The 115,343-nt window shown below is 68.9% G+C and carries 91 protein-coding genes and 8 tRNA genes (1 of these 99 running past the window's edge); 47 read left to right on the top strand and 52 right to left on the bottom strand.

What is annotated here, in order from left to right; all coding sequences use genetic code 11:
* Positions 1-279 carry the 3' portion of a hypothetical protein gene (locus AC6CH2_RS17140; protein ID WP_498270253.1) on the top strand. The gene continues 198 nt to the left of window position 1, outside the view, so 279 of the gene's 477 nt are visible here — the last part of the coding sequence; its start codon lies beyond the left edge, outside the window; the stop codon is at positions 277-279.
* A 156-nt stretch (positions 280-435) separates the two neighbouring features.
* On the opposite strand, the gene asnB is transcribed toward AC6CH2_RS17140, so the two are convergent.
* Together asnB and AC6CH2_RS17130 are read right to left on the bottom strand one after the other, a co-directional pair.
* Complete coding sequence (gene asnB, locus AC6CH2_RS17135) at positions 436-2,139, bottom strand: asparagine synthase B (RefSeq protein WP_498270252.1); 1,704 nt, start codon at positions 2,137-2,139, stop codon at positions 436-438.
* A 140-nt stretch (positions 2,140-2,279) separates the two neighbouring features.
* The gene (locus AC6CH2_RS17130; RefSeq protein WP_255610633.1) at positions 2,280-2,411 is read right to left on the bottom strand and encodes a hypothetical protein; all 132 of its coding nucleotides are present in this window, start codon (positions 2,409-2,411) and stop codon (positions 2,280-2,282) included.
* 199 nt (positions 2,412-2,610) lie between these two features.
* Here AC6CH2_RS17130 and AC6CH2_RS17125 point away from each other — a divergent pair, with 199 nt between their 5' ends.
* Positions 2,611-5,028, top strand: coding sequence for a penicillin acylase family protein (locus AC6CH2_RS17125; protein ID WP_498270251.1), 2,418 nt, complete (start codon positions 2,611-2,613; stop codon positions 5,026-5,028).
* A gap of 155 nt (positions 5,029-5,183) precedes the next feature.
* Here AC6CH2_RS17125 and dapE read toward each other — a convergent pair whose 3' ends face one another.
* The 7 genes from dapE to map form a co-directional block, all read right to left on the bottom strand.
* The gene (gene dapE, locus AC6CH2_RS17120) at positions 5,184-6,353 is read right to left on the bottom strand and encodes a succinyl-diaminopimelate desuccinylase (protein ID WP_498270250.1); all 1,170 of its coding nucleotides are present in this window, start codon (positions 6,351-6,353) and stop codon (positions 5,184-5,186) included.
* On the bottom strand, positions 6,350-6,709 hold the full coding sequence (locus tag AC6CH2_RS17115) for a Spx/MgsR family RNA polymerase-binding regulatory protein (RefSeq protein ID WP_031370445.1): 360 nt from the start codon (positions 6,707-6,709) through the stop codon (positions 6,350-6,352). Before AC6CH2_RS17115 ends, dapE begins: the two co-directional genes overlap by 4 nt.
* 26 nt (positions 6,710-6,735) lie before the next feature.
* Positions 6,736-7,191: a hypothetical protein gene (locus tag AC6CH2_RS17110; protein ID WP_498270249.1), complete on the bottom strand. Its 456-nt coding sequence runs from the start codon at positions 7,189-7,191 to the stop codon at positions 6,736-6,738.
* A gap of 9 nt (positions 7,192-7,200) precedes the next feature.
* The gene (locus AC6CH2_RS17105; protein ID WP_498270248.1) at positions 7,201-7,653 is read right to left on the bottom strand and encodes a hypothetical protein; all 453 of its coding nucleotides are present in this window, start codon (positions 7,651-7,653) and stop codon (positions 7,201-7,203) included.
* A 131-nt stretch (positions 7,654-7,784) separates the two neighbouring features.
* A complete protein-coding gene (gene dapD, locus AC6CH2_RS17100; RefSeq protein WP_498270381.1) occupies positions 7,785-8,711 on the bottom strand; it encodes a 2,3,4,5-tetrahydropyridine-2,6-dicarboxylate N-succinyltransferase in 927 nt (308 codons plus the stop codon).
* Entirely contained in the window at positions 8,687-11,371 is a 2,685-nt protein-coding gene (gene glnD, locus AC6CH2_RS17095; RefSeq protein WP_498270247.1) for a [protein-PII] uridylyltransferase, read from the bottom strand. Before glnD ends, dapD begins: the two co-directional genes overlap by 25 nt.
* Positions 11,368-12,144: a type I methionyl aminopeptidase gene (gene map / locus AC6CH2_RS17090; RefSeq protein WP_498270246.1), complete on the bottom strand. Its 777-nt coding sequence runs from the start codon at positions 12,142-12,144 to the stop codon at positions 11,368-11,370. The genes glnD and map overlap by 4 nt, the downstream gene beginning before the upstream one ends.
* 707 nt (positions 12,145-12,851) lie before the next feature.
* Here map and rpsB point away from each other — a divergent pair.
* Both rpsB and tsf read left to right on the top strand, forming a co-directional pair.
* On the top strand, positions 12,852-13,694 hold the full coding sequence (gene rpsB / locus AC6CH2_RS17085; protein WP_498270245.1) for a 30S ribosomal protein S2: 843 nt from the start codon (positions 12,852-12,854) through the stop codon (positions 13,692-13,694).
* A 157-nt stretch (positions 13,695-13,851) separates the two neighbouring features.
* Entirely contained in the window at positions 13,852-14,733 is an 882-nt protein-coding gene (gene tsf / locus AC6CH2_RS17080) for a translation elongation factor Ts (RefSeq protein ID WP_498270244.1), read from the top strand.
* 505 nt (positions 14,734-15,238) lie between these two features.
* Here tsf and AC6CH2_RS17075 read toward each other — a convergent pair.
* A complete protein-coding gene (locus tag AC6CH2_RS17075; RefSeq protein ID WP_498270243.1) occupies positions 15,239-15,466 on the bottom strand; it encodes a hypothetical protein in 228 nt (75 codons plus the stop codon).
* Between the two features lie 196 nt (positions 15,467-15,662).
* Positions 15,663-16,361, bottom strand: coding sequence for an AIM24 family protein (locus tag AC6CH2_RS17070; protein WP_498270380.1), 699 nt, complete (start codon positions 16,359-16,361; stop codon positions 15,663-15,665).
* 324 nt (positions 16,362-16,685) lie between these two features.
* On the opposite strand from AC6CH2_RS17070, the gene pyrH reads away from it, so the two are divergent.
* Positions 16,686-17,408: a UMP kinase gene (pyrH, locus tag AC6CH2_RS17065; protein ID WP_498270242.1), complete on the top strand. Its 723-nt coding sequence runs from the start codon at positions 16,686-16,688 to the stop codon at positions 17,406-17,408.
* A 212-nt stretch (positions 17,409-17,620) separates the two neighbouring features.
* Here pyrH and AC6CH2_RS17060 read toward each other — a convergent pair whose 3' ends face one another.
* Together AC6CH2_RS17060 and AC6CH2_RS17055 are read right to left on the bottom strand one after the other, a co-directional pair.
* Entirely contained in the window at positions 17,621-19,285 is a 1,665-nt protein-coding gene (locus tag AC6CH2_RS17060; protein WP_498270241.1) for a M56 family metallopeptidase, read from the bottom strand.
* Position 19,286: 1 nt separating this feature from the next.
* Positions 19,287-19,673: a BlaI/MecI/CopY family transcriptional regulator gene (locus tag AC6CH2_RS17055; protein ID WP_498270240.1), complete on the bottom strand. Its 387-nt coding sequence runs from the start codon at positions 19,671-19,673 to the stop codon at positions 19,287-19,289.
* Between the two features lie 268 nt (positions 19,674-19,941).
* Here AC6CH2_RS17055 and AC6CH2_RS17050 point away from each other — a divergent pair, with 268 nt between their 5' ends.
* From AC6CH2_RS17050 to AC6CH2_RS16970, 17 genes are all read left to right on the top strand, one after another.
* Positions 19,942-20,997, top strand: a complete 1,056-nt coding sequence (locus tag AC6CH2_RS17050; protein ID WP_498270239.1) for a cation diffusion facilitator family transporter — start codon at positions 19,942-19,944, stop codon at positions 20,995-20,997.
* Between the two features lie 261 nt (positions 20,998-21,258).
* A complete protein-coding gene (gene frr / locus AC6CH2_RS17045) occupies positions 21,259-21,816 on the top strand; it encodes a ribosome recycling factor (RefSeq protein ID WP_498270238.1) in 558 nt (185 codons plus the stop codon).
* A gap of 177 nt (positions 21,817-21,993) precedes the next feature.
* Positions 21,994-22,764 carry a polyprenyl diphosphate synthase gene (gene uppS / locus AC6CH2_RS17040; protein ID WP_498270237.1) on the top strand — a complete coding sequence of 257 codons (771 nt, stop codon included), beginning with the start codon at positions 21,994-21,996 and terminating at the stop codon, positions 22,762-22,764.
* Positions 22,761-23,612 carry a phosphatidate cytidylyltransferase gene (locus AC6CH2_RS17035; RefSeq protein ID WP_498270236.1) on the top strand — a complete coding sequence of 284 codons (852 nt, stop codon included), beginning with the start codon at positions 22,761-22,763 and terminating at the stop codon, positions 23,610-23,612. Before uppS ends, AC6CH2_RS17035 begins: the two co-directional genes overlap by 4 nt.
* Positions 23,613-23,892: 280 nt before the next feature.
* On the top strand, positions 23,893-25,101 hold the full coding sequence (locus AC6CH2_RS17030; RefSeq protein WP_498270235.1) for a 1-deoxy-D-xylulose-5-phosphate reductoisomerase: 1,209 nt from the start codon (positions 23,893-23,895) through the stop codon (positions 25,099-25,101).
* Positions 25,102-25,141: 40 nt separating this feature from the next.
* On the top strand, positions 25,142-26,503 hold the full coding sequence (rseP, locus tag AC6CH2_RS17025) for an RIP metalloprotease RseP (RefSeq protein WP_498270234.1): 1,362 nt from the start codon (positions 25,142-25,144) through the stop codon (positions 26,501-26,503).
* 100 nt (positions 26,504-26,603) lie between these two features.
* A complete protein-coding gene (gene bamA / locus AC6CH2_RS17020) occupies positions 26,604-29,078 on the top strand; it encodes an outer membrane protein assembly factor BamA (protein ID WP_498270233.1) in 2,475 nt (824 codons plus the stop codon).
* Positions 29,079-29,113: 35 nt separating this feature from the next.
* Positions 29,114-30,136: a UDP-3-O-(3-hydroxymyristoyl)glucosamine N-acyltransferase gene (gene lpxD / locus AC6CH2_RS17015; RefSeq protein WP_498270232.1), complete on the top strand. Its 1,023-nt coding sequence runs from the start codon at positions 29,114-29,116 to the stop codon at positions 30,134-30,136.
* Positions 30,137-30,303: 167 nt separating this feature from the next.
* A complete protein-coding gene (fabZ, locus tag AC6CH2_RS17010; protein WP_498270231.1) occupies positions 30,304-30,759 on the top strand; it encodes a 3-hydroxyacyl-ACP dehydratase FabZ in 456 nt (151 codons plus the stop codon).
* Positions 30,760-30,763: 4 nt separating this feature from the next.
* The gene (lpxA, locus tag AC6CH2_RS17005) at positions 30,764-31,555 is read left to right on the top strand and encodes an acyl-ACP--UDP-N-acetylglucosamine O-acyltransferase (RefSeq protein ID WP_498270230.1); all 792 of its coding nucleotides are present in this window, start codon (positions 30,764-30,766) and stop codon (positions 31,553-31,555) included.
* Positions 31,556-31,564: 9 nt separating this feature from the next.
* Entirely contained in the window at positions 31,565-32,107 is a 543-nt protein-coding gene (locus AC6CH2_RS17000) for a hypothetical protein (RefSeq protein ID WP_498270229.1), read from the top strand.
* Positions 32,104-33,333, top strand: coding sequence for a lipid-A-disaccharide synthase (lpxB, locus tag AC6CH2_RS16995; RefSeq protein WP_498270228.1), 1,230 nt, complete (start codon positions 32,104-32,106; stop codon positions 33,331-33,333). Before AC6CH2_RS17000 ends, lpxB begins: the two co-directional genes overlap by 4 nt.
* A 44-nt stretch (positions 33,334-33,377) precedes the next feature.
* Positions 33,378-33,995 carry a ribonuclease HII gene (gene rnhB, locus AC6CH2_RS16990; RefSeq protein WP_498270379.1) on the top strand — a complete coding sequence of 206 codons (618 nt, stop codon included), beginning with the start codon at positions 33,378-33,380 and terminating at the stop codon, positions 33,993-33,995.
* Positions 33,992-34,567 (top strand): DUF4166 domain-containing protein, encoded by a 576-nt coding sequence (locus AC6CH2_RS16985; RefSeq protein WP_498270227.1) that lies wholly within the window; start codon positions 33,992-33,994, stop codon positions 34,565-34,567. Before rnhB ends, AC6CH2_RS16985 begins: the two co-directional genes overlap by 4 nt.
* 939 nt (positions 34,568-35,506) lie before the next feature.
* On the top strand, positions 35,507-36,136 hold the full coding sequence (locus AC6CH2_RS16980; protein WP_498270226.1) for a hypothetical protein: 630 nt from the start codon (positions 35,507-35,509) through the stop codon (positions 36,134-36,136).
* Positions 36,137-36,421: 285 nt separating this feature from the next.
* Positions 36,422-39,946, top strand: a complete 3,525-nt coding sequence (gene dnaE, locus AC6CH2_RS16975; protein WP_498270225.1) for a DNA polymerase III subunit alpha — start codon at positions 36,422-36,424, stop codon at positions 39,944-39,946.
* 178 nt (positions 39,947-40,124) lie between these two features.
* Entirely contained in the window at positions 40,125-41,084 is a 960-nt protein-coding gene (locus AC6CH2_RS16970; protein WP_435396070.1) for an acetyl-CoA carboxylase carboxyltransferase subunit alpha, read from the top strand.
* Positions 41,085-41,402: 318 nt separating this feature from the next.
* Here AC6CH2_RS16970 and AC6CH2_RS16965 read toward each other — a convergent pair whose 3' ends face one another.
* Complete coding sequence (locus AC6CH2_RS16965) at positions 41,403-42,464, bottom strand: NADH:flavin oxidoreductase/NADH oxidase (RefSeq protein ID WP_498270224.1); 1,062 nt, start codon at positions 42,462-42,464, stop codon at positions 41,403-41,405.
* 108 nt (positions 42,465-42,572) lie between these two features.
* Here AC6CH2_RS16965 and tilS point away from each other — a divergent pair, with 108 nt between their 5' ends.
* From tilS to ispA, 3 genes are all read left to right on the top strand, one after another.
* Positions 42,573-43,868 (top strand): tRNA lysidine(34) synthetase TilS, encoded by a 1,296-nt coding sequence (gene tilS / locus AC6CH2_RS16960; RefSeq protein WP_498270223.1) that lies wholly within the window; start codon positions 42,573-42,575, stop codon positions 43,866-43,868.
* Between the two features lie 105 nt (positions 43,869-43,973).
* Positions 43,974-44,258, top strand: coding sequence for an exodeoxyribonuclease VII small subunit (locus tag AC6CH2_RS16955; RefSeq protein ID WP_498270222.1), 285 nt, complete (start codon positions 43,974-43,976; stop codon positions 44,256-44,258).
* Positions 44,251-45,132 (top strand): (2E,6E)-farnesyl diphosphate synthase, encoded by an 882-nt coding sequence (gene ispA / locus AC6CH2_RS16950; RefSeq protein WP_498270221.1) that lies wholly within the window; start codon positions 44,251-44,253, stop codon positions 45,130-45,132. Before AC6CH2_RS16955 ends, ispA begins: the two co-directional genes overlap by 8 nt.
* Positions 45,133-45,242: 110 nt before the next feature.
* Here ispA and AC6CH2_RS16945 read toward each other — a convergent pair whose 3' ends face one another.
* The 4 genes from AC6CH2_RS16945 to pmbA all read right to left on the bottom strand — a co-directional run bounded on the left by AC6CH2_RS16945 (position 45,243) and on the right by pmbA (position 50,038).
* Entirely contained in the window at positions 45,243-45,590 is a 348-nt protein-coding gene (locus AC6CH2_RS16945) for a DUF4870 domain-containing protein (protein WP_435396076.1), read from the bottom strand.
* A gap of 241 nt (positions 45,591-45,831) precedes the next feature.
* Complete coding sequence (locus AC6CH2_RS16940; RefSeq protein ID WP_498270220.1) at positions 45,832-46,971, bottom strand: DUF1501 domain-containing protein; 1,140 nt, start codon at positions 46,969-46,971, stop codon at positions 45,832-45,834.
* Between the two features lies 1 nt (position 46,972).
* Positions 46,973-48,508: a DUF1800 domain-containing protein gene (locus AC6CH2_RS16935; protein WP_498270219.1), complete on the bottom strand. Its 1,536-nt coding sequence runs from the start codon at positions 48,506-48,508 to the stop codon at positions 46,973-46,975.
* A 159-nt stretch (positions 48,509-48,667) separates the two neighbouring features.
* Positions 48,668-50,038 (bottom strand): metalloprotease PmbA, encoded by a 1,371-nt coding sequence (pmbA, locus tag AC6CH2_RS16930; protein ID WP_498270378.1) that lies wholly within the window; start codon positions 50,036-50,038, stop codon positions 48,668-48,670.
* A gap of 96 nt (positions 50,039-50,134) precedes the next feature.
* Here pmbA and yjgA point away from each other — a divergent pair, with 96 nt between their 5' ends.
* The gene (yjgA, locus tag AC6CH2_RS16925) at positions 50,135-50,710 is read left to right on the top strand and encodes a ribosome biogenesis factor YjgA (RefSeq protein ID WP_498270218.1); all 576 of its coding nucleotides are present in this window, start codon (positions 50,135-50,137) and stop codon (positions 50,708-50,710) included.
* A gap of 130 nt (positions 50,711-50,840) precedes the next feature.
* Here the strand turns inward: yjgA and tldD are convergent, their stop codons facing one another.
* The 4 genes from tldD to AC6CH2_RS16905 form a co-directional block, all read right to left on the bottom strand.
* Entirely contained in the window at positions 50,841-52,283 is a 1,443-nt protein-coding gene (gene tldD / locus AC6CH2_RS16920) for a metalloprotease TldD (protein ID WP_498270217.1), read from the bottom strand.
* Between the two features lie 232 nt (positions 52,284-52,515).
* Positions 52,516-56,451, bottom strand: a complete 3,936-nt coding sequence (locus AC6CH2_RS16915; protein ID WP_498270216.1) for a YhdP family protein — start codon at positions 56,449-56,451, stop codon at positions 52,516-52,518.
* A gap of 117 nt (positions 56,452-56,568) precedes the next feature.
* On the bottom strand, positions 56,569-58,056 hold the full coding sequence (rng, locus tag AC6CH2_RS16910; RefSeq protein ID WP_435396728.1) for a ribonuclease G: 1,488 nt from the start codon (positions 58,054-58,056) through the stop codon (positions 56,569-56,571).
* Between the two features lie 87 nt (positions 58,057-58,143).
* The gene (locus tag AC6CH2_RS16905) at positions 58,144-58,713 is read right to left on the bottom strand and encodes a Maf family protein (RefSeq protein ID WP_498270215.1); all 570 of its coding nucleotides are present in this window, start codon (positions 58,711-58,713) and stop codon (positions 58,144-58,146) included.
* A gap of 124 nt (positions 58,714-58,837) precedes the next feature.
* On the opposite strand from AC6CH2_RS16905, the gene AC6CH2_RS16900 reads away from it, so the two are divergent.
* From AC6CH2_RS16900 to AC6CH2_RS16890, 3 genes are all read left to right on the top strand, one after another.
* Positions 58,838-59,608, top strand: coding sequence for an SIMPL domain-containing protein (locus tag AC6CH2_RS16900; RefSeq protein WP_498270214.1), 771 nt, complete (start codon positions 58,838-58,840; stop codon positions 59,606-59,608).
* 2 nt (positions 59,609-59,610) lie between these two features.
* Entirely contained in the window at positions 59,611-59,799 is a 189-nt protein-coding gene (locus tag AC6CH2_RS16895; protein ID WP_435396731.1) for a hypothetical protein, read from the top strand.
* 434 nt (positions 59,800-60,233) lie between these two features.
* Positions 60,234-60,902: an energy transducer TonB gene (locus AC6CH2_RS16890; RefSeq protein ID WP_498270213.1), complete on the top strand. Its 669-nt coding sequence runs from the start codon at positions 60,234-60,236 to the stop codon at positions 60,900-60,902.
* Positions 60,903-61,060: 158 nt separating this feature from the next.
* On the opposite strand, the gene rlmH is transcribed toward AC6CH2_RS16890, so the two are convergent.
* Complete coding sequence (rlmH, locus tag AC6CH2_RS16885) at positions 61,061-61,531, bottom strand: 23S rRNA (pseudouridine(1915)-N(3))-methyltransferase RlmH (RefSeq protein ID WP_498270212.1); 471 nt, start codon at positions 61,529-61,531, stop codon at positions 61,061-61,063.
* Between the two features lie 126 nt (positions 61,532-61,657).
* Here rlmH and AC6CH2_RS16880 point away from each other — a divergent pair, with 126 nt between their 5' ends.
* Complete coding sequence (locus AC6CH2_RS16880) at positions 61,658-63,220, top strand: alkaline phosphatase PhoX (RefSeq protein WP_498270211.1); 1,563 nt, start codon at positions 61,658-61,660, stop codon at positions 63,218-63,220.
* A 138-nt stretch (positions 63,221-63,358) separates the two neighbouring features.
* On the opposite strand, the gene AC6CH2_RS16875 is transcribed toward AC6CH2_RS16880, so the two are convergent.
* The 15 genes from AC6CH2_RS16875 to AC6CH2_RS16805 all read right to left on the bottom strand — a co-directional run bounded on the left by AC6CH2_RS16875 (position 63,359) and on the right by AC6CH2_RS16805 (position 75,232).
* A complete protein-coding gene (locus AC6CH2_RS16875) occupies positions 63,359-65,350 on the bottom strand; it encodes a peptidyl-prolyl cis-trans isomerase (protein ID WP_498270210.1) in 1,992 nt (663 codons plus the stop codon).
* 337 nt (positions 65,351-65,687) lie between these two features.
* Positions 65,688-65,764: transfer RNA gene (locus tag AC6CH2_RS16870), tRNA-Asp, on the bottom strand.
* 103 nt (positions 65,765-65,867) lie between these two features.
* Positions 65,868-65,944, bottom strand: a tRNA-Asp gene (locus tag AC6CH2_RS16865).
* 89 nt (positions 65,945-66,033) lie between these two features.
* Positions 66,034-66,108 (bottom strand) — tRNA-Val (locus tag AC6CH2_RS16860).
* 50 nt (positions 66,109-66,158) lie between these two features.
* Positions 66,159-66,431 (bottom strand): non-specific DNA-binding protein Hbs, encoded by a 273-nt coding sequence (gene hbs, locus AC6CH2_RS16855; protein ID WP_435396736.1) that lies wholly within the window; start codon positions 66,429-66,431, stop codon positions 66,159-66,161.
* A gap of 231 nt (positions 66,432-66,662) precedes the next feature.
* A complete protein-coding gene (gene lon / locus AC6CH2_RS16850) occupies positions 66,663-69,095 on the bottom strand; it encodes an endopeptidase La (RefSeq protein ID WP_435396737.1) in 2,433 nt (810 codons plus the stop codon).
* Positions 69,096-69,738: 643 nt separating this feature from the next.
* The gene (gene clpX / locus AC6CH2_RS16845; RefSeq protein WP_031372507.1) at positions 69,739-71,028 is read right to left on the bottom strand and encodes an ATP-dependent Clp protease ATP-binding subunit ClpX; all 1,290 of its coding nucleotides are present in this window, start codon (positions 71,026-71,028) and stop codon (positions 69,739-69,741) included.
* A 179-nt stretch (positions 71,029-71,207) separates the two neighbouring features.
* On the bottom strand, positions 71,208-71,834 hold the full coding sequence (gene clpP / locus AC6CH2_RS16840; RefSeq protein WP_435396371.1) for an ATP-dependent Clp endopeptidase proteolytic subunit ClpP: 627 nt from the start codon (positions 71,832-71,834) through the stop codon (positions 71,208-71,210).
* A gap of 155 nt (positions 71,835-71,989) precedes the next feature.
* Entirely contained in the window at positions 71,990-73,291 is a 1,302-nt protein-coding gene (gene tig / locus AC6CH2_RS16835) for a trigger factor (RefSeq protein ID WP_498270209.1), read from the bottom strand.
* A gap of 424 nt (positions 73,292-73,715) precedes the next feature.
* A tRNA-Leu gene (locus tag AC6CH2_RS16830) sits at positions 73,716-73,801 on the bottom strand.
* 89 nt (positions 73,802-73,890) lie between these two features.
* Positions 73,891-74,511 (bottom strand): cation efflux transmembrane domain-containing protein, encoded by a 621-nt coding sequence (locus tag AC6CH2_RS16825; protein ID WP_498270377.1) that lies wholly within the window; start codon positions 74,509-74,511, stop codon positions 73,891-73,893.
* 260 nt (positions 74,512-74,771) lie between these two features.
* Positions 74,772-74,847: transfer RNA gene (locus AC6CH2_RS16820), tRNA-Lys, on the bottom strand.
* Positions 74,848-74,899: 52 nt separating this feature from the next.
* Positions 74,900-74,976 (bottom strand) — tRNA-His (locus AC6CH2_RS16815).
* Positions 74,977-75,038: 62 nt separating this feature from the next.
* A tRNA-Arg gene (locus AC6CH2_RS16810) sits at positions 75,039-75,115 on the bottom strand.
* 40 nt (positions 75,116-75,155) lie between these two features.
* A tRNA-Pro gene (locus AC6CH2_RS16805) sits at positions 75,156-75,232 on the bottom strand.
* A 186-nt stretch (positions 75,233-75,418) separates the two neighbouring features.
* Here AC6CH2_RS16805 and AC6CH2_RS16800 point away from each other — a divergent pair.
* Complete coding sequence (locus AC6CH2_RS16800; RefSeq protein ID WP_435396374.1) at positions 75,419-76,177, top strand: Bax inhibitor-1/YccA family protein; 759 nt, start codon at positions 75,419-75,421, stop codon at positions 76,175-76,177.
* A 214-nt stretch (positions 76,178-76,391) separates the two neighbouring features.
* Here the strand turns inward: AC6CH2_RS16800 and rsfS are convergent, their stop codons facing one another.
* The 7 genes from rsfS to AC6CH2_RS16765 all read right to left on the bottom strand — a co-directional run bounded on the left by rsfS (position 76,392) and on the right by AC6CH2_RS16765 (position 83,442).
* Positions 76,392-76,826 (bottom strand): ribosome silencing factor, encoded by a 435-nt coding sequence (rsfS, locus tag AC6CH2_RS16795; protein ID WP_435396375.1) that lies wholly within the window; start codon positions 76,824-76,826, stop codon positions 76,392-76,394.
* A gap of 38 nt (positions 76,827-76,864) precedes the next feature.
* Positions 76,865-77,518 (bottom strand): nicotinate-nucleotide adenylyltransferase, encoded by a 654-nt coding sequence (gene nadD, locus AC6CH2_RS16790; protein ID WP_498270208.1) that lies wholly within the window; start codon positions 77,516-77,518, stop codon positions 76,865-76,867.
* Between the two features lie 10 nt (positions 77,519-77,528).
* On the bottom strand, positions 77,529-78,575 hold the full coding sequence (holA, locus tag AC6CH2_RS16785; protein ID WP_498270207.1) for a DNA polymerase III subunit delta: 1,047 nt from the start codon (positions 78,573-78,575) through the stop codon (positions 77,529-77,531).
* Positions 78,576-78,603: 28 nt separating this feature from the next.
* On the bottom strand, positions 78,604-79,125 hold the full coding sequence (locus tag AC6CH2_RS16780; RefSeq protein ID WP_057917448.1) for an LPS-assembly lipoprotein LptE: 522 nt from the start codon (positions 79,123-79,125) through the stop codon (positions 78,604-78,606).
* Positions 79,126-79,287: 162 nt separating this feature from the next.
* Complete coding sequence (locus tag AC6CH2_RS16775) at positions 79,288-79,941, bottom strand: glutathione S-transferase family protein (RefSeq protein ID WP_498270206.1); 654 nt, start codon at positions 79,939-79,941, stop codon at positions 79,288-79,290.
* A gap of 275 nt (positions 79,942-80,216) precedes the next feature.
* Positions 80,217-82,991: a leucine--tRNA ligase gene (gene leuS / locus AC6CH2_RS16770; protein WP_498270205.1), complete on the bottom strand. Its 2,775-nt coding sequence runs from the start codon at positions 82,989-82,991 to the stop codon at positions 80,217-80,219.
* 253 nt (positions 82,992-83,244) lie between these two features.
* Positions 83,245-83,442, bottom strand: a complete 198-nt coding sequence (locus AC6CH2_RS16765; protein WP_435396380.1) for a hypothetical protein — start codon at positions 83,440-83,442, stop codon at positions 83,245-83,247.
* A gap of 180 nt (positions 83,443-83,622) precedes the next feature.
* On the opposite strand from AC6CH2_RS16765, the gene AC6CH2_RS16760 reads away from it, so the two are divergent.
* Together AC6CH2_RS16760 and AC6CH2_RS16755 are read left to right on the top strand one after the other, a co-directional pair.
* Positions 83,623-84,924, top strand: coding sequence for a metal-dependent hydrolase family protein (locus tag AC6CH2_RS16760; protein ID WP_498270204.1), 1,302 nt, complete (start codon positions 83,623-83,625; stop codon positions 84,922-84,924).
* 240 nt (positions 84,925-85,164) lie between these two features.
* Positions 85,165-85,464 carry a hypothetical protein gene (locus tag AC6CH2_RS16755; protein WP_498270203.1) on the top strand — a complete coding sequence of 100 codons (300 nt, stop codon included), beginning with the start codon at positions 85,165-85,167 and terminating at the stop codon, positions 85,462-85,464.
* A 201-nt stretch (positions 85,465-85,665) separates the two neighbouring features.
* On the opposite strand, the gene AC6CH2_RS16750 is transcribed toward AC6CH2_RS16755, so the two are convergent.
* Positions 85,666-86,397 (bottom strand): DUF998 domain-containing protein, encoded by a 732-nt coding sequence (locus AC6CH2_RS16750; RefSeq protein WP_498270202.1) that lies wholly within the window; start codon positions 86,395-86,397, stop codon positions 85,666-85,668.
* Between the two features lie 100 nt (positions 86,398-86,497).
* Between AC6CH2_RS16750 and AC6CH2_RS16745 the strand changes: the two genes are divergently transcribed.
* The 6 genes from AC6CH2_RS16745 to AC6CH2_RS16720 all read left to right on the top strand — a co-directional run bounded on the left by AC6CH2_RS16745 (position 86,498) and on the right by AC6CH2_RS16720 (position 93,254).
* On the top strand, positions 86,498-87,370 hold the full coding sequence (locus AC6CH2_RS16745; protein WP_498270201.1) for a tetratricopeptide repeat protein: 873 nt from the start codon (positions 86,498-86,500) through the stop codon (positions 87,368-87,370).
* Between the two features lie 147 nt (positions 87,371-87,517).
* On the top strand, positions 87,518-87,994 hold the full coding sequence (locus AC6CH2_RS16740) for a DUF4442 domain-containing protein (protein ID WP_498270200.1): 477 nt from the start codon (positions 87,518-87,520) through the stop codon (positions 87,992-87,994).
* Positions 87,995-88,283: 289 nt separating this feature from the next.
* Positions 88,284-90,266 (top strand): bifunctional serine/threonine-protein kinase/formylglycine-generating enzyme family protein, encoded by a 1,983-nt coding sequence (locus tag AC6CH2_RS16735; protein ID WP_498270199.1) that lies wholly within the window; start codon positions 88,284-88,286, stop codon positions 90,264-90,266.
* Positions 90,267-90,538: 272 nt separating this feature from the next.
* On the top strand, positions 90,539-91,246 hold the full coding sequence (locus AC6CH2_RS16730; protein ID WP_498270198.1) for a DUF502 domain-containing protein: 708 nt from the start codon (positions 90,539-90,541) through the stop codon (positions 91,244-91,246).
* Positions 91,243-92,433 (top strand): PQQ-dependent sugar dehydrogenase, encoded by a 1,191-nt coding sequence (locus tag AC6CH2_RS16725; RefSeq protein WP_498270197.1) that lies wholly within the window; start codon positions 91,243-91,245, stop codon positions 92,431-92,433. The genes AC6CH2_RS16730 and AC6CH2_RS16725 overlap by 4 nt, the downstream gene beginning before the upstream one ends.
* Positions 92,430-93,254, top strand: coding sequence for a queuosine precursor transporter (locus AC6CH2_RS16720; RefSeq protein WP_498270196.1), 825 nt, complete (start codon positions 92,430-92,432; stop codon positions 93,252-93,254). The genes AC6CH2_RS16725 and AC6CH2_RS16720 overlap by 4 nt, the downstream gene beginning before the upstream one ends.
* Positions 93,255-93,276: 22 nt before the next feature.
* On the opposite strand, the gene AC6CH2_RS16715 is transcribed toward AC6CH2_RS16720, so the two are convergent.
* Both AC6CH2_RS16715 and AC6CH2_RS16710 read right to left on the bottom strand, forming a co-directional pair.
* Positions 93,277-94,059 (bottom strand): LytR/AlgR family response regulator transcription factor, encoded by a 783-nt coding sequence (locus AC6CH2_RS16715; RefSeq protein ID WP_498270195.1) that lies wholly within the window; start codon positions 94,057-94,059, stop codon positions 93,277-93,279.
* On the bottom strand, positions 94,056-95,132 hold the full coding sequence (locus AC6CH2_RS16710; RefSeq protein ID WP_498270194.1) for a sensor histidine kinase: 1,077 nt from the start codon (positions 95,130-95,132) through the stop codon (positions 94,056-94,058). Before AC6CH2_RS16710 ends, AC6CH2_RS16715 begins: the two co-directional genes overlap by 4 nt.
* A gap of 145 nt (positions 95,133-95,277) precedes the next feature.
* On the opposite strand from AC6CH2_RS16710, the gene AC6CH2_RS16705 reads away from it, so the two are divergent.
* The 4 genes from AC6CH2_RS16705 to AC6CH2_RS16690 all read left to right on the top strand — a co-directional run bounded on the left by AC6CH2_RS16705 (position 95,278) and on the right by AC6CH2_RS16690 (position 102,070).
* Positions 95,278-96,204: a TolB family protein gene (locus tag AC6CH2_RS16705; protein WP_498270193.1), complete on the top strand. Its 927-nt coding sequence runs from the start codon at positions 95,278-95,280 to the stop codon at positions 96,202-96,204.
* 129 nt (positions 96,205-96,333) lie between these two features.
* Entirely contained in the window at positions 96,334-98,199 is a 1,866-nt protein-coding gene (locus tag AC6CH2_RS16700; protein WP_498270192.1) for a DUF885 domain-containing protein, read from the top strand.
* A 512-nt stretch (positions 98,200-98,711) separates the two neighbouring features.
* Positions 98,712-100,415: a FecR family protein gene (locus tag AC6CH2_RS16695; RefSeq protein WP_498270191.1), complete on the top strand. Its 1,704-nt coding sequence runs from the start codon at positions 98,712-98,714 to the stop codon at positions 100,413-100,415.
* Entirely contained in the window at positions 100,412-102,070 is a 1,659-nt protein-coding gene (locus tag AC6CH2_RS16690; protein ID WP_498270190.1) for a CHASE2 domain-containing protein, read from the top strand. Before AC6CH2_RS16695 ends, AC6CH2_RS16690 begins: the two co-directional genes overlap by 4 nt.
* A 265-nt stretch (positions 102,071-102,335) precedes the next feature.
* Here AC6CH2_RS16690 and AC6CH2_RS16685 read toward each other — a convergent pair whose 3' ends face one another.
* The 4 genes from AC6CH2_RS16685 to AC6CH2_RS16670 form a co-directional block, all read right to left on the bottom strand.
* Entirely contained in the window at positions 102,336-103,661 is a 1,326-nt protein-coding gene (locus AC6CH2_RS16685; RefSeq protein ID WP_435395896.1) for a DEAD/DEAH box helicase, read from the bottom strand.
* Positions 103,662-104,912: 1,251 nt separating this feature from the next.
* Positions 104,913-108,482, bottom strand: coding sequence for an ABC transporter permease/M1 family aminopeptidase (locus tag AC6CH2_RS16680; protein WP_498270189.1), 3,570 nt, complete (start codon positions 108,480-108,482; stop codon positions 104,913-104,915).
* Between the two features lie 16 nt (positions 108,483-108,498).
* Positions 108,499-109,395, bottom strand: a complete 897-nt coding sequence (locus tag AC6CH2_RS16675; protein ID WP_498270188.1) for an ABC transporter ATP-binding protein — start codon at positions 109,393-109,395, stop codon at positions 108,499-108,501.
* Positions 109,396-109,570: 175 nt separating this feature from the next.
* Positions 109,571-110,548 carry a helix-turn-helix domain-containing protein gene (locus tag AC6CH2_RS16670; protein WP_498270187.1) on the bottom strand — a complete coding sequence of 326 codons (978 nt, stop codon included), beginning with the start codon at positions 110,546-110,548 and terminating at the stop codon, positions 109,571-109,573.
* 110 nt (positions 110,549-110,658) lie between these two features.
* On the opposite strand from AC6CH2_RS16670, the gene AC6CH2_RS16665 reads away from it, so the two are divergent.
* The 4 genes from AC6CH2_RS16665 to AC6CH2_RS16650 form a co-directional block, all read left to right on the top strand.
* The gene (locus AC6CH2_RS16665) at positions 110,659-111,432 is read left to right on the top strand and encodes an SDR family oxidoreductase (RefSeq protein WP_498270186.1); all 774 of its coding nucleotides are present in this window, start codon (positions 110,659-110,661) and stop codon (positions 111,430-111,432) included.
* A 113-nt stretch (positions 111,433-111,545) separates the two neighbouring features.
* Positions 111,546-111,818, top strand: a complete 273-nt coding sequence (locus AC6CH2_RS16660) for a hypothetical protein (protein WP_498270185.1) — start codon at positions 111,546-111,548, stop codon at positions 111,816-111,818.
* A 28-nt stretch (positions 111,819-111,846) separates the two neighbouring features.
* The gene (locus tag AC6CH2_RS16655) at positions 111,847-113,055 is read left to right on the top strand and encodes a low temperature requirement protein A (RefSeq protein ID WP_498270184.1); all 1,209 of its coding nucleotides are present in this window, start codon (positions 111,847-111,849) and stop codon (positions 113,053-113,055) included.
* 1,507 nt (positions 113,056-114,562) lie between these two features.
* Positions 114,563-115,343: hypothetical protein (locus AC6CH2_RS16650; protein ID WP_498270183.1), on the top strand; the 781-nt coding region annotated here is incomplete at its 3' end.

Below are 115,343 nucleotides of genomic sequence, written 5' to 3'. Positions count from 1 at the left end.
CGCAATCCTTTCGCCCAGGGCTCGGTGCCCTACCCCAACTATTTCGTCGCCCAGAGCGTGGTGATGAGCCGCAACGCCGCCAACCCGAACTGGGTCAGCGACGTGCAGGACACCGAGATCGCCGGCGCCTATTCGACCGCGCCGGTGACCAGCGGCACCACCGTGTTCAAGGCACCGGGCTGCGAACTGGTCGCGGCCGCGACGGTCAACGTGCAATGCCCGAACGGGACCTGGGAGTACAAGAACCTCGAGCGCCGCTGGCCGGGCTGCGGGCAGTAACGCACTCGCCGGACACGATCGCCAGGGACGGCGATCGTCCTGATCGCCACCGACGACTGCAAGCGATGAACGCTTGCCGGGCCTCGTGCCCCGAGGTCCGGCCAGATCGGCGGCCCAAGCGGTGCCGCCCAGGTAGCGCCGCTCAAGCCTCGCCGATCACACCAGCGCCGCCTGGTGCACGCCGGCCACCGCGCGTCCCGACGGATCGGCGGCGTTCGCGAACGAGGCGTCCCAGGCGATCGCCGCGGGCGACGAGCAGGCGATCGACTTGCCGCCAGGCACGGTCTCGGCGCAGGCCGCGCCCGGGAAGTGGCGCTCGAACAGGCTGCGATAGAAATACGCTTCCTTGGTCTGCGGCGTGTTGATCGGAAAACGTCCCACCGCCGTGGCCATGTCGCGGTCGCTGACCTGCGCTTCGGCATGCGCCTTGAGGCCGTCGATCCAGCCGTAGCCGACGCCGTCGCTGAATTGCTCCTTCTGCCGCCACAGGATCGAATCGGGCAGATAGCCCTCGAAGGCTTCGCGCAGCACCGCCTTCTCGATGCCGCGCTTGCCGCCGGCGGCGTGGTCGACCATCTTCGCTTGCGCGTCCATGCGCATCGCCAAGTCGAGGAATTCGACGTCCAGGAACGGCACCCGCGGCTCCACGCCCCAGGCCATCATCGACTTGTTGGCGCGCAGGCAGTCGAAGCTGTGCAGCGCGTCGAGCTTGCGCACCAGTTCCTCGTGGAATTCGCGCGCGTTCGGCGCCTTGTGGAAGTACAGATAGCCGCCGAAGATCTCGTCCGAGCCTTCGCCCGACAGCACCATCTTCACCCCCATCGCCTTGATCCGCCGCGCCAGCAGGAACATCGGCGTCGACGCGCGGATCGTGGTCACGTCGTAGGTCTCGATGTGCTGGATCACGTCCGGCAGCACGTCCAGGCCTTCTTCGAAGGTGTAGGTGAAGCCGTGGTGCACCGTGCCGAGCGCCTGCGCGGCGATCTCGGCCGCGGCCAGGTCGGGCGAGCCTTCCAGGCCGATCGCGAACGAATGCAGACGCGGCCACCAGGCTTCGGCCTGGTCGTCTTCCTCGACCCGGCGGCGGGCGAAACGCGCCGCGCAGGCGGCCACCAGCGACGAGTCCAGGCCGCCCGACAGCAACACGCCATAGGGCACGTCGCTCATCATCTGCCGGTGCACGGCGCGCTCGAAGGCTTCGCGCAGTTCCTGCCTGGACACCTCGACGCCGCGGGTGGCGTCGTAGTCGCGCCACGGCCGCTGGTAGTACTTCACCGGCGCGCCGACCTCGCTGTCGTAGTAGTGGCCGGCCGGGAACGGGCTGACGTCGTCGCACAAACGCGCCAGCGCCTTCATTTCCGACGCCACCCACAGGCGGCCGTCGGCATCGTGGCCCCAGTACAGCGGGCATACGCCGATCGGGTCGCGTGCGATCAGGTAGCGGCCGCGCGCCGCGTCCCACAACGCGAACGCGAAAATGCCGTTGAGACGGTTGAGCAACTCGCCGAAGTCGCCGTGTTCGCCGCCTTCGCGGTACAGGGCGTTGATGACTTCGCAGTCGGACTTGGTCTGGAATTCGTAGGGCCGGGCGAGCCGCTGCTCGAGTTCGCGATGGTTGTAGATTTCGCCGTTGACCGCGAGCGCGAGTTCGCCGTCGCTCGAGCGCAGCGGTTGCGAGCCGCCGGTCGGGTCGACGATGGCGAGCCGCTCGTGCACCAGGATCGCGCGCGGCTCGACGCTGACGCCGGACCAGTCGGGACCGCGATGGCGCTGGCGCGCGGACAGGGACAGGGCCAGCGGCCGCAGCGGGCGCAGGTCGGCGCCGGGGCGCAGGTCGAACAGACCGAGGATCGAGCACATCTGAGCATCTCCTGGAGGGTTTGCAGCGTTCGGATGGGAAAGGCGGAAGAGACGGCGGGAGAAAAGCAGGCGCCCTAAACGCAGAAAGCCCGCACTTCGCAGTGCGGGCTTCCTGAGCGATTGAGCGTATGTTGCGCGCGCTAATCGCCGGCCCGCGGGAGGCTGGCGTTATTGCGATTATTGTTGTTGACCCGCACGTCGGCCGCGGCCGGGCGCGCACGGCCGCGGAGGGCGGCGTGGCTGCGGCTGGCGGTGGCGAAGACGGCGGTCATGGCTCGATCCTGCTTGAGGATCGCGCCGGATGCAAGCGCCTCATGCCAGCGTCGGACCCGCCATATCGCCGCCGGCGCGACCGCGGTCGCGGTTCGGGCGGCCCGGCCGGCGGCGGGACGGCCGGCGACGGCGGCAGCCGATGCGGCGCGGCCACGGCGCCGACACCGACTTCGGCTAAGCTCGGCGGCGGAGGAAACCATGGCCAAATGGATCAAGCGCGGCCTGATCGCGCTGCTTTGCCTGTCGTTGCTCGGCGCCGTCGCGGCCTGGTGGATGTTGCGCGGCAGCCTGCCCCGCCTGGACGGCGAACTCGCCCTGCCCGGCCTGTCGGCCCCGGCGACGATCCAGCGCGATGCGCTCGGCGTGGTCACCGTCGATGCCGCCAACCAGACCGATGCGATGCGCGTCCTCGGCTATGTCCACGGCCAGGAGCGCTATTTCGAGATGGACCTGCTGCGACGCACCGCGGCCGGCGAACTGTCTGCGCTGTTCGGCGCTCGCGCGCTCGACTACGACCGTCGTCATCGGGTGCATCGCCTGCGCAGCCGGGTCGAAACGCAACTGGCGTCGTTCGCCGGCGACAAAGCCGCCTTGCTGCAGGCCTATGCCGACGGCATCAACGCCGGCGTCGCCGGCCTGTCGCGCAAGCCCTGGCCGTATTTGTTGCTCGGCGCCGAGCCCGCACCCTGGAAGCGATCGGATTCGGCCCTGGTCGGGTACGCGATGTACTTCGACCTGCAGGACGCGAGCAACGCCCGCGACCTCGCGTACTGGCGCATGCGCCCGCACCTGCCGCCGGCCTTGTACGCCCTGATCACCCACAACGGCAGCCGCTGGGACGCGCCGCTGTTCGGCGCGCCGTTCGGCGATGCCGAGCTGCCGGGCGCCGACCAGGTCGATCTGCGCAAACTGCCGGCGCCGGCCTCCGGCGGCGTGCTGCAACTGCCGTTCCCCGACGAGATCGGCAGCAATAATTTCGCCGTCGCCGGCAGCCTGACCGCCGACCGCCGCGCCATCGTCGCCGACGACATGCATCTGGGCCTGCGCGCGCCCAACCTGTGGTTTCGCGCGCGCCTGCGCTACGCCGATCCGCGCGTGCCCGGCGGCCGGGTCGATGTCAGCGGCTTCACCCTGCCGGGTTTGCCGGCGCTGGTGGTCGGCAGCAACGGTCATGTCGCCTGGGCCTTCACCAACAGCTACGGCGACTGGGCCGACTGGTCGCTCGAACCCGGCTGCGCCGGCGCGGCTACCGCTGCGACCTGCGCCGGCCTGCGCGTGCATGAGGAACTCATCGCGGTCAAAGGCGCGCGGCCGAGCAAACTGACGGTGCGCGAGACCGCCTGGGGACCGTTGCTGCACGACAACCCCGACGGCAGCGCGCTGGCCCTGCGCTGGGCCGCGCATTTGCCGGGCTCGCTCAACATGGGCCTGGCCGATCTGAGCCGCGCGCGATCGGTCGACGACGCGATGCGGCTCGCGCGCGACGTCGCCATGCCGGTGCAGAATCTGGTGCTCGGCGACCGACAGGGCAAGATCGCCTGGCGCCTGCTGGGGCCGATTCCGGAACGCGACGACGCCTGTTCGACCGCGACCCTGGTCGAGAACGACCTCGTCGCCGGCAAGCGACGCAGCGCCGCATGCCCGCCCTGGAGCCTGCAGACCGAAGACGCGCCGCAACTGGTCGCGCCGCCGTCGGGCCGGCTGTGGACGGCGAACACGCGCACGCTCGACGGCCACGAGTACGAGCGCATCGGCGACGGCAACTACGTGCTCGGCGCGCGCGCCGGCCAGATCCGCGACGGTCTGTTCGCCAAACAGCGCTTCAACGAACGCGACCTGCTCGCGATCCAGCTCGACGACCGCGCGCTGTTCCTGCAGCGCTGGTGGAAGTTGCTGCAGGACCAGGCCGCGCGCGTGGACAAGGCCGGCAACGCCAGCCCCGCGCTGGCGACGCTGGCCGAAGCGGCGCGTCGCTGGGAGGCCCGCGCCGTGCCCGGCTCGGCGAGCTACCGGATCGTCCGCAACTGGCGCCGCGCAGTGCACACCCGCATCGCCAACGGCCTGACCGCGCCGGTGCGTGCCGAACTCGGCGATGGTTTCGTGATGCCGGAGTTGAAACAGCTCGAAGGCGTGGTCTGGCCGCTGCTGACGCAACGGCCGGATCATCTGTTGCCGCGCAGCGAACGCTCCTGGGACGAATTGCTGGAGCACTCGGCCGACGACGTGCTCAAGGAATTCGCGGTGTCGCCCGGCCCGGATGCCGCGGCGCGCTTGGCCAGGCAGCGTTGGGGCGAGCACAACACCGCTTCGATCTGCCACCCGCTCGCATCGGCCCTGCCCGGCTTCGCCAAGCGCGCGCTGTGCATGCCGTTCGACGAACTGCCCGGCGACTCGGCCATGCCGCGGGTGCAGCGACCGGATTTCGGCGCTTCCGAACGCATGGTGGTGTCGCCCGGCCACGAGGCCGACGGCATCATCCACATGCCCGGCGGCCAGAGCGGCCACCCGCTGTCGCCGTTCTGGGGCGCGGGCCACGACGATTGGGTGCGCGGCCGGCCGACGCCGTTCCTGCCGGGCCCCGCGCGGCATACCTTGACGGTCAAGCCGTTGCAGTAAATGTTGCGTCCGCGGCGACCGAAAACCGCGGCCGCGGCTCGCGCCGCTCCTACTCCTGCGACGCGGCTCCCGGGTAGGAGCGGCGCGAGCCGCGACCGCCATGCCAACGTTCGCCGTACCATCGCAATACAGCGGTGGCGCCTTGCGATGCCGGTTTAGCGGCTTTCGACCAACAAGCGCTCGATCAACGCCCGATACAGATCCGGCAACGCCTCCAGGTCCGCGACCGAGACGTTTTCGTCTACCTTGTGGATGCTGGCGTTGACCGGGCCGATCTCGATGCATTGCGCACCCAGCGGCGCGATGAAGCGCGCATCCGAGGTGCCGCCGCCGGTGCTTTCCTCGGGCTGGCCGCCGGAGAACCGCGCCAGCACTTCGCGCGCCGCAGCGCGCAGCGGACCTTCGGGGGTGTAGAACGGCTCGCCGCCGCGGAACCAGCACAGTTCGTACTGCAGGCCGTGCGCACGCAACACATCCTCGCATTCCCGTTCCAGGCGCTCGGCGTTCCAGCTCGGGTTGTAACGCAGGTTGAACAGCACCTGCAGCTCGCCTGGAATCACGTTGTTGGCACCGGTGCCGGCCTGGATGTTGCTGATCTGCAGCGAGGTCGGCGGGAAGGTTTCGTACCCTTCGTCCCAACGGCGCGCGGCCAGTTCGGACAAGGCCGGCATGGCCTGATGAATCGGGTTGCGCGCCTTTTCCGGGTAGGCGACATGGCCCTGCACACCGATCACCTTCAAGGTCGCCGACAAGGTGCCGCGGCGGCCCACGCGCAGCAGATCGCCGAGCCTGGCGGTCGACGAAGGTTCACCAGTCACGCACCAGTCGATGCGCTCGCCGCGTTCGCGGAAGGTCTCGGCGACGCGGCGCACGCCATCGATCGCGTCGCCCTCCTCGTCGGAAGTCAGCAGCAGGGCGATGCGCCCGCGATGTTGCGGGTGGGCGGCAACGAACTCCTCCAGCGCGACCACGAACGCGGCCACGCTGCCCTTCATGTCGGCGGCGCCGCGGCCGTACAACACGCCGTCGCGGATCTCGGGCAGGAAGGGATCGCTGGCCCAGGTGTCGACCGGGCCGGAGGGCACGACGTCGGTATGGCCGAGCAGGACCAGGGTCGGGCCTTCGCCGTCGCCGTGCACCGCCCACAGATTGTCGACCTCGCCGTAGCGCAGGTGCTCGCAGACGAAACCGGCGCGACGCAGACGCTCGGCGATGAGCGCCTGGCAACCGAGGTCGTCGGGGGTGACCGAGGGCCGCGCGATCAGCGCCAGGGTCAGATCGAGTACCGCACTCGACGAGGCCCCGCTCGACGAGGCCGCGCTCACGAACCGACCCCGAAGCGCTGCTTGAAGCCGTTGTCGCTGAAACCCTGGCTGACCTTGCCGTCGTCGGTCACCACCAGCGGACGACGGATCAGTTGCGGGTACTCCTTCAGCAGCAACTTCCACTCCGCGTCCGAGGCCGGTTCCTTGCGGTTCGGCGCCAGGGTGCGCCAAGTGGTCGAGGACTTGTTGATCAGCGACTCCCAGCCGCCGACCTGATTCTTCCACTCGACCAGCGTTTCCGGCGCCTGCCGGTTATCGCGATAGTCGACGAAGGTATGGGCGACGCCGAAGCGGTCCAGCCACTTGCGGGCCTTCTTGCAGGTGTCGCAGTTGTTGAGTCCGTAAAGAGTGGTCATGCGGTGAACCTCGATTCGATGTCGGATCAATTCGCGCGAAGACGCTTGATGCGCTCGGCCAGTTCGGCGCCCAGCGAGTACTTGAAGAAAGGCAGCAGCACCAGGCCTTTTGGAATGAAGACGATCTCGTTGCCCAGCTTTCCCGGCGCTCGCAGTTTCAGGGTGAGACGCGGAGGATGGTTGCTGCGGGTGATATGGACATCCTCGATGTCTTCCAGGGCGATGCGTTGTTTCACCAGCCCCCTCCTGACCAGCAAGAAGCTTCCGCCGTCGAGCACTTGTCGAACAGGGCTGAAGATATGGCGAGACATCGCTAGATAGCCGATCAACATCATCAGCACGGGCGCCAGCACTGCCTGAGGCTGGGTTTTCCAAGTCCCGGTGGCGAACGCCGCAGCGACCATGGCGACTAGCGCTCCGTACCAGATAACCGGAAAAGCCTTCTTGAAGAAGAGGGGTTGTCCTGACGAAATCTCTTTCATGACCATACTTCAGGTCGTTTCCCTGGATTGATCGACACGACGTTTAAGGTCGAGTGCCACTTTATTGCGGCCGAACACGGTAGCCCGAGGTATGAATGCGACTCGCCATCCGAAAGGCCCCGGCATTTTCAAATGCAAGGTCACGCGATGGGGCTTAAAACCATGACCGTCCTCGACGCAGGCGATTTCGGCGAACTCGAGTCGCTGCTCCAACTCTCCGCGCCGCACCAACAAGTAATCGCCATGGTCGGCGACATAATCAGCGAAGGACTTCATCACGCCACAATAAATCGCAAGCGCCGTGGCCAACGCGAACCAGATCGCGACGTGCTCAGCGGAAACACCGGCTCGGCCATCGAGCAAATACGTCGCAGCCGCAAGCAAAACGACGGCTAACAACACGCACGGAAGAAGCTTGCGCATCGTGGTCGTCGGCGACGCGAGCTGATCCACTTCCATCATTCGGCAAGCCCTCTCCATCCTCGCCCATGCAACAGGCCTTCGGTGCCGATCTTCTGCCTAACGAAGCTGCATCGCCGTCGTTTCGACGACTGTTAAGCGCAGCGCGCGAGGAGATCCGGTGCATGCGCAACTCAGTCGGCCAGACCACGCAACAAATCGTTGATGCTGGTCTTCGAACGGGTCTTGGCGTCGACTTGCTTGACGATCACCGCGCAGTACAGCGAATGCGATCCGTCCTTGGCCGGCAACTGGCCCGATACGACCACGCTGTACGGCGGCACGCGACCGTAGCTGATCTCGCCGGTGGCGCGGTTGTAGACGCGGGTGCTCTGGCCGAGGAACACGCCCATGCCGATCACGCTGTGGTGGCCGACGACGAAACCTTCGACCACTTCCGAACGCGCGCCGATGAAGCAGTGATCTTCGATGATGGTCGGCGAGGCCTGCAGCGGCTCGAGCACGCCGCCGATGCCGGCGCCGCCGGACAGGTGGCAATGCTTGCCGATCTGGGCGCAGGAACCGACCGTGGCCCAGGTGTCGACCATGGTGCCTTCGCCGACGTGGGCGCCGATGTTGACGAAGCTCGGCATCAGCACCACGTCCTTGCCGATGTAGGCGCCGCGGCGGGCGATCGCGCCGGGCACGACGCGCGCGCCGAGCTTGCGGAAATCGGCTTCGCCGTAGCCCTCGAAGCGCGCCGGCACCTTGTCCCAGAACGGCGCCGGGTCGGCGTCGACGACCTGCATGTCGTTGACCCGGAAGTACAGCAACACCGCTTTCTTCAGCCACTCGTTGACGCTCCAGCCGCCCTTGCCGTCGGGCTCGGCGACGCGGAACTCGCCTTGCTCCAGGCCGGCGATGACGCGCTCGACGGTGGGCCGGGTCGAGCCTTCGATCTCGTCGGGCGTGAGCATGCTGCGGCGCTCGAAAGCGCTGTCGATCATGAACTTCAGCTCGTCGATGCCCGGCGCTTCGTTGCTCTTCTTGCGTGCGGTCTTCTTGGCGGTCTTCTGGGCGGTCTTCTTGGCGGGGCTCATCGACTGTCTCCTTCGAGGCAGGCCAGCAGCGCATCGCGCAGGGCCTGCTGTTGCGTTTCGTCGAGCGCGCGATCGCGCCCGTCGGTGATCTGGAATACGTCCTCGGCGCGTTCGCCGAAAGTGGCGATGCGCGCGTCGTACACGCGCAGGCGCTGTTTGCGCAGGGTCTGGGCGACATCGGCCAGCAGGCCGGGGCGGTCGGTGCAGACCAGACTCAAGGTGGTGCGCGCGCTCGCGGCTTCATCCTTGTTGAACGAGGCGAACACGATCTGCGGGGCGATGCGGAAATGGCGCAGGTGCCGCGGTTGCGCGCGGCGGGCCGGCTTGATCCGTTCGAGCGGGCCGGCCAGGGTCGCCTCCAGGCGCCGTTCAACGTCCTCGGCGCTCGGCGGCTGGCGCGGATCGGTCGGCACCACTTCGAAGGTGTCGAAGATCGCGCCGTGCGGGCCGTCGAGCACGCGCGCCTGCTGGATCGCCAGGCCGAGGCGGTCGAGGGTGGCGACGATCGCGGCGAACAAGCCGTCGCGATCGGGCGAATGCACGAATACTTCGAGCGCGCCGGCATGAGCGCCGCCGTGGGCGCTGACCGGCCGCGCACGCACCCGGGTGTCGCCGAGCGCGATGCCGCGCAGCGAGGCCGCCTGCCAGGCGATCTGATCGGGACGGCCGCGCTGGAAGGCGATCTCGGGCATGCGCGCGAACAAGGCGGCGATTTCGTCCTCGCGCGCGCCGAACGCGGCCAGCATGGCCTGGGCCGCTTCGCGGGTCTCGGCGGCGCGCTCGGCGCCGGCGACCGGGTGTTCGAGCCCGCGTCGCAAGGCCAGGCGGGTGGCGGTGTACAGGTCGGCGAGCAGCCGGTCCTTCCAGGCGTTCCACAGCTTCGGCGAGGTGCCGGCGATGTCGGCGCAGGTCAACAGATACAGATGATCCAGGTGCTCGCGATCGGCGACCTTGGTGGCGAAGCGATGGATCACCTCGGGGTCGGCGATGTCCTGCTTCTGCGCGGTCACCGACATCAGCAGGTGTTGGCGCACCAGCCATTCGACCAGGGCGGTGTCGGACTCGCTCAGGCCCATGGTCGAGCAGAACACCCGCGCGTCGTCGCCGCCGAGTTCGGAATGATCGCCGCCGCGGCCCTTGGCGATATCGTGGAACAAGCCGGCGAGCAGCAACAGCTCCGGCTTGCGCAGGCGCGGCCAGACTTCGTGGGCGATGCTGAAGCGTTCGTCGGCCACGCCCGAGGCGAAGCGCGCCAGATTGCGCAGCACCGCCAGGGTGTGCTGGTCGACCGTGTAGACATGGAACAGGTCGAACTGCATGCGCCCGGAGACTTTCGAGAACGCCGGAATCCAGCGCCCGAGCACGCCCAGGCGCGCCATGCGTTCGAGCGCGTGCACCGGATGCGGGCCGCGCAGGATCTTGATGAAACGCTCGCGCAGCGCCGGCTCGGCCTCGACGAAGCTCGGCACCCGCGACAGCGCTTCGGCGAGCGCGCGCGCGGTCTGCGAATGCAGGCCGCGGATCTCGTCGTGCGCGGCCCAGGCCGCGAACAGGGCGAACACCTCGGAGGCGTCGCGCGGCCATTCGGCGTCGCGCGCGGCGATGTAGTCGCGACGCAATTCGAAGGCCTCGAACACGCCGTCCAGCGGCACCGGCACGGCCTCGCCTTCGATCTGTTCCTCGAAGCGCTGCAACAGGCGCTCGCCGATGCGCAGCACCAGCGCGGCGCTGCGATAGAAGCCCTGCATCATTTGCTCGACGGCGAGGTTGTCGGCGTTGTCGACATGCCCCAGTCGTTCGGCGAGCAGCTTCTGGTAATCGAAGCGCAGCCGTTCTTCGCGTTTGCGCGCGACCAAGTGCAGCCCGAACCGCAAACGCGACAGCGTCCGCCGCTCGCGTTCCAATGTGGTCAGTTCGTCCGGCCCGAGTTGGCCGATCGACACCAGCGATTCCAGGTCGGAGGTGCCGATGATCCGCAGCGCCATCCAGTGCAGGGTCTGCACGTCGCGCATGCCGCCCGGGCCTTCCTTGAGATTGGGCTCGAGGTTGTCGGCGGTGTCGCCGTAGCGGGCGTGGCGCAGGCGCAGCTCTTCGCGCTTGGCGATGAAGAATTCGCGCGCCGGCCACACCTGCGACGGCGAGATCGCCGCCTGCAGCGCCATCTGCGCGAGCGCGCCGGCGGCGAGCGGGCGCGCTTCCAGCATCGCGGTCAGCACGCTGAGGTCGGCGGCGGCTTCGGTGCACTGCTCGGCCGAACGCACCGCGTGGCCGACCGGCAGGCCGGCGTCCCACAGCGAGGCGAAAAAGCAGCCGAGCTGTTCGGCCTGGGCGGTCTGCGCCTGCGGATCGGCGAGCACCAGCAGGTCGATGTCCGACTGCGGGAACAGTTCGCCGCGGCCGTAGCCGCCGACCGCGAACAAGGCCAGCGGCGCGCCCTCGTCGACGCAGGCCCGCCAGGCCGCGCGCACCTGCGCGTCGACCGCGTCGGTGCGCGCGCGCAGCAGGCGGTCGATGTCGGCGTCGGGGTCGCTGTCGAAACGCTGCGCGAGCGCGGCGTCGACCGCGCTCAGCGCGGCGCGGATCGCCGCCGGGCTGCCGGCGGCGGGGGTCGCCGCCTCGGGCGCCGCCGACCGATCGGCCAATCGCTCGTCAGGCCGATCGCCGGCGACGGGGCCGGTCATAGGTCGTTGTCGTCGCCCGGCACGCGGGTCAGGATTTCGACGCCGTCCTCGGTCACCGCGACGGTGTGCTCCCACTGTGCCGACAACTTGCGGTCCTTGGTCACCACGGTCCAGCCGTCCGGCAGGGTCTTATGGCGATAGGTGCCTTCGTTGATCATCGGCTCGATGGTGAAGGTCATGCCGGGCACGAGCTTGACGCCCTCGCCGGGACGGCCGTGGTGCAGCACCTGCGGGTCTTCGTGGTAGACCCGGCCGATGCCGTGGCCGCAGTAGTCGCGCACTACGCTGAAGCGCTCGGCCTCGGCGTAGGTCTGGATGGCGTGGCCGATGTCGCCGAGGGTCACGCCGGGCCGGACCAGGCGGATGCCGCGGAACATCGCTTCGCGGGTCACCTCGACCAGGCGCTTGGCCATGACCGAGGGCGTGCCGACGCAGTACATGCGGCTGGTGTCGCCGTGCCATCCGTCCTTGATCACGGTGACGTCGATGTTGACGATGTCGCCGTCCTTGAGGATCTTGCTGTCGCTCGGGATGCCGTGGCAGATCACGTTGTTGACCGAGGTGCACACGGTCTTCGGAAAGCCCTTGTAGCCGACGTTGGCCGGAATCGCCTTCTGCACGTTGACGATGTGCTCGTTGCAGATGCGGTCCAGCTCGCCGGTGCTGACGCCCGGCTTCACGTACGGAGCGACGATCTGCAGCACCTCGGCGGCCAGGCGGCCGGCGACGCGCATCTTCTCGATGTCTTCGGGTGTCTTGATGGAAATAGCCATGCCGGCATTATCGCTTAATCGGGGCCGGCCATCACGCTCCGCGGCCGCCGCCGGCGCGATGCAGCGTGCCATCGCCGGCGCTTTCGCGGCACGGTCCATAGAGGGGACCGCACGGTCCAGGCGACTTCGGAACTCGTGGCCGGAATAATCCCGAGACCATGCGAGCGTCATGACGCAACCTCGATCGGCCGGTTCCCGCGTCGCCGCCTCGCGGCCGATCCCCGACCCAGCCCGGATTCGACACGGCTCGACCCGGTCCGGCTTAAGCTCGGCCTTTGATCGATGCCTGACCGCTCGGCAGACGATCTCAGGCATTGCCGAGATTGGGACCGCCGACTGAGGGGCCGACCATCGGATCGGCAGCCGACGCATCCTAAGCTTCCCTGGCTCGGCCCCCCGAAACCGTCCGCGGCGCCCCTCAACTTGCCCCAGGGCCCCGTCCCCGTTACACTTCCGCGGCTTTGCGACCGGACCGAATCTTCACCGGACCGAATCGCGCCGTCCACGTCGGACGTCACCGACGAATACACACCTGCCGCCACAGCCCGTGCCGGGGTGCCTGGAAACCGATCGCAAGCTCGGCTCTCAGGTTCGGACACGGAAGCGACAGGGAGGCCCAACCCCGGAACCTTCGCTGCGGACCTGCGTCCGCGGCGAGCCGCCATCACTCAACCGGCGGTCGGTTCCCTGCCTTCGGAGTTATCGCAATGCCTCAGATCACCATGCGTCAGATGCTGGAAGCCGGCGTCCATTTCGGCCACCAGACGCGCTACTGGAATCCCAAGATGGGCCCGTACATCTTCGGCGCCCGCGGCAAGATCCACATCATCAACCTCGAGAAGACCGTTCCGCTGTTCAACGACGCGATGAACTTCATCTCGAGCATCGCCCAGAAGCGCGGCACCATCCTGTTCATCGGCACCAAGCGTTCGGCGCGCGATTCGATCAAGGAAGAAGCCCAGCGCTGCAACATGCCGTACATGACCCAGCGCTGGCTGGGCGGCACCCTGACCAACTTCCGCACCGTCAAGCAGTCGGTCTCGCGCCTGAAGGAACTGGAAGCCGGCGAAACCGACGGCACCTTCCAGAAGATGGTCAAGCACGAAGTGCTGGGCCTGCGCCGCGAGCGCGACAAGCTGGAAGCCTCGCTGGGCGGCATCAAGGACATGAACCGCCTGCCCGACGCGCTGTTCGTGATCGACATCGGTCATGAAGACATCGCGATCAAGGAAGCCAAGAAGCTCGGCATCCCGGTCATCGCCGTGGTCGACACCAACTACGATCCGGCCCTGGTCGACTACGCCATCCCGGGCAACGACGACGCCATCCGCGCCGTGCAGCTGTACGCCCGCGCCGCCGCCGACGCCGTGCTCGAAGGCAAGGCCGCCGCGCCGCAGGTCGGCGTGCGCGAGGAAGAGTTCGCCGAAGCCGGCGAAGAAGGCACCGGCAAGGACGACCGCAAGTCCGCTCCGCGCGGCCGCGCGCCGGCCAAGAAGGGCCCGGCCCCGGCCGCCAAGAAGGCCGACGGCGAAGCGCCGGCTGCCGAGTAAGCGTCATGTAATGCAGCCGCGCCACACTGCGCGGCTGCACTTGCCCGTATCCGCTCCGGGTTGCAGCGGCGTAAGCCGCGACGAATCGCCGTACCGAGCGACGAGATGCGGCTTACGCCGCTGCTGCCCGGACTTTATCGAACACCGAGGTAACCCCATGGCTGAAATTTCCGCTTCCCTGGTCAAGGAACTCCGCGAGCGCACCGGCGCCGGCATGATGGAGTGCAAGAAGGCGCTCGTCGAAAACAACGGCGACATCGACGCCGCGGCCGAATGGCTGCGCAAGTCGGGCCTGGCCAAGGCCGACAAGAAGGCCGGCCGCGTCGCTGCCGAAGGCCGCATCGCGGTCGCCCAGGACGGCGGCAAGGCCGTGCTGGTCGAGATCAACTCCGAAACCGACTTCGTCGCCAAGGACGCCAACTTCCTGTCCTTCACCGAGACCGTGGCCCAGGCCGCGCTGAGCTCGGGCGCCGCCGACGCCGAAGCGCTGAAGGCGGTCAAGCTGGCTTCCGGCGAAACCGTCGAGGAAACCCGCGCCGCGGTCATCGCCAAGGTCGGCGAGAACCTGCAGGTGCGTCGCCTGATCCAGATCGAGAGCGCCAACAACGTCGCGGCCTACGTCCACGGCGGCCGCATCGGCGTGCTGATCGAGCTCAAGGGCGGCGACGCCGAACTGGCCCGCGGCCTGGCGATGCACGTCGCCGCGATGAACCCGCCGCACATCAAGGCCAGCGACGTCCCGGCCGAGTTCGTGGCGAAGGAAAAGGAAATCGAACTGGCCAAGATGTCCGACAAGGACAAGTCCAAGCCGGCCGACATCCTGGAGAAGATCATCGGCGGCAAGATCGCCAAGATCGTCAACGAGGTCACCTTGTACGGCCAGCCCTACGTGCTGAACACCGACCAGACCGTCGAGCAAGTGGTCAAGGCCGCCGGCGCCGACGTGGTCAGCATGCAGCGCATCGCCGTCGGCGAAGGCATCGAGAAGCAGGTCGACGACTTCGCCGCCGAAGTCATGAAGCAGGCCGGCCTGGCGTAAGCCGACGTCGCTGCGAGGCAGTACGAGAAAGGCCGCGGATTCCGCGGCCTTTTTCTTTGGGTTGAGCTCGGGACTCGGGACTCGGGACTCGGGACTCGGGACTCGGGATTCGGGATTCGGGATTCGGGATTCGGGATTCGGGATTCGGGGTTCAGGGTTCAGGGTTCAGGGTTCAGGGTTCAGGGTTCAGGGTTCGGGGTTCGGGATTCGGGATTCGGGACTCGGGACTCGGGACTCGGGACTCGGGATTCGGGATTCGAGAGCAACGTAATCGTCGCCCGTCATTCCCGCGAAGGCGGGCTTCGCTTTACTTTCGGCCGAGCCGAATATCCAGAGACTTCAAGCGCTCTCGCCCGAAGGCCCTGGGTTCCCGCCTGCGCGGGAACGACGAGCACACAGGGCGGGTCGCCGATCGCTTCCGTGCAACAAAAAAAGGCCGCGGGATCCGCGGCCTCTCTTCAACGACCGTAACCGCGATCAGCGCGGACGCGGCAATCCCCTCGCCTCACTCGATCGGCGGGCAGGACGTCGCGTACTGCGAGCTCTGCGAGATCACCACCCACTGACCGCCGGTATAGCGGTACTTGGTCAGCACGATCTCGTAGGCCCAGCCCTGGTCTTCGCAGGTGGTCTCGATACGGAACGAACCCTCGACCGGGTCGGCCTGGGCCACCGGCAGGAACAGCAACAGGCCCGACAGGCCCAACGCGCACACCGCATTGCGAAACGTCATGGCAACCCCTCCTGGGTCAGGCGAACCGATTCGCCGCATCGATCATAGTCCGGCCGCGTCCGCGACCCTGCGACAGCTGTCGGATTCTCCCGAACCAAACCCGACGTGGCGCGCCCCGACGCGACACGGCCGCGATCTCTCGCGGCCGTGCGCCGGCATGACCTCGGCGTTCGCGGCGCAGGGTCGCCGCGGCGGCTCAACCGGCCTGCTGGAAGTACACCTCTTCGTACGGCTGCACCACCACCCAGCCGGTGCCGGCGAACTTGAGCTGCACGCTCTCGCCCGAGCCGCGGCCGAACAGCGTGCCCAGGGAGATGTCGGTGACGATGTCCGGGCTGAGGCCGCCGGACCAGGCGACGGTCGCGTTCGGGTCGGTGAACACCGGCTGGTCCGGGGTCACCGCCAGGGTCAGCGGCTCGTAGTGCGAGGTGATCGCGACCACGCCGCTGCCGCTGAGTTTGATGTTGAACAGGCCGCCGGACATCATGCCCGAGACCTTGCGCATCATCTTGATGTCGGCGGCGATGCCGTCCTCGTAGGCGAGCACGTCGTTGCCGTTGACGTAGATCGATTCGCCGCCCAGGCGCAGCAGGGTGATCTTCTTGCCGGCGTCGGCGATGTAGACCCGGCCCTTGCCTTCCATCTTCATCAGCTGGGTGCCTTCGCCGCTGATCGCCTTCTTCAGCAGATTGCCCAGGCCCTGCTCCAGCACGCCCTGGCGCACGAACTTGACGCCGCCGCGGTACGCCACCATCGAGCCGGCCTTGGCCCAGACCCGCCCGTCGAGCTTGACCTCGAGCAGGTGCGAGCTTTCCAGCTCGAACACTTCCTGGCTGAGGTCCTTCTGCTTCGAGGCTTCGACGAATTCGTTGAGGTTCTTGATCGACACTTCCATCTCCTTGGGTGGTGCGCGGCGCATGCCGGGGCGGCGCCTGCGCGATGCGGCGGCCCCGCCACGGGGCCGGCGGCGCGATCATACGGGATCGCCGCGGCAGGTCGATGGCGAAGCCGGTCGCGATCGGCGCGCGACGGCGGTCGCAAGCGATCCCGGCCGTCGGCACGGTCGACGGCGGCGGGCCCGGCCCGCCCGGCCGCCGGATTCGGACCCGGCCCGGGCTCCTTTCGGCTTCCCCGCGGCGTTCCCGCTCGATTCCGCACGCCGCAGCATGGAGGGCTTGGGCTACAATTCCGCCGCCCGTCGCTCCCCCGAGAATGTCCCATGTCCCAGCTCGCCTATCGCCGTGTCTTGTTGAAACTTTCCGGCGAAGCGTTGATGGGGGACGAGGACTACGGCATCGACCCCAAGGTCATCGGCCGCCTCGCCCGTGAGGTGATCGAAGTCCAGCAGGCCGGCGCGGAAATCGCCCTGGTGATCGGCGGCGGCAACATCTTCCGCGGCGCCGGCCTCGCCGCCGGCGGCATGGACCGGGTGACCGGCGACCAGATGGGCATGCTCGCCACCGTCATCAACGCCCTGGCGATGCAGGATTCGCTCGAGAAGCTCGGCGCCAAGGTGCGGGTGATGAGCGCGATCAAGATCAACGACGTGTGCGAGGACTACATTCGCCGCCGCGCCATCCGCCACCTGGAGAAAGGCCGCCTGGCGATCTTCGCCGCCGGCGTCGGCAGCCCGTTCTTCACCACCGACTCCGGCGCCGCCCTGCGCGCGATCGAGATCGGCGCCGACCTGTTGCTGAAGGCGACCAAGGTCGACGGCGTGTACGACAAGGACCCGAAGAAGCACAGCGACGCCGTGCGCTTCGACAAGCTGACCTACGACGACGTCATCACCCGCGACCTGCAGGTCATGGACACCGCGGCGTTCGCGCTGTGCCGCGACAGCGAGCTGCCGCTGCGCATCTTCGACATGGACCAGCCCGGCGTGCTGCTGAAGATCCTGCGCGGCGAGAACATCGGCACTCTGGTCAAGGGCCGCAACTAACCCGCACGGATTCGCCGCGTCGACCGCAACGGCTGCGACGGCTGCAACGGCTACCCTTGGGCGGCCGTTCTCATATCTCCCGCGGCCGTTCTCATAATTTAATCGCGGCCGTTCCCGCATTTAACCGCGGCCATTGCGTTCCAGGCGGCCATTTGTGCGTGCTGGCGGCCGTGGCGTTCGCCGGTCAACGACGGCTCGAACGCGACTGCGGATCAGCCTTCCTCGCTGAGCTCCCGAGTGGCGTCGGCGGCCTCGCGCGCGGCCTCGGCGGCGGCGCGGGTCGCCTCGGCGGCATCGCGCAGCGCCAGCTCGGCGGCCTGCCGGGCCTGCGCGCCGATCTGCTCGGCAACGCCCTGTTCGCGCACCGCCTCACGCGCCTGCACCCGCGCCTGGGCGGCATCGCGTTGCGCCTGGGCACGCGCCCGCTCGGCCTCGCGCCGGGCTTTCTCGGCCTCGCGACGACTTTCTTCGGCCGCGCGCTGGCCCTGTTCGGCCGCGCGGCGGCCTTGCTCGGCCGCACGACGCCCCTCCTCCGCTGCGCGCGCGCCCTCGGCGACCGCAACGGCGGCCTCGCGCGTGGCCTGCTCGGCGGCGACCGCGGCCTCGCGCGAGTCGCGGATGCGTCGGCGCAGCCGTTCGCGCGTCGCCGCGTCGGTCACTTCGTGGTAGCCGCCGTCAGCGTCGACGCGGTAGTAACGATCGCCGCGCACCGCCCAGCGCTGCGGCGCGGCACCGCCGCCGAGTTCGGTGATGCGGGTTTCGCCGTCGGCGCCGCGGTCGATGGTCGAGACGGTGCGTGCCGGGGTGTCGGCGGCGGCGATCCGGTACGGGGCCAGGCCGAACAGCGCGATCGCCGCGGTCAGGCCGAAGGCGAGCAGGCGGGAGGCAGGAGCGGCGTCTTGCAGCATGGTCAATCTCCTCTTGAGCATCAGATAGGTAGGCGAAGCGCTCGCGAGCCCGGCCTGCGGACGCGGCGCCACGCCCAGGCGCAACAGCAGCCGGCCGTAGGCCTGCGGGGCGTAACGCCGGCTGTCGAGCACGGCCGCATCGCAGGCGGCCTCGCGTGCGAGCGAATACTCGCGCGCGACCAGGTGGGCGAGCGGATGAAAGAAGAACAGCTGCTGCGCCAGCGCCGGCACCCAGCCCCACCACAGGTCGCGACGACGCAGATGGGTCAGTTCGTGATGCAGGGCCATGTCGAGGTCGCCCGCGCTCATCGAAGCGATGCGGTGCAGCGGCAACAGCACCACCGCAGGCCACGGGCCGAGCAGTTGCGGCGATTCGATCTCCGCCGACAGGCGCAGCTCGGGCAAGCGCCGCAGGCCGAGGCTCTCGCCGAGCCGGCGATAGGCCTGCGCCACCGGCGGCGGCACCTCGGCCGAGGAACGCGCGATGCGACCGCGCGTGTCGAGGAACGCGCGCAGGTTCAGGCTGAGCACGAGGCTCAAGCCCAGCAGCCAGCCCCCGGCCAGCAACGACGACCACGAGGGCCAGAACGCGGGCAGCGCAGCCTGGGCTGGCGAGACCGCCGCGGCATCGACGCCGGCGATCGCGAACGGCAGCCGCGCCGACATCGGCAGCGCCGACGCCGAGGCCAGGACCGGCGGCGCCTCGGCGAACAGCCCGCCGAAGGCATCCGGCAGCAGCGGCAGCACCAGCGGCGTCGGCCACAGCACGCCGATCAGCAACTGCAGCGCCGCCAGCCACCACAGCCGGCAGCGCGTCGCGGCGCTCAGGCGCGGCAGGTAACGGCACAGCGCCGATACCGCGGCGACCAGCAGCAGGGATTGCAGGCTGGCCGCGGCCAGGCGCGGCAGCAGGGTGTCGACGACGAACGACAGATTCACGACCGGCGCGCCCATCAAGGACTGGCTCATCTCAACCCTCCTTGCGGCGCGACTGGAGGTCGGCGACCAGGCTTTCGAGTTCGGCGAGTTCCGCGTCGCTGACCTCGCTGCGCTCCGACATCCAGGCCACGAACGGCGACAGCGAGCCCTGCAGGGTGTTGGCGACGAACTTGCCGACCGCCGAACGCATCACGTCGTCGGGCGCGGTCGCGCTGGCATAGCGGTATACGCCGCCGAGCTTGCGCCGGCGCAGATACGACTTCGCGCGCAGGCGTTCCATCATCGTCAGCACGGTCGAACGCGCCAGCCCGCGCGGTTCGCCGTAAGCGGCGGCGACCTCCCCGACCGTGACGTTGGCGTTTTCGTCGATGTACTGCAGCAGCGCCAGTTCCTGGTCGCCGATGGACTTGCGGTTCATCGCGTTCCTCGCGGTTGTCGATGGCCGGCTCGCCTGTCGGGGCTCGCCTGTCATGGCTGGCCTGTCGCGGCGGCGCCGTGACTACATGTGTAGGCATGGTGGTTCTGACTACAGGCGTAGTCAAGGGTGTCGGAAGTCACGGCAGGCCGCCCCCCAGGCAAGCGCGCCGCAAACCCGAGCGGGCTTCTGCGACGGCCATCGAGCTTCGGTTTGCGTCCGGAGCGGCCTGTAATAGTGTTCACGGCGCCGGCCGTGACAGCATCCGCGCATGCACTCGCACAGCCATCACCACGGTCCCAGCGGCACCCGCGCCTTCGCCGCGGTCACCCTGATCAACCTGGGCTACACCATCCTCGAAGCCGGCTATGGCTTCATGACCAATTCGCTGGCTCTGCTGTCGGACGCCCTGCACAACCTGGGCGACGTGCTCGGCCTGGGCCTGGCCTGGGGCGCGGCGGTGCTGGCCCGGCGCGCGCCGACCGCGCGCCACACCTATGGCTGGCGCCGCGCGACCCTGCTCTCGCCGCTGGCCAACGCCCTGCTCCTGGTCGGCTTTTCCGGCGCCCTGGGCTGGGAAGCGATCCGCCGCTTCAACGCGCCGCCGGAGATTCCCGCGCTGCCGGTGATGCTGGTCGCGGCGCTCGGCATCGCGGTCAATCTCGGCGCGGCCTGGCTGGTGCGCGACGGCCACGAGCACGACCTCAACCGCCGCGGCGCCTTCCTGCACCTGATGGCCGACGCGGCGGTGTCGCTGGCCGCGGTCCTGGCCGGCGCCGGCATGTGGTTCACCGGCTGGGCCTGGCTCGACCCGGCGATCGCCCTGCTGATCGGCGCGGTGGTCGCGGTCGGCGCCTTCGGCCTGCTGCGCGAGAGTTTCGACGCCGCGATGGACGCGGTGCCGCGCGGCGTCGACCGCGGCGAGGTCGAGAGCCTGCTGCGCGCGCAACCGGGCGTGGAGGCGATCCACCACCTGCACATCTGGTCGCTCGGCGCCGGAGAGATCGCCATGACCGCGCACATCGTGCGGCCCGACGACCACGACCACGACGTCTTCATCGACCGCCTCAACCGCGAGCTCGACCGGCGCTTCGGCATCAATCACCCGACCCTGCAGGTCGAACACGGCCGCGCCTGCGAGCACGACCGCCACGATCGCGCGCCGCACGGCGGCGGCGGCCACGACGAACACCACGATCACGACCACGGCCACGACGGGCATCACGGCCACGAGCACGGACCCCAGCCCGGACACAGGCACGAACCCGAGCGCTGCCACGGGCATCATCGGCACGCGCACGGGCACGGCCACTCGCACGGGCATTGAGGCCCATGCTGCATTGCAGCGAAGGGCGCGGTCGGTGTGCGTAGCGGCGCGGGATAACGAAAACTTCGCGTTTGCCGCGGCCTGAACCGTGACGCAGTGCGATCCCGCGCCGCACGCGATCGGCCGCCGATATCCGGAGAAAACCGCCGAAACCGGCCCCACGGCGGTCGGTCCTGGCGGCCGCCGCCGCCGCGCTCGGTCCGCAAAACCCGCCCGAGCCCATATAATCCCGCGATTACCGCCACAGGACCGGAGCCGGCGATGCTCAACGAGATCAAGAAAGACGCACAGAACCGCATGGCCAAGAGCGTCGAAGCCTTTCGCCACGACCTGACCAAGGTCCGCACCGGGCGCGCCTCCGCCGCGCTGGTCGATCACCTGAAAGTGAACTACCACGGTTCCGAAATGCCGCTGAACCAGGTCGCCAGCGTCTCCGTTTCCGATGCGCGCACCCTGACCATCAGCCCGTGGGAGAAGCAGATGGTCGGCGCGGTCGAGAAGGCGATCCTCGCCTCCGATCTCGGCCTGACCCCGAACACCGCCGGCACCGTGATCCGCATCAACCTGCCGGCGCTGACCGAAGAACGCCGCAAGGAACTGACCAAGGTCGTGCACGGCGAGAGCGAGAACGCGAAGGTCGCGATCCGCAACATCCGCCGCGACGCCAACAACCAGGCCAAGGAACTGCTGAAGGACAAGAAGATCACCGAGGACGAGCTGCGCCGCTACGAGGAGGACATCCAGAAAGTCACCGACAGCGCGATCAAGGACGTCGACGGCGTGGTCAAGGCCAAGGAACAGGAATTGATGGCGGTCTGACCGGACTCCGCCGTTCCCGGGCGGCGGTCCGACCGATCGCCGCCATTCCTGGACGATCGCGCACTGAACTTCCCGCCGATCGCACGGGTCAGCACTGGGTCCCCGGACGGGATCCATCGTCGCCGGAACCCGCTTCCGGATGTCCTTCCCGCTTCCAAGGTCTATCCCATCGGCGCCATGCCCAACGAGCCCGCACCCACCGCGCCCGCACGCATCCCGCGCCACCTGGCCGTCATCATGGACGGCAACGGGCGCTGGGCCGAGCGTCGCCGCCGGCCGCGCATCATCGGCCACCGCGCCGGCGCGCGCACGGTCAACATCTGCATCGATTTCTGCATCGCCCGCGGCATCGAGGCGCTGACCCTGTTCGCGTTCTCCAGCGAAAACTGGGGCCGCCCCGAGGACGAAGTCGGCGCGCTGATGAAGCTGTTCCTCAACGCGCTGGAGCGCGAGGTCGAGGAACTGCACCGGCGCGGCGTGCGCGTGCGCTTCATCGGCGAGCGCGAGCGCTTCTCGGACAAGATCCGCGAACGCATGGCCGCGGCCGAGCACCAGACCCGCGACAACCACACCCTGCACCTGACCGTCGCAGCGAGCTACGGCGGGCGCTGGGACATCGCCCAGGCCGCGCGTTCGTTGGCCGCCGACGTCGCCGCCGGCCGGCTGGCGCCGGACGAGATCGACGAGGTGCTGATCGCCTCGCGCCTGTCGCTGGCCGACCTGCCGGCGCCGGACCTGTTCATCCGCACCGGCGGCGACACCCGGATCAGCAACTTCCTGCTCTGGCAACTGGCGTACACCGAATTGTGGTTCACCGATCTGCTGTGGCCGGAACTGGACGCGACGACTCTGCAACGCGCCCTCGACGACTACGGCAACCGCGAGCGCCGCTTCGGCCTGACCGGCTCGCAGCTCGCCGCCGCCCTGTCCAACGAGACCGCTGCATGACCCGAACCCGCTTGCTCGCCGCGTTGGTAATGGCGCCTGTCGCGATCGCGGCGATCCTGCTGCTGTCGACGCCGTGGATGATCGCGCTGGCCGCGGTCCTGTTCCTCGCCGGGCTGTGGGAATGGTTCGATCTGGCCGAGATCGAAGACACCTTGTCGCGCACCGTGCTGCTGGTCGCGCACCTGGCCTTGATGGTCACCATCGTCTGGGCCTCGCGCACCGGCGGCTTCGGCGGCGTGCAGGCGCCGTCGATGGTGTTGTTCAAGCTGGCCTCGCTGATCGGCGTGATCTGGTGGCTGCTGGCCCTGCTGTGGCTGCAGCGCTACGAGTTCGCCAGCAACCACGCGACCTATGCGCGGATGTTCAAGCTCGCCGCCGCGGCGCTGAGCGTGATCCCGGCCTGGTGCGCGCTGGCCTGGATCCATGCCGAAGGCGTCAACGGCCACTGGTGGCTGCTGACCGCGCTGGCCGTGGTCTGGGCCGCCGACACCGGCGCCTATTTCGCCGGGCGCAAGTTCGGCATGCTCAAGCTGGCCCCACGGGTCAGCCCCAACAAGACCGTGGAAGGCCTGGTCGGCGGCGCCTTCGCCGGCGTCGCGGCCGGCGTCGGTTTCTCGCTGCTGGCCGGCGCGACCAAGGCGCAGTTGCCGTGGGTCGCGGTGGTCTCGCTGGCGGCGGTGCTGTTCTCGGTGGTCGGCGACCTGTTCGAGAGCCTGCTCAAGCGCCACGCCGGGGTAAAGGATTCGGGCCATCTGATCCCGGGCCACGGCGGCATCCTCGACCGCATCGACGGCGTGCTCGCCGCGCTGCCGGTGTTCGCGCTCGGCAAGGCGATCTTCGGGTTCTGATGATGAGCGCGCGGGTCCGCCGGGTCACAGCACATCCTCCCTGCCCTGCTTTTGCGAAGGAGGCAAAGGCCGAAGCCGCGGGTGAAGCCGTGCGGCCGGCCGGTCTTCTTCGTTCGCAGAGTCCCGCTGGTCTTGCTCTGATCGAGCGGCCCGCCTGCCGTCCCCTGGCAAGACAAGCCGCCTGCCTTCGCCCTTTGCAAAACGGCGACCGAAGGGGATCCGCTTCCGCCTCCCCGCACGCGACCGCACCCGGCAATCCCTTCCACGCGAGCGCCCGCGCATGACCCCCTCCCGCAAGGTCGCCGTGCTCGGCGCCACCGGCTCGATCGGCACCTCGGCGCTCGACGTGATCGCGCGCCATCCCGAGGCGCTGCGCGCCAGCGTGCTCGCCGCCGGCGGCAAGGTCGAGGCCCTGCTGGCCCTGTGCGAACGGCACCGCCCCGAGCACGCGGTGATCGCCGACCCGTCCGGCTACGCCGCGCTGCGCGACGGCCTGCGCGAGCGCAATCTCGAAACCCAGGCCCATTGCGGCGACGAGGCCCTGGTCGAGCTGGTGGCTTCCGACGTCTGCGACACCGTGGTCGCGGCCATCGTCGGCGCCGCCGGCCTGTCCTCGACCCTGGCCGCGGCCCGCGCCGGCAAGCGCCTGCTGCTGGCCAACAAGGAATCGCTGGTGCTCGCCGGCGAGCTGCTGATGCACGCCGCGCACGAAGCCGGCGCCTGCATCGTGCCGATCGACAGCGAGCACAACGCCATCTTCCAGTGCCTGCCGCCGGCCGCGCCGGCGCAGTCGGGCGGCCTGTCCTATGCCCGCGCCCACGGCGGCCTCAAGCGCATCCTGCTGACCGCCTCGGGCGGGCCGTTCCGTGGCCGTACACGTTCGCAGCTGACCGAGGTCACCCCGGAACAGGCGGTCGCCCACCCGAAATGGTCGATGGGGCCGAAGATCTCGGTCGACTCGGCCACGCTGATGAACAAAGGCCTGGAAGTCATCGAGGCCCACCACCTGTTCGGGGTCGAGGGCGCACGCATCGAAGTGCTGGTGCATCCGCAGAGCCTGGTCCATTCGCTGGTCGAATTCGTCGACGGCTCGACCCTGGCCCAGCTCGGCCTGCCGGACATGCGCACCGCGCTCGCGGTCGGTTTCGGCTGGCCGGAACGGATCGACTCGGGGGTCGGCGGACTCGACCTGCTGGCCCACGGCCGCCTGGATTTCGAGCCCCCGGACCTGGAGGCCTTCCCCTGCCTGCGCCTGGCCTTCGAGGCCCTGGCCGCCGGCGGCACCGCCCCGGCGGTGCTCAACGCCGCCAACGAAGTGGCCGTTTCAGCCTTTCTTCAGCGGCGAATCGGTTTCCTAGCGATACCCGCGCTGGTCGAGGACACACTCGCCGCGCTCCCGACCATCCCGGCCAGCTCCTTGGCGGTGCTGCGCGAGGCCGATGTCCTGGCCCGCCGCCACGCCGAACAAGCGATCGGCCACAGGGCCTGAATCATGGCGACCACGGCAGGACAGCGATGCGGAGGCGGCCATGAGTGAAGTCCTGGGTTCGTTGTGGTGGCTGATCATCAGCCTCGGCGTGCTGGTCACGATCCACGAATTCGGCCATTTCTGGGTCGCGCGGCGCTGCGGCGTCAAGGTGCTGCGCTTCTCGATCGGCTTCGGCAAACCGCTGTGGCTGCGCAAGGGCCGCGACGGCACCGAATACGTCATCGCGCGCATCCCGCTCGGCGGCTACGTCAAGATGCTCGACGAGCGCGAGTACGAAATCAGCGAAGCGCTGGCGCCGCAGGCCTTCAACCGCAAGCCGGTGTGGCAGCGCATCGCCATCGTCGCGGCCGGGCCGGCCGCCAACCTGATCCTGTGCGTGATGCTGCTGTGGGGCATGTTCGTGATCGGCCGCCCCGACTTCGCTCCGGTCGTGGGCAACGCCACCGGCATCGCCGCCGACGCCGGCCTGCGCCGCGGCGACACCGTGCTGCAGATCGGCGATCGCCCGACGCCGACCTGGAGCGAAGTGCACATGGCGCTGATTCCTTACGCGCTCGACCACCAAGACGTGGCGGTGCGGGTACGCGCCGAAAACGGCGCCCCGGCGACGCGCGAACTGCGCTTGTCGCGGCTGCCGGCCAGGTTCGACGAGCGTCGTTCGGTCGAAGTCATCGGCCTGAGCGGGCGCCACGAACTGCGCCCGCCGGTGGTCGGCCGCGTCGACCCGGGCAAGCCGGCCTGGGGCGTGCTCGCCGAAGGCGACCGCGTCACCGCGCTCGACGGCGACCCGGTCGACGATTGGGAGGACCTGGCCAAGGCGGTGACCCGCCTGGGCAAGCGCGGCGGCAGCGCGATGATCGAGGTCGCCCGCAACGGCGACCGCCTGGCACTGGAGATCGCCCCGGCCCGGCTCAAGAAGCCCGACGGCGAAGAGTATTGGGGCCTGGGCCTGACCTCGGCCGCGGCGGCCCCGCCCAAGCGCGACGCGGTGCTGCGCTACGGCCCGATCGACGCGGTGCCCGCGGCGGTGCGCGAGGGCGTGCACCAGACCGAGCAGTTGTTCGCCATGATTGGGCGCGCGTTCACCGGCCGGGTCTCGATCCAGAACACCGTCGCCGGCCCGGTCACCATCGGTCGCGCCGCCAACGCCTACGCCAGCAACGGTCCGGCCTGGTACCTGCAGCTGCTGGCGATGCTGTCGCTGAGCCTGGGAATCCTGAACCTGCTGCCGATCCCGATCTTGGACGGCGGACACCTGCTGTATTACCTTATCGAGCTGGTCAAAGGCAGTCCGGTCAGCGAACGCGTCATGGCGGCCGGGCATTTCGTGGGCCTGGCGTTGATCGCGAGCCTGATGGGTCTGGCGTTCTACAACGACATCTTGAACAACCTGGTGCGCTGATGCCGGCCTGACGCTCGAACGAACGCTTTGCCCTCACCCTGCCGCACTTTCGACCGATGCCCGCGATCGCCGGCATCCAATGCCCCAAACGGACGTAATGATGACGCGAACTCCTAATCGCCGCCTGCTCGCCCTCGCCCTTGCCACGGCAATGACCTCGGCCCCGGTGATTCCCGCGTTGGCGCAGTCGGCCGATCCGTTCGCCCTCGGCGCCAGCACGCCGAACACGCCGGCCCCGGGTTCGTTCACCGTCAGCGACATCCGCATCGACGGCCTGCAGCGCATCTCCGCCGGTACCGTCTTCACCTACCTGCCGGTCGAGCGCGGCGACACGATGGATTCGGCCAGGGCCGGCGACGCCATCCGCGCCCTGTACAAGACCGGCTTCTTCGAGGACGTGCGCCTGGACCGCCAGGGCAACATCCTGGTGGTCACCGTGACCGAGCGTCCGGCGATCAACAAGCTGACCCTGACCGGCAACAAGGACATCAAGAGCGAAGACCTGCTCAAGGGTCTCAAGGAAATCGGCCTGGCCGAAGGCGAGACCTTCGACCGCCTCGCCCTCGACAAGGTCACCCAGGATCTCAGCCGCCAGTACAACAACCGCGGCAAGTACAACGTCGAGATCACCCCGACCGTGACGCGCCTGGACCGCAACCGCGTCGACCTGACGATCGCCGTCAAGGAAGGCAAGGCCGCGAAGATCCGCCACATCAACCTGATCGGCAACGACAAGTTCGAGCAGAAGGACATCCTCGACGGCTGGGAATCGCGCGAACACAACTGGCTCAGCTGGTACCGCCGCGACGACCAGTACTCGCGCGAAAAGCTCTCGGGCGACCTGGAAAAGCTCAACTCCTATTACCTCGACCGCGGCTACGTCGATTTCAGCATCGACTCGACCCAGGTCGCGATCAGCCCGGACCGCCAGGACATGTTCCTGACCGCCGGCCTCACCGAGGGCGAGCAGTACAAGGTCTCCAGCGTGCAGGTCACCGGCGACACGATCCTGCCGAAGGAGCAGGTCGAGAAGCTGGTCATCGTCAAGCCCGAACAGATCTTCTCGCGCCGCCTGCTCGAGGTGAGCTCCGAAGCGATCACCGCCGCGCTCGGCAACGTCGGCTACGCCTTCGCCCAGGTCAACCCGATCCCGGACGTCGACCGCGAAAACAAGACCGTCGGCATCAACATGCAGGTGGTGCCGGGCCCGCGCGTGAACGTGCGCCGGGTGATCTTCCAGGGCAACACCCGCACCGGCGACGAAGTGCTGCGCCGCGAAATGCGCCAGTTCGAAGGCGCGTGGTATTCGCAGGCCGCGATCGACCGCTCCAAGATCCGCCTGCAGGGCCTGGGCTACTTCGAGAACGTCGACGTCGAAAGCAAGCCGGTGCCGGGCACCAACGACCAGGTCGACGTGGTCTACAACCTCAAGGAAACCACCTCGGGCAGCTTCGTGTTCGGCCTGGGCTATTCCCAGCTCGGCAAGCTGACCACCCAGGTGCAACTGTCGCAGAACAACTTCCTCGGCAGCGGCAACCGCGTGTCGGTGCAGGCGCAGCGCAGCTACTACCAGGAGCGCTACGACTTCTCCTACACCAACCCGTATTTCACCGACGACGGCGTCTCGCTGGGCTACAACGTGTCCTGGCGCGAGTTGGACTACTCCGACTTCAACACCGCCCAGTACTCGACCACCAGCGGCATCGGCCAGGTCGTGCTCGGCATTCCGCTGACCGAGACCGACTCGATCACCGGCATGCTCGGCATCGACAGCAACGAGATCCTGATCGGCCGCACGGTCACCCCGCCGAGCATCGTCGACTACCTCGACGCGCTCGGCCGCCGCACTTTCCACGCCTGGCGCGCCCAGGTCGGCTGGGGCCGCAACAGCCTCAACCATGCGCTGACGCCGACCGCCGGCACCCAGCAGCGCGTGTGGATCGAAGCGACCCTGCCGGGCTCGACGGTCGAGTACTACAAGATCAACTACAACTTCTCCAAGTTCTGGCCGCTCTCGCGCCATCTGGTGCTCAACACCCGCACCGAACTCGGCTACGGCGACAGCTACGGCAAGGACATCAGCCGGGTCATCGACCGCGACGGCCCGAACGGCCCGTTGCCGCCGGAAACCATCACCGCGACCGGCCTGCCGTTCTTCGAGAACTTCTACGCCGGCGGCGTGCGCTCGGTGCGCGGCTTCACCGACAACACCCTCGGTCCGCGCCAGGCCTCGCTCTCGGGCGGCAGCTACACCCAGCCGCTCGGCGGCGCGTTCAAGACCACCGGTTCGCTGGAAATGTATTTCCCGACCCTGCTCGACACCCCGGCGGCGCGCATCTCGGCCTTCGTCGACTTCGGCAGCGTCTACAAGAGCTACGACGACTTCGATGCCGGCGAGCTGCGCGCCTCGGCCGGCGTGGCGATGATGTGGCGCTCGCCGATGGGCCCGATCTCGATCAGCTACGCGTTCCCGTTCAAGAAGCAGGGCCCGACCTACAGCGCCGACGGCAAGACCCAGCTCGACCGCGGCGACGAACTCGAACGCCTGCAGTTCACCTTCGGCGGCACGTTCTGATCGCAGCCGCGACGAGCGCCTCCCGCATCGTGGACATGCCCCCTACCGGCCGCTACACCGCCCAGGCGCTGGCCGAGCGTTATGCGCTCGGCCTGCACGGCGACGGCGCCGCCGAGGTCGGCGGCGTCGGCACCCTGGCCAAGGCCGGCCCGGACCAGCTCGCCTTTCTCGCCAACCCGAAATACCGCGCGCAACTGGCGGCCAGCCAGGCCGGCATCGTGGTGATGCGCGAGGACGACGCGACCGGTTACACCGGCACCGCGCTGATCGCGCGCGATCCCTACTCCGCCTTCGCCAGGATCTCGGCCCTGTTCGAGCCGCGTCCGGTGCGCGAGCCCGGCATCCACGCCTCCGCGGCGATCGATGCCAGCGCCGAGGTCTCCGCTCAGGCCCACATCGGCCCCTTCGTCAGCATCGGCGCGCGCAGCCGCGTCGAGGCCGGCGCGATGGTCGGCCCGGGCTGCGTGATCGGCGAGGACTGCGTGGTCGGCGCCGGCTGCGAACTGGTCGCGCGGGTGACCCTGGTGACCCGAGTGCGTCTCGGCCAGCGCGTGCTGATCCACCCCGGCGCGGTGCTCGGCGCCGATGGCTTCGGCCTGGCGATGGAAGCCGGCCGCTGGCTCAAGGTGCCGCAACTCGGCGGCGTGTCGATCGGCGACGACTGCGAGATCGGCGCCAACACCACCATCGACCGCGGCGCGATCGAAGACACCGTGCTCGAGGAAGACGTCCGCCTCGACAACCAGATCCAGATCGGCCACAACGTCCACATCGGCGCCCACAGCGCCATGGCCGGCTGCTCGGCCGCGGCCGGCAGCGCCAGGATCGGCCGCTACTGCCTGATCGGCGGCGGCGCCGGCGTGCTCGGCCACCTGGAGGTCTGCGACAAGGTAGTGATCACCGCGATGAGCCTGGTCACCAGCTCGATCCGCGAACCCGGCGAGTACTCCTCGGGGACCCCGCTGATGGACAACCGCAGCTGGCGCAAGAACGCCGCGCGCTTCAAACAGCTCGACGCTATCGCCCGGCGCACCCCGCGCGGCCGCGAGGACGGCTGAGCCCGGCCGCTCTCGTCCGCGGCGCCACCATACGGCGCCGCTCCACCCCCGGGGAAAACTGCGGGACAATGTGACGGGCTGCACCCGCAGCCAGCCAATCAACGATGGGGCCGCACCGGAACCGCGGATTCAACGCGCAGGAAGCGCATAACGGACGAACCAAGAAGATGAGCCAGACCCTGCAACTCCCGCTCGACGTGACGGCGATCCAGAAGCTGCTGCCGCACCGATACCCGTTCCTGCTGGTCGACCGCGTGGTCGAGTTCGAGCCGCACAAGCGCGTGCTCGCCTACAAGAACGTGAGTTGCAACGAGCCCTTCTTCAACGGCCATTTCCCCAACAACCCGGTCATGCCGGGCGTGCTCGTGATCGAAGCCCTGGCCCAGGTCGGCGGCATCCTGACCCAGCTGTCGCACGGCGGCGAAGCCGAAGGCCGGCTGTTCTACCTGGTCAAGATCGACGGCGCACGGTTCTCGCGCATGGTCTCGCCGGGCGACAAGCTCGAGCTCGAGGTGACTCTCAAGCGCACTATCCGCAACATGGCGATGTACACCGGCATCGCCCGCGTCGACGGCCAGCAGGCCGCGTGCGCGGAGATCCTTTGCGCCGAGGTCAAGGAGTGACGCGATGAGCGCCACCAGCCACACGATCCACCCCACCGCCTTCGTCGAGGCCGGCGCCCGGCTCGGCGACGGCGTCGTGATCGGCCCGTTCTGCTACATCGGTGCGGACGTCGAAGTCGGCGACGGCACCGTGTTCGGCCCGCACTGCGTGGTCCACGGCCCGACCCGGATCGGCCGCGGCAACCGCTTCTACGCCCAGTGCGCGATCGGCGGCGATCCGCAGGACAAGAAGTTCGCCGGCGAGCGCACCGAATTGGTCATCGGCGACGACAACGTGTTCCGCGAGTTCGTCACCGTCAACCGCGGCACCGGCAACGGCGGCGGCGTCACCCGCATCGGCGACGGCAACTGGCTGCTGGCCTATACCCACGTGGCCCACGACTGCCGCATCGGCAACCAGTGCGTGTTCTCGAACAACTCGACCCTGGCCGGCCACGTCACCGTCGAAGACCAGGTGATCATGAGCGGCTTCGCCGGCGTGCATCAGTTCTGCCGGATCGGCGCGCACGCCTTCATCGGCATGGGCGCGCTGGTCAACGGCGACGTACCGCCGTTCGTGATGGTCGCCCAGGACGGCTACGGCCGCCCGCGCGGCATCAACAGCGAAGGGCTCAAGCGCCGCGGCTTCGACGCCGAGCGCATCGGCGCGATCAAGCGCGCCTACCGCGCCCTGTACGTGTCCGGCGCCTCGCTCGAGGAAGCGCGCGGCAAGCTCGACGAGATCGCCGAGACCAGCGCCGACGTGCGCGCGCTGCTGGACTTCATCGGCAACGGCGACCGCCCGCTACTGCGCTGAGACGCCGCAATGGCCGCGACGGTCCAGCGCCTGCGCATCGGTCGCACTGTCGTCGCCTGCGACATCGACGGTGCGCCGCGCCAGGCCGAAGTCGCCGAGATCTTCATCGACGAGCGTCCGCTCGCGCACTGGCTCGGCCTGCCGCGCGATCTGAGCAACAGCGAGACCGACCTGGATCCCGCCCTGCCGCCGGCACTGGCCGAACGCGGCCGCGCCGTGTTCCTCGGCCTGCGACCGGCGCACAACCAGCTCGGCTCGGGCCGCTTGGTGCTCTATCGCTGCCACTGCGGCAGCGACTACTGCGGGGTGATCTCTTGCACCCTGGAACTTGATGGCGATCACGTCGTTTGGCGGCAAGTGACCCGGGAGGACGATGATGGCCCCATGTCCGGGCCGGATTCGGGAGAGAATGTTCAGGAAGAGAATGCGGCGCAGTCCTCGTTCTCTCCCGCCGCTCCGCTGCGGTTCGTGTTCGATCGAACCCAGTACCGGCTCGAACTGGAGCGTCACTTCCAGGAACGTCACTCCCAAGAGCGCCTTCTCCCCCGATGAATGCCGCCGCGCCCGCCCCTGCTCCGATCGACGAAATCTTCCCCGCCCCGCCCCCGCCGCCGCCGCGGTTCGCCCTGATCGCCGGCGAAGCCTCCGGCGACCTGCTCGGCGCCGGCCTGATCGAGGAGCTCAAGCGCCGCCATCCCGGCGCCGAGTTCGTCGGCATCGGCGGCGAGCAGATGCGCGCGGCCGGCATGGACACCTGGTTCGACGCCAACGAACTGGCGGTGATGGGCCTGTCGGAGGTGCTGAAGCATCTGCCGCGCCTGCTGCGCCTGCGCCGCGACGTGCGCCAGCGCATCCTCGACTGGAAGCCCGACGCCTTCATCGGCATCGACGCGCCCGACTTCAACCTCGGCGTCGAGCGCTGGCTCAAGCAACGCGGCGTGCGCACCGTGCACTACGTCAGCCCCTCGGTCTGGGCCTGGCGCGAAAAGCGCGCCGAGAAGATCGGCCGCAGCGCCGACCGGGTGCTGTGCCTGTTCCCGATGGAGCCGCCGATCTACGCCAGACACGAGGTCAACGCGCGCTTCGTCGGCCACCCGCTCGCCGACGAGATGCCGATCCACCCCGACCGGGACGAGGCGCGCATGAACCTCGGTCTCGACGACGAGGCGCCGGTGCTGGCGATGCTGCCGGGTTCGCGGGTCGGCGAGATCGAACGTCTGGCCGGCGATTTCCTCGGCGCCGCCGCGCTGGTGCTGGCCGCCGAGCCGCGCCTGAGCATCGTCGCGCCGATGGCCAACGCGCCCTCGCGCGCCGCCTTCGAGCGCATCCTCGCCGCCCATCCGGACGGCGAGCGCCTGCGCCGCGCCCTGCGCATCGTCGACCGCGGCGCGCGCACGGTCATGGTCGCCAGCGACGCGGTCCTGCTCGCCTCCGGCACCGCCACCCTGGAGGCGATGCTGGCCAAGCGGCCGATGGTGGTCGGCTACAAGGTCGCGCCGCTGACCTATGCGCTGGTCAAGCGCCTGGGCATGCTCAAGGTCGACCATTACGCCCTGCCCAACGTATTGGCCGGCGAAGCGGTCGTGCCCGAGCTGATGCAGCACGACTGTACCCCGGAGAATCTGGCCGGCGCCTGCCTGCGCTGGCTGCGCGACCCGCGGGCCGCCGCCGCCCTGCTGCCGAAGTTCCAGCGCATCCACCTGGAACTCAAGCGCGACGCCTCGGCGCGCGCGGCCGATGCGGTGCTCGAGCTGATCGGCGAGAATGCGCCTGCATGAGTGACGCCGTGACCGCCGAATCGCTGGAGCTCGCCGACACCGCCATGGTCGCGGCGGAACCGGCGCGCGCGCGGGCCAAGCCGCGGTTGATCGCCGGGGTCGACGAAGCCGGCCGCGGCCCCCTGGCCGGGCCGGTCTCGGTGGCGGCGGTGATCCTCAACCCGCGCCGCCGCATCGACGGCCTGGACGATTCCAAGAAGCTCAGCGAGGCCCGCCGCGAGGCCTTGTACCCGCTGATCCTCGAGCGTGCCGTGGCCTGGCGCATCGAGTTCGTCGAGGTCGAGGAAATCGACCGGATCAACATCTTCCAGGCCACCATGACCGGCATGCGCCGTGCGGTGCTCGGCCTGGCGCCGGTCGCCGACCTGGTCCGCATCGACGGCAACCACCTGCCGCAGGGCCTGCCCTGCCGCGGCGAGGCGCTGATCGGCGGCGACGCTACCGAGCCGGCGATCATGGCCGCCTCGATCCTGGCCAAGGTCGCGCGCGACCGGATGATGCGCAGCCTGCACGAGCGCTACCCGCAATACGGTTTCGACCAGCACAAGGGCTATTCGACCGCCGCCCACCTGGCCGCCCTGAGCGCGCACGGGCCTTGCCCGCACCACCGCCGCAGTTTCGCGCCGGTGCGCAGCGCCTACGAAAACCTGCCGCTGTTTTGAACGCCCCGGGCGCGAGCGCGAACCCCGCGACGCCGCCGGTATTCGCGCGCCTGCTCGACGACCGCGCCCGCGCCGGCCTGGCCCCGGCGGTGCGCGACTTCCACCAACGCGGCCCGGCCCATTACCGCGGTGAAGCCGTGGTGCGCGGCGCCGGCCATCCGCTCGCGCGGCTGGTGCGCTGGTGGTTCGGTTTCCCGGTGCCGGGCGAGCGGGTGCGTGTGTCGCTGCGCATCGAAGAACGTGGCGGCCGCGAACACTGGCACCGCCGCTTCGGCGAACGCGATTTCTCCTCGTCGTTCGCGCCGAGCCCCGACGGCCGGTACCTGGCCGAACGATTCGGTGCGTTCCGCTTCCGTTTCGCCCTGCGTGCGGATGCGGGGCGATTGCACTGGGATTTCGCCGGCTGGGCGTTCGGCCCGCTGCCGATGCCGCGTGCGCTCGGCCCGCGCATCGAGTCCTGGGAAGCCCAGGACGACGACGGCAGCCTGCGCTTTTTCTCCCAGGCCGATTTTCCGCTGCTCGGCCGCCTGATCCATTACGACGGCCGCGTGCAACCGGTGTTGGCCGATTGATCTCGTCGCCGGACGCGCTTTGACGCGGGCGAGGTCGCAGTCGATTCTGGCGTGCGGATCGTACGAGCGGCGGCGTAGCGACGACGCTCGCGAAGTTTCTGTCGCGGCTTGCGCCGCTCCTGCAAAGGCGGGTCCTCGCAACGCTGCGAATCCCACCCCTGCAGGAGCGATGTAAGTCGCGACCGCAGGACGCATATGAATAACAAGGCCGCCGTCACCCGTCGAAGCGCCGTGCTTCCGCCAGGGGCAGGAGCGGCGCAAGCCGCGACATCGCTGTTATGGTCTTGCGGCGCGCGGTCCAAGAAAGATCAGGATCAAGATCAAACCCAAAGCTTCCGCCACTAAAGCGGCGGGTTACTTTCTTTTGTCTAAAGCAACAAAAGAAAGGTAACCAAAGAAAAGTGCTTTTCTTCGAATCAAGGGCCCGCACGAGCGGTGCATACGCGGTGATTTTTCATACGGGACCTCCCTGCCCCGATGAAAAACGGCCCGCATCCCTGCGGGCCGCCCTTCGGGTCTTCCTTTGCCTTCGCGAGTGCCAGGCAGCGCACAGCAACCGCAACCGCAACAGCAACAGCAACAGCAACGGAAACAGCAAAACAACGATGTCGCTGCTCTTGGGTAGGAGCGGCGCAAGCCGCGACCGCGTAGCCGCACGCCGCGCCGCAAACTCATGCAATGCGAAAGATCCACGCGTCGCCGGAAACCGAGGATGCCGAGACCCGTCGAGAAACATGTCGCGGCCGAAGTTCCCGCCGCCGCGACCGCCGGTCGGCTGAACGCGAATCCCGTGCCACAGGTCACAACGACTTCATACCGGCGCGCTCACACTGCCGTCAGGCGCAGAGTCCATACGCAACTCCCCAGGTTCGCGTCGCCTTCGGCCCGCGGCGCGCATCCCGCCTTCTTATCCGGCCGGACGCGAGGTGTTTCGTGCGCATGCCTCATCCCACTCCGACTTCCGAGCCGCTGCCGTTCGAGCGCGACAGCGCCCTGCCGCACAACCGCGCCGGCTACGAGCCGGCCATGGCGATCGCGCCCGCCGCGATCGCCGCTTTCGATGCCCTGGTGCACGAACTGCACCCCGATGCCGCACGCGTCGACGCCACGCGCCTGCAGCGCCTGGCGGGCTGGCTGGCGGCGCTGCCGGCGGACGAGGCCCGCCGCGTCGTCGACGAGCGCATGCAGAGCCTGCAGGACCTGCGCGCGATGGCCGCCGACCCGGCCTGGGACAGCGACGCGGCGATGCGGGCGCGGCTGGCCAAGCTGTTCGCCTACATCGACGACGACCAGGACTTGATCCCGGACAAGATGCCGCTGCTCGGCCTGCTCGACGATGTGCTGTTGATCGAGCTGGCCTGGCCGGCGTTCGCCGCCGAGGCCGGGGACTACCGGGATTTCTGCGTGTACCGGCAGATCGAGCATCCGGGCGGCGACGCCGCCGAACAGCGCGCGGCCTGGGTGCGCGATCGCATCGCCGAGTTGTCGCTGTTGCAGCACCACGCCCGGGTCAACGACAGCCACTACGCCAACGGGCGCTCGCCCGAGCCGGTGTTCCGGGTCGCCTGAACGCCGTCCGGCACCGTCCGCTGCCCGGCGGCGGCCCCGGCCTGGCGGTCGGCGCCAAGCCGTGCGTTGTTCGGCGGCGGCCGCAGCGTGAGCGCACGGCGGGACGCATCGCCCCGCCGGTCCGAAGGCGCCTTGTCGCAACCCGGCGAGATCGCCCTCTGCGCGGCCGGGCAAGCCTGTCAAGGCTTGCCGCCGGCCGCCGGGCTGATACCCTGCTGGTCGGCACGCAATCCGCTTGCCGTCCCACGGCTTGAATCCCTCGGTACGGCCGCAGAAACGGTACGCATGTCCGCTCCATTCGTTCATCTTCACCTGCACAGCGAATACTCGCTCGCCGATTCGACGATCCGCATCGGCGAACTGGTCAAACGCTGCGTCGCGCTCGGCCAGCCGGCCGTCGCGCTGACCGACATCGACAACCTCTTCGCCACGGTCAAGTTCTACAAGGCCTGCGAGGGCGCCGGGATCAAGCCGATCATCGGCGCCGACGTCGGCCTGGCCGACGGCAACGAGACCGCCTCGCGTCTGACCCTGCTTTGCCGCGACCGCGGCGGCTACCTGACCCTGTCGCGCCTGCTCAGCCGCGCCTGGATGGAAGGCCACCGCACCGAGGGCGTGGTGCTGCGTCCGGAGTGGCTGCGCGAAGACAACGAGGGCCTGTTCGCACTCGCCGGCCGGCATAGCCTGGCCGGCCGCCTCGCCGCCGGCAACCGGGTCGAGCTCGCCCATGCCTGGCTGGTCGATTGGCAGGGCGTGTTCGGCGACCGCCTGCACTTGGAGCTGACCCGCACCCAGCGCGACGGCGAAGACGCCTTCAACGCTTTCGCCATGCAGGCGGCGAGCAAGCGCGGCCTGCCGCTGATCGCCAGCAACGACGCGCGCTTCCTCGACCGCGAAGGCTACGAGGCGCACGAAGCGCGCGTGTGCATCGCTTCCGGCCGCGTGCTCGACGATCCCAAGCGCCCGCGCGACTACAGCGCCGAGCAGTACCTCAAGTCCAGCGAGGAAATGCGCGAGCTGTTCGCCGACGTGCCCGATGCGGTCGACAACGCACTGGCGCTGGCGATGCGCTGCAACGTCGAGCTCAAGCTCGGCGAATACGCGCTGCCGGATTTTCCGGTGCCGAGCGACCACACCATCGAATCGTGGCTGCGCGCGCAATCGCGCGAGGGCCTGGTCAAGCGCCTGGAAAAAAACCCGCTGGCGCCGGGCAAGACCCGCGAGGTCTACGACGAACGCCTGGAAATCGAGCTGGACGTCATCATCAAGATGGGGTTTCCCGGCTACTTCCTGATCGTCGCGGACTTCATCAACTGGGCCAAGGACCATGAAATCCCGGTCGGCCCCGGCCGCGGTTCCGGCGCCGGCTCGCTGGTCGCCTGGGCGCTCGGCATCACCGACCTGGACCCGCTGCCCTACGACCTGCTGTTCGAGCGATTCCTCAATCCCGAACGCGTGTCGATGCCCGACTTCGACATCGACTTCTGCATGGACCGGCGCGACGAGGTCATCGACTACGTCGCGCAGAAGTACGGCCGCGACCGGGTCAGCCAGATCATCACCTACGGCACCATGGCGGCGAAGGCGGTGGTGCGCGACGCCGGCCGCGTGCTCGGCCATCCCTACGGTTTCGTCGACGGCATCGCCAAGCTGATCCCGAACACCCTGGGCGTTTCGCTCGACGACGCCCTGGGCGAGTCGGAAGCGGCGATCAAGAATCCGGAGCTCGCCTCCAGCGAACTGATCGCGCGCTACCGCAGCGAAGACGACGTGCGCGACCTGCTCGACCTGGCGCGCGAGCTCGAAGACCTGACCCGCAACGCCGGCAAGCACGCCGGCGGCGTGGTGATCGCGCCGAGCCCGCTGTCGGATTTCTGCCCGCTGTTCGCCGAACACGACGGCGAGGGCCGCGGCAAGAGCCCGGTGACCCAGTTCGACAAGGACGACGTCGAAGCCGTCGGCCTGGTCAAGTTCGACTTCCTCGGCCTGCGCACGCTGACGATCATCGATTGGGCCGTGCGCGCGATCAACAAGCGGCGCGCCCGCGAAGGCCTGGAACCGCTCGACATCACCGCGCTCGAGCTGACCGACCAGGCCACCTACGAGCTGTTCGCGCGCGGCGACACGGTCGCGGTGTTCCAGTTCGAATCGCGCGGCATGCGCGAGCTGCTCAAGCGCGCCCGGCCCGACACCTTCGAGGACATCATCGCGCTCGCCGCGCTGTTCCGTCCCGGCCCGCTGGGCTCGGGGATGGACAAGGACTGGGTCGACCGCAAACACGGCAACGCCGAGGTCACCTACCCGCACGACAGCCTGGAACCGGTGCTGGGGCCGACCTACGGCGTCATCGTGTACCAGGAACAGGTGATGCAGATCGCCCAGGTCCTGGCCGGCTATTCGCTAGGCGGCGCCGACATGCTGCGCCGCGCGATGGGCAAGAAAAAGCCCGAAGAAATGGCGAAGGAGCGCGCCAAGTTCGAGGCCGGCTGCGCCGAGCGCAACATCCCGGCCAAGCAGGCCAGCCCGATCTTCGACTTGATGGAGAAGTTCGCCGAGTACGGCTTCAACAAGTCGCACTCGGCCGCGTACGCGCTGGTCGCCTACCAGACCGCCTGGCTCAAGCGCCATTACCCCGCCGAATTCATGTCCGCGACCTGCTCGTCGGACATGGACAACACCGACAAGGTGGTCAACTTCCTCGACGAAGCGCGGGTCATGGGCCTGACCGTGCTGCCGCCGCACGTCAACGAATCGGACTACATGTTCGAGGCGATCGACGCCAACACGATCCGCTACGGCCTCGGCGCGGTGAAGGGCGTCGGCCGCGGCGTCTGCGAAGCGATCGTCGAGGCGCGCCGCGCCGGCCCGTTCGACGACCTGCTGGATTTCTGCAAGCGCGTCGACACCGGCAAGCTCAACCGCCGCGCGCTCGAAGCGCTGGCCCATGCCGGCGCGCTCGACGGCCTGGGCCGCAACCGCGCCACCTTGATGCTGCAGCTGCCGGAAGTGCTCAAGGCCACCGACCAGCTCGCCAAGGAACGCGCCGCCGGCCAGGTCTCGCTGTTCGGCGGTTTCGAGGCGGCCGCACCGGCGCTGCACCTCGACCTGCCGCAGGCCGACGAATGGCCGCTCGCGCAGATCCTGCACGGCGAGCGCGAAACCCTCGGCCACTACCTCAGCGGCCATCCCTTCGACCCCTATCGCGACGAGTTGCGCAGTCTGGTCGGCACCGACCTGGGCGAACTCGAAGGCCTCTGGGAAAAACGCCCCGAGAGCGCGCGCAGCGGCTGGCGCCCGGAACTGGAAGTGATCGTCGCCGGCCAGGTGGTCGGCTTGCGCAAGAAAGGCGACAGCCAGATGTTCGTGCAGATCGAGGACGGCCGCGGCCGCCTGGAGTGCGCGTTCTTCGCCGAGACCTACAGCGAATTCGCCTCGATGCTCGCGCGCGACCGCCTGCTGGTGGTCCAGGGCGGCCTGCGCGAGGACGCCTTCAGCGGCGGCTTCGCCTTGCGCGCGGCGCGCTGCTGGGACTACGCGCAGGTGTGTTCGCGCCACGCCCAGCGCCTGTCGATGCGCCTGGACCTGCGCGTGCCCGGCACCTGGCAGCGCGTCGACGCCCTGCTCGCCAAGCAGCGACCCGGCCCGACCCCGATCCGCCTGGACCTGCTGCGCGACGGCGCGGCCGGCATGCTCGACCTCAACGGCCCCCAATCGGTGCGCGTGGACGCCGACCTGGTCGGCATCCTGCGCGCGCAGCCCGGCGTGAAGGCGGTCAAGCTGACCTTGTCGAAGCCGTGGGCTCAGAGCTAGGAATGGGTGGATAGGAACGAGTGTTGAGAAACGAGTAACGAGTCGAGACCCCAAGCCCGAACACTCGTTACTCGTTCCTGTCCACTAGTTGCCGCCCCACCCCGTCCCGCCCCATGCCTCTCGGTACGGTCCCCCGCCCTGGGCTAGACTGTGCCTCAACCCGGCCAACGGCCCGAGCATGAATCCGAATTACCTCGACTTCGAGCAGCCCATCGCCGACCTGGAAGCCAAGATCCAGGAACTGCGCCACGCCAGCAGCGGCCCGGCCGTCGACATCGACGCCGAAATCCACACCCTGCAGGACAAGCTGCGCCTGCGTACCGCGCAGATCTTCCGCGACCTGAGCTCCTGGCAGATCTCGCAGTTGGCCCGCCACCCGGCCCGTCCCTACACCCTCGACTACATCCGGGTGATGTGCGACGAGTTCCAGGAACTGGCCGGCGACCGCGCCTTCGCCAACGACACCGCGATCGTCGGCGGCCTCGGCCGCATCGCCGGCCGCAGCGTGGTCATCATCGGCCACCAGAAGGGCCGCGACACCAAGAGCAAGATCAAGCGCAATTTCGGCATGCCGCGTCCGGAGGGCTACCGCAAGGCGCTGCGCCTGATGAAGCTGGCCGAGCGCTTCCGCCTGCCTTTGCTGACCTTCATCGACACCGCCGGCGCCTGGCCCGGCATCGATGCCGAAGAGCGCGGCCAGTCCGAAGCGATCGCGCGCAACCTGCTGGAAATGGCCGAACTCAAGATCCCGGTGATCTGCACGGTGATCGGCGAAGGCGGCTCCGGCGGCGCGCTCGCGATCGGAGTGGGCGACCGCACCCTGATGCTCGAATACAGCACCTACTCGGTGATCACCCCGGAAGGTTGCGCCTCGATCCTGTGGAAGACCGCCGAGAAGGCCAAGGACGCGGCCGAGCAGCTCGGCCTGACCGCCAAACGCCTGTACGAGCTGGGCCTGATCGACAAGATCGTGCGCGAGCCGATCGGCGGCGCCCACCGCAATCCCAAGCAGATGGCCACCCGCCTGAAGGCGGTGTTGCTCAACGAGCTCGACGCGCTGGAGCCCCTGCCGATCGAAGACCTGCTGCAGCGCCGTTACGAGCGTCTGCGTGGCTACGGCGCGTACGAAGCGGCCTGACGGCCGCTCGCACGGAACCGCGGACATGGATGTCCTGCTCAAATGGCTGCTCGGCGGTGCGTTCGCTTTGGTCGCCGCGTTATGCCTGTTGCTGCAAGGCTTCTATTGATACGGCGCGCGCGGCCGGCCCGAACCGCTGCCCGGCCCGAGCCGGCGATATCCTGACGCCATCTGGGTCCAGCGGTGGAAGCAGTTGGGCGGGCAAGGCGAGATCTCGGTGCGCAAGTTCAACGCGATCAGCTACCCAGTCACAGCGATAGCGTTCGGTGCGCTCTCTGTCCGATCCGAGCGAGGAACCCGTTCCCGTAACCGTAAACCTCACCAGGCCCGCTGATACTGCTCCGGCACGTGCGTGGTCGCGCCGAGTTCGCGCGCTGCGCGATGCGGAAAATACGGGTCGCGCAGCAGCTGCCTGGCCAGCATCACCACGTCGGCCTCGCCGTCGGCGACGATGCGCTCGGCCTGTGCCGCCTCGGTGATCAGGCCGACCGCGCCGGTGGCGATGCCGGTCTCGCGCCGAATGCGCGCCGAGAACGGCACCTGGTAACCGGGTTCGTTCGGAATCCGCGCATGCGGCACCAGGCCACCGCTCGACACGTCGATCAGGTCGACGCCGAGTTCCTTGACGATGCGCGCCAGCTCGACGCTCTGCTCGATGTCCCAGCCGCCTTCGGCCCAGTCGGTCGCGGAAATGCGCAACCACAGCGGCAAGCGCTCCGGCCAGACCTCGCGCACCGCCGCCAGCACTTCGCGCAGCAGGCGGGTGCGGTTGTCGAAGCTGCCGCCGTAGCGGTCTTCGCGCCGGTTCGACAGCGGCGACAGGAACTGATGCAGCAGATAGCCATGCGCGGCGTGGATTTCGACCAACTGGAAACACGCATCCAATGCGCGCTGCGCCGCCGCGGCGAAATCGTCGACGACGGTGCGGATCTCGATCGGCTGCAATTCGCGCGGTTCGCTCGAGTCCTCGCGGAACCGTAACGGGGACGGCGCCACCGGCGTCCAGCCGCCGGCGTCGGCCGGCACCGCGTGGCCGCCGAGCCACGGCGCCTCGACGCTGGCCTTGCGCCCGGCATGGCTGAGTTGCGCGCCGACGATCGCCTCGCGCGAACGCAGGAAACAGGTGATTCGGTGCCAGGCCTCGGCCTGCGAGGCGTTCCACAGCCCGGTGTCGGCCGCGGAAATGCGGCCTTCCGGCGACACCGCGCAGGCCTCGGTCAGGACCAGGCCGGCGCCGCCGACCGCACGACTGCCCAGATGAACCAGATGCCAGTTGTTCGGCAAGCCGTCGACGGCCGAGTACTGGCACATCGGCGATACGACGAGACGATTGCGCAAGTTCAGCGATCGTTGCGACAGCGGAGCGAAAAGCCGGGACACGGTGATTTGCCTGCCATGGATGCGGAGAAACGACGGTAATCGCCCGCGCCGGCCGGCGCAGCATCATCGATGGGTTGCTGCGTCCCGCGGCCATGGCACCATGCCGCGATGCCCCCCTCCGCCGCCGACGCGATCGCACGAGCTCTGAGCGCCATGCCGCCGACGCCGCTGTGCGTGGGCTACAGCGGCGGCCTGGATTCGACCGTGCTGCTGCACGCTTTGGCCGCATCGGCGCAGGCCCGGGCGCAGGGGCTGCGCGCCTGGCACGTGCATCACGGACTGCATCCGCAGGCCGACGCCTGGGCCGCGCATTGCGCCGAAACCTGCGCCCGGCTCGGCCTGGAATTCAGCGTTTCGCGGGTATCGGTTGCGGCCGCGGGCGACGGTCCGGAAGCCGCGGCCCGGCGCGCCCGCCACGCCGCCTTCGCGGCCGGCCTGGGCGAAGGCGAGACCTTGCTGCTCGCTCATCATCGCGACGACCAGGCCGAGACCGTGCTGTTGCGGCTGTTGCGCGGTTCCGGGCCGGACGGACTGGCGGCGATGCGCGCCTGGCGCGATTGCGGCCGCGGTGGCCTGTGGCGGCCCTTGCTGGATCTGCCGCGCGCGGCCTTGCAAGCCTACGCCTCGGCGCAAGGGCTGCAGTGGATCGACGACCCCAGCAACGAGGAACACGGTTACGACCGCAATTTTCTGCGTCACCGTGTGTTGCCGGCGCTGCGCGAACGCTGGCCGCAGGCCGATGCCGCCTTCGCCGCGTCCGCCCGCTTGAACGCGCAGGCCGCCGAACTGCTCGACGACGAGGACGCGCTCGCCCTGGCCGAGGTGCGCGGCCTCGACCCGCAGGCGCTGTCGCGCTCGGGCCTGCGCGCGCTGCCGAGTGCGCGCCGCGCACGAGTGCTGCGGCGTTGGGTCGCCACGCTCGGCCTGCCGCCGCTGCCGGCCGAGGGCGTGGCCCAGGTCGAAGCGCAATTGCTCGATGCGCGCGCCGATGCCGAAGCCGAATTCGTCTGGCACGGCGCGGTGGTGCGCGCCTGGCGCGATCTGCTGCATGCCGAGCGCCAGCGACCGGCCCTGGCCGGCGACTGGCAGGCCGAATGGGACGGCCGCGCCGCGCTGGCGTTGCCCGATGGCGGCGAATGGCGCTTGCACGGCGCCGACCGGTTCGAGGCGCCTTGCCTCGCCCACGGCCGCCGCGGCGGCGAGCGCATCGCCCTGCCGGGGCGCGCCCATCGCCATGCGCTAAAGCAGGCGTTGCAGGACCTCGGCGTGCCGCCGTGGGAGCGCCGCCGCCTGCCGTTGCTGTCGAGCGCCGACGGCGAACTGCTGGCGGCCGGCGACCTGCTGCTGTCGGCGCGCATGGACGCCTGGCTGCGCGAACGCGGGGCGCGCCTGGTCTGGGCTTGAATCGCGGCCCGGGGCCGCTTGGCGCCGCACCCTGCGACAGCCTGGCGCAGCCCATGCATGCGCCGCTGCATTGACCCTGCCCCTCCCCCGCCGCACACTTCTCCCATGCCTCGCAAACCCCCTACCGAAGCCTCGCCCGTCGCCGATTTCGAACAGTCGCTCGACGCCCTCGAGCAACTCGTCGACAAGATGGAACACGGCGAGATGAGCCTGGAAGACTCGCTGGCCGCGTACGAACGCGGCGTCGGCCTGTACCGGCGTTGCCAGACCGCGCTGGAGCAGGCGGAACTGCGCGTGCGCCTGCTGACCGATCCGCAGGACCCGGCCAGCGCCGAATCCTTCGCCTCCGCCAATCCCTCGGGTCATCCCGGCAACGACGCCGATGCTTGACGGCAGCTTGCGCGATTGGCGCGAACGCGCCGACGCGGCGCTGACGCGCGCACTGCCTTCGCCCGACGACGAACCGCGCCTGCTGCACATGGCGATGCGCCACGCGGTGCTGCTCGGCGGCAAGCGCATGCGCCCGCTGCTGGTCCATGCCAGCGGCGCCTTGTTCGAGGTCGCGCCGTCGGTGCTCGATGCGCCGGCCACCGCGGTCGAACTGATCCACGCCTATTCGCTGGTCCACGACGATCTGCCGGCGATGGACGACGACCAACTGCGCCGCGGCCAACCGACCGTGCACGTCGCCTTCGACGAAGCCACCGCGATTCTCGCCGGTGATGCGCTGCAGTCGCTGGCCTTCGCCGTGCTCGCCGATACCGACAGCCACGACCGCATCCGCGTCGCCCTGCTGCGTACCCTGGCCGAAGCCGCCGGCGTCGCCGGCATGTGCGGCGGCCAGGCCCTCGACATCGACGCCACCGGCTCGGGCGTGCGCCTGGACGTGGCCGCGCTGGAGCGCGTGCACGCGCTCAAGACCGGCGCCCTGATCCGCGCCGCGGTGCGCATGGGCGCGCTGTGCGGCGATGCCGACCCGGGCTCGCTGGACGCACTGGATCGCTATGCGCGCGCGCTCGGCCTGGCCTTCCAGGTGCGCGACGACATCCTCGATGTCGAAGGCGACAGCCAGACCCTCGGCAAGACCGCGGGCAAGGACGCCGCGCAGGACAAATCGACCTTCCCGGCGTTGATCGGGCTGGAGGCTTCGCGCGCGCGCCTGGGCGAACTTGCGCAGGTCATGCACGCCGCGCTGGAACCGTTCGGCGAACGCGCCCACGCCCTGCGCGCGCTGGGCCGAATGGCGATCGAGCGCGATCGCTGATCCGGTTTCGCTGCCGCAAGCGTTGCGGGCAGCTCAAGTACTGGGAACGCATCGCCCAAAACAAAGGCGGACCGAAGTCCGCCTTTGTCGTGCCGCGATGAAGCGCGCGATCAGTTGACCAGGCGCAGCGTCATCGGATAGCGATAGGACTCGCCCTTGTTCGCGGCCAGTGCGGCCAGGATCGTCAGGATCAGCCAGGCCAGGCCGACGGCCAGCATCAGCAGGAAACCGATCAGCACGATGGTCAGGATCGCGCTGACGATGAATGCGATCAACACGGTGATGTTGAAGTTCAGCGCTTCCTTGCCCTGCTCGGCCGCGAACGGCATGGTGTCCTTCTTGATCAGCCAAACGACCAGCGGGCCGAGGACGGAGCCGAAGGGAATAATCAAACCGACCAGCGTGCTCAGATGAGCCAGCATGCCCCAAGTCTTCTCGTCCTGACTGATATCGTTCATTACGCTTCCCCTACGTGTTGGATGGTGTCGATAGAAAAGTTCCGCGCCCACGGCTCGGCCCCCTGACGGGCATCATAAACCTTTCTTCGTCACAGTTAACTACGCCGGTCTGCGCTATAGGCGCCGGCGCGCAACGTCGGCTGGGGCGGTTTCCGGCCACTCGAACCGCTCGCGACGACGAGCTGCGGACCGGCGATCCGGTCCCGAGCCCGGCGGCCAGCGCGCGAGACGAGGCGCTCGATCAGCCCAGTCGCCAGCCGTCCAGCGGCGAAATACCGCGGCTGTCGGGAAACACGCGCTTTTCCAGCACGCTCTCGGTCAGCCCCAGATGTTCGATCGCGATGCCCTTGAACAGGCTGCGCAGGTCGCTGGTCGCGCGCAGGTCGCGGCCTTCGTTGAGTTGCGCCGGCGCCAGCCCGGGCCAATCGCCGCCGATGCGGCCGCCGCGCACCGCGCCGCCGCACAGCAGGGCCATGCCGCCGGTGCCGTGATCGGTGCCGCCGGTGCCGTTGATCGCCGCGGTGCGGCCGAACTCGGTCACCACCGCCACCACCGTGCGCGGCCAGGCCGCGCCGAAGCCTTCGCGCGCCGCGGCCAGGCCGCGGTCGAGCTCGGCCAGCTTGCGCGCCAGCTGCGGCGCCTGGTTGCGATGACTGTCCCAACCGGTGTCTTCGACGAAACCGATCCGCGGCCCGCCGGCCGCGCTCATGCGTTCGGCGGCGACGCGCATCGCCTCGGGCAGGGCGAACGCGCCCTTGCCCTCGCGGGCCAGCGCCGCCGAACGGGTGGATTGCTCGAAGGTCTCGCTGAGCCGCGCATCGGCGGCGTACAGCGGCTGCAATTGTTGCAGCAACTGCGGATCGACGCCTTTCGGCAACGGCGGCCACCAGTTGCTGGTGCGCTCGCTGCCGCGCAGCGCCAGCGGCATCACCGCGGCGACTGCGAAACCCGCTTCGCTCGGCAACGCCTGCACGCAGCGGCCGAGCCAGCCGTCGCGCGCGCCGTTGGGGCGCGCGGTGCCGTTCTCCAGGCAATCCTGGGCGTCGAAATGCGAACGCGCGCGATACGGCGGCGCGATCGCGACGATCGGCAGCACCTGCTTGTCGCGGTACATCGCCGCGGTCTGCTGCATCGCCGGATGCAGGCCGAACATCGCGTCGATGCGGATCGGGTCGGCCACCGCGCCGGCGCCGCGCAAGGCGGCGTACACCGGATCGGCATACGGCGGCAGCAAATGCAGGCCGTCGAGCCCGCCGCGCAACAACACCAACAGGAAACGCGTATCGGCATCGTCGCCGGCGGCACGCGACGCATTCGGGAACAGGGTCAGCAGTGCGCTCGCGCCGAATGCAGCCAACAGACCTCGGCGTTGCGAATCCATCTCAGATCCTCCATTGAAAAGCGGGGCTGGCGAACAGCAAGGCATAGCCGTCGCGCAGGGAACCGGCGCGGCGCAGGCCGATGGCGAAGTCGCCGTCGACCGCAGCCTCGCCGAGCACCGACACCGCGCGCTGGTACGGCGCCGACGCCTTCGGGTCGATCCGCGCGGCCAGCAATTGCGCCGCCTGGATGCGTTTCCACAGACCGTCCGGGCTGCTCCAGTCGGCGGCGGTGTCGGGAAAGCCGGCCGGCGAGCGCGGGTTGAACACCGGTTGGCCGAGGCTCGACAGCAGATTGATCAGCGCGCGCGCGTCGTTGCCGACCGGCAACTCGCCGGCACGCAATGCCGAGACCACGAAATCGTTCGGCGTCTTGAACTTGCGCGCGTTGTCGGCCCACGACTCCTGGCTCTCGACCATCGCGCGGTACAACGCGCGCAGATCGCCGTCGTGGCTCAGATAGGCCTGGGCCATGCGCTTGACCAGGGCCGGCGGCGGCTGGTCGGCGACGAAATGGCGGGCGAGCTTGAAACTCAGGTGATGCGCCGTGGCCGGATGCTTGGCGAGATCGGCCAGGACCGCGCGCCCCTGCTCGACCCCGCCCTCGGCGTAACGACGGCCGAGCACCCGGCGTTCGCCGGGTTCGTGCGAAGCTTTGCGGAAAGTGAAGGCGTGGTCGGGAATGCGCTCGCCGGCGGCCTTGGCTTCGCGCGAATTGAAGGTGCTCCAGCCGGTGATCGCGCGCGCCAGTTCGAGCACGTCGTCCTGGCGATAACCGCCGTCTACGCCGAGCGTATGCAGTTCGAGGATCTCGCGGGCGAGGTTCTCGTTGAGCCCGCGGCGTTCGCGGCGCATCAATTCGGCGCGCTGCGCCGCCGCCGAATCGTTGCCGATCGAAATCGAATTGTCGAGATAGCGCAGCATCGCCGGATGGCTTTCGACCGCGAGCAGCATGTCCTCGAAACGGCCGAGCACGTGCGGGCGGATCGCCTCGCGCTCCATCGCAGCGGCGTACAGGCGCGTATCGCCCTTGTCGATCGAGACCGCGAAATGGTTCGACCAGAACTGGGTCAGGCGCTCGACGAAGGGCCGGTCGGTGCGCGAGGCCTGGCGATAGCGCGCGGCGAATTCGTCGAGCTGGCGCTGGCGCAGCTCGCGCCGCATCTGCTCGGCGCGTTCGCCCGCCTGCTCGACATCGTCCGGTTCGCCCATCGGCGGAACCGGCGCCATCGCACCGGCGCTGCTCATCGATGCGGCGGCCGATGCCTTGGCCGATGTCTTGGCCGGCGCGCCGGGCGGCATCTCGCCCATCGCCGCGGGCGGCGCGGCCCGGGCCCGCCCGGCGCGCGCAGCGCTGAGCTGCTCGTACTCGCGGGTCATGGTCGCGGCGCTGCTCGGCAGGCCGTGAAATTCGTCGAGCTCGGGCGGCCCGCGCAGTTGCGCGAGCAGAATCTCGCGGCCGTCGCCGCTGCCTTCGAGTTCGCCCGGCTTGGCGCCGAGCCCGAAACGATTGGCGGCCGTCGCCTTGCTTGCACTCATGCGGCCTCCCAGGAGTGGACCTCCAGGATGAACGCCCCGCCCCCGCTTGCGTTGACAGGATCGGGCCGAAGCGGCGCCCTATTGGCGATTCCGCTTACCCCATCCCAATCCAGGCATTTCGTTGCCGACGCTTCATGCGGCGTTCGTGTTGCCGCCCTCTCAATCCTCGGCCGATTCGCCGGCGACCGTCATGCGCCCGACCAGGATCGAACCGGTGCGCACGTGCGAGCGGTAGTCGACGTCGCTGCCGACCGCTTCGACCGCGGCGAACATCTTGCGCAGATTGCCGGCGATGGTGATGCCGTCGACCGGATACTGAATCTGGCCGTTCTCGATCCAGAACCCGGCGGCGCCGCGCGAGTAATCGCCGGTCACGGTGTTGACGCCCTGCCCCATCAGCTCGGTGACCAGCAGGCCGCGCCCGGTGTCGCGCAGCATCGAGGAAAAATCGCCGGCGTTCGCCGCGACCTGCAGATTGTGCACGCCGCCGGCGTTGGCGGTGGTCTGCAGGCCGAGCTTGCGCGCCGAATAACTGCCGAGCACGTAACGCTGCAGCACGCCGCCGCTGACGATCGCCGATTCGCGCGTGGCCACGCCCTCGGCGTCGAACGAGGTCGAACGCAGGCCGCGATGCAGGAACGGCTGCTCCTCGATCTGGAACCACGACGGGAACAACTGGGCGCCGACGCTGTCGAGCAGGAAGCTGGCCTGGCGATACAGGGCGCCGCCGCTGATCGCGCTGAGCAGATGGCCGATCAGCGAACGCGCGCTTTCCGCGGCGAACAGCACCGGGTAGTCGCCGGTGGCGATCTGCCGCGGCGCGAGCCGGGCGATGGTGCGCTCGCCGGCCTTGCGGCCGACGCTGGCGGCCGATTCCAGGTCGTCGGCGGCCAGCGCCGAGCTGTACCAGCCGTCGCGCTGCATGGCGTCGCCGCGGCCGGCGATCATCGCGCAGCCGAAGCTGTGCTGGGTGCTGCGCTCGCGGCCGACGAAGCCGTGCGAATTGGCGTAAACGCCGAGGCTGGCGCCGGTGCCGACCGAGGCGCCGTCGGAGTTCTCGATCCGGGCGTCGTAATCGCGGCCGGCGCTTTCGCAAGCCAGGGCCAGCTCGACCGCGTGGTCGGCGTCGATCGCCCAGGGGTGCCAGCTGTCGAAATCGCGCAGGTCGGTGGCCATCAGGGCCGGGTCGGCCAGGCCGGCGGCCTCGTCGTCCTCGGTGTAGCGGGCGATCACGCAAGCCTGTTCGACCGTGGCCTCCAGGCTCTCGTCGTGCAGGTCGGCGGTGCTGGCGCTGCCCTTGCGCTGGCCGAAATAGACGGTGACGGCGATGCCGCGGTCACGGGTGGCCTCGACCGTCTCGACCTCGCCCATGCGCACGTTCACGTTCAGCCCCGCCTCCTCCGAGCAGGACACCTCGGCCTGGCTGGCGCCGCGGGCCTTGGCCGCCGCCAGCAGGCGCTGGGACAGGTCGGCGAGCAGGTCCAGGCGCGCCTCGGGGTCGGCGAAAGTGTGGGCCGAAGCGGTCGGAATGAGGGCGACTGCGTTCAATGTCTTATCCTTGCGGTACGCGGCGCGTCGGCGGCGCGGGAATTCAGGTCAGTTTGACGGTACGAGAGGTGTTTTGCGATGCGCGGCAGAGACGAAGAAACCGGCGAGTTCCTCAGCCCCAGCCGGAGCCAGAACCGGCGCGAGGCGCTGGAGGTGCTGGCCCTGGGCGAAAAACTGGTGTCCTTGACCGAGGCCCAGCTGTCCAAGCTGCCGGTGCCCGAGTCGTTGCTGCCGCACATCCGCGACTGCAAGCGCATCACCGCCAACATCGCCCACAAGCGCCAACTGGCGTTCCTGGCCAAGCAGATGCGGCGCGAGGACGACGCGGTACTGGAAGCGATCCGCGACGCCCTCGACGAAGACGGCGAAGCGGCGCGGCGCGAGGTCGCGGCGATGCACCGGATCGAGAACTGGCGCGAACGCCTGCTCGCCGAAGGCGATACAGCGCTGGCCGCGCTGCTCGACGAATACCCGCAGGCCGATCGCCAGCGTCTGCGCCAGCTCGCGCGCAACACGCTGGAAGAGCGCAAGCGCAACAAGCCGCCGCATTCGTTCCGCGAGCTGTATCGCGAATTGCGCGAGGTGATCCTCGGCGCGGGCGCGGTCGCCGATGACTCCGGCGCAGCGGTCGACGACGGCCAGCCCGACGATTGACGCCCGCCGCGGCTGAAGCCCGCTGCCGAGGCCGGCGCCGTCCGGCCCGGACTGCATTCGCGCACTGCGATCCCGCGCTTCCCGCCGCCTTCTGCCGCTCGCGGAAGGCGACGCTGGCTGGCCGCCGCGATCACGCGCTGGTGCCACCCACGGTCAGGCCTTCGATCAACAGCGAGGGCTGGCCGACGCCGACCGGCACGCTCTGCCCGTCCTTGCCGCACACGCCGACGCCTTCGTCGAGGGCGAGGTCGTGGCCGATCATCCGTACCTTCTGCATCGTCTCCGGGCCGTTGCCGATCAGGGTCGCGCCCTTGACCGGCGCGGTGACCTTGCCGTCTTCGATCAGATAGGCCTCGGTCGCCGAGAACACGTACTTGCCGCTGGTGATGTCGACCTGGCCGCCGCCGAAGTTGACCGCGTACAGGCCCTTCTTGACCGAGCGGATCATTTCTTCCGGATCGTGCTGGCCGGCCAGCATGTAGGTGTTGGTCATGCGCGGCATCGGCAGGTGGGCGAACGACTCGCGGCGGCCGTTGCCGGTCGGCGCCATGCCCATCAGGCGCGCATTGAGCGTGTCCTGCATGTAGCCGACCAGGACGCCGTCCTCGATCAGGGTGGTGCAGTTGGTCGGGGTGCCTTCGTCGTCGATGTTGAGCGAACCGCGGCGGCCGTCGAGGGTGCCGTCGTCGACGATGGTCACGCCCGGCGAGGCCACGCGCTGGCCCATGCGCCCGGCATAGGTCGAGGTGCCCTTGCGGTTGAAATCGCCTTCCAGGCCGTGGCCGACCGCTTCGTGCAGCAGCACGCCGGGCCAGCCCGGTCCGAGCACGACCGGCATGATCCCGGCCGGCGCATCGATCGCTTCCAGGTTCACCAGCGCCTGGCGCAGGGCCTCGCGCGCGAGCCGGTCGGGCTTGTCGCCGCCGAGCAGTTCGGCGTAGCTGTAGCGGCCGCCGCCGCCGGCATAACCGCTTTCGCGGCGGCCGTTGTGCTCGACGATGATCTGTACGTTGAGCCGCACCAGCGGACGCACGTCGGCGGCGAGCACGCCGTCGCTGCGCGCCACCAGCACCGTGTCGATGCCGCCGCTGAGGCTGACGATGACCTGCTTGACCCGCGGGTCGGCCGCGCGCAGCAGCTTGTCGATCCGGCGCAGCGCTTCGACCTTGGTTTCGTTGCCGATCGAGTCGATCGGGTCGCTGCTGGGATACAGCGAACGGCCGCCGCCGCGCACCAGCGTCTTCGCCGGTTGCGCCTGGCCGTCGCGGGCGATCGCACGCGCCGATTTCGCCGCGGCCAGCAAGGCCTCGCCGTTGATCTCGTCGGAATACGCAAAGCCGGTCTTCTCGCCGCTGATCGCGCGCACGCCGACGCCCTGCTCGATCGAATGCGAGCCGTCCTTGACGATGCCGTCCTCGACGCTCCAGCTCTCGCGGCGCGAATGCTGGAAATACAGGTCGCCGAAATCGATGCCCGGCCCGAGCAAGGTGCCGAAGCTGCGCTCCAGGCCGCCGGCGTCGAGCCCGGCGGGCAACAGGAGGCGGTTTTCGGCGATCTGCAGGGGAAGAGTCATATCGAGGCCATGAGGACGTGGAAGGGTCATCTTAGGCGGCGCGGCGCCGGTTGGCGCGGTCGCGGCCGTCCTGGAGAAGTGTGGAGGCGCCCGGCGCGCGAAACCGTGCGGCGGCGCCGTGGTCAGACCGAAATGGTGGCGCCGGCCGGCGCAATCAAGCCGCCGGGGCCGGTCCGCGTCCTCGGCCGCGCACGGCCGGAACCCTGGCCGGCCCGCCGCACCGCCGCGCCGTTCATCCCGGCGGCGGCGCTGGCGTCGCCAGGCGGGTCTGCTCGCGGGTCACCACCTCGACTTTGGGTTCCTTCCACGGCCCGGTGACCCGGTAGGTCTTCGAGGCCAGGCTGCCGAGCGGTTTCTGCAGCACCGCGTTCGCCGCCGCGCCGATCGCCGCGCCGACCGGGCCGGCCGCGAGCGCGCCGACCGCGGTCAGCAGGTTGGCCGCCTTGGGCCGTACTTCGATGGTCTGGTCGTAGCGCTGCGCGCGCAGATCGGCGGCGCCGCGGATCGCGATCGCCGCGGCCGGGCCGTCGATCACCAGGTTGTCGCTGCGCGCAGTGCCGTTGCCGAAGCGCACCGTGCCGTCGATGCGGTCGAAAGCGAAGCCTTTCGAGAACAGGTCGCGGAAATCCAGGGTCAGGCGACGCGGCAACTGGGCGACGCTGAGCAGGCCGAGCACGCGCCCGGCGCCGGGCTCGACCTCGATCAGACGGCCGTTGCGCGCTTCCAGGTTCAGGCTGCCTTCCAGCGAACCCAGCGCGAACGCGGCCGGGCTGCCCGGCCAACCCGCATCGAGCTTGGCCTTGGCCTTGCCGCCGCCGATCTGGCCGGCGAAACCGAAGCCGCCGAGCAGCGCGCCGATGTCGCCGCTGTCGAGGGCGACGCTCAGATGAGTGCGCGCCGCCGCGCCGCGGCCGGTCCAATCGCCGCTGATGTCGAGCGATTGCTTGTCGGCGCGCGTGCTCAGTTGTTCGATGCGCATCCCGGCCGGCGTCGGCCGGGTGCGGATCATCGCCTTGCCGAGCTCGGCATCGCCGACCCGCAGCTCGGTGATGTCGAGCGCGAGCGCGGGAATCTTCGCCGGGTCGATCGCGTTGACGCCGATGGATGCGGCGTTCGCGGCAGGGCTCGCCGTTGCACTGCCGGCGGTGATGTTTCCGCTCGCAGTCGCAGTCGCAGTCGCGGACGACGGGGGCGACGCGCTCGGCGCGCGCCAGTGCATGCGGGCGAAGCGGCCGGCGATGGTGCCGCCCTCGCCGCCCGGGATCAGCAGGGCGCCGTCGAGCGCCGCGCCCTCGGCGCGCACCGCGGTCGCGCCGCGCGGGGCCGGCGCGACGATCACACGCGTGTTCGGGAAGCTGCCGCCGAGCAACTGCAGCCGCTGCGCGGTAACGTCGATGCGCTGCAGCGGCAGGCCGTCGCCGCTGCCGCCGCCGCGCGCGATCGCGATCCAGTCGATCGCTTCCAGGGTCGCGGCGCGGCCGGTGGCGATCAGGCCGTTGGCCGGCGGCGCCTCGTCGACGCGATTCGCGCCGAGCACCACGCGCACGCCGGTCTTGCCGGCGACCGTGCGCGCGCGCAGGGCCAGGACGTTGCCCAGGCCGACCCTTACATCGCCGCTGCCGAGCGGCAACGGGGTTTCGATGGTCGCCGGCAGGCTCGCCGCGCCGGCCTTGTCGAGCGGCGGCGGCAGGCTCAGCGCGGTACCGACCAGGTTCGACTGCAGGCGCAACAAGGTCGGCGTAGGCGCGGACACGCCGGACGTCGGCGCCGCGCCGGCGGCACGCGCCGTCCTCGGAATCGAGATCCCGACCGTCCACAGCGAACGTCCGTCGAGATAAGCCTTCAACCAGGCCAACTCGTCCGGACCGCGCGCGATCAGCTCGTCGGCGCCGGACACCACATCGAGGCCGGCCTCGAACGCGTTGCCGCGGTCGCGCACGAATTCCTCGCCGGCGCGCAGCGACAGCTTGCCCGGCGCGCCTTCGTGCATCACCGCCAGATCCTCGGCACGGAAACCGCCGCGGCCGTATTCGGCATGGCCGCGCACTTGCTCGAAGGCGATCTTCCAGCGCGGATCGGCGAGCTTGGCGTTGTCCAGGTCGACGGTGCCGGCGATGCGGGTGACGCTGTTGGGCCGCAACGGCATCTGCATCTCGAAACCGACCCGCGCCGGACCGCTGGCGCGCAGATGGTCGAGCGTGTCGGCGTGATCCTTGCGCAGCGGGCTTTGCTTGAGCAGGGCCTGCAATTGCGCCGCATCCGCGGCCGCCTCGGCCTGCACGCGCAGGTGGCCGCCCTTGTAGTGATCGATGCCGGCGCCGATCCTGCGCACGCCGACGCCGGCGATGCGCCCGCTGCCTTCGACGCTGAAGCCGTCGGCGACGAAGCGCACGTCGGCGTCCAGGCCTTCGACCGCCGGCCACTCCGGCTGGAACTTCACCGCCGCGCCCTCGAGCTTCGCGCTGGCTTCGAACAAGCCGTTGTTGCGGTTGAACGGCCAATCGTCGAGGTCGCCGGAGATCACCGCGCGCGCACCGGTGAGACGGCCGCCGACCAGGGCGGTGTCGAGCCAGTCGACCAATTTCGCCGACATCCGGTGGCGGATCCAGAAGCCCTTGGCGACCGGCACCTGGGTCGGGTCGATGTCGGTGGCGATGTCGATCCACGGCCGGGTGCCGTCGCCCTGCCACCACAGGCCGCCGCGCGCGCTGAGGCCGAAATCCTCGCCGCGCACGCGCAAGGCGGTGGTGCCGACGCGCCAGCCCGCGCCTTCGCGCCAGCCGCCGACCCGGCCGTGCAGCTTGACCGTATGCGGCACGCCGAAACCGCGCGGCCAGTCGAAGCGCATCGGCGAGGCTTCGTCGAGCTCGAGGATGAAACCGTCGCCGTCGCCTTCGAAGCGGCCGGCCAGGCCCTGCAGTCCCGGCGCATCGCCGACCGCGTCGAAACCGAGCGCTTCGATCTTCGCGCTCGCGTGGATCGGGCCGTTGCGGCGGCCGTTGAGCGCGATGTCGCGCAGCGACGCGCGCGGCTTGGCGGTCTCGAACCAGTTGCGCAAACGCTCCGGCAAGGCATCGCTGAGCGCGGCGACCGCGATCAAGGGGCCGGCGTCGATGCGTTCGGCGCGCAGCGCGTACTGCTCGCCGCCGGCGACGGCGAGGCCGTCGAGGGTCTGTACTTTCTCGCCGCTGCCGATCCGCAACTTCGATGCATCGAAACGCCAGCCGGTGTCGGTCAGGCGCCAGCGCGACAGGGTTTCCACGTGTTCGAAATCGACTCGCGCATCGGCCGCGGCCGGCGCCGCAGGCTGCGCTCTCTCGGCGCGCAAACCGACGCGGTCGAGCGCGGCCGACACCGTCACCGAAGCGACGCGATGATCCCGCAGCTCGGCCCAGGCCTCGGCCCGGCCCTGGCCCGACTCGACCCGGATACCGGCGAGCTTGAGCAGCGGCGACCAGCCGGTCAGGTCGGCGCGGGTGGCGCCGGCATAGGCGCGGCCGTCGCCGCGCTCGCGATCGAAATCCACCACCGCGTCGAGCGGCGTCGACGGCGCCCCGGCTACGCCGACCGTCGGCCAGGCGCGCACGCCGGCGCGCACGCGCTTGCCGTCCACGCGCAAGCGCAGGTCGATCTTCGGCACCCGCGCATCGATGCCGAGCGACGGCGCGATCACCGCGAGTCGTCCGTCGATGACCTGCAGTTCGCCGAGGCCTTCGAGCGCCGACAGCGGGTCGCGCTGGCGCGCGTCCTCCTGGCCGGGCAGGCCGCGCACTTTCCAACGGCCGTCGTCGCTGCGCTCCAGGGTCAGATCGAGCCCCTTGAGGCGCAGCTCCGAGAACGACTGCCCCGGCAACAGTCCGGCGTACACCGAGACCAGCATTTCCGCATCGCCGATGGTGAAGGCCTGGCGGCCCTCGCCGATGCGCAACCCATCCAGGCGCAGCAAGGGCCCGCGCCGCGTCCACTGCGTCTCGACCTTGTCGAACGCGACCGGCCGCCCGGCGCGCTGGCTCAACCAGGCCGCGACGCGGTCAGGATGGCTTTCGGCCAGCGGCAACACCTGGCTCGCCGCCCCCAACAACACCGCCACCAGCACGAGCGCGATCGCGACGCCATAGAAGGCGCCACGACGGGCCAGGCGCAGGCGACGGCGCAGGGGGGTGGGCATCAGCGGGCCGCTCCGCGTCCCGCCGGGAGTCGGGACCCGGGACCCGGGATTCGTACAGCGGAGAGGTTCGGCTCGGATTGGCGAGTCGCGAACCCCGAACCCCGAGTCCCGGGCATTTCAGAGTAAAACCACATCGAACTGCTCCTGCGCGTACTGGTCCTCGGCCTGGAAGCGGATCGACTTGCCGAGAAATTCCTCCAGTTCGGCCACCGCGGCGGATTCTTCGTCGGTGATGCGCGCGACCACTTTCGGCGAGGCGATCACCAGCAGGCGCGCGGCATCGAACTGGCGCACCTGGCGGACGATCTCGCGGAAGATTTCGTAGGTCACCGTCTCCGGCGTCTTCAGGGTGCCGCGGCCGCCGCATTCGTGGCAGGCCTCGCTGAGCTGGCGCTCCAGGCTCTCGGTGGTGCGCTTGCGGGTCATCTCCACCAGGCCCAGCGGCGAGAATTCGTAGACCGTGGTCTTGGCGTGATCGCGGGTCAGCGCCTTTTCCAGCTGGCGCAGCACTTGGCGGCGATGCTCCAGGTCGGTCATGTCGATGAAGTCGATGATGATGATCCCGCCCAGGTTGCGCAGCCGCAGTTGCCGGGCGACCGACTGCGCCGCCTCGAGGTTGGTCCGGTAAACGGTTTCCTCGAGGTTGCGTTGACCCAGGAACGAGCCGGTGTTGACGTCGATCGTCGTCATCGCTTCGGTCTGGTCGATGACCAGGTAGCCGCCGGACTTCAGCGGCACTTCCTTCTCGAGCGCGCGCTGGATCTCGTCCTCGACCCCGTACAGGTCGAAGATCGGCCGCGCGCCGGTGTAGTGCTCGATCTTCTCGGCCAGCCCCGGCATGTACTGCGCGGCGAAGCTGCGCAGGCGCTCGCAGGTCTCGCGCGAATCGACCTTGACCTTCTCGACGTCGCGGCGGATCAGGTCGCGCACCGCGCGCAGCGGCAGGCTCAGGTCTTCGTAGACGCGTTCGCCGACCTTCGAGCTCTGCGACTTCTCGGCGATCAGCGCCCAGGCCCGGCTCAGGTAACCGATGTCCTCGGCCAGGGCTTCCTCGGGCTGGCTCTCGGCGTTGGTGCGGACGATGTAGCCGTGGTTGTCGCCGGCCGGGGCCAGGGTGGTGACCAGAGACTTCAGCCGCGCGCGCTCGCCCTCGTCCTCGATCCGCGCCGACACCCCGACCACGCGGGTGCGCGGCAACAGCACCAGGTAACGCGAGGGAATGCTGAGCTGGGTGGTCAGGCGCGCGCCCTTGCTGCCGATCGGGTCCTTGACCACCTGGACGACGATCTCCTGGCCTTCGCGCAGCAGCTCGGCGATCGGCCGGGTCGGGGTCGGCGGCAGCGGCGCTTCGTCGCCCTCGCCTTCGCCGACCGGGTTGTGCTTGACGATGTCGGCCGCGTGCAGGAACGCCGCGCGCTCCAGGCCGATCTCGACGAACGCCGCCTGCATGCCCGGCATCACCCGCTGGACTTTGCCCTTGTAGATGTTGCCGACCACGCCGCGGCGCCAGCCGCGCTCGATGTGCAGCTCCTGCAGCATGCCGTTCTCGACGACGGCGACGCGGGTTTCGCGCGGAGTGACGTTGACCAGGATTTCTTCAGTCATGAGGCGGGCAGGTCCCAAGTCGGGCGAACGTCGGATGGAAGGAACGCGGTACGGCAGCCGGACTGCGGTCGAACGAAGCGTTGCGGCCTAGCCGCCGACGCCGAACTCGCGCAGCAGCCGCGCCGTTTCGTGCAGCGGCAACCCCATCACCCCCGAATAACTGCCGGCCAGATGCCGCACGAAGACTTCGGCGCCGCCCTGGATGGCGTAGGCGCCGGCTTTGCCCTCGGGCTCGCCGCTGGCGACGTAGCGCGCGATCGTCGCCTCGTCGAGCTCGGCGAAGCTGACCTGCGAGACCGACAGCGCCTGCGCCTCGCGCGAGGGCGAGACCAACGACACCGCCGAAATCACCTGGTGGGTGCGCCCTGACAGCCTGCGCAGCATGGCCGCGGCGTCCTCGGCGTCGCGCGGCTTGCCGAACACCTCGTCGTCGAGCACCACCTCGGTGTCGGAGCCCAGCACCAGCGCGGTCGGGTTGCCGAGCACCTGCAGCAGGCCGGCGCCGGCTTTCTCGCGGGCGACGCGGCGGACGTAGTCCAGCGCCGGTTCGTCGGGTTGGCGGTGTTCGGGCACGTCGAGATCGAGTACGCCGAATTCCAGGCCGAGGCGGGTCAGCAATTCGCGTCGCCGCGGCGACTTGGAGGCAAGATAGAGCATGCCGAAAGCATAACCCGCGCTGACTGAGCGCCAGCCGACGACGAGCCTCGCAAACCCCGCAACGAATCACGGTTCGTTCACCAGTTCAGCAAGACCCTAGCCCTCGTCCTTCAAGGAGCACCACATGACCCGGTCGTCGCCACAGTCGTCCCCCCGCTTTTCGTTGCGCCCGCTGGCGCTCGCCGCTTTCCTCGCCTTCGGAGCCGCCACCGCCATGACCGCCCAAGCCCAGACCGCGCCCGCCTACGTCGCCAGCGACGGCACCCTGCTGTCGGTGTCGGCCCAGGCCGAGGCGCGCCGCACGCCGAACATCGCCACCCTGTCGACCGGCGTGGTCACCCAGGCCGCCGACGCCAACGCCGCGATGCGCGCCAACGCCGAGCAGATGAGCAAGGTCGTCGCCGCGATCAAGGCCGCCGGCATCGCCGACCGCGACGTCCAGACCGGCGGGGTCAACCTCAACCCGCAATACCGCTACGCCGAGAACCAGCCGCCGGCGATCACCGGCTACCAGGCCAGCAACAACGTCAACATCGTCGTGCGCGATCTGTCCAAGCTCGGCAAGATCCTCGACGCCCTGGTCGCCACCGGCGCCAACCAGATCAACGGCCCCAGCTTCGACATCGACGACAAGGAAAAGGACGTCGCCTACGACGAAGCCCGCCGCAGCGCAATCGAGAAGGCCCAGGCCCGCGCCGAGATGTACGCCAAGACCCTGGGCATGCAGGTCCGCCGGATCGTCAGCGTCAGCGAGAGCGGGCGCTTCGGGCCGCCGATGCCGATGCCGATGATGGCGATGGGCCGGATGGAGAAGGCCTCGGCCGATACGCCGATCGCGCCGGGCGAGAACGCCCTGTCGATGACCCTCGACGTCGTCTTCGAGCTGGGCAAGTAAGCATGGCCGGGCCGACCAAGACCACGCCGCCGGCGCCGGATCCCAAGCCGGGACGCAACCCCGGCTATTCGGAACCGCAGCCGCGCGACCCCGACGACGCCCGCCAGCCGCACCCGCGCAAGCCGCCGAACCCCGACGAGGGCGGGCTGGAACGCGACCCCGAGAACGGCGCCGATCCGGCGGATCGTTGAAGCCAGCCGATCGCTGAGCCGGCCTCACTGAACCCCGCCTACTGAGCTAACCCGGAAGGCCCGCGCGAGCGGGCCTTCTGTTTGCGCGCAGCAAACTCGGCCAAGGCCGGCCGGCAAGTGGCCAAACACATGCCCGTCGCAGCGGCGTTGCCATCCATTCAGCATTTCTCGCGCCCCGAGCGCCCTGCGGACCATCGGCGCGGACGCCGCGCCGAAGCGAAAACTCCGGCGATTTCTTCAGGCCGGCCCTCGCCTTCACGCCCGGCGGATCGCCGCCGGACGGGCCGCGGACCGACCAAAGTCGCAAACGAGAAGCGCTTGCATCTAAAAATCGGCCGGCGCATTTTTGTGACGCGGCACCACTGTTGTGGCTCGACCCCGCCGGCGGTATCCGAACGTTGTCAGTGATGTCAGACAAGCCAAGGAGGTAGCTCATGGTTCGCGCGATTCCCTCTCACTCCCACACGCCATTGGACGGCACCCGCATCGCCGCCAACGCCGGCGCCATCGCCTTCAACGCGGCGATGCTGATGTTGATGCTGGTCCCGCTGAGCGCGCCGCGTTTGCTGGTGGCGCCGGACGAACCGATCATCCCGATTGAATTTAGCAAGAAGGAAGTCTTGGTCGAACCACCGCCGCCGCCGAGATTGGTCGAGGTCGTCCGGAGGCCGCAGCAGCAGCAACCCATCGTCCAGCCGCAAGTCCAGCCGGTCGAAGCCCCGCCGGTCGTGGTCGACAACCCCGACCCGCAACCGATGGACTTCGCCGGCGCCGAAACCGTCGCCCGGACCACGCCGCAGATCGACCTCGGGCCGCAGACCCTGACCGGCGCGGTCCTGCAGAGCCTGAAGAACCCGCCGCCGAGCTATCCGCCGCAGGCGGTGCGCGAAGGCCTGACCGGGGTCGTGGAGTTGGAGATCCTGGTCGGCGTCGACGGCAAGCCGCTCGAGGTCAGCATCGTACGCAGCAGCGGCCATCGCCTGCTCGACCAGGCCGCGCGCAAGGTCGTGCTGAGCCGCTGGACCTTCCAGCCGGCGATGAGCAACGGCCAGCCGGTGCAGGCGCGCGGCCGGGTGCCGATCGAGTTCAAGCTGGATCAATAGTTCTCACAGACGCGTCGAACCGAAGCCCGGGCCGCAAGCCCGGGCTTTTTCCTGGGACGAGCGCCGTCGAAAACGATTCGTGTCGTGGCCGCGCGCGCCGGGCTGCGGATGCATCGAAGCCACAGACCCATGCTCGATCCGCTCCTCAGGCGCGTTGATCAGGCGCGGTGATAAGGATGGTTCGCCAGCAGCGCGGCGGCCCGGTACAACTGCTCGGCGGCGACCAGCCGCACCAGCATGTGCGGCAACGTCAGCGGCCCCAGCGACCATTGTTCGTCGGCGCGCGCGAGCACTTCGGGCGCATGCCCTTCCGGGCCGCCGATCAGGAACGCCAGGTCGCGGCCCTGGCCCCGCCAATGCTCCAGGCGTTGCGCGAGCTGTTCCGAGGTCCACGGGCGGCCGCGCCCTTCCAGCGCGACCACGCAGGCGTTCTTCGGCAAAGCGGCGAGCACCCGCGCGCCTTCGTCCTGGGTCGCGCGCATGGCGTCGCGGCCCTTGCCGCGCAGACCGGGTTCGATCTCGACCAACTCCAGCGGCAACCAATGCGAGAGACGCTTCTGGTATTCGCCGAAGCCTTCCGCGACCCAGCGCGGCGCTCGCTCGCCCACGGCGATCAGTCTGCTTTTCATGCGCGCATGGTAGCCAAGCGCGCGCGGCCCCGCCGGCGCCGACGCGGCGCTGTCATATTCCGGTTACCGCACCGGCCTAGCGTGCAGGGTTCCCCCGCCCCACCCCAGCCCCGCAGGAGTTTCACGATGGATGCTTTCGATCCCTCCCGCCGCCAGGTCATCAAGAGCAGCGCCGCCGCCATGGCGATCGGCGCGATGGGCAGCCTGAGCGCGTTGTACACGCGCCAGGCCGCCGCTGCGACCGATCCGACCCGGCTTTCCCCCATCCCGAGCCGCTACGGCGCGCTGGCGCCGGTCGCCGACCTCAGCACCGGCCTGCCCTTGCTGCAGTTGCCGCGCGGCTTCAGCTATCGCTCGTTCGCCTGGAGCGGCGACCGCATGGACGATGGCCAGGTCTGCCCGGACCGCCACGACGGCATGGCCGTGGTCGCGGCGCGCCGCGGCGCCCAGCATCCGCACGGGCGCGGCCACGGCCGCAGCGAACTGATCCTGATCCGCAACCACGAACGAGGCGCCGGCTCCAGCCCGATCCGCGCGCCCGGCATGTACGACACCGGCACCGTCAGCGGCGGCCAGCCCGGCGGCGGCACCACCACTCTGCGCTATCGCCCCGGCGAAGGCCGCCACGGCGACGAATGGCGCGGCGTCGAGCCGAGCCTCGGCGGCACCCTGGTCAATTGCGCCGGCGGCCCGACCCCGTGGGGCACCTGGCTGAGCTGCGAGGAGATCAAGAGCAATGCGGTGTCCAGCACCGGTCACAAGCACGGTTACGTGTTCGAGGTCGACCCGCGCAGCGAACGCACCAGCGGCCGCCCGATCGTCGAGATGGGCCGCTTCAGCCACGAAGCGGTGGCGATCGATCCGCGCACCGGCATCGTTTATTTGACCGAAGACGACCGCAACAAGTCGGGCTTCTATCGTTTCATCCCGAACCGCCGCGCCGGCTGCCACGGCTCGCTCGAACACGGTGGCCGCCTGCAGGCCGCGCGGGTGCGCGGCAAGCCCAACGCCGACCTCACCGCGGTGAGCATCGGCGCCGAATACCAGCTCGAATGGGTCGACATTCCCGATCCGGACCTGGACTCGATCGCCGCGCCGAGCGGCTTCCCCGACATCGGCGCCGGCGACACCCTCAGCGGCCCGTTCGCCCAGGCCTGGAGCGAAGGCGGCCTGCGCATGAGCCGCGGCGAAGGCATCTGGTACAGCTACGGCAAGCTGTTCATCGTCGACACCAGCAACGGCACCGACGCCCAGGGCCGCAAGGGCCGCGGCAACGGCGCGGTGTGGGTGCTGGACCTGTTCACCCAGCGCATGCGCGCGCTGTTCGTCAGCAGCCACCAGCTCGCCGCCCACAATCCCGACAACATCACCGTCAACGCGCGCGGCGGCGTGGTGCTGTGCGAAGACCCGGACGCGGCGCCGGCCGGCAGCCCCGACGAATACGGCCCGGGCACGCGCCTGGTCGGCCTGACCCGCGGCGGCGAATCGTTCTATCTGTGCAAGAACAACGCCGAGCTGACCTCGACCCAGATCGCCAATGCCGGCAAGCACGTCGCCGAAGGCGATTACCGCGACAGCGAATTCTGCGGCGCCTGCTGGGACCCGGCCGCGCGCACCTTGTTCGTCAATCTGCAGTCGCCGGGCATCACCTTCGCGATCACCGGCCCCTGGGAACGCGGCCCCTTGTGATCGCCGGCTGAGCCGCGCGCATCGCGACGCCGCGCATCGGCGCCGCGATGCCGGCGGTCGCGATCGGCCTTTTACGATTCGACCAGGCAAAAAAAGGCCCGGCAATGCCGGGCCTTCTCGTCTGCGCGCCGGTAACGATCAGCGCAGGTTTTCTTCGATCACCTTGATCTGCACGCGCTTGCGCAGCGCCTTGGTCAGTTCGCGGCTTTCTTCGTAACCGCCCATCTGCGAGATCTGGGTGCGCAGCATGTCGAGCTGGGCCGCCGGGATGTCCGACTTGCTGCCCGGCTTGACCTTGTTGACCGCGAACAGGACTACGCGGCCGTCCTCGAGCGCGGCCTTGCCGGCGGCGACCTTGCCTTCGGCCGGAGCCTTGAGGGCGAAGATGGCCTCGCTGACTTCCGGGGTCGGCAGCGGCATGCCGCGGGCGACGTCCGGGATCGTTTCCGGCGCGGTCAGCTGCTTGGAGGCGGCGACCGCGGCGATGGCTTCGCCGCCGTTGATGCGCGCGACCAAAGCGTCGGCTTCCTTCTGCGCGGCCTTGATGCCGCGGTCGGCGCGCACCGCGGCGATCACCTTGTCGCGGACCTGGGCCAGCGGCAGCGCGCGTTCCGGCGTGTGCGAGACGACCCGGATCAGCACGCTGTGCTCCTGGCCGATGTCGATCGGGTCGCTGACCGTGTTGTCCTGCAGGCGCGCATCGGAGAACGCGGCGCGGATCACCGCCGGGTTGGCGCCGATGCCGCTGTTGGCGGCGGCGTCGCGGGTGACCGGCCCGATCTTCTGTACCGGCAGGTTCATCGCCTTGGCCGGGCCGTCGAGCGAGGTCGGGTTCTTGTACACCAGGTCGACCAGCTTGGCCGAGAAATCGTTGAAGTTGCGCTCGCGGCTGGCTTCGGTCTCCTCGCGCAGCAGCGCGTCGCGGACCAGCGCGAACGGCTGCTGGTCGCCGCTCTTGACCTCGCGCACCACGATCACGTGCCAGCCGCTGTCGTCCTTCACCGGCGCACTGACTTCGCCGACCTTGAGCTTGAACGCGGCGTCTTCGAACGCACCCGGGATATCGCCCTTGCTGACCCAGCCCAGTTCGCCGCCGGCGGCCTTGGAGCCGAGGTCGTCGCTGTTGGCGCGGGCGAGCGCGGCGAAATCGGCGCCGGCGGCCTTGGCTTGGGCCGCGAGTTGCGCGGCCTTCTGCTCGGCGGCCTTCTGCGCCGCGGCATCGGCGTCGGCGGCGACGTTGACTTGGATGTGCGAGATCAGGCGCTGTTCCTGGGCGATGAAGCGGTTCTTCTCGGCTTCGTAGCGGTCCTGCAGCGCCTTCTCGGTCGGCGGCGGCGGCGGCGGCAGGGTCGCGCCGTCGATCTCGACGTATTCGAGGTTGACGCTTTCGGGCGCGCGGAAATCCTTGGGATGGCTGTCGTACCACTTCTGGATGTCGGCGGCGCTGACCTCGCCGGTGTCCGGGGTCGGGGCCGGCAGCATCACCAGGCTGACGTCGCGGCGTTCGCCCATCAGCTTGATCAGGCGGTCGGTTTCGGCGTGGGTGAGGAAGTTGCTCTGGCCGATGCCGCCGGTCAGCAACGATTCCATCAGGCGGTCGCGCACGAACTGTTCGAACTCGGTCGGGGTCTGCGCCGGCTGGCGCATCTGCAGGCCGAGCACGTAGCGCTCCTGGTTGAACTTGCCGGTGCTGTCCTGAAATTCCGGAACCGCCTGGATGGTCTTGATGACCAGCGCATCGCTGACCGCCAGGCCGTCGACTTCGGCTGCGAGCTTGCGCACGCGCTCGTCGATCAGGGTTTCCAGCACCGCGCGCTTGCTCTCGGGCTTCTCGAACTCGCGCGCATCGAAGGCTTCGCCTTCGGCGGCGCGGCGGCGGTCGCGTTCCTGCTGGAAGCGCGCATTGAATTCCTGCGCGTCGATCGTCTCGTGCTTCCACAGCATCGAGGCCGGCCACCACGACGGCGCCGTACGCCACCACGACGGGGCCATGTCGATCCGCGCGACCGAGCTGTCGACGCGCTGCACGAGGTATTGCTCGATGCCGACGAAGGCGAAGGGAATGATCAGCAAGCCGAGGATCACGGTGGCGATCCAGCCCGAGGTCTTGTCGCGAAGTGTCTGCAGCATGTCCGAGTCGCGTTCAGTCGTAAGCCGGACAGTTTAGCGCGGTTCCGGGCCCCAGGCGGATGGGGCGACGGCGGTCGCACTCCGGCGGGCCCCGGCGGGCCGGGTCGAGGCCCACAGGGCGTTGGAGCGCAGGGCGCGGCGCGAGACTGCCCGCCCCGGGCGGGCCGCTCGCGGGCGGCCCTCGGCGGCGCCGGTCGATTTCGGCGAGGGGCCGCGCGCCGGCCCGAGCGCACCGGCTCGAACGCCTCGACAGTCGCGCCGCAAAGTCGGCGACAAAACCGAACCGACAAAATCGCGGGCATAAAAAAAGGCGCCGTTTCCGGCGCCTTCGCAAAACTGGCGGAGTGGACGGGACTCGAACCCGCGACCTCCGGCGTGACAGGCCAGCATTCTAACCGACTGAACTACCACTCCGCGTTTTGAAACTTTCCGCATCCGCCGCGCCGCGATCGCGCAAAAAACGAATGCTCTCACTTATATAAAACAAAGGCGCCGTTCCCGGCGCCTTTGGCAAAACTGGCGGAGTGGACGGGACTCGAACCCGCGACCTCCGGCGTGACAGGCCAGCATTCTAACCGACTGAACTACCACTCCGCGTTTTGAACTCTTTCAACCGAATCCTGACTCGCGTCTTGCCTGACTTCATCTTTCGGACGGCGTCTCGGCAGAAAGACCAGCAAGCCTGGTGGGTGCTGAGGGTTTCGAACCCCCGACCCTCTCCGTGTAAAGGAGACGCTCTACCGCTGAGCTAAGCACCCGAGTGCCCGGATTCTGCTTGGCGATGCCCCAGGCACCGCCGGCGAGCTGCTTAGTTTACAGCATCCTTCAGCGCCTTGCCAGCCTTGAAGGAAGGATTCTTCGATGCTGCGATCTTGATCGTTTCGCCGGTCTTCGGATTGCGACCCTGGCGGGCGGCGCGCGCGCGCACCTGGAAGGTACCGAAGCCAACGAGCGTAACAGTGTCGCCCTGCTTGAGCGCCTTGGTGACGACGTCGATCAATGCATCGACGGCGGCGGTAGCGTCGGTCTTCGACAGCTCGGCGGTTTCGGCAACTGCCCCTACGAGATCGGCCTTGTTCATTATTTTCTTGACTCCTGTGCGGATTGGACCGCGTGTTCTGAGAATCGGATCAACGCCATGCGAGGCGTGCGTCCCGATCAAGCGTGCCGCGCTGCAGGAATGGGATTTCCTGCAGCGCGGTTGCGGTCGTTATACCAGCGGCATTTTGGGGGCGCAAGCGTGAAAGCTAGCAGCGACGCGGCTTTCAGCGCTTTTTTCAGGTTTCCGACCGACGGCCGACCGAGCGCGCGATCAATGCTTGACGTCGGGCTGGGCAGGCGTCTTGCCGGCGTCGCGCACCGGCAGCTCGCCTTCGCCGGAGGCCGGCGTCGGCGCGATGGGACGTTCGAGCGCGAGGTCGAGCACCTCGTCGATCCAACGCGCGGGCACGATCTTGAGGCCCTGCACCACGCTCTTGGGCAGGTCGGACAGATCCTTGCGGTTCTCCTCGGGGATGATCACGGTGCGGATGCCGCCGCGCAGCGCGGCGAGCAGTTTTTCCTTGAGCCCGCCGATCGGCAGCACGCGCCCGCGCAAGGTGATTTCGCCGGTCATCGCGACGTCGGCCTTGACCGCGTTCTTGGTCAGCATCGACACCAGGGCGGTGGCGATGCCGATGCCCGCGCTCGGGCCGTCCTTCGGCGTCGCGCCCTCGGGCACGTGCACGTGCACGTCGTGCTTCTGCAGGAACTCGACATCGATGCCGAGCCGTTCGGCGCGCGAACGCACCACCGACAGAGCCGCCGACGCGGACTCCTTCATCACGTCGCCGAGCTGGCCGGTCAGGATCAACTGGCCCTTGCCCGGCACCAGGGTGGCTTCGACCTGGAGCAGGTCGCCGCCGACTTCGGTCCAGGCCAGGCCGGTGACCAGGCCGATCTCGTTCTGCTCTTCGGCGCGGCCGAAATCGAAGCGGCGCACGCCCAGGTACTTCTCGAGATTCTTCGAGCCGATGCTCATCGCACCGTCCTTGCCCTTCTTGAGCTTCGGGCCGGCCAGAGCGATTTCCTTGACCACCTTGCGGCAGATCTTGGAGATCTCGCGCTCGAGGTTGCGCACGCCCGATTCGCGGGTGTAATAGCGCACGATGTCGCGCACCGCCGACTCGGCGATCTTGATTTCCTCGGCCTTCAAGCCGTTGGCCTTGATCTGCTTGGGCAGCAGATAGCGCATGGCGATGTTGAGCTTTTCCTCCTCGGTGTAACCCGGGATCCGGATCACTTCCATGCGGTCCAGCAGCGGGCCGGGAATATTGAGCGAGTTAGAGGTCGCCACGAACATCACCTCGCTCAGGTCGAGGTCGACTTCGAGGTAGTGATCGTTGAAGGCGTTGTTCTGTTCCGGGTCGAGCACTTCGAGCAGCGCCGAGGACGGGTCGCCGCGGAAGTCCATCGACATCTTGTCGATTTCGTCGAGCACGAACAGCGGGTTCTTGCTGCCGACCTTGTTGAGGTTCTGAACGATGCGGCCCGGCATCGAGCCGACGTAAGTCCGGCGGTGGCCGCGGATCTCGGCCTCGTCGCGCACGCCGCCTAGCGACATGCGCACGAACTTGCGGTTGGTCGCCTTGGCGATGCTCTGCCCCAGCGAGGTCTTGCCCACGCCGGGCGGACCGACCAGGCACAGGATCGCGCCCTTCATGTTCTTGACCCGGGTCTGCACGGCGAGGTATTCGAGGATGCGTTCCTTGACCTTCTCCAGGCCGAAGTGGTCGGCGTCGAGCACGTCCTGCGCGGCCTTGAGGTCCTTGCGGATCTTGCTGCGCTTCTTCCACGGCACGCCGAGCAGCCAGTCGAGGTAGTTGCGCACCACCGCGGCCTCGGCCGACATCGGCGACATCTGCTTGAGCTTGTTGAGTTCGGCCTTGGCCTTGGTTTCCACCGGCTTGGGCATGCCGGCCTCGGCGATCTTGCGCGCGAGCTCGTCGACGTCGTTGGGCGCGTCGTCGATCTCGCCGAGCTCCTTCTGGATCGCCTTCATCTGCTCATTGAGGTAGTACTCGCGCTGGCTCTTCTCCATCTGCGACTTGACCCGGCCGCGGATGCGCTTCTCCAGCTGCTGCACGTCGATTTCGCCGTCGACCAGGCCGACCAGCTGTTCCAGGCGCGCGCCGATGGCATGGGTCTCGAGCAGCTTCTGCTTGTCGCCGATGCGCACGCCCAGGTGGGCGGCGACGGTGTCGGCCAGACGGCCGGGCTCGTCGATGCCGGCCAGGGTCTGCATCAGCTCCGGCGGCAGCTTGCGGTTGGTCTTGACGTACTGCTCGAACAGGCCCATCAGCGAGCGCGCGATCGCCTCGACTTCGCGTTCTTCGCGATCGATCACCGGCTCGACCAGTTCGGCCTGGCCGGACAGCGCGCCGTCGCGTTCGAGGACGTCGCCGACCTTGACCCGCGACACGCCCTCGACCAGGACCTTGATGGTGCCGTCGGGCAGTTTGAGCAGCTGCAGCACCTGCGCGAGCGTGCCGATCTCGTACAGATCCTCGGCGACCGGATCGTCGGTCTCGGCGGATTTCTGCGCGACCAGCAGGATGCGCTTGTCGGACTCCATCGCCAGATCGAGGGCGCGGATGGACTTGTCGCGGCCGACGAACAGCGGGATCACCATGTGCGGAAACACGACCACGTCGCGCAGCGGCAGCACCGGCAGTTGCAGGATTTCGTGTTCGGTACGGTCGGACATGCGGACTCCAGATGTAAGCGTTAGGCAGCCACTACGGCGGCCACGCCCGATTTATGGGGTTGGCGCCCGAACGATGCAAGCACGACATTGGTCCCAACCTCGCCGGCATGCGCCAAACCCTTGCCAATCAAGACATTGAAGCGAATACGGCACTCTACGTTCCAGCCAAGCGTTCAGTATCACAAACCACTGACATGCCATGACCCGGATGCACGGAATCCGTCGCCGCGGGGCGGCCGCGCCCCACCCCACTGCTGGAATCGCCGCGCCCCTCAGCCGCGACGAGGCGGCGCCAGAGCCGAACAGACGCTGCCCGGGCCAACGGATCGGACCGGCCCGGCTCGGGACCGAGGCCTGGGAGCGACCTGGGAGCGGCCTGGGGCTTGCTGGGGCTACCGGCGCGGTTCCGGGCGAGCGCCCTGCCGGCGGCCGGCCTGCGACGCCGCGGGCCCTGACGGCCTGCGCAGGAGTCACCAGCGGGATACGCGCGGGCGGGAGCGCCTGCGCCGGGCGGACCGGATTCGAGAGGCGGCCGGCCTCAGCCCCCATCCAGTGAACGACCGCGGCGTGCGCCGCGCCGCTCAGGCCGGCCGTTACCGGCCCCGGATGGCGAACGCCCCGGCAGGGCCGGGGCGTTCGGGGTTCACTCGGCGGCGGCCACTTTCGGCTGCGCCGGAGGCGTCTGGTAGATCAGGTACGGCTCGGACTTGTGCTCGATCACCGACTCGTCGACGACCACCTTGCTGACGTTTTCCAGCGAAGGCAGCTCGTACATCGTGTCCAGCAGGACCGACTCGACGATGGTGCGCAGGCCGCGCGCGCCGGTCTTGCGCTTGAGCGCGCGGCGGGCGATCGCCGCGAGCGCGTCGGGACGGAATTCGAGCTCGACGCTCTCCATCTCGAACAGCTTGCGGAACTGCTTGGTGATCGCGTTCTTCGGCTCGGTCAGGATCGAGATCAGCGCGGCTTCGTCGAGCTCCTCGAGCGTGGCGACCACCGGCAGGCGGCCGACGAACTCGGGGATCAGGCCGAACTTGATCAGGTCTTCCGGCTCGACCTCGGCCAGGATCCGGCCGATGTCGATCTTGCGCTCGCTGCTCTTGACCTTGGCGCCGAAGCCGATGCCGCCGGCCTCGGTGCTGCGCTGCTGGATGATCTTGTCCAGGCCGGCGAACGCGCCGCCGACCACGAACAGGATGTTGCGCGTGTCGACCTGCAGAAATTCCTGCTGCGGATGCTTGCGCCCGCCCTGCGGCGGCACGCTGGCGATGGTGCCTTCGATCAGCTTCAGCAGCGCCTGCTGCACGCCTTCGCCGGAGACGTCGCGGGTGATCGACGGGTTGTCGCTCTTGCGCGAGATCTTGTCGATTTCGTCGATGTAGACGATGCCCTGCTGCGCCTTCTCGACGTCGTAGTCGCACTTCTGCAGCAGCTTCTGGATGATGTTCTCGACGTCTTCGCCCACGTAACCGGCTTCGGTCAGGGTGGTGGCGTCGGCGATCGTGAACGGCACGTTGAGCAGGCGCGCCAGCGTTTCGGCCAGCAGCGTCTTGCCCGAACCGGTCGGGCCGACCAGCAGGATGTTCGACTTCGACAGTTCGACGTCGTCGTTCTTCTGCCGGCTCTCGATGCGCTTGTAATGGTTGTATACGGCCACCGCCAGGGTGCGCTTGGCGCGCTGCTGGCCGATCACGTACTGGTCGAGCACCTCGAGAATCTCGCGCGGCTTCGGCAGGTGGCTGCGGGCCGACTGCGCCTTCTCCTCGAGCTCCTCGCGGATGATGTCGTTGCACAGCTCGACGCATTCATCGCAGATGAAGACGCTCGGGCCCGCAATCAGCTTGCGGACCTCATGCTGGCTTTTACCGCAGAACGAGCAATACAGGATCTTGTTGCTGTCGCCCGTGCTGCGTCCTTGTCGATCGTCGGTCATGCTTTGGCCCGTTGGTGCTCAGTCGTACTCATATTCCCGAACGGCCATCTCGGCAAGCGCCTGAATGGCCGGTTCGGCTATCGCAGCCCGAGAATAACACACCCCCAGGCCCCGCCCTGCGGACGGGACTGACGACGGTTATCCAGTGCGATCAAGGGTTTGCGCGTCTTGGCGAACGGTCAGGCGGCCTGAACCGAATCGTCCGGACGGCGCTCGAGGACCTGGTCGATCAGGCCGTATTCGCGCGAGGCTTCGGCGCTCTTGAAGTTGTCGCGCTCGGTGTCGCGCGCGATCGTCTCCAGCGCCTGGCCGGTGTGCTTGGACAGGATCTCGTTGAGGCGCTGACGCAGGGTCAGGATCTCGCGGGCGTGGATGTCGATGTCCGTCGCCTGACCCTGGAAGCCACCGAGCGGCTGGTGGATCATCACCCGCGAGTTCGGAAGGGCGTAACGCTTGCCCGGCGCGCCCGCGGCGAGCAGCAGCGCGCCCATGCTGGCGGCCTGGCCGACGCAGATCGTGCTCACGTCCGGCTTGATGTACTGCATGGTGTCGTAGATCGCCATGCCGGCGGTGACCACGCCGCCCGGCGAGTTGATGTAGAGGCTGATGTCCTTTTCGGGATTTTCGGCTTCCAGGAACAGCATCTGGGCCACGATCACGTTGGCGACATGGTCGTCGACGCCGCCGACGAGGAAAATCACGCGCTCCTTGAGCAGGCGCGAATAGATGTCGTAGGCGCGTTCGCCGCGGCTGGTCTGCTCGACCACCATCGGCACCAGATTCAATGCTTTGGTTCGGTTATCCATTTCAACGGCACCTATTGGCTGACGTGGAGTGCGCTTGTAACGCAAGCGCGGTCCGGCCAACTTGGGGCCGGCCGGACCGCAGCGCAAGAGGCGCGACTGCCAAAAGCGGCATTACCGCCTGGCACGCCCGATCGGGAACGCTCGAAAGCGTCCGGTCAGGCCGGACGAATCGCTTCGCTGAACGACAGCGACTGCTCGGTGTGCTGGGCGCGCTCGGCGATCCAGTCGATCACCTGCTCTTCCATCACCCGGTTCTGCAGGCCGGCCATCAGCTGCTGGTCGTTGCGGTACAGGTCGATCACCTGCTGCGGCTCCTCGTAGGTCGAGGCGATCAGGCGCAGGGTCTCGTTGACGCGCTTGGGCTCCAGGCGCAGCTCGTGGCGGCGGGCGATCTCGCCGACCAGCAGGCCGACCAGCACGCGCTTGCGCGCCGCGTCCATGTAGTTCAGGTGCGCGTCGGCCGGGGCTTCGATCTGGCGGCCCTGGCGGCGGGCCTGCTCGACGGTCTGCCAGACCATGTCGCGGGCTTCGTTCTCGACCAGCTTCGGCGGCATTTCGACCGACTCGTAAGCGGCGATCAGCTGCTCGCCGACTTCGCGGCGCAGGCGGGTCATCAGCGCGCCCTTGAGCTCGCGCTCGAGGTTGGTGCGGATGTCGCTGCGGAACTGCTCGGCATCGCCGCTCTTCACGCCGAAGCTCTTGATGAACTCGGCGTCGACTTCCGGCAGGACCGGCTCGGAGACGTGGTTCAGCTTCAGGTGCACGCTGGCCTTCTGGCCGGCGAGCTGCGGAGCGCGCCATTCGGCAGGGAACTCGACTTCGGCGACGGTTTCCTCGCCGGCCTTGAGGCCGATCAGGGCGTCCTCGAGCGGCTTGAACATCGACTCCGAACCGATCACGGTGCTGCCGTGCTCGGCGCCTTCGGCCGGCAGACGCTCCTCGCCGACCTGGGTCCAGGTTTCCAGCTCGACCACGTCGCCCTCTTGAGCGGCGCGGTCGACCGACTTCAGGGTGCGGCGCTGCAGGCGCAGATTTTCGATCATCGCGTCGATGTCGGCGTCGGCGACCTCGGCGACGTGACGCACGATGTTGAGCTTGGCCACGTCGATCTCGCCGAAGTCCGGCACGACCTCGAAGGTCGCCACGTAGGACAGCGTCTCGCCGCTTTCGTTGGCCGGCTCGATGCGCGGGTTACCGGCGATCTGCAGCTTTTCCTCGCGGATGGCGTTGCTGAAGCCTTCGCGCAGCATGCCGTCGAGGATTTCGGCCCGCACCTGCGCGCCGAAGCGCTGCTCGATGACCTTGGTCGGCACCTTGCCGGGGCGGAAGCCCTTGATCTTGGCGCCGCGCGCGATTTCGCGCAGGCGGCCGCCGACCTGGTTTTCCAGGTTCTCGGCCGGGAGGCTGAAGGTCAGTCGGCGTTCGAGCGAGCCCAGCGATTCGAGCGAAACTTGCATATCCACTCCTGCGACCACGGCACTCGCCGCAGCACGATGTTGATGATCTTGTCCGGCCGCCGTTATCGACGAGACCCTCGTCGGCCAGCGGAACTTGCTAGTTTGGCCGATTACGGGCCGGGCTGCCAGCGCCCGGGGGCGGAACAGCCGTCCGGGCGGGGTTGTGGGGCCCACAACGGCGGAATTCGCGACCTGGGTCGCAGCCGGGGGCGGTTTGGGGGCCGGCGGCGGGTCCGGTTGGCCGGTAGTGCTGGCCGGAAAGCGACCGATCCGGGCCGGCGAGCCGCTTGGATGACGGGCCGAGGCGCGGATGGCTGCCGGCGCGATCTACGCGGGGCCGGTCGCTGCCTGCCTGCAGCAGGAGCCCGGCTGGAGGTTTCGGCCATTGGCGCCTGCACGGCGGGCGGCTGCCGACCCGCCTGCGTGGTGCGAAAGGCGGGACTCGAACCCGCACGGGGGTTACCCGCTGGAACCTAAATCCAGTGCGTCTACCAATTCCGCCACTTTCGCCCAGGGCCGGCATCGCAGGGATGCGGCCGACGCATTCTAGCGGTCGCGCCGGGAAAAAGCGCCTGGCGATCGCGCCGCCCGCCGCGCCGTCAGGACGCCGCGCGCAGCTCCCGCCAGGAGGCGCCCAGGACCCGGGACGCCGAACGCAGGAACAGGATCGACAACGCCGCGGCGATCGCAAGATCGGGCCAGCCCGCGCCGAAGAGCCACACCATCAGCGTGGCCGCGACCAGGGCGAAGCCTTCGTAGATGTCGTTGCGGGCGCACTCCCAGGCCGAGGCCAGGTTCACGTCGCCCTCCCGGTATGGCGACAGCAACCGCAGACAAACGTAGTTCGCCGCCAGATTCAGCGTCGCGGCGATGCCCATGCCCTCGAACAGGGGCATCGCGGGGTGCCACAAGCGCCAGGCGATCTGCACGGCCACCGCGACCGCCGCCGCCAGGATCAACAGGCCCTTGAACAAGGACACTCGCGCCTTGGACCGGCGGCTCGCCCCGACCACGGCCAGACTGAGGGCGTAGGTCAGCGCGTCGCCGAGGTTGTCGAGGCCTTGCGACAAGACCGATGAGGACCGGCTGTACCAGGCCGCGAAAACCATCATCGCGAAGGTGGCCATGTTGATGGCGAGCACGATCGCGAGGACGCGGCGCTGCCTGGCCTGCATCGCCGCGACGTCCATCACTTTGCCGCAACCGCAGCACTCGCTCATGCTCGTTTCGAACCGGTCATGTGATGGCCGAAGAGTATCGGACCGCAGGCGGGTTCGTCCGCACCGGGCGAACGCCGCAAACCGCGGGAAACCGGCGCCGGAGCGGTCGAGGCGGCATACACCCACCGGCTTGCGCAAGGGGCGGCCCGCGGAGAGGCCGGCTTTCGGGCGTGCCTGCCTGTAGGCAAACCCGATCCAATGGCGGGCACAAATCGCGGCCAAAGAAAAGGCACCTGGATCGCTCCAGATGCCTTTCGATTTGGTGGGCTGTCAAGGATTCGAACCTTGGACCTATTGATTAAGAGTCAACTGCTCTACCAACTGAGCTAACAGCCCGGTGAAACTAGGTGCGGAACTATACAGAAAAAATCAGTACCGCACAACACCTTGGGGTGGAAGACGGGATTTGAACCCGCGACCCCCGGAATCACAATCCGGTGCTCTAACCAACTGAGCTACATCCACCATAAACCTGCTGCTGCAACCTGCGTCATTGAACCACGAACGCAGGTTCGCGAAAACTTTTTTGGCGCGCCCGGCGGGACTCGAACCCACAACCACCGGCTTAGAAGGCCGGTGCTCTATCCGGTTGAGCTACGGGCGCCAGATTACATCTTAACTGACGGCCGAGCCTGCTCGATGGATGGTCGGGGCAGAGGGATTCGAACCCACGACATCCAGCTCCCAAAGCTGGCGCTCTACCAGGCTGAGCTATACCCCGAGCCGGGACTCCCGCGACACGCCAAGACCGCGAAAGGCCGCATAGTGTGGGCGGCGCTTTGTTTCCTGTCAATCGTGCATCGCCGCCGCGGCACCGCCCTGCCCGAGCCGGCGCCGCTTGTGCGATGTATGCTTCGACCCCAGCTAGTATTCAATCTCAAAACCGCGTTTCCCAAGGAGCAAGACCATGCGCAGCGGCAATCCCGCATTGAAGGATTCGACCTTCCTCGACCTCGGCACCGGCTCGGTCGTGCGCGGCGGCGACCAGGTGATGACCCTGAACGGTACGGTCAACAAGACCGGCGTGTTGTTGCTGCTGACCGTCATCACCGCGTCCTTCGCCTGGAGCCAGGTCCAGATCACCGAACTCGGCGCGGTCGGCGCCGGCCCCTACGTCTGGGGCGGCGCGATCGGCGGCCTGATCCTGGCCCTGATCACCACCTTCAAGAAGACCTGGGCGCCGGTCACCGCGCCGCTGTACGCGCTGGTCGAGGGCTTCTTCCTCGGCGCGATTTCCTCGATCTTCGAGGCGAAGTTCCCGGGCATCGTGATCCAGGCGGTGATGCTGACCTTCGGCACCCTGTTCGCGCTGCTGTTCGCGTATCGCTCGGGCCTGATCAAGGCGACCGAGAACTTCAAGCTCGGCGTGGCCGCGGCCACCGGCGGCATCTTCCTGATCTACCTGGCCACGATGGTGCTGGGCCTGTTCAACATCAACATCCCGTACATCCACGAATCGGGCCTGATCGGCATCGGCTTCAGCCTGTTCGTGGTGGTGGTCGCGGCGATGAACCTGGTGCTCGATTTCGACTTCATCGAAACCGGCGTCGAACAGGGGGCGCCGAAGTACATGGAGTGGTACGGCGCGTTCGGCCTGATGGTGACCCTGGTGTGGCTGTACATCGAGTTCCTGCGCCTGCTGTCGAAGCTGCAGTCGCGCAACTGATTACGCCATTCGCCGATTGAGAAAGGGCGCCTTCGGGCGCCCTTTTCTTTGCCGGGATTCCTGGCGTCCGCGCGGGCCGACCGCGCTCGCCCGCCCTGGCCTTCGAAGCGCCGTGCAGCGCCTGCTCCGCAAACGACGACGGCGCCCCGGGGCGCCGTCGTTGCATCGCTGCGAAACCTTACGATCGGATGCGGCCTTCTCAGCCGCGGCCCGATCAGAACCGGTCTTCGTCGTCGGTCTCGAACTTGCCTTCGTAGCCTTCCGGCGGCGGCGGCTGGTCGCCGACGGTCCACAGGCGCTCGAGCGCGTAGAACTCGCGCACGCGCGGCAACATCACATGGACGACGACGTCGCCGAGGTCGACCAGTACCCACTCGGCCTCGCGCTCGCCCTCGACGCCCAGCGGCATGACGTCGAGGTTCTTGGCGAACTTGACGACTTCGTTGGCGATCGATTTGACGTGGCGGGTCGAGGTGCCGGAGGCGACGACCATGTAATCGGTGACGCTGCTCTTGCCGCGCACATCGATTTCGACGACATCCTTGGCCTTGAGTTCTTCGACCGCGGCGTGGACCGTCTTGAGCAACAACGCGATCGGCGGCGGCGGGTTCGGCAGCTGGGTCTTGATGACTTGGGCTTGGCTGGTCAAGGGGAAATCGGCTCTGCGTGACGGGATGTGTGCCGGGATTATACCGAAGCGCCGCGCAGCGCTATCACGCCGTATAAACCATGGCGTTCTATGTAGCCGGCGACGGCCGCCGGAACGTAGTCGCGCCAGGGCTTTCCGGCGGCGATCAGCGACCGTACCTGGCTGGCCGATTCGGCATGGAGCGGCTGGTTCAGGCGAAATACCCGCCCGGCCGGGGCCTGTCGTAGCGCTTCGACCTCGGCCGTCTCGCGACCGTCTGCGAACGCGATGCGCTCGTCGTCGAGGGGGCTGCCAGGGCGCTCGGCGACGACGAAATGGGCCAGGCCGAACAAGGCCTGCCATTCCTTCCATTGCGGCAGGTCGAGAAAGCTGTCGGCGCCGACCAGCAGGGCCAGCGGCTGTTCCGGCCCGACTTCGGCGCGGACCTCGCGCAGGGTCTCGACCGTGTAGGAACGGCCCTGGCGGCGCAGTTCGCGCCGGTCGACCATCAGCTCGTCCTCGCCGGCTACGGCCAGGTCGAGCATGCGCGCGCGATGCTCGGCGCTGGCGCCGGGCAAGGCGCGGTGCGGCGGATCGGCGGCCGGCATCAGGCGCACCTGGGCGCGCAAGGTGTCGCGCGCGGCGCGCGCGATCGCCAGGTGACCGTCGTGGATCGGGTCGAAGGTGCCGCCGTAGAAGACCAGCAAGCCCATGGGCTACGACTCAGGCGCCCGACACCGCGAGCAGGCGCAGTGCGCGCGGCTCGGCGACGGCCAGCAGCAGGCGCTCCAGCGCGACCCAGGCGTCGCCGCTCTCGCGGCCCTTGGCCATGCGGTCGACCCGGCCCGCCTGGGCCAGCAGGGCCTCCCAGCGGCGGGCGTCGTGACGCTGCAGGGCGCGGCGATACATGGGCTGTTTCGAGTCCCAGATCCGCTGCGCCTTGAACTCGGCGTTGATGTTGCCGCCGCGCGCGTTGACCCGCGCGAGCGCCGCGGTGCGCTGCAGCTCCATCACCACCATGCCGAGCAAGGCCGGCACCGCCTCGCCTTCGGCGCGCAGGCCGGCGAGCATGCGCGAGACCTGCCCGCCCTGCCCGTTCATGGCCGCGTCGAGCACCCGGAACACGTCGAAGCGCGCGGCGTCGGCGACCAAAGCCTGCATGCGTTCGAGATCGATGGTCTCGCCGTCGGACAACAGGGCGAGCTTGTCGACCTCCTGCGCGGCGGCGAGCAGATTGCCCTCGACCCGCTCGGCGAGGCTCTGCACTGCGTCGCGATCAGCGCGCAGGCCGCGCGCGCGCAGGCGGCGCTCGATCCACTCCGGCAGTTCGTGCGGCTTGATCGCCCAGGCGACGGCGAGGTGGCCCACGCGGGCCACCGCCTCGCTCCACTTGCCGCCGTGCTGCTTGCTCCATTCGCCGGCGCTGATCAGCAGATTGACGTCGTGCGGCGGGTCGGCGCAGAAATCGGAAATCACTTCGGCGCCCTCTTTGCCGGGCTTGCCGCTGGGCAGGCGCAGCTCGATCAGGCGCCGGCTGGCGAACAGGCTGGGCGCGCGGAACGCGCTCGACAGCGCGTTCCAGTCCGGCTCGCGCTGGTTGCCTTCGGCTTCGAACACTTCGCGCTCGTCGATGCCCTGCTTGCGCGCGGCGGCGCGCACCGCATCGGCGGCTTCGAGCACGCGCAGCGGCTCGGGCCCGGCGATCAGATAGACCGGCCGCAGGGCCTCGCCGTCGAGTTGGGCGAGCAGGCGCTCGGGCGTCAGTTCCATGGTCGCCGACGCAGGCAGGCGGCGAAGATCAACGCCGTTCGGTGACGGCGCCGATGCGGCGCAGCACCGCGGCGCTCATTTCGCGACGCATTTCGCGCATCAGGATTTCGCGCTCGCCTTCGGTACCGATCGCGTTGACCGGGTTGGAGACGTAGTCACGCGCCAGCTCGATGCTCTGGCGCGGCACCAGCGCGGTGCCGTCGGCCTTGCGCAGCTCGAAGGCGACGGCGTAGCGCAGGCTGTATTCCTGGACGCGGCCGAGTTCGTCGAGCGCGGCCGGGGTATCGCCCCAACGCTCCGACAGCAGGTCGAGCACCGCCACTTCGCTGGAGTCGGCGGTCGCCGGCACCGCGCCGGCGCGGGTCAGCGCCTGGGCCAGGGATTCGGCGAGCGGGCTGTAACGGTCGGCGGAGACCACCCGCACCGGGCCGAGGTCCGGCGGCAGGGTCAGCGCCTGGCGCAACTGGAAACCGCAGGCCGACAGGGCCAGCACGAGGACCGCCAGCGAAGTGCGGGCAGTCGCGCGGAGAAAGGGGGTGCGAGGCGTCATGTGGCGAAGTCTGGACGAGGCGGCTTCGGGCATCAATAGGAAGCCTGAACCGCATTGGCGCCGAAGCGGTCGCAGCCGGCGCTGCGTCCGCGACCGCACTCGGAACCGGCAGGTGCGCCGGTCCGTCGCGCTTATGGCGGGCCCACGATGGGCTTGCGCGGCTCAGTAAGCGATCGCGTGCCCGGCGAACAGCGCCTGCGGCGTCTGCGCGCCCGGCAGGGCCATCAGCCGGTCGAGCCAGGCCCGCACCGCCGGCCAGCGCTCCGGCCAACTGCGCATCGCGAAACCGGCCGCTTCGGCCCAGGGCTCGACGGTGAAGAACAGATAGCCGCTGCAGGCGACGTCGGCGATGCTCGGCGCCTCGCCGGCCAGCCACGGCGTCGCGCTCAGCTGCGCCTGCAGGCGGTCGAGGTCGGCGAGCGAGCGGCGGTCGTACCAGGCCAGCACCGCCGGGTCGTAATGACCGAACTGGCGGCCGTAGCGCGAGTGGGCGATGTTGAGACTGACCCGGTTGGCTTCCCACGACAGCCATTCGCGCACGTGCAGGCGCTGTTCGACGGTATCGCCGTCGAGCGCGCGGCTGCGGGTCGCCAGATAGTCGAGGATCACGTTCGACTGGCACAGCACCAGACCGTCGATGCGCAACACCGGCACCTCGCCGTGCGCGGCGAGTTCGCGGAACTCCTGCGAACGCTGCTCGCGCGGGCGGCGGATGTCGACGTGGCGCTGTTCGAATTCGATCCCGAGCAAGCGCAGCGCCAGCGCGACCTTGTAGCTGAAGCCTGAGTCGGGGTGGCAGTAGAGGATGGGGGTCATGGGATTCGAGGAGGTTGGAGGTAAGAGCTGAAAGCCCGGAGCTTGCGGGCTGAGAGCAGCCCCCTACCCCTGCTTCGAAGGGGGAACGGCAACAGCGGGGACGACGGCGCCGCCGACGGCCATCGCCGCCGCGGCGACCAAGCGACGACCAGGCGACGCGGCCGCAAAGACAACGACGCGACCGCCCGGCCGATGTCCCCTTTTTAGGGGGGACCAGGGCGGAGTTGCTGTCGCTGTTGTCGCTGTTGCCGCCTTCCCCGCTCCGCGCGCCCGACTCAGCTCGCGACGATGTTGACGATCTTGCCCGGCACCACGATCACCTTGCGCACGCTCAGGCCTTCCATGAACTTGACCACGTTCGGTTCGGCCAGGGCCAGGCGCTCGGCCTCTTCCTTAGCGACGTTGACCGGCACCTCGATGGTGCCGCGCAGCTTGCCGTTGACCTGCACCGCCAGGGTCACCGCGTCGCGTTGCAGCGCCGAGGCGTCGACCGCCGGGAACGGCAGGTCTTCGAGCAGGGTCTCCTCGTGCCCCAGCACCTGCCACAACGCATGGCTCGCGTGCGGGGTGATCGGGTTGAGCAACAGCACGATCGCCGCCAGCGCTTCCTGGCGCAGGGCGCGGCCGTTGTCGCTGGCGTCGTCGAACTTGCCCAGGTGATTGAGCAGTTCCATGACCGCGGCGATCGCGGTGTTGAAACTGTGGCGGCGGCCGTAGTCGTCGCCGACCTTCTGGATGCACTCGTGCAACTGCCGGCGCAGGGTCTTCTGCGCGGCGTCGAGGGCGGTCAGGTCGAGCGCCGGCGCAGCGCCGTCGGCGGCGTGGCGATGGACCATGGCCCACAGGCGGCGCAGGAAGCGCGCCATGCCTTCGACGCCGGCCTCGTTCCATTCCAGCGACTGGTCCGGCGGCGCGGCGAACATCGAGAACAGGCGCACCGTGTCGGCGCCGAACTTGCCGACCATCAGCTGCGGGTCGACGCCGTTGTTCTTCGACTTCGACATCTTCTCGGTGCCGCCGATCTGCACCGGCTCGCCGTCGGCCTTGAGCACCGCGCCGGTGATGCGGCCGCGTTCGTCGCGCTTGACCTCCACGTCGGCCGGGTTGATCCAGTCGAAGCCGCCGTTGGGCTGCGTGCGGTAGAAGGTGTCGGCGATGACCATGCCCTGGGTCATCAGGTTGGTCGCCGGTTCGTCGCTGTCGACCAGGCCCTGGTCGCGCATGAGCTTGTGATAGAAGCGGAAGTACATCAGGTGCAGGATCGCGTGCTCGATGCCGCCGATGTACTGGTCCACCGGGGTCCAGTATTTGGCGCGCTCGTCGACCTGCTGGGCCGCGCCCGGCGAGGTGTAGCGCGCGTAGTACCAGCTCGACTCCATGAAGGTGTCGAAGGTGTCGGTTTCGCGCTCGGCCGCGCCGCCGCAGTTCGGGCAGGTGGTCTTGCGCCACTGCGGGTCGGCCTTGATCGGCGACGCCACGCCGCTGAATTCCACGTCCTCGGGCAGCACCACCGGCAACTGCTCTTCCGGCACCGGCACGTCGCCGCAGCTCGGGCACAGGATTACCGGGATCGGACAGCCCCAGTAACGCTGGCGGCTCACGCCCCAGTCGCGCAGGCGGTAATTGACCCGGCGGTTGCCGCGGCCTTCGGCTTCGAAGCGCGCGGCCAACGCGTCCAGCGCCTGCTGGAAATCCAGGCCGTCGTAGTCGCCGGAGTTGACCAGCCAGCCGCGCTCGGTCCAGGCGCCCTGCTCCTCGATGCCGTGCTGGAACTCCTCGACCACCTGCACCGCCGCGCTGGTGCCGTAGACGTCGACCGAGGCCGCGCCGCCCAGCGCGCTGCGCATCGGGTCCTTGTGCAGGGTGGCGACGTCCTCGCCGATCTCGGCCAGCGCGTCGCGCACCGCGTCGGGCACGATCACGGTCTTGATCGGCAGCTGGTAGCGCTTGGCGAACTCCCAGTCGCGCTGGTCGTGGCCGGGCACGGCCATGACCGCGCCGGTGCCGTAGTTCATCAGCACGAAGTTGGCGACGAACACCGGCAGTTCGTCGCCGGTGATCGGGTGGATCGCGCGCAGGCCGGTGTCGCGGCCGCGCTTTTCCTGGGTTTCCAGTTCCGCTTCCGACACGCCGCCCCGGCGCAGCTCGGCGATGAACTCGGCCAGGTCGCTGTCGCGTTGCGCGGCGAGCGCGGCCAGCGGGTGCTCGGCGGCGATCGAAACGAAGGTCACGCCCATCAGGGTGTCGGGACGGGTGGTGAACACCGTCAGCGGTTCGACCGCGGCGCCGTTCTCGTCGCGCACGTCGAAGCGGATCTCCAGGCCTTCGCTGCGGCCGATCCAGTTGCGCTGCATGGTCTTGACCGCTTCCGGCCAGCCCGGCAGCGTGTCCAGGCCGTCGAGCAGTTCCTGGGCGTAGTCGGTGATCTTGAGGAACCACTGCGGGATTTCGCGCTTCTCGACCAGGGCGCCGGTGCGCCAGCCGCGGCCGTCGATGACCTGCTCGTTGGCGAGCACGGTCTGGTCGACCGGATCCCAGTTGACCACCGAGTTCTTGCGGTAGGCCAGGCCCTGCTTCATCAGCCGCACGAACATGCGCTGCTCGTGGACGTAGTAGTCCGGCGTGCAGGTGGCGAACTCGCGCGACCAGTCGATGGCATAGCCCATGGTCTTGAGCTGCGCCTTCATGTGGGCGATGTTGGCGTAGGTCCACTTGGCCGGCGCGGTCTTGTTCTTGATCGCGGCGTTCTCGGCCGGCAGGCCGAACGCGTCCCAGCCCATCGGCTGCAGCACGTTGAAGCCGGTCATGCGCTTGTAGCGGCTGATCACGTCGCCGATGGTGTAGTTGCGCACATGGCCCATGTGCAGCGCGCCGGAGGGATACGGCAGCATCGACAGGCAGTAGTACTTGGGCTTGTCCGACCTTTCGTCGACCTCGAACGCGCGGGTGGCGTCCCAATAGCGCTGGGCGGCGGTTTCGACGCTGCTCGGGTCGAAGGCCTTGGTTTCACTCTTGGGGTCGTGCGGGGCGTGGGGGACGTCGGTAGACACAGGCGGGCATGAGCAAAAGGACAGGACCGGCAAGCCTACCGCAGCGCACCAAGCCCCGCCATGCGCGGACGGCCGCGAGCGGCGCCCCGGACCGGTTCGCCCGACCCGGCGACGCGCCCCTGCGGCCTGCCCCGGGCGTATGTCCGGCGGTCGGCCCGTCGCTGGGCAAAGACGAAGGCCGGCCCTCGCGGACCGGACTTCGCTTTCATGCTCGCCGCGCGGGCGCAGCGCCCGATACGGCGCCGGCGTGCGCTCAAACGCACTCGAACGCGACGATCTGCCCCTTTTCGTTATAGATCGGTTTGACGGTTTTGCCCATCGGGCAGAACTTCGGCAGATTGCCGATGGTTCCGCCGGTGGTGCGGTCGGGAGCCGGTGCGGTGCGCACCTCGGTGGCCTGGGCGGCCCCGGACAACAGGACGGCGGCGAGCAACAGCGACAGCTTGGTCATGACGGTCGACTCGTTCTGGACGAACCGGATGGATGCCGCCGGAGGCCTGTGCGGCCGATGCGGGCCTCCGGTCCGGCCGGCCCGCATCGGCCCTCAACTTGCAGTCAAGCATGACCCTTGGCAACGGTGCGCGGCCGGATCGGCGGCTAAGATCGGCCAACTTCGTCCCGGAATCCGCATATGACCCGTCTCGCCGTCGCCGTCATCGCCGTCCTGTCCGCCGCCCCGGCCTATGCCGCCCCTGCCGCCGCAGCCGAGCCGATGGCGCTGCAATGCGGCCGGTTGTTCGACGCGCGCAGCGGCAAACTGCTGGAATCGCGCACCGTGGTGGTGCGCGACGGCAAGGTCGAACAGGTCCTCGACGGCCGCGCCGAGGCGCCGGGCGCGCGCACGGTCGACCTGTCCGGCCACACCTGCACCCCGGGCTGGACCGACCTGCACGTGCATCTGGGCGACCAGTCCAGCCCGAAGAGCTACGAGGAAGACTTCCGCCTCGACCCGGTCGATTTCGCCTTCCGCTCGGTCGGCTACGCCAACAAGACCCTGATGGCCGGCTTCACCAGCGTGCGCGATCTCGGCGGCGAAGTGAGCCCGCACCTGCGCGACGCGATCAACCAGGGCCTGGTCGCCGGCCCGCGCATCTGGGCCGCGGGCAAGTCGATCGCCACCACCGGCGGCCACGCCGACCCGACCAACGGCTACAACGCCACGCTCTCGCACCTGCTCGGCCCGCCCGGCCCGACCGAGGGCGTGATCAATTCGGTCGACGAGGCGCGCCAGGCGGTGCGCCAGCGCTACAAGGACGGCAGCGACGTGATCAAGATCACCGCCACCGGCGGCGTGCTGTCCTACGCCAAGTCCGGCGACGCGCCGCAGTTCACCGTCGACGAGGTCAAGGCCATCGTCGATGCCGCCAAGGACTACGGCTACCGCGTCGCCGCGCACGCGCACGGCACCGAAGGCATGAAGCGCGCGGTGCTCGGCGGGGTGACCACGATCGAGCACGGCACCTACATGACCGACGAGGTGATGTCGCTGATGAAGCAGAAAGGCACTTGGTACGTGCCGACCATCTACGCCGGCCGCTTCGTCGCCGACAAGGCCAAGATCGAGGGCTACTTCCCCGAGGTGGTGCGGCCGAAGGCGGCGCGGATCGGTTCGCTGATCCAGCAGACCGCGGCCCAGGCCTACAAGAACGGAGTCAAGATCGCCTTCGGCACCGACATGGGCGTCGGCCCGCACGGCGACAACGCGCGCGAATTCCTCTACATGGTCGAAGCCGGCATTCCCGCCGCGGTGGCCCTGCAGGCGGCGACGATCCGCGCCGCCGAGGTGCTCGGCGTCGACGACCAGGGCGTGATCGAGGCCGGCAAGCGCGCCGACATCGTCGCCGTGCCGGGCAATCCGCTCGAGGACATCAACGCGGTGATGAAGGTCGATTTCGTGATGAAGGACGGCCAAGTGTTCAAACAGGCCCTGTAGGCGCGGCGCCGCATCGTCGCGAACGCCGCCGCGTGTCGGCTTTCGCAGCGCTCGCCCGTTGCAGTTCACAGAAAAGCCGCCTGCGCGCCGCGCACGGCGGCAGCGCCGCCATGCCCGTGAACTGAGTCACGGCGGCCCCGCCGCATGCGTGTCATAAGCATGGCGCCGGGCACGCCCCGGCGCAGGAGATTCGACGACGCAGCACAACGAGGCGCTCGCGCCCGTGGAAAAGGAGTTCGAATGAAATCGTTCTCGCTCGCCGCCGCCGTCTGCGCGGCCGCGCTCGCCAGCATGCTCTCGACGACCCAGGCACTGGCGGCGCCGCCGTGCCCGGAATGTTTCTATCCCTATCGCGCCTGCATCCGCGCTGCGGTCACACCGGAAGAACAACTGGCCTGCGAGGTCGAATACAACGACTGCCGGGCGAGCTTTTGCGAGTTCACCGCCGCGGCCAACGATGCGCTGCGGCCGCGCGAGCGCGAGCAGGCCACACCGGTCGACACCGCGCGCATCGTCGAAACGCGGCAAAGCGCGCGCTGAGTCCGTCGTCGCGCGGCTCGGGAACCCCGCGCCGTGCGACCCGGGACCGCCGTCGCCGCAGCAAGGTCGGCTGCGGACCTCTCGTCCGCGGCAGGCGCCGATACGATCGGCCTTGCTGCGGCGTCGGCACCCCTCGCAGGAGGGAGACGCGCGATGCGTCGCGCTCTTGCCCGTGCGGCATCGAAGGCGCGCCGTCGTCCGTCAGCTACCGGGTGGTTCGCCACGCGTGGTGGCTACATAAGCGGCCAGCCAGACCAGCAAGGCCAGGCGTTGCGCGATCGGCGCCGGCCATACGCCGAGATCGGCACCGAACACCGCGGCCAGCACCAGCGCGCCGGCGAGCGCCGCGACCGGCGCCAGGCCGCGCGCTTCCGGCCGACTTCGCGCACCGATCGCGAGCAAACCCGCGCCGGCCACGAAGGCGAGCCACCACAGCATCCACGCCGTCGCATGCAGGCGGCTGGCCTGCGCGTCCAGATCGGTCGGATCGAGCGCCATCGCACCCTGCGCCGCCCAGGCCAGCGCCGACAGGCACCACAGCCAGGCGCCGATGCGCGCCATCGCGCCGCCGCTGCGCAGGCGCTCGCGCAGCCGCCAGGCCACCGCCGCCAACACCAGGCCCGGCACCGCGAAACCGAACAGATTGAACGCCCCGGCGTGGGCGATGCCATCGGCGCCGAGCAGGCCCGGCGGGTGCAGCCGATGCGAGTAGCCTTCGAGCGCCGCGCCGAACCCGAGCAAGGCGCCGAGACAGCACAGCGCCGCGGCCGCCGCGAGCGCCTGGATGCGGCCGTGGTGCACGGCGACGCCGGCCACTGCGCCGACACCCGCGCCGGCATTGGCACCGGCTTTGGGGTCCCCGCCGTTCGGGCTCCGGCCGTTCGAGTCGCTGCGGTCCAAGTGCCGGCGGTTCGGGTTCGCTGAGCGTTTCATCGCGTCATGCTAGCGTGCGCACCCGCGGCGCGCGCTTGCCTTGCGCGCGATCGCCCCCACTTCGGGTTCCAACCCGCGCATCACGCAGACGAGCCAGACGATGACCGCAACCGCCAAGCCCCACGTCTTCGACGCCACCGCCGACCGCTTCCAGGAAGAGGTGCTGCAGAAGTCCCTGCAGGTGCCGGTCCTGATCGATTTCTGGGCCGAATGGTGCCAGCCGTGCAAGACCCTGGGCCCGATCCTGGAGAAGCTGGCGGCCGACTACAACGGCGCCTTCGAGCTGGCCAAGGTCGATGTCGAGGCCGAGCAGCAACTGGGCGCGGCGTTCCAGATCCGCTCGATCCCGACCGTGTTCCTGGTCAAGGGCGGCCAATTGGTCGACGGCTTCGCCGAAGCGCTGCCGGAAAGCGCGGTGCGCGAGTTCCTCAAGCACCACGGCATCGAACCGGCCGAAGCCGCCGCGCCGGTCGAAGAAGCCGTGGCCGAACCGGCCGCGGTCGACCCGCACAGCGAGGTCGTGCGCTTGCGTCACGAGGTCGCCGAGCAGCCCGACAAGGCCGAGCTCAAGCTCGACCTGGCCCTGGCCCTGCTCGCGACCGGCGCCGCCCAGGAATCGGAGCAGTTGCTCGACGCCCTGCCGGCCAACCTCGCCACCGACGACCGCAGCCTGCGCGCCCGCGCCCGCCTCGGTTTCCTCGCAGTGAGCAAGGACGCGCCGCCGATCGAGACGCTGCAGGCCGCCATCGCCGCCCAGCCCGAGGACCCGCAGGCCCGCTACCTGCTCGGCGCGCGCCTGATCGCCGCCGGCCACGGCCAGGCCGCCCTGGATCAGTTCATCGAGCTGCTGCGCCGCGACCGCGCCTACCAGGACGGCCTGCCGCGCAAGGCCCTGATCGACGCCTTCAAGGTGATCGAAGACCAGGACCTGGTCGGCCAGTACCGCCGCAAGATGGCCTCGCTGCTGTTCTGAGCCGCCCGCTCGAAGGCCGGCTGGGCTTTCGTCCCTGCCGGCCAGGCCCATCCAGGCCCGCCTGGTCCGAGCCGTCCGGCTGGACCCATCACTTGACTATACGCATCCGTATGGCAGGCTAGTCCGGCCTTCTCCAGTCTCGACCCCATGAAAGCCAGCACCCTGCGACACGGACTCAATCTGTGGCCGCCGTTCCTGTTTTCCGGCATCCACGTCGCCGCGATCGCCCCGGACTACCGCCACGCCGCGGTCGAGCTGCGCATGCGCCCCTGGAACCGCAACTATGTCGGCACTCATTTCGGCGGCAGCCTGTTCTCGATGACCGACCCGTTCTGGATGCTGCTGGCGATGAACGCCCTCGGCCGCGACTACATCGTCTGGGACCGCGCCGGTTCGATCGAATTCGTCAAACCCGGGCGCGGCACCGTGCGCGCCGAGTTCCGCCTCGACGATGCGGTGCTCGAGGAACTGCGTCAGGCCACCGCCGGCGGCGACAAATACCTGCGCTGGTTCGACACCGATGTCGTCGACGCCAGCGGCGAAACAGTCGCCAGGATCCGCAAACAACTGTACGTGCGGCGCAAGCGCGACAAGCCGGGCGCGAACGGCGCCGAGCGCGGCTGACGCCGCACCATTCCGCATGCGCCCCCTACGTATGGTGCGATCGCGGGCCTGGGGCCCTGCAGCGATTGTTGACCGGTTGCTCATCTTCGAGTGGCGCCTGGCGGCGCGAACGCGACGCCAGTGGACCAAGGTCCAGCGGCGGATCCATTCGTCACGACTTGTCATGGCGGCCCGGCACGAAGCACACTAGCCGCTTACGCGGGCACTGCGACAGCGTAAGCTGTGCAGTCGCGACACGGGGCCGCGAATGTCTACAACCACAACGCAATCGGATGAAACCAGCGCGCCGATGCCGGAGATCCCCGGCTATCGACTGCGCCAGATCATCAACCACGGCGGCTTGTCCACGGTCTACCTGGGCGAGCAGATCGCGCTCGGCCGCGAAGTCGCCATCAAGATCATGCTGCCGCACGCGCTGGCCGACGAGGTCAGCCGCCGCCGTTTCGAGAACGAAGTCCGCACGATCGCGCGTCTGGAACACCCGCACGTCGTGGGCATCCACGAAGTCGGCCGCACCCGCGAGGGCCTGCCCTACTACGCCATGCCGTTCCTGCCGCGCGGCCACCTGGGCAAGCGCATCGAGCAAGGTTTCGCGCGCGGCGAGAGCGAGGTGATCTCGATCGTCGAGCCGCTGCTGTCGGCGCTCGAGTACGCCCATTCGCGCGGCGTCGTCCATCGCGACGTCAAGGCCGAGAACGTCCTGTTCGACATCACCGAGCGGCCGCTGCTGGCCGACTTCGGCATCGCCCTGCGCCGCGGTTTCGGCGCGCGCATGACCGCGACCGGCCTGGCCGTGGGCAGCACCGCCTACATGGCGCCGGAGCAGGCGCGCGGCGAAGAAGTGGACGGCCGCGCCGATCTCTACAGCCTCGGCGTGCTGTGCTGGGAAATGCTCACCGGCCGGCTGCCGTTCGAGGCGCAGGACGCGCTGTCGATGGCGGTCATGCACGCGCAGAACCCGATTCCGAAGCTGCCGCCGCCGCTCAAGCACTGGCAGCGTTTCATGAACTGCGCCCTGGCCAAACAGCCCGACCAGCGCTTCGGCAATGCCGCCGAAATGGCCGCGGCGGTCAGCGAGATCAAGCACCGCGGCGAACTGTCGCGTCTCGGCCGGGTGGCCGCGCGACTGCGCCCGCTCAAGCGCTGGGTGACCCCGGCCTGGGCAGGCCTGGCGGTGGTCGCGATCGCCGTGGTCAGCATCGCCTTCGCCCTCAACCGGGTCGAGAAGGACGGCTTCTTCCGCGCCGAACTGCCCGCCGCGAACAAGAGCGGCACGCCCCGGATCGACAACGACCCGACCCAGGCGATGATGGCGCCGTTGCCGCAGGCGCCGTTGCAGGAGTCTTTGCAGAACGCGCGCATCTACATCGGCCAGGGCCGCCTGGCTTCGCCGGCCGACGCCAACGCCTACAACAGCCTGCTCACCGCCTGGCACCTGGACAGCACCAGTCCGGAAGTCGGCGTGGTGGTCGGCGAATTGACCCAGGCCTTCGCCGACGAGATGGCGCGCGACCTGCGCGAAGGCCGCGACCAGCGCGCCCGCGAGCACCTGGTCAACGCCACCGCGCTCGGCCAGCAGACCGGCACCGCCGATTCGGCGGCGCAGCGCAGCCTGCGCGAGAAAGCCGCGCAGGCCCTGGAAACCCGGCTGGAACAGGCCGCGCGCCGCGGCGACGGCGCCGATGCCGGGCGGGTGATCGCGCTGGCCGAGGAGTTCGGCCTGCCGCGCACGGTTTCGAGCCGTTTGATCGCGCAGGCGCGCGGCGTCGCCGGCGACGGCACGGTCGCGCGCGGCGTCGCCACGATCGGAGCGGCCGCGCCGGCCAGCAACGTCGCGGTGAGTTTCAACCCGCGCCCGGTCAGCCGCGGCGAGTACGCCCGCTTCGTCAGCGCTAACCAGCGCGCGCCGGCGTTGTGCCGCGAACGCGCCTCGCTGCTGCGGGTGATCGCGCCGAAGGACTGGAAGGCACCGGGCTTCGACCAGACCGAGAGCGAACCGGTGGTCTGCGTGTCGACCGCCGACGCCGAGGCCTATGCGCGCTGGTACAGCCAGCAGACCGGGCGCCACTACCGCCTGCCGACCGCCGAGGAAGCCCAGCGCATGTCGGGCGGCGGCGGTCGCGCCCTGTCGATCTGGTCCGGCGATTGCGGCCGTACCTGCCAGCAACGCCAGGTCGGCGGCAGTTCCTGGCGCAGCGGCTCGGCCCTGCGTCCGCTCAACGCCACCCGCGGGTACGACGACGTCGGCTTCCGCCTGGTGCGCGAGCGCTGAGTGCCGGCGAGCTCGAGCCTGGCGATCGTCGCGACCTGACGGCGAATCACTCGAGGCTCCTATCCCCCATTGGGAAGAGCCAGGGGGATTTGCTTTGCTACGCAGATGGTCGCGATCTGAAGCCGCCCCCCCCCCCCCCGCGCCAGCCAATCCCACCCGGCCTCGCACGGCATCGAGCGCAGCCCCTCGCAAAGGCGGCGAACTCCCAAAGGGTTCCCCAAGCAACCCGCGCAGCCACATGTTCTCCGTCGCGGTCCCCTACAATCCGCGCCATGCGCATGTCCAACCTGCAACGCCTGTTCCTCACCGGCCTGTTGACCCTGCTGCCGATCTGGCTGACCTGGGTCGTGGTCAAGTTCGTGTTCGTGCTGCTGTCGGACATCAGTCAACCCTTGATCGGGCCGCTGCTGCAGAACTTAGCTCTCGTCCATCCGCAAGCGCTGTCTTGGCTCGGCTCCGGTTGGGTGCAAACCGCGATCGGCCTGATCGCCACGCTCGCGGTGATCCTGCTGTCGGGGGTGATGACCCGGCGGGTGATCGGCCAGACCGTGCTGCGCTGGTTCGAGTCGCTGATCAAGCGCGTCCCGCTGGCCAGCACCATCTACGGCAGCGCGCGGCAGTTGCTCGACATCCTGCAGACCAAGCCCGACGGCACCCAGCGCGTGGTGCTGATCGACTTCCCGCATAACGAGATGAAGTCGATCGGCTTCGTCACCCGGGTCATGCGCGAGCAAGGCACCGGCCGCGAACTGGCCGCGGTGTACGTGCCGACCACGCCGAACCCGACCTCGGGCTATCTGGAAATCGTGCCGGTGGAAAAAATCACCCCGACCGACTGGAGCGTCGACCAGGCGATGAGCTTCATCATCTCCGGCGGCGCGGTCTCGCCCGAGTCGATTCCGTTCTCGGTGCCGTCGCCGAACACCGCGTCCCCGGCGAAACCGGACCCGACCGAACCACCACGGGAGACGCCGGCATGATCCGAGCTTCCCTGCACGGCCTCGCTGCCGCCCTGCTCGCCTGCCTCGCCTGCATCGGCGCCGCCAGCGCCGCGCCGGCGGCATTGACGCCGCATCGCATCGCCTTGGACGACGGCCGCAGCTTCAGCCTTAACCTGCCGGCCGAACTCGAGATCGTTCCGGCGGTGCAAGGCCTCAAGCGGGTGCGCTTCTTCGCCCGCAGCCCGGACGGGCGTTTGTTCGTCACCGACATGCACGACCTCAGCGACAACCGCCGCGGCCGCGTTTACGCGCTCGACGATTGGGACGAGCAGCGCGGGCGGTTCGGCCGGGTCTCGGTGTATCTCGACAAGCAACGCAACCCCAACAGCGTCGCCTTCCACACCGACGCGCAGGGCCGGTCCTGGCTGTACGTCGCCAACACCGACAAGCTGCAGCGCTACCGTTACCGCAACGGCGATCTCAAGCCCGCGTCCGAACCCGAGACCCTGGCGAGCTTCCCCGACTACGGCCTGAGCTACAAATACGGCGGCTGGCACCTGACCCGCACGCTGGCCTTCGGCGACGGCAAGCTCTACGTCTCGGTCGGCAGCAGTTGCAACGCCTGCATCGAAAAGGAAGACGTGCGCGCCGCGGTGCTGCAGATGAACCCCGACGGCAGCGACCGCCGCATCTACGTGCGCGGCCTGCGCAACGCGGTCGGCCTGCTGTTCCGCGACGGCCGGCTGTACGCGACCAACCAGGGCGCCGACCATCTCGGCGACCACAAGCCCGACGAAACCCTGTTCGCGCTGCGCGACGGCGCCGATTACGGCTGGCCGCACTGCTATCACAGCAAGGGCCGCGCCTTCGCCGACCCGAAGTTTCCGCGCAAGTCCGGCTGCGCCGCGGTGCCCAGGCCGTTCGCGTCTTTTCCCTCGCATGCCTCGGCGCTCGGCCTGAGCTGGTTCCCGCCCGCCGACGGCGCGCTGGTGCAGAACGAATACCTGGTCGCCCTTCACGGCGGCAGCAAGCTCAGTCTCGATCACGGCTACCGGATCGTCAGGGTCGGCGCCGACGGCCGCAGCGGCGGCGAGTTGGTCAACGGTTTCCTCGCCAAGGGCAAGGTGCACGGCCGCCCCTGCGACGTGCTGCAGGCCGGCCGCGACCGTTTCTTCTTCAGCGACGACAAGAGCGGCGTGATCTATTACGTGAGGCCCAGGCGATGAGCGCATCCGGGATAGAAACCGCGGCCGCGATCCCTAGCGCCGCCGGCGAAGGCACCCGCACTCTGCAGGACCGCGCGCTGCGCTTGTTCATCGTGCTGTCGGCGTTTTTTTGCGTCAATGCGGCGCTGGCCGAATTCATCGGGGTCAAGATCTTCGCCCTCGAGGACACCCTCGGCATCGCTCCGCTGCAATGGAATTTGTTCGGCCAGACCGGCTCGCTCAACTTCACCGCCGGCACCCTGCTGTGGCCGGTGGTGTTCCTGATGACCGACGTCGTCAACGAGTTCTTCGGCCGCCGCGGCGTGCGCCTGATTTCCTGGCTCGCGGCGTTGCTGATCGCCTACGGCTTCGTGTTCGCTTTCGCCGCGATCGCGCTGGCGCCGGCGGCGTGGTGGGTGCAGGCGGCGCAGGCCCAGGGCGTGCCCGACTACCAAGCCGCGTTCGCGGCCATCTTCGGCCAAGGCCTGTGGAGCATCGGCGGCTCGCTGGTCGCCTTCATGGTCGGCCAACTGATCGACGTCGGCGTGTTCCACCGCATCCGCCGCGTCACCGGCGAGAAACACATCTGGCTGCGCGCGACCGGCTCGACCGCGGTCTCGCAACTGGTCGACAGCTTCGTCGTGCTCTACATCGCCTTCGTGCTCGGCCCGCAGCACTGGCCGATCCCGCAATTCCTCGCGATCGGCTCGGTCAACTACGTCTACAAGATGCTGGCCGCATTCGCGATGATCCCGCTGATCTATCTGCTGCGGCTGTGGATCCATCGTTACCTCGGCGAAGCCCGCGCCCGCCAGCTGCGCGACGAGGCCGCGGCGGACTGAGCCGCTGCCGGCAGGGCGCGGCTCAACCCAGCCCCATCGCCTCGCGGATCCGGTCGCGATAGCTGGCCCCGCTGCTCAGGCGCCGGCCGTCGACCAGGCGCAGCAGATAGCGGCCGCCGTCGAGCGGCTCGATGTCGCGCACGGCCTGCAGATGGACGATGCGCGAACGATGGATGCGCAGGAAGCGGCGCGGGTCCAGCCGCGCCTCGATGCCGTTCAGAGTTTCGCGCAGCAGATAGGCCTGGCCGCCGGCGTGCAGTTCGACGTAATTGCTCTGCGCGATCGCGCAATCGATCTCCTCGACCGGCAGCAGGCGCAGGCGCGCGCCGACCGGCACCGCCAGGCGCTGCGGATAGCCCTCGCGCGCGCCCTCGCCCGCCCCCTCGCCGCTCGCCGCCGCGCGCAGCGGGCGCTCGGTCTGCGCGGCCCGCGCGCGCCGCACCCGCGCCAGCGCGGCGCCGAGGCGTTCGGCCGAATAGGGCTTGAGCAGATAGTCGACCGCGTCGGCGTCGAAAGCGCGCAGGGCGTGCTCGGCATGCGCGGTCACGAACACCACCTGCGGACGGCTCTGCGCGGACAAGGCCTGCAACACGCCGAAACCGTTGAGGTCGGGCAGGCGGATGTCGAGAAACACCACGTCGGCCGGCAGACGGCGCAAGGCCGCGACCGCGCTGTCGCCGTCGGCGCATTCGGCGATCACCTGCACGCCGGTTTCCAGCCCGAGCAAGCGGCACAGGCGTGCACGCGACATGGCCTCGTCGTCGACCACCACCGCACGCAGCGGCGCCGGCGCGAGCAGGGTCATGCTGCGGCTTCCAGCGGCTGCCGGCACCGGTACGGCAGCTCCAGGCGCACGCAGGTGCCGCCGGCGGCGCGCGCGCCGATGTCGAAGCGATGCGCGTCGCCGTACAGGCCCTGCAGGCGCGCGCGGGTATTGCTCAGGCCGATGCCGGCGCCGTGCACCGCCTGTCCGGCGCCGCCGTCGTCGCTGACTTCGAGGATCAGGCAGTCTTCGCGGCGTTCGGCCCGCACCGACACTTCGCCGGGCGTGCTGCGCATCGCCACCGCGTGGTGGATCGCGTTTTCGACCAGGGGCTGCAGCAGCAACTGCGGCACCTGCGCGTCGAGCAGGGCCGAGTCGATCGCCCAATGCATGCGCAGGCGCTCGCCGAGGCGGATCTTCTCGATGCCGATGTAGTGATCCAGGGCGACCAGCTCGTCGCGCAAGGCGATCTCCTGGCGATGCGAGCGGTCGAGGCTGTGGCGCAGCAAGGCGCCCAGGTCGACCAGCATGCGGTCGGCGCCGTCGGGGTCGCGGTGCACCATCTCGGCGATCGAATTGAGCGCGTTGAACAGGAAGTGCGGGTTGAGCTGCGCGGTCAGCGCATCGAGCCGCGCCCGCGCCAGCCGCGCTTCCAGTTCCATCGCCTGTCGTTCGCGGCGGCGCGCGCGTTCGGCGTAGACCAGGGCATGGGCGACGCCGACGATCAGCCAACTCGTCAGCAGGTTGTTGAGCACGCTGGCGGCGAGCAGTTCCCCCAGCGGCGGCAGTCGTTCGTACCAGCCTATCCAGCCGTTCAGCGCGACCACCGCCGCGGCGCGCAGCACGATCACCACGGCCACCGCGAGACCCTGCATCGCCAGCGCCGCCATCACCCGGCCGCGTTCGATCGGATGGCGCCCGACCCAGGCGAACATCGCCAGGGTGATCGGCACCCACAGCCAGGCGCTGGCGAGGTGTTGGCGCAGGGTGTCCGGCCAATCGGCCGGCTGGCCGGCGGCCTGGTGCATGGTCACGACCTGGCCGACCCAGACGAAGCCGTTGAGGGTCCACCAGCCCAGCACCAGCAACACCAGCAGCGGCAAGCGATCGCGCATGGACGGGGATGCTGGACCGGCGCCGCGGCGCTTGCAATCGCCGGCGCGGGGTTGGTCCCTCGATCCGGCCGATTCGTCCCGGCCCGATGCACGAGCCGTTCGCGCCCGCGCAGGCTGCGGCCACCTCCCCTGGAGAATCGCCGCCATGCGCCGTCTGTCGCGTCTTTCGATCGCCCTCGCCGCCCTCGCCGCCCTCGCCGCCGTCGCCCTGCCCGCCGCGGCCGCCGACACAGCCGCGGGCTCTTGTCCGCCGGTAACGAAATTCGCCGACGGCGTCATCTCGACCCCGCAGTGGGAATGGCGCCTGAGCTTCACCCCGAGCCGCCTGCGCGCCTACTGGTCGACCAGCAAGGGCTGGTGGCCGGGCACCCGCGAGCGCGCGACCATCATGACCTCGCAATGGCGGCCATCGGGCTGGAGCGCGCCGCAGGTCGCGCCGTTCTCCGGCGTGCACAGCGACATGGACCCCTCGGTGTCGCCGGACGGCCGCTACCTGGTGTTCTCCTCGGAGCGGCCGCGGCCCGACGGCCAGGCGGCGAAGATGGACCTGTGGATCGCCAAGCGCGGGTTGCGCGGCTGGGGCGAACCGCGCCACCTCGGCGCCGCGGTCAACAGCCCCGGCGACGAGCTGTACCCGAGCACCGACCGCAACGGCAATGTGTATTTCGCCAGCGACCGCGACGGCGAATTCGACATCTACCGCAGCGAACGCCTGCGCAACGGCGACTACGCGCCGGCGCGCAAGGTCGAAGGCGGCGTCAACACCGCCGAACGCTGGGAGTTCAATCCGGAAATCTCCCCCGACGGTCGCATCCTGCTGTTCACCCGCCTGGATTTTCCCGGCGACCCGCTGCCCGACCTGGGCTATGGCTACGGCGACCTGCATGCGGCGCGGCTCAAGGATGGCCGCTTCACCACCGCCAAGAACCTCGGCCCCTGCGTCAACACGGTCTGGGACGAATTCCACCCAACCGTGCTGTGGGAACGCGGCCTGCTGTTTTATGCGCGCGACATCGGCCGCCCGAGCGATTTCTATCAGACCCGCCTGCAGTTGCCCGACCTGGAGGATTGACCGCGCGGAGCGCTGCCGAGGGCTGCGCGGGCGCTGCCGCGCTCGCGCATGACCCCGCGCATGACCTTCGGCTCATGCCCCGGCAAGGCATGCGCGAGAGCCTGCGGGTCCGTCCGCATCGGCCAAGACATGACCCCGCCTCCGTTCCGCCGTCCGGGCCCGCGCCCGGTCCGCCTCGCTTTGTCCGCCGCGCTCGCCGCGGCGCTGTGCCTCGCCCTGCCCGCGGCCGCCGCTGCGGACTCGTCCGCGGCTGCGCCTGCCGCTCCGGCCGCCGCACCCAAGCTCACCGTGCAGACCAAGGGCGAAAAGCTCAACCGCCTGTACGAGCAGTACTGGGAAGAAAACCTCCAGCTCAACCCGCTGCGCGCCACCGCCCAGGGCGACACCCGCTACAACGACCAGTTGCCGAACTTCCTCAGCGCCGAGTTCCGCAAGCGCTCGCGTGAGTTCTCCGAGCGCTGGCTCAAGACCATCGAGTCGGTCGGCTCGCAGGGCCTGTCCGACCAGGACCTGCTGAGCTACGAGATCTTCGTGCGCGAAATGAAGATCAACCTGGAATCGGACCGTCATCCGGGCTGGCTGCAGCCGGTCAACCAGTTCTACAACTTCGCCGCCAGCATCGCCCAGCTCGGCTCCGGCACCGGCTCGCAGCCGTTCAAGACCGCCGCCGACTACGACGCCTGGCGCAAGCGCGCGGCCAAGGTGCCGGCGGTGTTCGACCAGCTCATCGCCAACAGCCGCGAAGGCGTCAAGCGCGGCGTGGTGCAGCCGAAAGCGCTGATGACCAAGGTGCTGCCGCAACTGGATGCGCTGATCAAGGACGACCCCACCGCGACCTTGTTCTGGAAGCCGGTGAGCGAATGGCCGGCCGGCATCTCCGAGGCCGACAAGGCGCGCCTGAGCGCGGACTACCGGCGGATGATCGAGACCGAGCTGATGCCGGCCTACCGGCGCCTGCGCGACTACATCGCCAACGACTACCTGCCGCACGCGCGCGACAGCGCCGGGCTCGGCGCCCTGCCCGGCGGCGAGGCCTGGTACGCGTTCAACGCGCGCCGCTCGACCACCACCACGATGACCCCGGCCGAGATCCACCAGATCGGCCTGGACGAAGTCGCGCGCATCCACGGCGAGATCGGCAAGATCCGCAGCGAGGTGAAGTTCCAGGGCTCGCTGCAGGACTTCTTCAAGTTCATGCAGACCGACCCGCGTTTCACCTTCAAGGACGAGCCGGCCCTGCTCGCCCATTACCGCGGCCTGGAAGCGCGCATCGGCAAGCAGATTCCGCAGTTGTTCTCGCTGACCCCGAAGGCGCCGTTCGAGATCCGCCCGGTCGAAGCCTTCCGCGCCCAGTCCGCGGCCGGCGGCTCCTACATGCGTCCGAGCGAGGACGGCACCCGCCCGGGCATCTTCTACGTCAACACCTACGACCTGCCGACCCGCAAGACCTGGGACGCCGAAGACCTGTTCCTGCACGAGGCCATCCCCGGCCATCACTTCCAGCTCGCCCTGCAGCAGGAACTGACCGGCCTGCCGAAGTTCCGTCGCTTCGGCGGCGAGACCGCCTTCAGCGAAGGCTGGGGCCTGTACGCCGAATCGCTCGGCAAGGAACTCGGCGTGTACGCCACGCCCTACGACTACTTCGGCTATCTGCAGAACGAGTTGTGGCGCGCGATCCGCCTGGTCGTCGACACCGGCCTGCACAGCAAGGGCTGGACCCGCGAGCAGGTGATCGCCTACATGCTCGAGAACTCGGCCGAGAGCGAAACCCAGGCCACCGCCGAAGCCGAGCGCTACATGGCCATTCCCGGCCAGGCCCTGGCCTACAAGATCGGCGAGCTCAAGATCATGGAACTGCGCAAGCGCGCCCAGAGCCGGCTCGGCGCGCGCTTCGACATACGCGAGTTCCACGCCGAAGTGCTGAAGGACGGCTCGGTGCCGCTGGACGTGCTCGACCGCAAGATCGATCGCTGGATCCAGTCGAAGCAAGGTTGATCCAGCAAGGTTGATCGAGCAGGCTTGAACCAGGCGGGTCCGCAGCTTGCGGCCCCGCTGCCCGGCGGTGCGGCCATGACTCGACCGGCACCGGCGACGGTCTGCGCTACCCGCGCGACGCCGCCGCACGGCGCCGCACGGCGCTAATGTGCTTTTTGACTCACTGGGTTTCTGTTCATCTGCACGGCCCCGGCGCGGCTTTCCCCGCCGACCGGGTTTCGGGCAGGATGAGGACCGGCCCACCTGGATCGCATCGCCTGCCGCCCCCTGTCCCGCCCTCACCGGCCCAGCCCCTGCAGGGCCCGCCTGCATGCCGGCCGCCTTCGCCCAGGTCCCCCGGCGTCCCGCGAGTGGCCGGCGGCAGCGCCCGCCCGGGCCGGTTCCCCGGCCGGGGCGGCAGCGCCGGTCGAACCGGTCGACAGCAGAAAAAGTGTGACTGAGGCCGCATAATTAGCGGTTGCTGTACCTCGCCGTCCACGGTGCCCGCTGTCCCACCCAGCCTCGGAATACGGATGTCCCTCATTCCAGCGCCCCAATCCTTCGCCGCCGTCGCGCGCGCCGCGCCGCGCCGCCTTGCCGCCCTGGCCTTCATCCGCCGTCGTTTCGCCGCGCTGTCGGTCGTGCTGCTGTTCGCCTGCACCGGCCTGGCCCAGGCGCAGGACTGGAGCTATCGCGTGCGTCCCGGCGACACCCTGTGGGACCTCGGCGCCAAGCACCTCAAGAACGGCATCAACTGGCGCCGCCTGCAGGAACACAACCGCATCGCCGACCCCTATCACCTGCCGCCGGGTACGCGCATGTTGTTCCCGGTCGGCTGGCTGCGGATCGAACCGGCCAAGGCGCGGGTCATCGCCGTGCGCGGCGCGGTCAGCCTGCTGACCTCGGAGAAAGCCACGGCCGCCTTGGTGGTCGAAGGCATGCGCATCGGCATCGGCAGCCGGGTCGAAACCGGCCCCGGCGCCAGCGCCACGCTCGAGTTCGCGGACGGCTCGCGGCTGATGATCCAGGACAACAGCCGCATCTCCTTCGACGAGCTCAGCAGCTACGGCAGCACCGGCATGGTCGATACGCGCATGCGCCTGCAGCGCGGCCGCACCTTGAACCGGGTGAACCCGGCCAAGGGTCCGGCTTCGCGCTACATCATCGACACCCCGTCGGCGACCTCCAGCGTGCGCGGCACCCACTTCCGGGTCAGCGCCGGCGACGAGGGCGCGCCCGACGCGACCGAAGTGCTGGAAGGCAAGGTCGCGGTCGGCAACCAGCGCACCCAGGTGATGCTCGACCCGGGCTTCGGCACGCTCGCCGCGGCCGGCGCCGCGCCGTCGGCGCCGATCCGGTTGCTGCCGGCACCGGCCCTGAGCGCAGAGTCGCTCGAACAACTGCCCGCGACCCTCGCCTGGGCGCCGGTCGACGGCGCGGTCGCGTACCGGGTCGAAGTGGTGCGCGACGACGCGCCCGAAGTATTGCTGTTCGAGGCCCGAACCTCCGACACCCGCCTGCGCATTGACGACCTGCCGGCCGGCCGCCAGCGCGTGCAGGTGCGCGCGGTGGCCGCCAACGGCCTCGGCGGGCGCGACAGCAGCCGGGTCTTCACCGTCAACGACCAGCCGGCGCCGCCGCTGACCATCAGCCCGCTCGACGGGCAACGGCTCAACCTGCCGCGCCCGCGCTTCGAATGGACCCGCGCCGAGGGCGCCGAGCGCACCCGCCTGCAGGTCGCCGGCGACGAACAGTTCGCCCAGCCGGTGATCGACACCGAGGTCGCCGGCCAGCGCTTCCGCCCGTCCGAATCGCTCGCGCCGGGCAAGTACTATTGGCGCGTGGCCTCGCGCGACGGCAATGGCCATGCCGGTCGCTACGGCAATGTCCTGCCGTTCGAGATCAGCGATGCGCCGGTCGATCCCGGCCTGGAGGCGCCGCAGGCGGCGAAGGGTATGCTGACCCTGCGCTGGCAGAAGGGCGAGCCGGGCCAGCGCTATCGCGTGCAGATCGCGCGCGAACGGGATTTCTCCAAGCTGCTGTTGGAAGAGGTGGTGGACGTGCCGCAGATCGAACTCAAGCGTCCCGGCGGCGGCACCTGGCACGTGCGCGTGCAGACCATCGAGGACGACGGCTACGCCGCGCCCTACGGCCCGCCGCAGGAAATCCGCCTGCCCTGCCGCCTGTGCTACGGGGCCGGCGCCGCCGGTGCCTTGTTGCTGCTGCTGACCTTATGAGCCCAACGGCCCGGTCCAGGCTGTTACGAGGCGGCGCCGCCCTGCTCGCCGCCGGCCTGGCCGCGCTGTTGACCGTCACCGGCGCGGCCTCGCGCCTGGACGAGGTCTTCTACGACCTGCACCTGTCGAACTGGGGCTATGCGCCCGACGACGACGTGGTCATCGTCGCCATCGACGACCGCAGCCTCAACGAACTGGGGCAGTGGCCGTGGCCGCGCGACATCCATGCGCAGATGCTCGACCGGCTGGGCTATGCCGGCGTGCGCGGCATCGCCCTCGACCTGGTGCTGGCCGAACCCGACCGCACCGGCGACGGCCACGACGCCGCGCTGGCCGCATCGATGCGCCGGGTCGGCCGGGTCGCCCTGCCGGTGACCACCGCGCCGCTGCGCCAGAACGGGCCGCTGGTAGAAGTGTTGCCGACGCCGCTGATCGCGACCGCCGCGACCACCCTCGGCCACACCGACATCGAGCTCGACTCCGAAGGCACCGCCCGCGAGATGTACCTGCAGGCCGGTCTCGGCGAATCGCGCTGGTCGGCGCTCGGCCTGGCCCTGATCGGGCTGGAACCGAACGTCGTGCCGCAACCGCTGCCGGGCCTGCGCCGGCCCGCCTCGGTGCAGGGTTCGCCGTATCAGCAGACCCGCGACCACCGCGTAAGGATCCGCTTCGCCGGGCCGCCGGGCACCTTCGCCCAGGTCTCGTATTCGGACGTGCTCGACGGCGAGGTGCCGGCCGAACTGCTGCGCGGCCGCTGGGTCGTGGTCGGCGTGACCGCGACCGGCCTGGCCCCCAGCTATCTCACCCCGATGTCCGACGTGGCCCGCATGGACGGCGCCGAGTACCAGGCCAACGTCATCGAGATGCTGCTGCACGATCGCACCATCGTGCCGATGCGGCCGCTGTGGCAGGCGCTGCTCGCCGCGACCATGCTGTTCGCGGTGGTGCTGTTGATGCTGCATCCGCGCTTCCAGCGGCCGCTGCTGGTCACCGGCGTGGCCGCGCTGGCGACCGCGCTCGGCAGCGTCGCCCTGCTGCGCCTGGGCAATGTCTGGTTCGCCCCGGCGACCACCATCGCGATGATCGCGCTGGCCTATCTGCTGTGGATGATCGCCCACCTGCGCCACTGGCGCCGCGAAGCCAACCTCGACACCCTGACCCGGCTCGGCAACCGCCGCCGCTTCGACCACGTGCTGCAGCGCGAACTGGCGAGCGCCCGGCGCACCCGTGCGCCGCTGTCGCTGGCCCTGATCGACGTCGACTTCTTCAAGGCCTACAACGACTCCGAAGGCCACCGCGCCGGCGACAAGCTGCTGCGCCAGATCGCCGAGATCATCGGCTCGCACGCGCGCCGCCCGCGCGATCTGGCCGCGCGTTTCGGCGGCGACGAATTCGCGGTGATCCTGCCCGACACCCACGTCGAAGGCGCCGCGCGCGTCGCCGACGGCATCCTCGAGGACATGCGCAAGCTCGACGCCCGCTACGGCGAAGGCCATGCCGACCAACGCGTCAGCCTCAGCATCGGCCTGTACACCTGCGTGCCCGGCGTCCACACCCATGCCCGCACCGTGTTCGACGGCGCCGACTCGGCCCTGTACCGCGCCAAGGAAAACGGCCGCGACCGCCGCGAAGCGACCCGCTTCGGCGAAGTCTGAGCGCGACGGATTCCGGCCGGCGACGCTGGTCGCCGCCCGCCACTCCGGCGCGCCGCTCAAATCGCACTGCGCACCCGCTTCGTCGCGACGCAGCCGAACGACGACGTCATCGCGCGTCTCCGCGCACCGATCGGCCGCCAACCGCCGGCACGCATTCGAGGCGCGCCTGTCGCGACGCATGGCCGCCGAGCGGACGCAAAAAAGAAAGGGCCGGCAATGCCGGCCCTTTCGATTCAACGATGCGACGAACCGCGTGGCGGATCGATCAACCGACGCTGCGGTCGCGACGCTGGCCGGGCTGCGCGCCTGCGCCGCCGCGGTGCTGCTTCGGACCGGCATGCGCATGGCGCGGGGCCGGCTTGCCGTGCGGACGATGCGCCGGCTTGCGCGGTCCATTGTTGCCGCGATTGCCGCCTGGGCTGCGCGCGCCCGGTGCATCCGAACCCATGCGGATCGGACGCGACGGCTCGTAGCCGGGCACCGTCACCATTTCGATGTCGTCCTTGAGGATGCGCTGGATCTGGCGCAGCAGGCCGCCTTCGTCCGGCGAGACCAACGACAGCGCTTCGCCGGTGGCGCCGTTGCGGCCGGTGCGGCCGATGCGGTGCACGTAGTCTTCGGCGACCATCGGCAGGTCGAAATTGATCACCAGCGGCAGGCTCGGGATGTCCAGACCGCGCGCGGCGACGTCGGTGGCGACCAGCACGCGGGCCTTGTTCGCCTTGAAATCGCGCAGGGCTTTCTGGCGCTGGGCCTGGCTCTTGTTGCCGTGGATCGCGACCGACTTCAGGCCGGCTTCTTCCAACTGCTCGGCCAGGCGGTTGCAACCGTGCTTGGTGCGGCCGAACACGATCACCTGGTCGTTCGGGCGCTTGGCCAGGATGTCGATCAGCAGGTCGCGCTTGCGGCCGCCGTCGACCGGGTGCACGCGGTGGGTGATGGCATCGGCGACCAGGCTGTTGGCGGCGATCTGCACCTGCTGCGGATTGCGCATGAACTCCAGCGCAAGCTGCTTGATCTGGGTTTCGAACGTGGCCGAGAACAGCAGGGTCTGGCGCGACTGCGGCAGGCGGCCGAGGATGCGCTTGATCGCCGGCAGGAAGCCCATGTCGAGCATGCGGTCGGCTTCGTCCATGATCAGCATCTCGACGCCGTCGAGCTTGGCGCTGCCGCGCTCGAGGTGGTCGATCAGGCGGCCCGGGGTGGCGACGAGCACGTCGACGCCGCGGCGCAGCGCATCGAGCTGCGGGCCCATGCCGGCGCCGCCGAAGATGGCGTGGATGTTCAGGCGCAGGTACTTGGCGTAACCGCGCAGGCTGTCGCTGACCTGCAGCGCGAGTTCGCGCGTCGGGGCGAGGATCAGCACGCGCGGCTTGCGCTGGGTGTTGCCCTGGGTGGTGGCGAGGCGGTGCAGCAGCGGCAGGCCGAACGCAGCGGTCTTGCCGGTACCGGTCTGGGCGCCGCCGAGCAGGTCGTGGCCGGCCAGCGCGAGCGGGATCGCCTCGCTCTGGATCGGCGTCGGGGTGGTGTAGTTCTGTTCGGAAAGCGCGCGCAGCAACGCGGGCGCAAGCCCAAGCGATTCAAACGTCATGTTGGAACTCCAGTGGTTCGCGATGCGGCCTCGCCCGGCGCCCGTCGAAACGGGCGCACGATCGAGACGATCGCGTGATGACCCCAGCGTTCCCTTGAACCGCGCTGCGAGTATCTGATTTGACGGCGCCGGATGCTCCGGGCCGTGTCTGCGCTACGAAAGACGTGCGGGATAAATAGTCGCGCCGGCGAATCCGAGAACTCGGTGCGGGGCGACAGGCAACCTGGGAAACGTACCCTTGCGGGGAGGCAGCCGTGCGCTGAACGGGGCGAACTCTACGCGAAACCCCGCGAAACCGCCAGCCGCGGCGGCGGGCGCGCGTCAGGGGGCGGTCATGGTGGGGTCAAGGGCCCGGCCTGGGTGGGTTTGGGATGGACGGGGCGGCCTGGAGCGCCGGGGTGGCCTTGCGGGGCCGCGCGGAGGTCGGGAGTTGCCGTCGGGTGCTGCTCGCGCCAGGCCGCGGCGCGCATCCACTTTGGGTTGCATTCGCCCGGATCGATAACCCGAAGTTGCATTGCGGAGACTCGCCTTTGCAGGAGCGAGGTGAGTCGCGACACGGGACGCGCAGAAGCAACAAGGCCGTCGTCGTCCGTCGAAGCGGCGTGTTTCCGCCAGGGCAGGAGCGGCGCGAGCCGCGACCAAGGGACGCGCCGAAACGACAATGCCAATGTCACCCATCGAGGCGGCGTGCCTTCGCAGGGTAGGAGCGGCGCAAGCCGCGACATCGCCGCGACGTTTTGCGGCGCATGGATCAAGAAAGATCAGGATCCAGATCAAGTCCGACCAGCGCAGCGCAACGAAACTATCACCTGTAGGAGCGACGTGAGTCGCGACCGCGGGACACGCAGAGAAGGCAAGGCCGTCGTCGTTCGTCGAAGCGCGATGCTTTCGCCAGGGTAGGAGCGACGCAAGTCGCGACATCGTCGTAACGGTCTTGCGACGCCTCTTTCGCCTAATCGATCAACATCAAGATCAAACCCAAAGCTTCCGCCACTAAAGCGGCGGATTACTTTCTTTTGTCATAAGCAACAAAAGAAAGGTAACCAAAGAAAAGTGCTTTGTTTTGAATCAAGGGCCCGCGTGTTCGATGCCGACGCGGGGCTCTACATACGGGACCTCCCTGTCCCGATGAAAAACGGCCCGCATCCCTGCGGGCCGCCCTCCGGGTCTTCTAGGGCCTTCGCTAGCGCCAAGCCACGCACGGCAACGGCAACGGCAGAAGCGATGGCAACGGCCGTGGGCCCTCGCCCCCTACAACCGCTGGCGGTTGTCCGCCGAGACCCGGTCGATCAACTTGTTGTACGGATCGAACCCTACCTCGTACGGCGCTTCGTCGACGACGATCTTGACGGTCGATTCGCCTTCGGTGATGCGGCGGCGTTCCAGGTGCAGAGGTTTCTCGTCGGCTTCCTCGCCCGAGGGGCCGCGCGCGAAGACGCCGATCTCTATCCAGTCGTCGAGCCGGGCCGGGCTTTCCTTGCCTTTGCCGTCGACGTAGACCTTGCCGGCATGCAACTGCATCGCCACTTCGTACTTGCCGTCGGCGCGCTTGACACTGCTCGCGCTGACCACGCGGTTGTCGTAGAAGGTGATCTTCTCGAACAGGTCGGTGATCAGGGCCTGCTGCTCGGGCTTGGCCTCGGCGCGCAGGTAGTCGAGCAGTTCGGCCGAGGTGGTGTAAGGCGGCGGCTGGAAGGCCTTGTCCTGCAGGAAGCGTTTGAGCGCGCGGTTGACCGCGGCTTCGCCGAGCTCCTCGCGCAGGCGGTAGAACACCAGCGAGCCCTTGCGGTAATGCACGTAGGGCTGGTTCTCGACCCGGTACAGCGGCAGTTCCTCGACCCGCTCGGCGCCGCGCTCTGACAGATAATTGTCCAGCTCGTACTTGAGGAAGCGGCGCATCTTGGCGCGGCCGTAGGCCTTCTCCATCACCATCAGCGCCGAGTACTGCGACAGCGATTCCGACAGCATGGTCGAACCCTGCAGGTCGGCGCCGATCACCTGGTGCGCCCACCACTGGTGCGCGACTTCGTGCGCGGTCACGTAGAACACGTAGTCGATCGCGCTGGTGTCGCGCAGGTCGGCGATGAAGCCGATCGATTCGGAGAACGGAATCGTGTTGGCGAAGCTCTGGGCGAACCGGGCGTAGCCGGGGAACTCGATGATGCGGACCTGGCGATGCTGGTAGGGGGTGAACTCGGCCTGGAAGTAGTCCAGCGATTGCCTGACCCCGTCGATCATGCGGTCGACGTTGTAGGCGTGCTTGGGGTCGTAGTAGACCTCGACCGGAATGCCGCCGTGTTCGACGCGCTTGACCTGCCACTTCGCCGACAGGTAGGCGTAGAACGGCAGCATCGGCCGGTCCATCGCATAGTCGAAGCAACGGCGGCCGCCGCGGCGGTATTCGCGCCTGAGATACCCCGGGGCCAGCGCGATCTGGTCGGGCGCGGTGCAGACCGTGGTCTTGAAGTCGATCCAGTCGGCATCGCCGCCGATGTAGTGGTTGGCGCGCGCCGCCTGGTCCTCCAGCTTGGCCATGCGCTGCACTTCGGCGACGCCGCGCTTGCGCCGCTCGTTGCGGTCGGCGAGCTGGCGGTTCTCGTTGTAGCCGAAGTGCGGGAAGGCCGTGGAGTTGAAGAAGCTGCCGTTGGCGACGATGGCCTTGTTGTCGGGCTCGTTGCTGAAGCCGCGCTGCGCATACGACTGAGCGAAGCGCAATTCGCGTTGTTCGCCGGGCTGCATCGGCCGGTCCAGCTTGTAGATGCGATAGCCCAGGCGCTCGTCGTCGTGGCTCAGCCGGGCACCGCCGAATTCCAGCGCGGTGATGCGCTGCTGCGGATCGACCGTGAGGTGGAATTCGCCGATCGGCTGCGGATGCGGGTTGACGATGCGGTAGCGGCCCCGGCTGGCCACGCTCAGGGTTTCCGGACGCAGGTCGACGTCGACCTCGACGGCGAGGATGCGCGGCTGGGCCAGGCCCTTGTACTTGCGGTACTCCTTCTCGTAACGCACTTGCTCGTCCATCGCCACGTCCGAGGGCAGGTAGCGGTTGAGCAGGTTGGTGTTCCAGAAGATGTAGCTGCCGGCGGCGACCCAAGCCAGTGCGAACGCCGCCAGCGCCAGACCGGGCCCGCCGCGCAGGCGGCTGCGCGCCAGGGCGAGGCGGCCGCGCAGGCTCGGCGATACCCCGCGCACCCAGAACGCCGCGGCGAGGGTCAGCAAGGCGGCGACGAACAAGCCCCAGTACGCCTGGAACCACAGGCGCGCGCCGAGGAACTGGCCGTAACCGTTCATGTCCGAGTACGGCGCTTCGGGGGCGCGGCTGAAGTTGTACAGGTTGTGCTCGAAGTGCAGCAGGCCGAACGCGGTCTGCAGGATCACCACCAGGATCAGCGCGCCGTAGCCGATGAACTTGTTGTTGGTCAGCACCTGCAGCACCAGGGCCAGACCGCCCATCAGCACGAACGGGATCGAATCGAGCAACAAGGCCTTGAGGTACAGCAGCGGTTCGAGCTGTCGATAGCCCTTGGCGAGTTGGTAGCCGATCGCGCCGAGGCTGCCGACGGCCTGGAAGATCAGCACCACCAGCACCAGGGTCGCGACCTTGCTCAGCAACGGCACCCAGTTCGGCACCGGCATGGCGTCGGTGACCTCGGCGAGCTTGGCTCCGCGCTCCTTGAACACCAGGTCCCCGGCGTAGAACATCACGATGAACACGACCATGAAGCCGAAGGTGTCCTGCAGCGCGCCGATCATCACCGAGGTGGTCGGATAGGTCTCGGTGCCGAACAGGCTGCGCATGGCGCCGGCGCTGCCGAGCAGGTTGGCGACCGCGAACGCCAGCATGATCAGGAACGGCACGCTCTTGAGCACGCCGACGATGTCGAAGCGCAGCGCGTGCAGGAACTGGACGACCGCGGTGCCGGCGCCGAACCCGGGCCGCGCCCGCGGTGCGACCACGGTCGAGGGCGTCGTCGCCGCCGGCGCGGAAGTTTTCTTGCGCCGGAACCAGCCCTTGCCGGTGGCGGTGCGCTGCGGTTTGAACAGGGCGAACGCGGTCGCCGCCAGGACCAGGCCGATGCCACTCCAGACCAGGCGATTGGCCAGCAGGAACCGATCGAGGCTCGGGATCGCGGTATTGAGTTCGTTGGAGGACCAGTAGCGCAGGGTGCGCCGCAACGCGGTGATGCCGAACGGGTCGATCATTACCGCCAGCCACTCGTTGTCGAGGTCGGCGGCCAGGCCGCGGCCGACGCGGTACAGGATGAAGAACGCGATCACCCCGAGGTAGACCACCAGCAGGTTGCGCGCGGTCACCGCGAGCAAGGCCAGCAACGCGCCGATGAACAACAGGTTCGGCAGCACCACCACGCACAGCCCCCAGACGTAGGGCAGCAGCGAGAACGGCCCTAGCCGCTCGGGGTCGATCCACGGCATCAGCGGCGCGATCATCAGGCCGACGGCGACCATCGCGAACACCAGCAGGCAGGCGACCAGGGCGGCGGAGAAGCGGCCGATCAGGAAGTCGCGCTTGCGCATCGGGCTGGAGAAGAACAGGTCCGCGGTGCCGAGCTCGAAGTCGCGCAGCAGCGCGCCGGCGACGAAGCTGGCGATGGCGAACAGGCCGAGCAGGCTGAAATAGCTCAGCGCCGTGATGACGGTCGACGGCGCATTGCGATTGACGTTGCCGATGGCGCCGCCGATCTGCACCGCGTCGGAGCTGGTCATCGCGAAGGCGAGCAGTCCGAACAACACGGAAATCAGCCACAACAGCGGCGCACGCAGCTGTTGGCGCAACTCGAAACGGAAGAATTCGGCGATCATCGTCGGCGCGCCCCGCTCAAGCCGCGACGCGCGCGTTCTGGCGCAGTTGCTGGAAATACACGTCTTCCAGGCCCGGCGCGACCGGTTCGAAGCCCTCCTCCGGCCGCTCCTGGCTGAACACATGGATCACCGGCTGGCCGGCGACCAGGCGCGTCGACAGCACCTGGTAGCGGGTTTCGTAGCTGGCCAGGCTGGACTTGGTGACCTGCTTGCGCCAGACCTGCGCGCTCAGCGCGGCGATCGCCGCGTTCGGCTCGCCGGTCAGCAGGACCTTGCCCTTGTTGACGATCGCCATGGTCGGACACAGGTCGGTCACGTCTTCGACGATGTGGGTCGACAGGATGACCGCGACGTTCTCGCCGATCTCGGCCAACAGGTTGAGGAAGCGGTTGCGCTCCTCGGGGTCGAGCCCGGCGGTGGGCTCGTCGACGATCACCAGGCGCGGATCGCCGAGCAGCGCCTGGGCGATGCCGAAGCGCTGGCGCATGCCGCCGGAAAAGGTGCCGAGCTTCTGCTTGCGCGCGTTCCACAGGTTGACCTGGTGCAGCAGGCCGTCGACCGCCTCGCGCCGCTGCTTGCGTTGGGTCAGGCCCTTCAGCACGGCGAAATGTTCGAGCAGGTCCTCGGCGCTGACCTTCGGGTACACGCCGAAGTCCTGCGGCAGATAGCCCAGCTGCCGCCGCACTGCGTCCTTGTCGCGCAGCACGTCGATCGGGCGGCCGTCGGCGCCTTCGAGAGTGGCGCTGCCGGCGTCGGCCTCCTGCAGGGTCGCCAGGGTACGCATCAGCGAGGACTTGCCGGCGCCGTTCGGGCCGAGCAGGCCGAACATGCCGCGCGGGATGTCGAGCGAGATGCCGTCCAGGGCGCGCACGCCGTTGGCATAGGTCTTGGTGAGATCGCGGATGGTGAGCATCGATGAGTCCCATGCGAAGGGAAGACGGCGCGGCGCGGATCGCCTGGCCTTTCCCGACGCGATCGATGCTAGCGGCCGCCGCGCCTACGCCCATGGGCGTTTCGTCGTCATGACCGATGGCAGGGTCGGTGCCGCGGACCGCGACCGGCGGACGCGGCGCGGGTTGCTTAGCCAGCTAACCGGCCAGCTGACGCGACTGCAGACGGTAGTCGCGCGGGGACAGGCCGTAGCGCTTCTTGAACGCCATCGACAGATGGCTGTGGCTGGCGAAACCGGTCTCCAGCGCAATGGTGGCGATATCCTCGTCGCTGTCGCGCAGGCGCAGACACACCCGGCGCAAGCGTTCGCCGAGTACGTACTGGATCGGCGTCGCGCCGAAGGCGGCGCGGAACGCGATCAACAGCCGGTGCACGCTGAGCCCGGCGAGTCCGGCGAGCACCGACAGGCGGATCGGCTGGTCCAGTTGCGCCTGGATGTAGTCCTCGATGCGTCGCCGTTGCGCCGGCTGCAGGCGCGGCGCGGCCGCGGCCGACGCGGCCGGCCCGCATGACCCGCTTGGCCCGCCCGACTTTGCGCCGTACTCGCGCAACAGATGCAGCGCCAGCGCCTGGCCCAGCGCTTCGCGCAACATCGCCGCCAGATCGTCGCCCTGGTCACTGAGCCCGGCCAGGCGCGCGGCCAGGCCGTGCACGAAAGGATCGCGCTGCTTCATGCGCGCGGCGAGAGCGGCGGCGCCGTCGCGGCAGGGGCCGAAGCGGGCCGGATCGATGGTGAACTCGGCGTAGGCGATGTCGCCGCCGAGCGCTTCGCCCTGGTAGCGCCGGCCGGCCGGGATCAGCCACAGGTCGCCGGCTGCGGGCGGCAGGCGCATCCGCCCGGCGCCCTCGATCCGTGTGTCCAGGCGCCGCATCGCTCCGTCGAGATGGACGATCAGGGTGTGGCGGTCGTGCTGCAGGCGCCACTGGGTCGGCTCGGCGATGCTCTCGGAGGCGAAGGCGAATTCCAGGCCGGGCGCCAGGGTCAGCTCGCGATTGAACGCAAGCCGGCGCGCGCCGAGCCAATCGCGCACCGCGGCCGCGCCCAGGGCCGCTTCGCCGCGGGCAGTGGCGTCGGCCGCCACGGTTGGCGGAGATGTTGAAAGCGGCTCGGACATCGTGGAAGCGCAACGGGCGTGGGGAGAGCTAAACATGACTCCGGTCACATTCGCGTCAACGTCCGCGACGGCATCCCCGCCCCGCCCCCCACTCAACGGAGTTCCATCCTATGCCCGATCGTTCCCTCCACGGCAAGGCCGTCGTCATCGGCGGCGGCGCCAAGAACCTCGGCGGCCTGATCTCGCGCGAGCTCGCCCAGGGCGGCGCCGCCGGCATCGCCGTCCACTACAACAGCGACGCCACCCGCGCCGCCGCCGAGGACACGGTCGCCGCCGTGCGCGCCGCCGGCGCCGACGCCTTCGCCCATCAGGGCGACCTGACCCGGCCGGAGGAAGTCGAAAAGCTGTTCGACGCGGCCAAGGCGCGTTTCGGCAAACTCGACATCGCCATCAACACCACCGGCATGGTCATCAAGAAGCCGCTGGTCGAGGTGACCGAGGACGAGTACGACCGCATGTTCGCGGTCAATGCCAAGGCTGCGTTCTTCTTCATCCAGCAGGCCGGCAGGCAGTTGGCCGACGACGGCAACGTCTGCACTATCGTCAGCTCGCTGCTGGCCGCGTACACGCCGTTCTATGCGGTGTACCCGGGCAGCAAGGCGCCGATCGAACACTTCACCCGCGCCGCCTCGAAGGAATTCGGCGAGCGCGGGATTTCGGTCAACGCGGTCGGCCCGGGGCCGATGGACACGCCGTTCTTCTACCCGGCCGAGTCCAGGGAGTCGGCGGCCTACCACGCCACCGCGGCGGCCCTGAGCAACCGCACCGCAAGCGGCCTGACCGAGATCCGCGACATCGCCCCGCTGGTCAAGTTCCTGGTCACCGACGGCTGGTGGATCACCGGCCAGACCATCTTCGCCAACGGCGGCTACACCACCCGTTGAGCTATGCCGGCGCGGCGCGTGCACCTCGCCTGCACGCGCCGCCGCCAATCATGGGCCGATGCCTGCCCTGCGCCCGCGCAGCCACGGCCGCGGCCACTCACAGGGGGAATGCGATGCATACGCTGATGGTGATACTCGGTGGACTGGCGTTGTTGGCGTTATGCCTGCTGGCCGCGCGGCTGTCCGGCGGCCCGGGCCCCAGGCCGATGCTGACCGCACTCAAGCTGTTCCTGCCGCTGTGGTTCATCGGCGCGGCGGTCAACCTGTGGATCGGCGTGTCGCGCGCCGGTTACAGCGTGGCCGAGGAGCTGCCGATCTTCCTGCTGGTGTTCGGCGCGCCGGCCGCGGTCGCGCTGCTGCTATGGTGGAAGCTCTCGCACGGCTAAGCTGCACGGCCGAACCGCAGACGCCGCCATGACTCCTGCCCGCACCACCCTGCTGCGCAACCGCGAAGGCCACGCCAAGGTCGGCTTCAGCGAGCTGTTCTTCGACCTGGTGTTCGTGTTCGCGATCACCCAGTTGTCCCACGCTCTGCTCGAAGACCTCACCGCGCTCGGCGCGCTGCGCACCGGCCTGCTGTTCCTGGGCGTGTGGTGGCTGTGGATCTTCACCTCCTGGGTCACCAACTGGCTCGACCCGGACAAGGTGCCCGTGCGGGTGATGATCTTCGCCCTGATGTTCGGCGGCCTGCTGCTGTCGTCGTCCCTGCCGCAGGCCTTCGGCGAACGCGGTCTCGCCTACGGCCTGGCGTTCGCGGCGATGCAGGTCGGGCGCACCGCGTTCATGCTGTGGGCGCTGCGCGGCGGGCGCAACCCGGGCAATTTCCGCAATTTCCTGCGCATCCTGATCTGGATGTCGATCTCGGCGGTGTTCTGGGTGCTCGGCGGGTTGGCCGATCCGGAAGCGCGGATCCTGTGGTGGCTGGCCGCGGTGACGATCGAATACCTCGGCCCGATCACCTATTTCCCCGTGCCCGGCCTCGGCCGCTCCTCGCTGTCGGACTGGGACGTCGAGGGCGCGCACCTGTCCGAGCGCTGCGGCTTGTTCATCATCATCGCCCTGGGCGAATCGATCCTGATCACCGGCGCCACCTTCGCCAAGCTCGACTGGAACCCGACCACCGTCGCCGCGTTCTGCGCCGCGTTTCTCGGCAGCGTGGCGATGTGGTGGATCTATTTCGATAGCGGCGCCGAACGCGCGACCCACCGCATGCTGCAGCAGACCGACCAGACCCGGCAGGCGCGCCAGGCCCGCAACGCCTATACCTATCTGCACCTGCTGATCGTCGGCGGCATCGTGGTGTGCGCGGTCGCCGACGAGCTGGTGCTGGTTCACCCCGACCACGCCGACGCCGCCGGCGTCGCCGCGATCATCGGCGGGCCGGCCTTGTACCTGCTCGGTTGCGCCTGGTTCAAATGGGTGACCAACACCCGCGCCTTTCCGCCGTTCTCGCATTGCGCCGGCCTGTTGCTGCTGGCCGCGCTGGCGTTCGCAAGCGGGCCGTTGCATTTGTCGCCGTTGATCCTCGGCGCGTCGACCAGCGCCATCCTGACGATCGTCGCGGGCTGGGAGACCATTGCCCTGCGGCGCGGGTCGCGCGAGGTCACGCCGGCGGCGCATTGATCGCCGCGGAGGCCGGCGCTGTCGCCAGCCTGGTAGCGGCGCAAGCCGCGACAGTGCCGCAATCTCGCGTCGCCTTCGGTGTATCCCCGTAGAAGCGAGGTGAGTCGCGACCGCGGGACGCGCAGTGGCGCCAAGGCCGATGTCGCCCATCGAAGCAGCGCGCTTTCGCAGGGTAGGAGCGGCGCGAGCCGCGACATCGCTGTGGCGGTCTTGCGGCGCATCTCTCATGGACGATCAAGATCAAGATCAGGACCAAGATCAAATCCAAAGCTTCCGCCACTAAAGCGGCGGGTTACTTTCTTTTGTCTAAAGCAACAAAAGAAAGGTAACCAAAGAAAAGTGCTTTTCTTTGAATCAAGGGCCCGCATGATCGATGCTTCCGCAGGGATTTTTCATACGGGACATCCCTGTCCCGATGAAAAACGACGCGCATCCATGCGCGTCGCCCTCCGGGTCTTCTTTGGCCTTCGCGAGTGCGTGGCGACGCACAGCAACAGCCAAACAACAAAACCGGAGGGCGGCGACGCCATCCCCTGTAGGAGCGGCGTAAGCCGTGACCACGGAACGCGCAGAACCAACGAGGCCGACGCCGCCCATCGAAGCGGCGCGCTTTCGCCCGGGTAGGAGCGGGGCAAGCCGCGACCGCGAATCTGCGGCCGCCGGCGCGGGTGCGGGTTGTGTGGTCGCGGCTTACGCCGCTCCTACAGTGGCCGATACGCGTTGCCGTTGCCGTTGCCGTGATTTTGATTTGCTTTGATTTGCCGCTTTGCCGGTCAACAGAAGACCCGGAGGGCGGCCCGCAGGGAAGCGGGCCGTGCGCAAGCAGGCCATGGATGGCCTGTCTGGAGCATCCCTGCGTCGGCACCGATCGTGCGGGCTTGTGCACTTGCAAGGAGAAGCACTTTTCTTTGGTGACTTTCTTTTGTTGCTTTGGACAAAAGAAAGTTACCCGCACCCTTTAGGGGGCGGAAGCTTTGCTCTTGCTTCACCGCGCTGCGGCAAGAAGCGTCGCAACCGGAGAGGGCGCGGTCGCGACTTGCGTCGCTCCTACCCTGGCGATAACACGCCGCTTCGGCGAATGATGATGGGCTTGGCACCTGCGCGCGTCCCTGGGTCGCGGCTCACGCCGCTCCTACAGAGGCTACGGCCAGAAGCGCCGCAACCGGAGACGACGCGGTCGCGACTTGCCTCGCTCCTACCTTCGCGAAAGCACGCGGCTTCGATGAGCGGCGTCGGCGTTGCCTTCTATCCGTTCCGTGGTCGCGGCTCACGCCGCTCCTACAGGAGCTGCCACCCGACGCGCTGCGAAATCGCCATAGCGCGGTCGCGGCGTGCGCCTCTCGGCCCACATCGATTGCTTTTTTGCTTAGAGACCGTACGAAAGCTTTGACATCGCCGCGCCATACGGATAATTTGCGCCAGCCAGTGTGACTTCAGTCACACATATGGCGAGAGCCAGCGCTCGTTCCACCGGCGCCGGCTTCGGCGATGACCTACAGGGGACCGTATGCGAAGTCAGCAAAACACCGTACCGCGCCAGCGGCTCGGCGAGCACGCTCATGCCATCGTTTTCGCTGCCGGCCAGGATGGCGCGAGGTTCTTGCCGGTCCGGCGCCCGGGCACCGTTCTTCGCACACTGGCCTGGTGGTCGGCCGTACTGGTCGCCCTGAGCGGCCTGCCGGTGTCGGCCTCGGAGCAGAACGGCGCCGTCGACACCGCCTTGAACCGCGTCAGCTATGCCTCGGCGCTGACGGTGACGGCGGTGACCAACGGCGGCACTCCGGGCACCACCTCGACCAGCATCGGCGCGAACGCGTTCGACGGTAATCCGGCGGGCGCCTACGACCCGCGCATCAACCTGACTTCCAACACCTTCAATTTCCTGACGCCCTCGCCCTCGAACTCGGCGGTCACCGTCGCCAGCGGCGGCCAGGAAGCAGCCGGCACCCTGACCTTCAATTTCAGCCGGCCGGTAGTGAACCCGCGCTTCCACTTCGCCCGCCTCGGCGGCACCGGCGGCAGCGCCGGCAACAGCACGACCTTCCTGACCGCGACCGGGGGCGCGACCTGGACGGTGATCGGCGGCGCCCTATCGACGGCCCTCGGCAACACGCGTTTGCGCGCCTCCTCGACGACTCCTTCGGTGACCTGTACCGACCCGGCCTCGACTTCGGGTTGCGGCACCGCGCAGCTCAACGGCACCTTCACCTCGGCCGTCTTCAACATCGGCCTCGGCAACCCGACCACGCTCGCCGGCACCATCACGGCCGACGGTTATGGGGTAACCA

Source organism: Lysobacter sp. GQ73, assembly GCF_059758755.1.
This window is presented reverse-complemented; position numbering and strand designations above follow the sequence as displayed.

Excerpts from the sequence above, each read along its gene's own strand:
- AC6CH2_RS16745 (WP_498270201.1), top strand. The coding sequence starts at position 86,498 with ATGACCGCAACCGCCAAGCCCCACGTCTTCGACGCCACCGCCGACCGC.
- frr (WP_498270238.1), top strand. The coding sequence starts at position 21,259 with ATGCTCAACGAGATCAAGAAAGACGCACAGAACCGCATGGCCAAGAGC.
- AC6CH2_RS17110 (WP_498270249.1), bottom strand. The coding sequence starts at position 7,191 with ATGAAAGAGATTTCGTCAGGACAACCCCTCTTCTTCAAGAAGGCTTTT.
- AC6CH2_RS16940 (WP_498270220.1), bottom strand. The coding sequence starts at position 46,971 with ATGGATTCGCAACGCCGAGGTCTGTTGGCTGCATTCGGCGCGAGCGCA.
- AC6CH2_RS16685 (WP_435395896.1), bottom strand. The coding sequence starts at position 103,661 with ATGACGTTTGAATCGCTTGGGCTTGCGCCCGCGTTGCTGCGCGCGCTT.
- AC6CH2_RS16890 (WP_498270213.1), top strand. The coding sequence starts at position 60,234 with ATGGTTCGCGCGATTCCCTCTCACTCCCACACGCCATTGGACGGCACC.
- AC6CH2_RS16915 (WP_498270216.1), bottom strand. The coding sequence starts at position 56,451 with ATGCCCACCCCCCTGCGCCGTCGCCTGCGCCTGGCCCGTCGTGGCGCC.
- glnD (WP_498270247.1), bottom strand. The coding sequence starts at position 11,371 with ATGACCGGCCCCGTCGCCGGCGATCGGCCTGACGAGCGATTGGCCGAT.
- AC6CH2_RS16800 (WP_435396374.1), top strand. The coding sequence starts at position 75,419 with ATGCGCAGCGGCAATCCCGCATTGAAGGATTCGACCTTCCTCGACCTC.
- rnhB (WP_498270379.1), top strand. The coding sequence starts at position 33,378 with ATGGTCGCGGCGGAACCGGCGCGCGCGCGGGCCAAGCCGCGGTTGATC.
- AC6CH2_RS17055 (WP_498270240.1), bottom strand. The coding sequence starts at position 19,673 with ATGAACCGCAAGTCCATCGGCGACCAGGAACTGGCGCTGCTGCAGTAC.
- AC6CH2_RS16880 (WP_498270211.1), top strand. The coding sequence starts at position 61,658 with ATGGATGCTTTCGATCCCTCCCGCCGCCAGGTCATCAAGAGCAGCGCC.
- AC6CH2_RS16720 (WP_498270196.1), top strand. The coding sequence starts at position 92,430 with ATGAGCGCATCCGGGATAGAAACCGCGGCCGCGATCCCTAGCGCCGCC.
- lpxD (WP_498270232.1), top strand. The coding sequence starts at position 29,114 with ATGCCCCCTACCGGCCGCTACACCGCCCAGGCGCTGGCCGAGCGTTAT.
- AC6CH2_RS16955 (WP_498270222.1), top strand. The coding sequence starts at position 43,974 with ATGCCTCGCAAACCCCCTACCGAAGCCTCGCCCGTCGCCGATTTCGAA.
- AC6CH2_RS16690 (WP_498270190.1), top strand. The coding sequence starts at position 100,412 with ATGAGCCCAACGGCCCGGTCCAGGCTGTTACGAGGCGGCGCCGCCCTG.
- rpsB (WP_498270245.1), top strand. The coding sequence starts at position 12,852 with ATGCCTCAGATCACCATGCGTCAGATGCTGGAAGCCGGCGTCCATTTC.
- AC6CH2_RS16700 (WP_498270192.1), top strand. The coding sequence starts at position 96,334 with ATGACCCCGCCTCCGTTCCGCCGTCCGGGCCCGCGCCCGGTCCGCCTC.
- AC6CH2_RS16780 (WP_057917448.1), bottom strand. The coding sequence starts at position 79,125 with ATGACGCCTCGCACCCCCTTTCTCCGCGCGACTGCCCGCACTTCGCTG.
- AC6CH2_RS16655 (WP_498270184.1), top strand. The coding sequence starts at position 111,847 with ATGACTCCTGCCCGCACCACCCTGCTGCGCAACCGCGAAGGCCACGCC.
- clpP (WP_435396371.1), bottom strand. The coding sequence starts at position 71,834 with ATGGATAACCGAACCAAAGCATTGAATCTGGTGCCGATGGTGGTCGAG.
- AC6CH2_RS17115 (WP_031370445.1), bottom strand. The coding sequence starts at position 6,709 with ATGACCACTCTTTACGGACTCAACAACTGCGACACCTGCAAGAAGGCC.
- AC6CH2_RS16695 (WP_498270191.1), top strand. The coding sequence starts at position 98,712 with ATGTCCCTCATTCCAGCGCCCCAATCCTTCGCCGCCGTCGCGCGCGCC.
- AC6CH2_RS16725 (WP_498270197.1), top strand. The coding sequence starts at position 91,243 with ATGATCCGAGCTTCCCTGCACGGCCTCGCTGCCGCCCTGCTCGCCTGC.
- AC6CH2_RS17125 (WP_498270251.1), top strand. The coding sequence starts at position 2,611 with ATGGCCAAATGGATCAAGCGCGGCCTGATCGCGCTGCTTTGCCTGTCG.
- lpxA (WP_498270230.1), top strand. The coding sequence starts at position 30,764 with ATGAGCGCCACCAGCCACACGATCCACCCCACCGCCTTCGTCGAGGCC.
- map (WP_498270246.1), bottom strand. The coding sequence starts at position 12,144 with ATGGCTATTTCCATCAAGACACCCGAAGACATCGAGAAGATGCGCGTC.
- pyrH (WP_498270242.1), top strand. The coding sequence starts at position 16,686 with ATGTCCCAGCTCGCCTATCGCCGTGTCTTGTTGAAACTTTCCGGCGAA.
- dnaE (WP_498270225.1), top strand. The coding sequence starts at position 36,422 with ATGTCCGCTCCATTCGTTCATCTTCACCTGCACAGCGAATACTCGCTC.
- AC6CH2_RS16740 (WP_498270200.1), top strand. The coding sequence starts at position 87,518 with ATGAAAGCCAGCACCCTGCGACACGGACTCAATCTGTGGCCGCCGTTC.
- rseP (WP_498270234.1), top strand. The coding sequence starts at position 25,142 with ATGAGTGAAGTCCTGGGTTCGTTGTGGTGGCTGATCATCAGCCTCGGC.
- uppS (WP_498270237.1), top strand. The coding sequence starts at position 21,994 with ATGCCCAACGAGCCCGCACCCACCGCGCCCGCACGCATCCCGCGCCAC.
- AC6CH2_RS17075 (WP_498270243.1), bottom strand. The coding sequence starts at position 15,466 with ATGACGTTTCGCAATGCGGTGTGCGCGTTGGGCCTGTCGGGCCTGTTG.
- AC6CH2_RS16705 (WP_498270193.1), top strand. The coding sequence starts at position 95,278 with ATGCGCCGTCTGTCGCGTCTTTCGATCGCCCTCGCCGCCCTCGCCGCC.
- AC6CH2_RS16935 (WP_498270219.1), bottom strand. The coding sequence starts at position 48,508 with ATGAGTGCAAGCAAGGCGACGGCCGCCAATCGTTTCGGGCTCGGCGCC.
- AC6CH2_RS16825 (WP_498270377.1), bottom strand. The coding sequence starts at position 74,511 with ATGAGCGAGTGCTGCGGTTGCGGCAAAGTGATGGACGTCGCGGCGATG.
- AC6CH2_RS17130 (WP_255610633.1), bottom strand. The coding sequence starts at position 2,411 with ATGACCGCCGTCTTCGCCACCGCCAGCCGCAGCCACGCCGCCCTCCGC.
- AC6CH2_RS16680 (WP_498270189.1), bottom strand. The coding sequence starts at position 108,482 with ATGATCGCCGAATTCTTCCGTTTCGAGTTGCGCCAACAGCTGCGTGCG.
- AC6CH2_RS17050 (WP_498270239.1), top strand. The coding sequence starts at position 19,942 with ATGCACTCGCACAGCCATCACCACGGTCCCAGCGGCACCCGCGCCTTC.
- ispA (WP_498270221.1), top strand. The coding sequence starts at position 44,251 with ATGCTTGACGGCAGCTTGCGCGATTGGCGCGAACGCGCCGACGCGGCG.
- AC6CH2_RS16735 (WP_498270199.1), top strand. The coding sequence starts at position 88,284 with ATGCCGGAGATCCCCGGCTATCGACTGCGCCAGATCATCAACCACGGC.
- AC6CH2_RS16660 (WP_498270185.1), top strand. The coding sequence starts at position 111,546 with ATGCATACGCTGATGGTGATACTCGGTGGACTGGCGTTGTTGGCGTTA.
- AC6CH2_RS16675 (WP_498270188.1), bottom strand. The coding sequence starts at position 109,395 with ATGCTCACCATCCGCGATCTCACCAAGACCTATGCCAACGGCGTGCGC.
- AC6CH2_RS16715 (WP_498270195.1), bottom strand. The coding sequence starts at position 94,059 with ATGACCCTGCTCGCGCCGGCGCCGCTGCGTGCGGTGGTGGTCGACGAC.
- AC6CH2_RS16665 (WP_498270186.1), top strand. The coding sequence starts at position 110,659 with ATGCCCGATCGTTCCCTCCACGGCAAGGCCGTCGTCATCGGCGGCGGC.
- lon (WP_435396737.1), bottom strand. The coding sequence starts at position 69,095 with ATGTCCGACCGTACCGAACACGAAATCCTGCAACTGCCGGTGCTGCCG.
- AC6CH2_RS16710 (WP_498270194.1), bottom strand. The coding sequence starts at position 95,132 with ATGCGCGATCGCTTGCCGCTGCTGGTGTTGCTGGTGCTGGGCTGGTGG.
- tig (WP_498270209.1), bottom strand. The coding sequence starts at position 73,291 with ATGCAAGTTTCGCTCGAATCGCTGGGCTCGCTCGAACGCCGACTGACC.
- tilS (WP_498270223.1), top strand. The coding sequence starts at position 42,573 with ATGCCCCCCTCCGCCGCCGACGCGATCGCACGAGCTCTGAGCGCCATG.
- AC6CH2_RS17070 (WP_498270380.1), bottom strand. The coding sequence starts at position 16,361 with ATGGAAGTGTCGATCAAGAACCTCAACGAATTCGTCGAAGCCTCGAAG.
- tsf (WP_498270244.1), top strand. The coding sequence starts at position 13,852 with ATGGCTGAAATTTCCGCTTCCCTGGTCAAGGAACTCCGCGAGCGCACC.
- AC6CH2_RS16945 (WP_435396076.1), bottom strand. The coding sequence starts at position 45,590 with ATGAACGATATCAGTCAGGACGAGAAGACTTGGGGCATGCTGGCTCAT.
- rlmH (WP_498270212.1), bottom strand. The coding sequence starts at position 61,531 with ATGAAAAGCAGACTGATCGCCGTGGGCGAGCGAGCGCCGCGCTGGGTC.
- AC6CH2_RS16730 (WP_498270198.1), top strand. The coding sequence starts at position 90,539 with ATGCGCATGTCCAACCTGCAACGCCTGTTCCTCACCGGCCTGTTGACC.
- AC6CH2_RS17060 (WP_498270241.1), bottom strand. The coding sequence starts at position 19,285 with ATGAGCCAGTCCTTGATGGGCGCGCCGGTCGTGAATCTGTCGTTCGTC.
- nadD (WP_498270208.1), bottom strand. The coding sequence starts at position 77,518 with ATGGGCTTGCTGGTCTTCTACGGCGGCACCTTCGACCCGATCCACGAC.
- AC6CH2_RS16970 (WP_435396070.1), top strand. The coding sequence starts at position 40,125 with ATGAATCCGAATTACCTCGACTTCGAGCAGCCCATCGCCGACCTGGAA.
- fabZ (WP_498270231.1), top strand. The coding sequence starts at position 30,304 with ATGAGCCAGACCCTGCAACTCCCGCTCGACGTGACGGCGATCCAGAAG.
- AC6CH2_RS16980 (WP_498270226.1), top strand. The coding sequence starts at position 35,507 with ATGCCTCATCCCACTCCGACTTCCGAGCCGCTGCCGTTCGAGCGCGAC.
- AC6CH2_RS16670 (WP_498270187.1), bottom strand. The coding sequence starts at position 110,548 with ATGTCCGAGCCGCTTTCAACATCTCCGCCAACCGTGGCGGCCGACGCC.
- clpX (WP_031372507.1), bottom strand. The coding sequence starts at position 71,028 with ATGACCGACGATCGACAAGGACGCAGCACGGGCGACAGCAACAAGATC.
- lpxB (WP_498270228.1), top strand. The coding sequence starts at position 32,104 with ATGAATGCCGCCGCGCCCGCCCCTGCTCCGATCGACGAAATCTTCCCC.
- hbs (WP_435396736.1), bottom strand. The coding sequence starts at position 66,431 with ATGAACAAGGCCGATCTCGTAGGGGCAGTTGCCGAAACCGCCGAGCTG.
- AC6CH2_RS16765 (WP_435396380.1), bottom strand. The coding sequence starts at position 83,442 with ATGACCAAGCTGTCGCTGTTGCTCGCCGCCGTCCTGTTGTCCGGGGCC.
- AC6CH2_RS16875 (WP_498270210.1), bottom strand. The coding sequence starts at position 65,350 with ATGCTGCAGACACTTCGCGACAAGACCTCGGGCTGGATCGCCACCGTG.
- AC6CH2_RS17105 (WP_498270248.1), bottom strand. The coding sequence starts at position 7,653 with ATGATGGAAGTGGATCAGCTCGCGTCGCCGACGACCACGATGCGCAAG.
- AC6CH2_RS16895 (WP_435396731.1), top strand. The coding sequence starts at position 59,611 with ATGGCCGGGCCGACCAAGACCACGCCGCCGGCGCCGGATCCCAAGCCG.
- AC6CH2_RS16750 (WP_498270202.1), bottom strand. The coding sequence starts at position 86,397 with ATGAAACGCTCAGCGAACCCGAACCGCCGGCACTTGGACCGCAGCGAC.
- AC6CH2_RS16900 (WP_498270214.1), top strand. The coding sequence starts at position 58,838 with ATGACCCGGTCGTCGCCACAGTCGTCCCCCCGCTTTTCGTTGCGCCCG.
- tldD (WP_498270217.1), bottom strand. The coding sequence starts at position 52,283 with ATGACTCTTCCCCTGCAGATCGCCGAAAACCGCCTCCTGTTGCCCGCC.
- AC6CH2_RS17000 (WP_498270229.1), top strand. The coding sequence starts at position 31,565 with ATGGCCGCGACGGTCCAGCGCCTGCGCATCGGTCGCACTGTCGTCGCC.
- AC6CH2_RS17030 (WP_498270235.1), top strand. The coding sequence starts at position 23,893 with ATGACCCCCTCCCGCAAGGTCGCCGTGCTCGGCGCCACCGGCTCGATC.
- AC6CH2_RS16760 (WP_498270204.1), top strand. The coding sequence starts at position 83,623 with ATGACCCGTCTCGCCGTCGCCGTCATCGCCGTCCTGTCCGCCGCCCCG.
- AC6CH2_RS17035 (WP_498270236.1), top strand. The coding sequence starts at position 22,761 with ATGACCCGAACCCGCTTGCTCGCCGCGTTGGTAATGGCGCCTGTCGCG.
- AC6CH2_RS16905 (WP_498270215.1), bottom strand. The coding sequence starts at position 58,713 with ATGCTCTATCTTGCCTCCAAGTCGCCGCGGCGACGCGAATTGCTGACC.
- yjgA (WP_498270218.1), top strand. The coding sequence starts at position 50,135 with ATGCGCGGCAGAGACGAAGAAACCGGCGAGTTCCTCAGCCCCAGCCGG.
- AC6CH2_RS16755 (WP_498270203.1), top strand. The coding sequence starts at position 85,165 with ATGAAATCGTTCTCGCTCGCCGCCGCCGTCTGCGCGGCCGCGCTCGCC.
- bamA (WP_498270233.1), top strand. The coding sequence starts at position 26,604 with ATGACGCGAACTCCTAATCGCCGCCTGCTCGCCCTCGCCCTTGCCACG.
- rng (WP_435396728.1), bottom strand. The coding sequence starts at position 58,056 with ATGACTGAAGAAATCCTGGTCAACGTCACTCCGCGCGAAACCCGCGTC.
- holA (WP_498270207.1), bottom strand. The coding sequence starts at position 78,575 with ATGGAACTGACGCCCGAGCGCCTGCTCGCCCAACTCGACGGCGAGGCC.
- AC6CH2_RS16775 (WP_498270206.1), bottom strand. The coding sequence starts at position 79,941 with ATGACCCCCATCCTCTACTGCCACCCCGACTCAGGCTTCAGCTACAAG.
- asnB (WP_498270252.1), bottom strand. The coding sequence starts at position 2,139 with ATGTGCTCGATCCTCGGTCTGTTCGACCTGCGCCCCGGCGCCGACCTG.